The organism is Streptomyces sp. NPDC007896 (genome assembly GCF_042959425.1).
Classification (GTDB): domain Bacteria; phylum Actinomycetota; class Actinomycetes; order Streptomycetales; family Streptomycetaceae; genus Streptomyces.
This window is the reverse complement of the sequence record NZ_JBIBKX010000008.1, coordinates 1-112,445: the sequence shown is the minus strand read 5'-3', so window position 1 is coordinate 112,445 and position 112,445 is coordinate 1. Positions and strand designations below refer to the sequence as shown.

Sequence of the window (112,445 nt, the reverse complement as noted above, 5' to 3'; positions counted from 1 at the left end):
ACGGGTCCGAGCCGCAAGGAGCCGCTTGTGCTTGACGTACGCCGCCTGCGCATCCTCCAGCACCTGGCCGTCTACGGAACCGTCGCGGCCACGGCGGATGCGCTGCACCTGACCGCACCGGCCGTCTCCCAGCACCTCGCCGCTCTGCAGAAGGAGGCCGGCACGCCCGTCGTCGAGAAACACGGCCGCACGCTGCGCCTGACGGCGGCCGGGGAACTGCTGGTGGCCCACACCGAGGTCATCCTGGCCGAGCTCGCGGCAGCCGAGTCGGGCCTGGCCGCGATGAAGGGTGGCCGCCGCGGCACGGTACGGATCAGCGCGTTCGCCTCCGCCGCCCGCACCCTCGTGCCGCCCTTGTTCGAACGTCTCGCCGGCCCCGATCTCGCCCCCGACCACGGCATCGGCGCCGCCCGGGATCTCTCGCTGCGGCTCTTTGTTCAGGAGCCCGACGAGGCCCTCGACGAACTCCACAAGCGCTCGACCGACCTCGCCCTGGTGCACAGCTACACCGTGCTGCCGCGCAGTGTCCCCGCGGCGTGGGAGCAGACGGTCCTGATGGAAGAACCAGTCCTCCTCGCCCTGCACCCCGACCGGGCCGGTCTGGAAGGCCTCGCCGCCGGGCAGCCCGCGGACCTGTCCCGTCTGGCGCATCTGCCGTGGCTGACCCCCGGCCCGGAGACCTCCTGCTACGAGATGATCCAGCGGGCCTGCGGCGCGGCCGGCTTCGTCCCGGACATCCGGGCCTCCAGCAGCGATTTCTCCGTGCTGACGGCTCTGGCCGCCGCCGACGCCGGTGCCGTCCTGGTGCCCCGCATGGCCCTGCCGGACCACACCGCGCCCCTCAGCCTCCACCCCCTGGTCCGTCCCGTGTCCCGGACCGTCTTCACGGTCAGCCGCGCGGGCACTGGCAAGCACCCCGACCTGCGGGCCGTACTGGACCTGCTGCACGAGACGGCCACGGCGCTCGACGGCAGGGGCGGCAACCGGCCCGACCGGCCCAGGTAATCGCGACGACCGCCCCACGCAACCTCGAAGGGCGCTGCCCCCTCATACCAGGGGAACCCCCCGGGTACTCGGAGAGGAGCGCCTGTTGGCCCGTCAGCTGTCCCGCCGGAAGTTCATGGTCTACTCGCTCGCGGCGTCCACACTGACCGTCGCGGCGCCCATCGGCTGTGACACGTCGTCGGTGGAGGACGTCGAGCCCACCGCGGCGGAGGTGCGCGGCCCGTCCCGCGTCCTGGTGACCGGCGCGGACGAGGAGATGCTGGTCCTGGAGGTCACCGCCGCCAACAAGGTGGTCGTACGACTGCCGCGCGTCGAGGTCGGACAGGGCATCACGACCGCGGTCGCCATGATGATCGCCGAGGAACTGGACGCCCGGCTCGCCGACGTCGACATCCCGCTCGCCGAGGCCCGCACCAAGGGGAACCAGTACACCGGCGGCTCAAGTTCCGTCAGTTCCCTGTACGGCCCCGCCCGCGCGCTCGCCGCCACCGCCCGGGCCCGGCTGGTGACCGCGGCCGCCCGGCGCTGGCACCTGCCCGCCCGGAGCCTGCGTACGCGGGACACGATGGTGGTCGCCCCAGACGGCCGTACGGCCACCTTCGGATCGCTGACGGCGGCCGCCGCCCGGATCCACCGCCCCGACGTGTCGAGCAAGCCCAAGCCCGCGTCCCAGCACAAGGTGATCGGACGGCCGACGGGCCGGATCGACGCGCGGGACATCGTCACGGGCAGGGCGAAGTACGCCGGGGACCTGGAGGTCGCAGGGGCCAAGCCGACCGTGGTGGCCCGGCCGCCGACCCTCGGTGGGCGCCTCGTCTCGGTCGACGACCGTGCGGCCCGCGCGATGCCCGGCGTCCACGCGGTGGTCAAGGTCGCCGGCGGTGTAGCCGTGGTCGCGGAGTCCTTCCACCACGCATTCAAAGCCCGCGACGCCCTGCGGATCACCTGGAGGCCGGGGCCGCTGGCGCCGTTGTCCGACACCGCCATCCGGTCCCGGCTACGGGCCGCCGTTCCCTCGGTCGGCGCGCCGCCGCGCGGATCGGCGCAGGTCGAAGGCGAGTTCGAGTTCGCCTTCGTCAGCCATGCCCCGATGGAAGTGCTGACCGCGGTGGCGGACGTACGTGCCGACCGTGCGGAGATCTGGTTCTCCTCCCAGACACCGATGGACGCGCGGGAAAGCATCGCCTCGGCGATCGGACTGCCGAAGTCGAAGGTCCGGGTCCATGTCGTGCGCGGCGGCGGATCGTTCGGACGGCGGCTGAACTACGACGCCGCGATCGAGGCCGCCCTGATCTCGAAGGCGGCACGGCGACCGGTGAAGCTGATGTGGAGCCGCGGGGACGACATTCGGCACGGCCGGATGCGCGGGGCCTCCCATCACCGGATCCGGGCCAGCCATGCGCACGGCAGGGTGGTGGCCTTCAGCCATGCGATGGCCTCGGTGAGCGAGTCGTACGAGCGGCAGGGACTGGCCGCTCAGGGCGGCGTCGCCGTTCAAGGCGGTGTGGCCGTTCAGGGCGGTGTGACCACGGTGGCCGCGGGCCCGCTGCCCAGCGACAGCGGTCTCTACAACTTCGGTCATATTTCGGGGAGTTCGGGCTCGGTCGAGCTGGCGATGCCGCTCGGAGCCTGGCGGTCGGTGGACTCCGGGACCATGCGCACCGCGGAGGAGATCGTCGTCGACGAGGTCGCCGCCACGCTGGGCAAGGACCCGGTGGCCTTCCGGCGCGGCACGCTCAGGAACAAGGCCGTCAAAGCCGTACTCGACAAGGTCGCGGCCGCCGGAAACTGGGGCCGGCCCCTGCCGTCCGGCCAGGCGCAGGGTGTGGCCGTCCACGAGGAATACGGCTCCTGCGTGGCCTGCCTGGTCGAGATCGACGCCACCGACCCGAAGAACCCCAGGGTGACCAAGGTGGTGATGGCGGCCGACGTCGGGACGGCCGTCAACCCGCGCGGACTGGAGGCCCAGCTCATGGGGACCGCCGTCGACGGCATCTCCACCGTGCTGCGGGCCGGACTGCACATCGACCGGGGTGCGGTGCGCGAGGGCAGCTTCGCGGACTTCCGCTACGCCCGCCAGCAGCACTCCCCGTTGCGCTTCGAGGCGCACATCATGCCGTCACGGCGTGAGCCCGGCGGGGCCGGCGAACTCGGCGTGCCGGCGGCGGCCGGTGCCGTGGCGAACGCCTACGCCCGTGCGACCCGTACCAAGCCCCGCCGCTTCCCGATCAACTTCTGATCGCTGTCCGAGAAGGTGCTGATGCCCTCCTATTCCTTCGTCCTCAACGGTAAGCCGGTCACCGTCGAGGCTCCCGCCGACATGCCGCTCCTGTGGGTACTGCGCGACCTGCTGCACGTCACCGGGCCCAAGTACGGCTGTGGCGTGGGCGTTTGCCGTGCCTGCACCAGCCACCTTGACGGGGCGGAGATCCAGCCCTGCGTCGTCCCGGTCGCCGACTGCGCGGACCGCGGGGTGACCACCATTGAGGGCCTGGCCGACGGCGACACCCTGCACCCCGTACAACAGGCGTGGCTCGACTGCGACGTCGCACAGTGCGGCTTCTGTCAGCCGGGCCAGATCATGGCCGCCGCGGCCCTGCTCAAGAGGACGCCCCGGCCCACCGACGACGACATCGACCGTATCGAGAACGTCTGCCGCTGCGGCACGTACTCCCGGATCCGCGAGGCGATCAAGAAGGCCTCCGCCGTCGACGACCATGTCAACCGTCCTGGTCAGAGCCATCCTTGAGGCACGCGGTGGCGTTCGGTCCGGGTGGGGTCAGGCGTCCGCGACCGTCGCCGTGACGGGTGTGCCGATCTCGACCGTGCGGCTGACCGTGCAGAGCCGGTCGTGGGAGGTCTTCACCGCGCGGGGGAGGATCGCGCGGGCGCGGTCGCCGAGGTCGCCGTCCGGGAAGGTGACGGAGAAGGTGACCACGAGGTCGGCCATCCGGTTTCCGAACTCGTCACTGATCTTGTCGCCGGTGACGGAGACGGCGAAGCCGGTGGGCTCCGCGTGGCGGGCGGTGGCGACATCGACGTCGGCCGCGGTGCAGCCCCCGATCGCGGCGAGCAACAGCTCGACCGGGGTGAAGTCGGTGCCGCCGTGGGGATCGGAGCTGGTGCCGAAGCTGATCGTGCCGCCGCGAGGGTTCGTCGCGGTGAAGTGGCCGGTGCCGGTCCGCTCGATGGCGACGGAGCGCAGGTTCTTTTCGGTCATGCCGACGACACTAACGCGCAGGTCGCGAGACCTGGCTCTGCCGACGGTGCAACGCGAAGAAACGGCGCCCGCGCGTCCCCGTCCCGGCCTACGAGGTGCTTCTCAGGGGCTGCAGTACGGCGGCGCCGACCCGCAGGAGCGCGGACAGGGGTGGCTCGACCCATCGGGTCAGTTCACGCTGCAGGGCGGGGTCGAGCTCGATGGTCACCCGGACGTATCGGGTGTGCAGGTGAGTGACCTTGACGGCGCGGGGTGCGGCGGTGTCCGGTCCGCGTTGCAATGCCGCTCGGTAGGTGTCCTTGCGCTGGTTCACGCCTTGTCCTGACGTTTGATGAGTTCGTCTGCGAGGTCCATGTACGCCGAGCCCTTGACCTCGATCGGGCTGCCGAACGACTGGGCGTACAAGTCGAGTCGGGGAATGTGGGTGGACAACACTTCGAAGCCACGCTCGGTGAGGGCTTCGCGAGCGTCGGCATCGGGTCCGGTGCGCGTGGCATCGGGACGATTGGTGCGGTTCAGCAGGACAGCGGCACGGGCCGGCTGGGCCCGCAACGACTGTACGTCGCTCATCTCGCTGCCGATGGGTGCCATGCGATCCAGCTCGATGGGGGCCGGGGTCAGCGGCACGATCCACTCGCTCGCGTACCTCATGATGCTCCGGGCGATGTGGGCATGGTCCTCCAGCTGCGGGGCGTCGAACACCACGGCCTGTCGGTTGCCGAGAAAGTCGTTCACACGCCGGTGCACGTCGCCCACCGGAAAGGCGATCACCGGAAACGGGAAACCTCCCGCCAGTTCGCTCCAGCGCAAGGCGGAGGAGGCGGGGTCACTGTCCACCAGCAGGGGTGAGAGGCCCGACTCGTGCAGGGCGTGGGCCAACCAAACCGCGCTGGTCGTCTTTCCCACTCCGGGTTTCAGATTCACAAAGGCATAGCTCAGCGACACGAGACGCAACGCTAACGGTCGCGAGCGGCCGACTGCCGTCGGCGCGGCACACGCTCTCCCTTTTCACCCTGCGGCGCCGTGAATCATTCGTAGGGGCTAACGCGGAAGGCCGACGGTGGGTCAGTCCGCCAGTGCGGAGGCCAGTTCCTGCGCGGCTTGTACGAGTTCCTGGTCCGGTTCGTCGAGCAAGTGCTGGATCGTCTCGCGGTGGGCGCGCACGGCTCGGCGTGCTTCGCGTTCCCATCCCACGTAGTTCTCACGGCGATTGAGCAGCTTGGGGTAGGCGACGGCCGTGCTCTCCCACTGTCGGGCGGCGGCGATGCTCTTCAGCAGCTGAAGGACCTGCACGCGGCAGGGGACTTGAGGGAGCTGGGCGAGTTCCCACAGGAAGGGGACCGTGGCGGCGGTGGCCTGGTCCACGACGAAGCCGTACTGGCAGATGCGTTGCCGTAGACGTGCGAGCGCGGCAACGGCGGTGGCTTCGTCACCCGTGGTGATGGCCGCGAGCAGGAAGGGGATGCCCGTGGCGGACCCGGTGGAATCCTGGAGTTCGCGCCATGGGACGTCTCTCAGGTTCTTCAGGGCTGTCTCCATGTCCGCTCCCACGAGAGGCGTTGTGTGATGCCGTGCGCCGGGAGGCTCCGCCGATGCGGCGCCTGTCATGTCGGACCCTGCCAGGGCGGTGATGTCGGCCGAGACGGGGGAGTGGGCAGCATCGCCCAGACGGTCTTGCCCGCACGAGAGCGGGTCCAGCCCCAGTGCTCGGACAGTTCTTCCACGATGCGCAGGCCGCGGCCGTGGACTTCCAGCGGGGCGTCCGTGCGTGGGCAGACGGGCGGGCTGTCGAACTGATCGGTGACGGCACACACGAGATGGGCGCGTCGAAGGGTCAGATCCAGCCGCACGCCGTTCTCCCCGGCGGGGGAGTGCGGTGCCGCGTGAAGCACCGCGTTCGTGGCCAGTTCGTTGACGATGAGGACGGCGTCGTCACTGCGGTGGTCCAACGCCCAGCGGCCAAGGGTGCTGCGGGTGAAGGCGCGCGCCTGGGCGAGCCCCTGACGGGAGTCGGTGATGCGCAGGCTGGCGAATCTGGGTGAGTTGCACGCGGGTTCGCTCTCCCCGGGGTGTCCTTGCCCCGCGATGGAGGAGCGCGCTTCTTCCATGAGTGAGCCGGTCGGAGCGGCTCGACCCGACGATGGCGCAGCCTTGCCGCTCGCAAGGCTCGGTGCTTGGCGTGCAGGTAACGACACGACATCTCCCTGATGCGACGTCAGGTGCGGGGCGGCAACAGTGCGGTTGACGCCCGAGCTATTATCCATCCTGACAGCGCCCGTCGTGCAATTTCACGGGAAATTGCACGAGTGGTGGCTGGGGCAGGCCGCACGGGTTCGGTCCGCCCCAGTGGGCGGCCGACCTGTACACCGTGGTGGAACGTGAGCAAGGAGAGTGCGGTGCCGTCAGTGCGAAACGGAATGCGGGCCAGTTCACTGGGCGTTCGCTGGGTGAAGAGTCGGCACAGCAACGCCGAGGGCAACTGCGTCGAGGTGGCATCCCTGGCCGAGGGGGGCGTAGCGCTCCGCAACTCGCGCGACCCCGACGGGCCGGCCCTCATCTACACAGCGGCTGAAGTGGCCGCTTTCCTGGCCGGGGCGAAGGACGGGGAGTTCGACCATTTGGTGTGAAGCGGAGTCGAACGATTCCACTTCTGCCGACGCGTGCGACAGAAGGACGAGGGATGCGAGGATGGACCCCGTCGTCTGCCGTTCTACAGGGAGTCAGGATGTCCGCCGAGTCACCTCGTGTCTCCCGCCTCGAACCGTATCTGACGCGGACCGAGCCCGCTCCGACCTTGCTGAAGATGCTGGTCGGTGTCCAGCTTGCGGGCATCCGCGAAGACGCCGGCCTCGCGCAGGAACAGGCCGCTCGCGCCATCGGGTTCAGTCCGGCGAAGCTGTCGCGCATCGAAGCCGGCAAGGGCCGTCGGCCGCCCACGGAAGGGGACGTCCGCGCGCTGTTGGAGCTCTACAAGACCGACGACCACGAGGCGTCGGTTCTGCTCCAGTTGCTGCGGCGTGCCGGTGAGCCGGGATGGTGGCAGCGCTACGACAAGCGGCTGATGCCGGAGTGGTTCGATCGGCTGGTAGGGCTGCAGGAGGCCGCTGCCGCCATCCGCACCTTCGAGATCCAGTACGTCCCCGGTCTGCTGCAGACTCCGGACTACACCAGGGCGGTCGTGGAGCGCGGCCTGCCCACGGCACCGGCCGGTGAGGTACAGCGCCGTGTCGAACTGCGTATGCGCCGACGTGAACTGCTGCGTCGCGAGGACGGCCCTCAACTGTGGGCGATCATCGACGAGTCGGTCCTGTTGCGCGTACTGGGCAGCCGCGAGGTGATGCGCGAGCAGCTCGAGTACCTCGTGGAAATGGCTCAGCGTCCCCAGGTGACGTTGCAGATCGTGCCCCTGGACGTGACGAACGCGTCCGCGCCCGCCATCCCCATCACCTACCTGCGCTTCGGCGGCCTCGATCTACCCGACATCGTCTACCTGGAGCACATCAGGAGCGCGAACTTCCTGGAGGACCGGGACGAGACCGAAGAGTACCGGCTGGCTCTGGACCGTCTGGGAGACGAAGCCCTCACCCCGCGGGATTCGCTGACGCTGTTGCGGGACACGACCGCGGGGCGCTATTCGACCTCGTGACTGCCTCCGGCTCCACCGGCCGGATCCCGGTGGAGCCGACGGGAGCGGTCCCGTGGTCCTGCGGTCCTACCGGATCCGGCCGACGCCGCCGAACTCGACCCATTCCTGGGTGAGCTGACGGGGTGCGACCTCGTTGTCGGGACGCCAGGTGGACACCTCCACCAGACCAGGCTCCAGGACGTCGAGGTCCGCGAACCACTCCGCCACGTCCTTCTCCTGGCGGACCCTGCCCCAATGCCCCTGGGTCGCCTGATCCATGAAGTCGGTGACGAACTCCCGGACCTTCGCGTCCTCGCTGACCAGCTGGCACATCACCATGAAGCTGCCGGGCGCGAGCCGTTCGGCCACCCGGTGGGCCACGGCGAGCGGACCGTCGGTCTCCCCGTCCGGAATGCAGTGGAAGACCGAGTTGAACAGCACGGCCACCGGCTGCGAGAAGTCGAGCAGGCGCTGAGTGTCCGGGTGGGAGAAGATCTTCTCCGTGTCACGCATATCGGCGTGTATGACCGTGGTGCGGTCATTCTGGTCCAGCAGCGCCCGTCCGTGCACCAGCACCATCGGATCGTTGTCGACGTACACCACGCGCGACGAGGGATCGACGCGTTGCGAGACCTGGTGGACGTTCTCCTGGGTGGGCAGGCCGGACCCGTGGTCGAGGAACTGCCTGATTCCGTACTCGGCCGCGAGCGTCCCGACGACCCGCTGCAGGAAGCGCCGGTTGTTCAGCGCCAAGGCGCGTGTGCTGGGCACGACCTTGTCCAGCTCGGCGCAGGCTGCCCGATCGGCTGCGTAGTTGTCCTTGCCGCCCAGGTAGTGGTCGTACATACGAGCAGCCGTGGGTACGGTGGCGTCGATCTTCGTGGACAACTGCTTTCCAGCCTGCATCGTTCCCCCAGCTCCAAGCTGCTTCTGGTGGCTTGGCTTGACAGACAATACATCCTAGGCAATGGGCAATTGGGGATACCAGCCTGTTGACCGAGGATCTCCGGGACAGCACCCGCGGGACCCTCTGGCCCGGCGCGTCACCAGTCACCGCCGTGGCACCGTGCGGCCGCGCCGCCCGGTGAGGAAACATGGGACCGCAAGCGATGAAAAACCGAGGTGGAGGTGCGGGTACATGCAGCACGAACGAGCGGGCACTCCGGCCGGTCCCGAGGACCTCGTCGACGTAGCCCGGCTGGTCACGGCGTATTACGCGCTGCACCCCGACCCGGCGGAACCCGGCCAGCGCGTGGCCTTCGGTACGTCCGGACATCGTGGGTCGTCATTGGCGACCGCGTTCAACGAGGACCACATCGCCGCGACGAGTCAGGCCATCTGCGAGTACCGCGAGGGCCAGGGCATCGACGGTCCCCTCTTCCTGGGCGCCGACACCCATGCCCTGTCGGAGCCCGCGAAGGTCACCGCACTGGAGGTCTTCGCGGCCAACGGAGTGTCGGTGCTCCTTGACAGCGCGGACGGCTATACGCCGACTCCGGCGGTCTCGCACGCCATTCTCACCCACAACCGCGGACGGTCCTCGGGTCTCGCGGACGGGGTCGTGGTCACCCCCTCCCACAATCCGCCCGCCGACGGTGGCTTCAAGTACAACCCGCCGAACGGCGGCCCGGCGGGCTCCGAGGCGACGTCCTGGATCCAGGACCGGGCCAACGAACTCATCGAGGGCGGCCTCAAGGGCGTACGGCGCATTCCCTACACAAGGGCGCTTGCTGCCCCCGGCACCGGCCGCTACGACTTCCTCGGCTCCTACGTGGCCGACCTGCCGAACGTGCTGGACCTGGACGCGATCCGCGCGGCCGGCGTGCAGATCGGCGCGGATCCCCTGGGCGGGGCATCGGTCGCCTATTGGGGACGCATCGCGGAACAGCACACGCTCGACCTGACGGTGGTCAACCCGCTCACCGACCCGACCTGGCGATTCATGACGCTGGACTGGGACGGCAAGATCCGTATGGACTGTTCGTCGCCCTACGCCATGGCCTCGCTCATCGAGCAGCGCGACCGCTTCCGGATCGCCACGGGCAACGACGCCGACGCCGACCGCCACGGGATCGTCACACCGGACGCCGGGCTCATGAACCCCAATCACTACCTCAGCGCCGCCATCTCCTACCTGTACTCCCACCGGGACCAGTGGCCCGCGGGCACGGGGATCGGCAAGACGCTGGTGTCGTCCGGCATGATCGACAGGGTCGCCGCCGACCTGGGCCGTCAACTGGTCGAAGTGCCCGTGGGATTCAAGTGGTTCGTGGACGGGCTGGTCAGCGGCTCACTCGGGTTCGGCGGGGAGGAGTCGGCCGGCGCGTCCTTCCTGCGCCGCGACGGTTCGGTGTGGACCACCGACAAGGACGGCATCATCCTGGCCCTGCTCGCCTCCGAGATCACGGCGGTGACAGGGAAGACCCCCTCGGAGCACTACACCGCGCTGACCGCACGCTTCGGCGCCCCCGCGTACGAGCGCATCGACGCCCCGGCTTCCCGCGAGGAGAAGGCCCTCCTCGCGAAGCTCTCACCCGCGCAGGTCAGCACGGACACCCTTGCCGGAGAAGCGGTCACCGCGGTGCTCACCCATGCTCCGGGCAACGATGCGCCCATCGGCGGCATCAAGGTGACCACCGCAAACGCCTGGTTCGCGGCCCGTCCGTCGGGCACCGAGGACGTCTACAAGATCTACGCCGAGTCGTTCCTCGGAGCCGATCACCTGCGCCAGGTGCAGGAGGAGGCCAAGGCCGTGGTCTCGGCGGCCTTGACCGGCTGACACCACGCGTGTGACCCGGAGATGGTGAGCGGGTCCGGACAAGGGCTGTTCTCGCGACGGCCCTTGTCCGCAACGGTCCTTCAGCCCGTCAACCGGCGTCCCGACCACCGGCACCTGCTGCTGCCGCCGAACTGCCTTCGGCCACGGTCGAGATGTCGATGTCCCACTCCAGGTGTCGGAGGAGGTCGCCGTCTCCGGGGCGGGGAGCGGGAGCTGTCCGAGCGGTGCGTGACGGTGTGTGGAAACCGCGGGAGATCTTGCCGCTGATCGTGATGTTGTGCTCCACGCGAGGGCGGCGGAGAGCCTCGTAAAGGGAGAGCGCGGACTCGGTGTCGGGCGCGTCCCGCAGTGACTTCGCGAGTACGACAGCGTCCTCGAGCGCCATCGACGCTCCTTGGCCGGTCGCGGGGGAGGCCGTGTGGGCAGCGTCGCCAATGATCAGCGTCCGTCCGTGGCGCCATGGTGTGCCGGCCGGAATCTCGGTCGCGTTGGTGACCATGATGCGGTCGGTGGTGGCCGCGACCACGTCCGCGGCGGGAGTGGCGTCCCCGCGCAGCAACGGCACGAGCAGCCCACGCCAGTGGCCGGGCGTGCCGTGCGCGATGTCGTCGGCGGACAGTGGCGCACCGGCCACGCGCGCGAACCAGTACGTCTCTCCGCCGGGTGACACCGCACAGCCGAAGGCGGCCGCGCCGCCCCTCACCATGGTGAAACGCCCGGTCTCCGCGACCAGGGGCGCCTCACTGGCGTAGCCGTAGAAGACGCTCTCACCCGCGAAGCAGGGCTGTGCCTCAGGGGCGATCGACTCCCGGACGGTGGAGTTCAGCCCGTCGGCGCCGATCAGTAGGTCACCGGTCGCGGCGGAGCCGTCGGTGAAACGTGCGGTGACGCCGTCCGGACCGTCCTCGACGGAGGCGAGCCGGGTGCCGCGCCGCAGGCCGATGCCCCGGCGTGTGGCCTCCGCCTGCAAGGCGGCGTTGAACTCGCCACGGCGCAGGCATCGGTACGCGAGAAGCGGGTCGTGGGCCTCTCCGAGCGGCATCTGTGCCACCTCGGTGCCCGCTGCGTCGAGCACGCTCATGGAACGAAGCGGGAAGCCGACCTCGGTGACCGCGGTGGAGGCGTCGATCTGGGCGAGGGCGCGCATGCCGTTGCTCGCGAGTGTGAGGAAGGCGCCGATGTCCAAGGCCGATTCGGGGTGCGCCTCGTACACGGTGACGCCGAACCCTGCCTTGTGCAGGGCCAAGGCCGTCGCCGTACCGGCGATACCGCCTCCGATGACAAGAATCTCCGTCATGTCGCATCCCCTGGCACCAGGTGGGCTCTCGCGCGATGTACCTGCGCAGTGCCCAACGCGCGGGCGACTACGAGGGGTTCCCGACCCGTCCCTGGAACTTCCCGATCGGACGGTCCGCGGTCGCATGGCCGCGGCGATGTCCTAGTTCCCCTTGCGGTCGGCTGTCATGGCGCGGTGGACGCTCTCGCGGAGCAGGGAGCGACGCTGTTCGTGAACTTCGGGGGGCTCCTGGGCGGTTGCCGCGTAGACGTTGCTGACCGGTGACCAGGCCATGGACATGGCGATGACCATGGCCATCACGTCGAACGGGTCTCCCTGGCGCACCAGGCCGGCGGCCTGGGCTTCGGCGATGGCCCGCAACTTGCGGTCGTCGAGGCGGTCGGGATCGTCCACCAGGTGCCCGGTCGGGCGGCGCTCCAGGCGTGCCCAGGTGGCCAGCCGGATGAGGTCGGGGCGGCGGAGGTACTCGTCGTAGAGCCGTACGGCCCAGTCCGCGAGGTCGGTGGCGTCGATCGGGACGACATTCACGATCCGCTCCAGCGAGCCGAAGAAGATGGCGTCGAAGAGCCTTTCCTTGTTTCCGAAGTAGGCGTAGAGCTGCGCTTTGTTCGTGCGCGCGGCGGCCACGATCCGCTCAATGCGCGCGCCGGCGATCCCGTGCTCGGCGAACTCGCGGGTTGCCACATCGAGGATGCGCTCGTACGTCGCCGCTCCGCGCGAGGTCAGGGGCCGGTCTGTCATGCCTGTCAGGCTACCAAACAGAACAGTTGGTTTGCCTGGCGCGCCAGGTGCGTCCAGGCTCAGATAAACCGAACAGTCTGTTTAAAGAGATGCGTGGTGCGGACGACAACTGGCTGGCAGGCGGACGGCCCGGCGGCGACGCTGCGACGGACGTCGCTGAAGCGGCGCGATCTGCGCCCGGACGACCTCGCGATCCGAGTGGACTACTGCGGTGTCTGCCACACCGATCTGCACGCCGTCCGCAGTCACGACGGCGAAGGGGGCCAACCTCTGGTGCCGGGGCACGAGTTCACGGGCGTGGTGGCCGAGGCCGGGCCCGCCGTCACCGGCTTCTCCGTCGGCGACCCTGTCGCGGTCGGCAACATCGTCGATTCCTGCGGGGAGTGCTCGATGTGCCGGGCCGGGCAGGAGAACTTCTGCCACGCCTTCCCGACCTTGACCTACGGCGGCGTCGACCGGCACGACGGATCGACCACTCTGGGGGGCTACTCCCGCGAGTACGTCGTCCGCGACCGGTTCGTCCACCCTCTGCCCGCCGGTCTGGATCCGGCCGCTGCCGCTCCTCTGCTCTGCGCCGGGATCACGGTCTGGGAACCGCTGCACAGCTTGGGCGTGGGGGCTCACAGTCGCGTCGCCGTGGCGGGACTGGGCGGCCTGGGCCATCTCGCGGTCAAGATGGCCGTGGCCGTCGGGGCTGACACCTCGGTCATCAGCCGCTCACCCGACAAGGCGGACGACGCTCGTCGTCTCGGCGCCCATGGCCTCCTCGTCTCGACGGACCCGGAACAGATGGCCGACGCCCGTGACCGGTTCGACGTCGTCATCGACACCATCTCGGCCCCGCACGACCTGGGCCCCTCCCTGCGCCTGGTCGCCATGGACGGGACGCTCAGCCACCTCGGGCACCTCGGACCCGTCACCGTGGAGACCATGGACCTCCTCGTGGGACGCAAGAAGCTCAGCTCCGCAGGCAGCGGCGGCAGGCCTGCGACCACCGCCATGCTCGATTTCTGCGCCGAGCACGGCATCACCGCCGACATCGAGCTCCTCCCCTCGGCGCGCGTGAACGAGGCCCTCGAACGCCTCGGCCGCAACGACGTCCGCTACCGCTTCGTCCTCGACATGTCCGACCTGGCAGCCTGAAGGAGGTGCCGAACGGCTGAATTCCGGCCCGGTGTCCGTCGGCCTGAACGGTCGGGGTGTGTAGTCCGGCAGTCGTGGGGGACCATGGAAGGCGACGCGCCTGTGGAGACGGGCAGGCCGCGCTCCAGACCGGCGAATGCCTCGCGTGCCGCCGGCCGCGGAAGGAGTGCCTGTGATGAGCGAAGCCGAATGGCGTCCGTCGGGCATCGACTGGGCTCGCACCCGCCGGGACAGCGAGCCGACGCAGCCGAGCGGGCTGATGGACCTTCTCGGCGTCGCGGCGACACTGCTGGACGCGGACGGACGGATCGTTCTGTGGAGTCCCCAGGCAGAGGAACTGTACGGGTACACCGCGGAGGAGGCGCTCGGGCAGTACGCCGCCCTGCTGCTCGTCCGTGAGGAGGACTGGGACTGGGTGATCAAGAAGTTCGCCGAGGTCATGGAGACCGGCCAGGGCTGGGGCGGCACGTTTCCCATCCGGTGCAAGGACGGGAGCACCCGGCTGGTGGAGCTGCGGAATACTCGGCTGCTGGACGACCGCGGCGACTTCTACGCCCTCGGGCTCGGCACCGACTCACCCACGCTTCGCGAGGTGGAGCGGGATGTCGCTCTGTCCACCCGGCTGATCTCCCAGTCCCCCTTCGGGCTGGCGATCCTCGACACCGACCTCAGGTACTTGGCCGTCAACCCCGCGCTGGAGCGGATGCACGGTCTCCCCGCGAAGGAGCACCTCGGCCGCCACTACCGCGAGATCATGAGCCCCGACAAGTTCGAGGTGATCGAGGTCGCGATGAGGAGGGTCCTTGAGACCGGGATCCCCCTGGTCGACGAGTCCACCGTCGTCGGCTTCACCCCGGCCGACCCGGAACAACGGCACGCGTGGTCGATCTCGGTGTACCGGCTGGAGGACACCCAGGGCCGTGTTCTCGGGGTGGCCGAACTCGTGGTGGACGTCAGCGAGCGGTACCGGTCGGCCATGGAGGCCACCGAGACCCGGCGGCGCCTGGCCCTGATCGCCGACGGCTCCGCTCGTATCGGCACCACCCTGGAGGTCGAAGAGACGGCCCGGGAGCTGGCCGAAGTGACCGTTCCCGAGTTCGCCGACATGGTCGCCGTCGACGTGCTCGACTCCGTCCTCGACGAGCACCGCTCCGCCTCCGACAACGGCCCCGCGCTCTTCCGCGCCCTCGCCGTGAAGGCCGCCTACCCCACCGAAGCCGTCCGGGCCGCCGATCCGCCGGGCAACATCACCTCCTATGACGCCGATCGCGTGGCCACCCAATGCGTGCGCACCGGCCGGCCCATCCTGATCACCCATGCCGATGGGAAGGACCTGAGTCGCATCGCGCGCGACGACCGCGCCGCCACGCTGCTGGCCCGGGCCGGGGTGCACTCCTACATGGCCGTCCCGCTGACCGCACGCGGCGCCGTCCTGGGCTTCCTGGGGCTTTCCCGCGCCCGGGATCCGCGGCCCTTCGACGAGGACGACCTCGCCATCGCCACCGAGCTCGCATTCCGCGCCGCGGTGTGCATCGACAACGCCCGCACGCACCAGAGCGTGCGCACCGCCGCCGAGACCCTCCAGCGCAGTCTGCTCCCCGACCACCCGTCCCGCCTTCCCGGCCTGCAGGTCTCTTCCCGCTACGTCCCGGCACAGGCCGCCTACGAGATCGGCGGCGACTGGTACGACGTCCTCCCGCTCGCCGGCGACAAGACGGCCCTCGTCGTCGGCGACGTCATGGGCAGCGGCATCGACGCCGCCGCGGCCATGGGGCGCCTGCGCACCGCCACGGCCGCCTTCGCCAGCCTCGACCTGGAGCCCGCCCGGGTTCTCGAGCAGCTCGACTCGATCACGTCGGGGCTGGAGCAGTACATCGCCACCTGCCTCTACGCCGCCTACGATCCCCACCGCGGCGAGTGCCGCATCGCCAACGCCGGCCACCTGCCTCCTGTTCTCGTGCGCAGTGGCGAGCGTCCCCGCCTGCTCGATCTGCCCGCCGGTATCCCGCTCGGGGTCGGCGGTGTCCCGTTCGAAGCGACCGCCGTCGAATTCGGCCTGGGCGACAAGTTGGTCCTGTACACGGACGGTCTGGTCGAGACCCGCCATGACTCCATCGACGAACGCCTCGCCGTCCTGGTCAGCGCTCTGGAGGGGGACGACTGCCCGTTGGAGGAAACGTGCGACCGCCTTCTTGAGGGTCTGCGACATCCGCGCGACCGCGACGACGTCGCTCTGCTGATCGCCCGCGCGGTACGTTCCCTGTGAGGAGGACGCGGGGTTACTTGCCCCAGATCTTCCGGTACGCCTCCCGATAGCCCGACGGGTCCCAGGTCGTGGCCCCGTGGCTGTTGTCGGCCGTGGTGATGTGGATGGGAGCCACATATCCGCTGGCGGGCCGAGCCGAGAAGGCGCGGTTGAACTCGTCGACGATCTGCCAGCCCTGCAGGGACAGCGGCTCGGGGACGGTGGCTGCCTGATACTGCTCGCTGTCGATGCGCTGGAAGGCGGAGGGGTCGCCGTCACCGGCTCCGATGTTGAAGGGCGGCCCGGCGCCGTTCTTCCCGGCGGCACGGAAGGCGGGGGCCGCGTCGGCGAAGTAGAGATCGTTGATGGCGACGGAGTGGGTCCACGTGCTCCCGAAGCGGGAGAGGAGAGAGGAGATCTCCCGGGGGATGCGGCTGCTCGCGTCCGAGATCGGGATGTTCTCGTACGACAGGAGCTGCACGCCCGAGCAGGTGGAGAGGTCCCTTCTGATCAGCTCGGACTTGTTCCTGGCGAAGGGGATCGAGGCATCGGTGATGAGCACGACCCCGGCGTGGCCGTCGGAGTGCTCAATGATCCACTGGGCGCTGATAGCGGCCACGTCCTCGACCCGGGTGGTGACGTTGGTGAAGAGCCGGGGTCTTCGGCTGGGTCCGGGGGCAGCGACCGCGTGCCAGCCGATGAGCGGGATGCCTGCCTCGCCGGCCTGCGAGACCTGCTCGGACGTCGAGTTGGGGTCGAAGCCGCCGATGACGATGCCCGAGGGTTTGAGTGCCAAGGCCGTACTCATCGCCGCCTGGACGCCTGCGGGCGTGCCCCCGCCGTCCATCACCCTGACGCTCCAGCCGATGACCCGTGCGGCTTCCCGCACGCCGTTCGCGGCACCTGCGACGCCGGGATTGGTCATGGCCTGGGCGACGTAGACGATGGTCTTGGCGGAGACCGCCGTGGGTCCGCTGGTCGGCCCGCTCCAGGGGACGTCGGTCCTTTCCGCCTGTCTGACGGCGGTCTCGGCGCGGGCCTGGATCGCGGGGCAGCCACCAGGGCCTGTGGGGGAGTTCTCCGGGCCGCTCGACGAGCCGCGTTCGCAGCCCGCAAGGACCGTTGCCGCGATGAGCAGGGTGGTGGCGACGGACCGCGCCTTCTTGACGCCGGAAGTGGCCTTGCGGTTGCCGTGCACGGGAGCTCCTCGCGGAGGAAGGGGCGGGGCGACGCGGCCGAGGGCACACAGGCGGTACCCGTGGCGCGGATCATGGAGTAGTGCCCGCCGCGCCACCGTCCCGAGTCGGGGAGGAGGGCGGCGGAGGCGGCGCGTCGGGCGAGTCGCGGGCCGCCACGGCGCCGGTGCGAAGGCGGCGGGCGGAGTAGCCGGACAGACCGACGGCCACGAGCAGGGTGCCGCCGTAGAACAGCGGAATCGTCCAGAAGCCCGCGCCCATCTGACCGATCCCCGTGAGGCCCACGGCCAGGACGGCGACGGCGACGACGGTGCCCATGGCGTTGAGGCGGCCGGGTCTGATCGCCGTGGAGCCGAGGAGAGCGGCGGCAAAGGCGGGCAGCAGGTAGTCGAGGCCGACGCTGGGGTTGCCGATCTGCTGCTGGGCCGCGAGCAGGACGCCGGCGAAGCCGACGATCAGTCCCGACGCGGTGAACGCATAGACGGAGTACCTGCGCGTCGGGATGCCGATGAGGTCGGCGGCGCGCCGGTTCGCACCGATGACGTACAGGTACCGGCCGAGCGGCAGCCGTTCCAGCACCACCCAGAGCGCGACGGCGAGACCGAGTACGTAGAAGGCGGGGACGGGCAGGCCGAGAAACGTGGAGTCGTAGAGGTCGGCGAAGGCGGCGGGCAGGCCCTGCGGGCCGGGGACGATCCGACCGCCGTTCGTGATCCAGCCGGTCACGGCGTACAGCATGCTGCCGGTTCCGAGAGTGGCGATGAAGGAGTTGATCCGGCCGAACTCGACGATGACACCGTTCAGGACGCCCACGACCGCCCCGCCGAAGAGCACCGCGAGGCAGGCGAGTGGCCAGGGCCAGCCGTTGTTGACGACGAGTTGCAGCACCATGACGTGCGCCAGGCCGAGGCCGTAGCCGAGGGAGAGGTCGAAGCTGCCCGTCACGATGGGGACCATGGCGGCCAGTGCGAGGACGGCCGGGATCGACTGGGTGGACAGGATCGCGTCGACGGTGTCCAGCGTGGGGAAGGTACGCGGCAGAGCGAGGGAGAAGATCAGGAAGAGCAGGGCGGTGAGCACCAGGAGGCCGTACCTGCCGATGAGGTGCCCGCCCGGTCCACGCGGTCGCCGGGGCCCGCCCGGTCGGCCGAGGTGCCGCAGCGGCCCCGTCCGCTGCGGCCGGGGGCGGGGAGGGGAGGGGGAGTCCGTCATGGGTGGGTCGCGGTTCCGGAGAGGGGCATGGCCGACGCCGCCCGGGTGAGCCCGGCGACGGTGAGGTCCGGACCGCTCAGCTCGGTCGTCACCGACCCGCGGACGAAGACCAGGGCGCGTCGGCACACGCCCGCGACCTCCTCGAAGTCGGTGGAGATCAGCAGGACCGCGAGGCCGGCGGCCAGCCCGTCGTCGAGCAGGCGGTAGACCGCGGCCTTGGCGCCGATGTCCACGCTCGCGGTCGGCTCCTCGAGGATCAGCAGGCGCAGGCCGACCCGGAGCCACCGGCCGATCACGACCTTCTGCTGGTTTCCGCCGGACAGGGTGGCGAGAGGAGCCTCGCTGTCGGGGGGCCGCACCGAGAGCCGTTCGATCAAGCCGGCCGCCTCGGCGCGTTCGCGGCGGGGACTGATCCAGCTCAGCGCCGACAGGCCGCCCGCGCCGGGGTTGGCCAGGAGGTTCTCACGTACCGTCAACTCGGCGGCGCAGCCCTCCCGCTGCCTGTCGCCGCTCACGAAGCCCACCCCGAGGCCGACGGCGTCGGCTACCGTACGCGGGCTGTACGGCCGACCGCCGAGCAGGACGCGCCCGTCGAGGACGGCCCGGGAGCCGGCGAGGGCTCGGCCCAGGTCCATGTGTCCTGCGCCCGAGAGTCCGACCAGGCCCAGGACTTCCCCGGCTCTGAGGTCCAGGCTGACGGGTCCCGCGCCTGCGGTTCGTACGCCGTCGAGGGTCAGGACGGCCGGGCCGTCGGCCGGGATCGTGCCGGGCCGGTAGTCGGCCGGTTCCTCGCCGACGATGTCGTGCACCAGACGGGCGGGGCTGCGGCCCGCCAGCCGGCCGTGGCTGACGAGGTGACCGTCGCGCAGGACGGCGAAGGCGTCGGCGACCTTGTACACCTCGTCCAGCCGGTGGCTGACGTAGAGGATGCCGTGCCCCTGGTCGCGCAGGGCGTGGAGCGCGCGGAAGAGCCGGGCGCAGTCCGCGGCGGGCAGTCGGGCGGTCGCCTCGTCCAGGACGATGAGCTTCGCGTGTGCCGCCAGGGCGCGGGCGATGGCGACCAGCGAGCGCTCGGCGGGCGACAGGCGGGCGATCGGTGCGTCGGGGTCGAGATGTCCGGCGATGGTCCTCAGGGCGTCGGCGCAGCGCTCCCGGGTCCGCCTCCAGGAAATCAGGCCGGCGCGCCGGGGATACCCGATGCTCAGAGCGATGCTCTCGGCGACCGTCATCCACTCCACGAGACCGAGGTCCTGGTGGATGAAGGACATGCTGCGGGAGGCGGCATGGCTTCCGAGCGGGTGCCCGTCCACCGTGATCTGTCCCGCATCGGCGTGGTGGACGCCCGCGAGCACCTTGATGAGCGTGGACTTTCCGGCACCGTTGGGCCCCAGGAGGGCCAGGACGCTGCCGGCGTGGACGTCGAGGTCGACCCCGGCCAGGGCGAGTGTCCCGCCGAACCGCTTGCCGAGCCCGCGGATGCGGACCAGAGGCGTCGCCCCCAAGGGCGGGACGTCCTTCCGGGAAGTGTCGGGAGCGTCATGCACGGACATCTCCGAGGGGTCGGCCGGCGAGTTCCATCCGACCTTCATCGCTGCAATCAGTGGGGTGAATTCGAGTATTTCAGACATCTTGCCCGCTGCCGCGACTCCAGCGGGTCAGCGGGCCGCCCGGGCGATCCGCGTGTCCCACGCTCGGCTCTCCCCTGTTCGACGGGCGTGTCCGCTGGACTGCGCAGGCACTCCTTCAGCCGCCGTCGAGCCCGCATTCGGCCCAGATGACCTTGCCCTCGGGCAGATAGCGCGTACCCCAGCTCTGTGCCAGCTGGGCCACGAGGAACAGGCCACGGCCGCCCTCGTCGGTGCTGGCCGCCCGGCGCAGGTGCGGGGCGGTGTTGCTCGCGTCGGAAACCTCGCAGATCAGGGTGCGGCCGTGGACCAGCCGTACCCGGATGGGCCCGGCACCGTGGCGGATGGCGTTGGTCACCAGCTCGCTGAGCATCAGCTCGGCGGCGAACGCGGCCTCGTCGAGTCCCCAGTCGGCCAATTGCCGCAGGGCGGCGGCGCGGACTTCACTGACCCGGGCCGGATCGGCGGGCAGGTCCCAGGCGGCGATCCGGCGCGGGTCCAGGGCGTGGGTGCGGGCGACGAGCAGCGCGATGTCGTCGCAGGGGTGGGCGGGCGCGACGGTTTCCAGGACCGCCTGACAGGTCTGCTCCGGGGTGTGCTCGGGGTGGGCCAGGGCGCCGCGGAGCTGATCGAGGACCACGTCGACGTCGCGGTGCCGGTCCTCGATGAGTCCGTCCGTGTAGAGGAGCAGCCGGCTGCCTTCGGGGAGGTGGATCTCGGCGGCTTCGAAGGGCAGGCCTCCGAGGCCGAGAGGGGGCCCGGCGGGCAGGTCGGGGAACGACACCGTGCCGTCGGGGCGCACCAGCGCGGGCGGAGGGTGGCCGGCCCGGGCCATGGTGCACTGCTGCGAGGTCGGGTCGTAGATGGCGTACAGGCAGGTCGCACCGATGACACCGACACCGGCGGCGGCGGGTTCCTCCCGGTCCAGGCGTCCCACGAGGTTGTCGAGGTGGGTGAGGACTTCGTCCGGGGGGAAGTCGAGTTCGGCGAAGCTGCGCGCGGCGGTGCGCAGTTGGCCCATGGTGGCGGCGGAGAGCATGCCGTGGCCGACGACGTCCCCGACGAGGAGGCCGATACGGGTGCCGGAGAGGGGGATGACGTCGTACCAGTCTCCGCCCACGTCGGATTCGGCGGGCAGATAGCGATGAGCGATCTCGACGGCGTCCTGGTCGGGCAGATCGTGCGGCAGCAGGCTGCGCTGGAGGGTCAGGACCATGGTGCGCTCGCGCGTGTAGCGCCGGGCGTTGTCGATGGACAGGGCGGCGCGGTTGGCGAGCTCCAGGCCCAGCGAGCGGTCGTCGTCACCGAAGGGGGCGGGGTCCTGCGCACGGTAGAAGCTGGCGATGCCCAGGATCACGCCGCGGGCGACCAGGGGGACCGCGATGAGGGAGTGGACCTGGGTGAGCAGCCGTTCGGTGTGTTCGGGGTCCTGGGCGAGCCAGCCCGCGGCGACCTGCAGATCCGGTTCCAGCACTGCCTGCCCGCTGGTCAGACAGCGCATCTGGGGCGTGGTCGGACCGAAGTCGACCTGCTTGCCGACCGGGCTGAAGGGAAGGTCGTCGCGGATGCCGTGCACCACCGTGCGGTGCAGGTCAGTGCGGGGGTCGGCGGACTCCTCGCCACGCAGTACGGCCTCGGGCAGGTCGATGGTGACGAAGTCGGCCAGTCGTGGCACCGCCGTCTCGGCGAGTTCCTGGGCGGTACGGCGCACGTCCAGGGTTGTGCCGATGCGGGCGCTGGCCTCGGACAGCAGCTCGAGCCGGCGGCGCGCGGCCAGGGCGTACGTCCCCACGCGCGGTTCCCCCACCATCACGAGCCCTCTTGTCCGGGGCGGGGCGCCGAGGCGATCGTCCGCCGCGTCACCCCTGCCTACGGTGCCGAACGGGCCGTAGGCGGTGTCGGGAAGGTGCCTGGACAACGCGGCGACGGACAGACGCCCGGGGGCCGCCGTGGCCGGAACGAACCGGGGTGGCCGGACGGCAGTGGCCACGGCGAGCCGGCTGGAGAAGCCCGGCGGTACGTCGACCCGGGTCGGAACGGCGAGGGGCTCTCGCGGTGCGGGGCCGGGAAGGACGGCCTCGATGGCAACGCCTTCCACCCCTGAGCCACTCCTCATCGGACGGCTCACGAGAGTGACCCGCCGACCGCCGGGCAGGGACACGACGACGGCGGCCCGCTGCCCGCGCGAGATCAGCTCGGCGGCCTTCTCCGTGAGGACCGCCCGGTCGCGGGGGTACAGGTCGAGGGCCAGTTCGTCCACGCCGATCGTGTGGTGAAGGCCGACGGAGGCTACGGCTCCGGTGTCCAGGTAGGCCCGCAACAGAGCGCGCTCACGCGCGGAACTCTGCCCCAGCAGCCGCTGCTCGATGGCCTGGGCCGCCTTGCGTATCGTGGTCGCCAGCGCGGAGTCTTCGGTGTTGCTCGGATAGCCGAAGCACAGGATGCCCTCGATACGACCGCTGAGCGGATCGCGGACGGGAAGCGCGCGGCAGGCGCTTCGCTGGGAGCGCTCGGCGAAGTGTTCGGCACCGTGAACGCGGATGAGTTGCCGCTCCGCCAGTGCGAGACCGATGCCGTTGGTACCCGCGACCCGTTCGGCGAACTCGAATCCCGGAACGCGCTGAAACGCCGGAAGACTCCTGGCCAGCGACGCCTCTCCGAAACGGCGCAGAAGGACCGTCCCGCTCGCATCGGCGACGGAGATGTTCATCTTGCTGCCGGCGAACATGGCCTGCAGCCGGTCGAGCACGGGGACGGCCGCGCGGACGATTCGAGCGTCCCGGTCGAAATCCTCCCTGTATGGGAGGTCGGCCTGGTCCGGCGAGAGGCCGAGGGAGCGGCTGCGCTGCCACGAACTCAGGATCGATGTGCGCACGCCTGACGCGACCGGCTCACCCTGAAGAAACCGCTCACGGGAACGGGCAGGCCCTGTGCCGCCTGTCGCGCGCCCCGTCGGCATCGTTTCTTCGCCGGCCAGAACCACGCTTCGCCTCACTCGCGTCTTCGACAGTCTATTCGTCGAAAATGATCCTGTATGCACGAGAATACGGTTATTAATGATATGAGTCACGATTTATGGGACCTCGCACACGCCATGACCGTACGGGGCTGTCGCCCGCGGCACGGACGGGATGCTGTCCGTCGTGGACCAGGACACCGAGGATCTGGACGCCGTGTCCCACACCCCGACGATCAGCCCCTGCCCCGTACGGTGCCGAGTCGCCGACGGCACCCGAGTGGGCCAGGCAATTCACTCGTCTGCTTTTCCATGAGCGCGCGTTCGGCGCAGCCGGGGCAGGCTGGCGTCCATCCCGCCGTTTTCCGAAGGAGAGCAGGTATGACGTCGTCCCTCCCTGTGTCGCGGCCTCGACGACGTCGAATACGCGGAACCGCCGCCGTGCTGCTGAGCGCGGCGACGTTCGCCGCCTCACCGGCCGCTGTCGCGGCCGGCCGGCCCGCAGGCCCCAGCAGCGACGTGCGCTCTGCCGACGGCAAACCGACCGTGGTGCTGGTGCATGGCGCGTTCGCCGACGCCTCCAGTTGGAACGCGGTCGTCGAGCGTCTGCAGAAGGACGGCTACCGTGTGGTCGCAGCCGCCAATCCGCTGCGCGGTCTGGCCGCCGATTCCGCCTCCGTCGCCGGCGTCCTGCGGAGCATCCAAGGCCCCATCGTCCTCGTCGGCCATTCCTACGGCGGCGCGGTGATCAGCCAGGCAGCGACGGGCAACCCCAACATCAAAGCGCTCGTCTACGTCTCCGCCTTGATGCCCGACAAGGGAGAAGTCCTCGCCCGACTGGCCGCCAGGTTCCCCGGCAGCGCGCTCAACCCCGCCCTCAAGAAGGTGCCCTTCCAGAACGCGGACGGCACCACCGGCACGGATCTCTATGTCGCTCCTGACAAGTTCCACGCGGTCTTCGCCGCGGATCTGCCCCGGAAGACGACCTCGGTGATGGCGGCGACCCAACGTCCGATCGCCGCCTCGGCCTTCAACGACAAGGCGACTTCCGCCGCGTGGAGGACCATCCCGTCCTGGGCAACCGTCGCCACCCGCGACAAGGCCATAGCGCCCGACGTGGAGCGCTTCGAAGCCAGGCGAGCCGCTTCCCACGTCATCGAGATCGACTCCTCGCACGTCGGGATGATCTCTCACCCCGACGCCATCACCGACCTCATCCTCGACGCCGCCCGCGCCCAGTCCCCTGCCACGCCGTCCATGGCCAGAACGGGCTTCCCCACGCTCGGCCTCGCCGGCGCCGTCGGCGCGATGCTCATCGCGGGCACGGGACTCGTCACCCTCGGCCGCAAACGGCCGAACCACATGCACTGATGCACCGGCCGGCCCGGAAGCGGCAGGACTCGCCGCCGAGACAGAAGAAGGTGCTTCTCGCATCGTGAACAACGTGCAGAAGGTCGCCCTTGTCACCGGCGCTTCGCAGGGTATCGGCGCCGCCCTCGTCACCGCCTACCGCGAACTCGGCTACGGGGTCGTGGCGGTCTCCCGCTCCATCGGCGACTCCAGCGACCCCGAGGCACTGGCCGTGCGGGCCGATGTGGCCGAGCCGGGCGTCGGCGCTCGCATCGTCGACGCGGCGCTGGAGCGGTTCGGCCGGATCGACACGCTGATCAACAACGCCGGAATCTTCATCGCCAAGCCGTTCACCGAATACACCGACGAGGACTACGACGCCGTGGCCGGGGTGAACCTGCGCGGCTTCTTCGAGGTCTCCCGCAGCGCCGTCGCCGCCATGCTCTCCCGGGCCGGTGGGGGCCACCTGGTGAACATCTCGACCACCCTGGTCGACCACGCCGACTCGCGGGTGCCCGCAGCGCTCGCGTCGCTGACCAAAGGCGGGCTGAACGCGGTCACCAAGGCGCTGGCGATCGAGTACGCGTCCCGCGGCATCCGGGTCAACACCGTCGCGCTCGGCACCGTCCGCACCCCGCTGCACCCGGCCGCGGAGTACGAGACTCTCGCCGCGTTGCAGCCGCTCGGCCGGGTGGGCGAGATCGACGACGTGGTCGACGCGATCCTGTACCTCGAGAGTGCCTCGTTCGTCACCGGAGAGATCCTGCACGTCGACGGGGGCCAGAGCGCGGGGCGCTGAGCGGCGGTGCGCCGGGCCCCCGCCGGCACATGTCTGACGGAGCCGTGTCGCTGACCTCGGCCTTCGGCTGCCGCCACGTCAACACCCGGTGACGGTCGGTTCGCGAAATACTTTCGGAAACGTGCCGGTGACACAGCGGCGTCGTGTCCCAATACTGTCTCCATCCGGCTCACGTCTCGTTGAGCGGAATGTGCATCCGTGAGAAATCGGGGCCGTCGGCCTCACACTCCGTCATTCGGCAGTTCCCGATGCGGACTTCGTGGCGATCCTTCCAGGGGAATTTCATTGATACAGAATTTGGTACGGAAGGCTCTCGCGTCAGCGACAGCCGTCGGCGTCGGCCTGGCGTTCGCCATCGCCTCCGCCGTGAGTGCGTCGGCGTATCAGCCGAGCCCGTCGAACTTGTATGTGGCGGACAACCCCGCCGCATGCAACAAGAACCCCTGCGTTCTGTACCCGAAGTCGGCCCAGCTTCCGAGCGGCCGGATCGTGGCGGCGTTCGAGAACGATCAGACCGCCCCGGTGGGACAGACGATGCCGGTCTACAAGAGTGACGACGAAGGGACGACGTGGCAGAAGCTGGCCGATGTCAAAGCACCGGCCTACCTGTCGAGTGACGCCAAGTACACGAAGTACACGAGCAATTGGACGAACCCGTATCTTTATGTGCTCCCGCAGAATGTCGGAAACCTGAGCGCCGGCACACTCCTTCTCGCGAGCGTGGTCTCGGGCGACGACTATTACTACGAGGAGCAGAAGGCCGCCAATTCCGGTTGGTCGCCGTCCAGTGACGGCGACCGGAAGGACGTGGCGCTCGCGCTGTACTCCAGCACCGACGACGGCGCGACCTGGAACATCGTCAACATCATCGCCACCGGCGGCTGGCAGGGCGGCAGCGCGGGAAGCCTCGGGCGCGTCTCGACCGCCAACACCCACGCGCAGGTCGACCCGGTCTGGGAGCCGCACCTCGTCGCGCGGAACGGCCAACTCGTCGCCTACTACTCGGACGAGAACGACTACCTCGGCTACGACGCCGGCACGGGCGTGCCGGTCCTCGACCCGGACAACGACACCGCGCCGGATTCGGGCGGCCAAGTCCTCGTGCACAGAACCTGGGACGGCAGCGGCACATCCTGGAGCGGACCGGTCGTCGACGTCCCGGGTTCCACCGTGGACCGGGGCAACGGCAAGACGGAGATCGGCGGCGGCCGCCCGGGCATGACGACGATCGCCCCGACCACCGACGGCAAATGGCTCCTCACCTACGAGTACTGGGGCGGCGGAACGAACGTCCGGTACAGGCTCGCGGACGATCCCCTGAAGTTCTACGCAGCCGCCGACGCCCCGATCACCAACCTGCCCGTGCCCACCGGCGGACACGCGCTGTCCACGGGCGGCAGCCCGGTGCTCCTCCCGATGCCGGACGGACGGATCGTCTACAACGCGTCGGGCAGCGGCAACGTCTGGGTGAACGAGTCCGGTCTCAGCAACGGGACCTGGAAGGAGTACCAGACACCGATCGCCGCCGGGTACAGCCGCAATCTCCAGTACGTCCAAGGCACGGGACGGGTCCTGATCCTCCAGGCATCCTGGAGCGGCGGAAGCGTCGGGCCCGTGCGCTATGCCGAGGTCGACCTCGGCCGGTCCGACGGTACCTACGACACGCTCGTCAACCGCCTGACCGGTCAAGTCCTCAGCCCCGACACCGGGAAGACGCAGGACGCGAACCTCACCGGAAACGTCCCCGACCTGGTCCTCAAGGCCCGGAGTGCCACGGACGACTCGCAGCGCTGGCACCTCACGGCCAAGGGCGCCGACGTGACCTTGCTCAACAAGACCGGCGGCCGCTCGGTCGCCATCTGGACCGGCAGCGCGACGGCCGGGCAGAAGCTGGCCCAGTGGGTCGACGACGGAACCACCGACAAGCAGTGGACCCTGGTCTCCTCGTCGACCAGCGGGTACTACAAGCTCCGTTCGGTCAAGAACACCAGCCTGTACATGAGCGGAGCGACCGCGGGCGGCTCCGTCACCGTGGCGGCGTCGACCGACGACGGCTCACAGGACTGGCAGTTGGTGCAGGACCCACTGCCGACCGACGCGTCCTTCACACTGAAGGGGAGCAACTCCGGCCGCTGCCTCGACGTCCCGAACGGCCAGGCCGGCGTCCAGGTCCAGATCTACGACTGCTCGGGCAACGCCAACCAGACCATCACCCAGACCACGGCCGGCGAGCTTCGCGTCTCCGGCAAGTGCCTCGCCGCGAACGGTGACGGCACCACCGCGGGCACGAAGCTCATCCTGTGGGCCTGCAACGGGAAGTCCAGCCAGAAGTGGTGGTTGCGTCTGGACGGTTCCGTCGTCAACCGCTCCAACGGTCTCGCCATCGACGTCACCAACTGGGCGACGGCCAACGGGTCGCCCGTGGAACTCTGGACGGCCCTCGGCAACGCCACCCAGAGGTGGAGCCGGGGATAGCCTGTCCGGGCGGGGTGCGTGCCGCACCCCGCCCGAACGGCCGTCAGCGGGACCTGTCCGCGTGCCGGGGAACGGACGTCGACGTCCGCAGCACCAGCTCCGTCGCCAGCTCGATCCGCGGGGACACGGGCGGCCGGCCCTCGGCGAGCTGCATGAGGACCCGAGTCGCCTCGTGCCCCAGTTCCTCGAACGGCTGGCGCACCGCGCTCAGGGGCGGACAGGCCATGGCCGCGACCAAGGTGTCGTCGAAGGACATGACGGCCAGATCGTCCGGTACGCCGAACCCCTCCTGGCGGGCGGCCTCCAGCACGCCGAGGGCCTGCGCGTCGCTGGCCGCGAAGACGGCCGTGGGCGGCTCTTCGGAGCGGAGGATCTGAAGGCTGGCCGTCAGCGCCTCGTCGTAGTCGAAGTCGGTGGAGCGGACGATCGAGGGGTCGTAGACGATCCCGGCTTCCTCCAGGGCCGCCCGGTAGCCGTGCAGGCGAGCCGCCCCGGCCAGGGAGTGCGAGCGGCCCGCGACCATGCCGATCCGGGTGTGCCCGAGCCCAAGGAGGTGCTGCATCGCGTCCCTGGCCCCGTTCCAGTTGGTCACCCCGATGCTCGGGATGTCCAGGGACGGCGCGCTGAGCGGGTCGATCAGCACCACCGGGAGGCGCTGCTCGACGATACGGCGCTGGTCGTCCTCGGCCAGCATCGAGATCACGATGATCAGCCCGGTGGCACCGAGCGCCACGCACTCCTCCAGCCACCGTGAGATGGGCCTGCGACTCGTCGTCCCGGTCACCACGTTGATGCCGAGTTCGCCGGCCGCGTCCACGATTCCGCGCGCGACTTCCAGTGTGTAGGGCCCGGACATGTCCCGGAACACCGCGATGATCTGCCGGGGTCGTGCGGGCTCTCGCTCCCACGGGCGGACATACCCGTTGCGGGCCAGCAGCTCCTCCACGCGGGCCCGGGTCGCCGCACCGACGTCACGGCGCCGGTGTACGACCTTGGACACGGTGCTGAGAGACACCCCCGCCTCGACGGCGATGCCCGTCAGCAGCCCGTACTGCGCCTCCAGATGAGCCTTGCCCTGAGCTGCCACCCGATGCCCGCCCCATTGCCGACACCGATGCGCCGAAAACGCATCGAATCCCTGGTCAGAACCTCCGCCGCAAGCTAACGGGACCGCATGCCCAGGGGCAAGAGCGGTGCCGCCGCTGCCGTGCCTGTCCGGCTACGTCCGCTCGACGGTCACCTGCACGGTGTGGTGGCGTACGACCGTCGCGTCCCGTTCCTCGCCGACGAGGAGGACCGTTCCCCGCACCGGTGTGTCCAGGCTCGATGATCCCGCGTACAGCAGGATCTCGCCGGGCTCGACGACACGGTGTCCTTCCAGGCCGGTGAAGGCAAGCCGGTCGGTGTGGACGCAGAAGCGGACGGTGGTCTGCTCGCCGGGGTCGAGGCGGATCTTGGCGAAGGCCAGCAGCGCACGTACCGGCCGGGTGACCTGGGCGACCGGGTCGACGGCGTACAGCTGGACCGTCTCGGCGCCGGGCAGGGCACCTGTGTTCCGTACTCGCGCGGAGACGGTGAACTCCCCGTCCGTAGGCACCTGTTCGCGGTCGACGGCCATCCTGTCGATCTCGAAGGTGGTGTACGACAGCCCGTGCCCGAAGGGGAACGCGGGGGTCGGATCGAGGTTGGACAGCCAGCTCTGCCGGTCACCCAGCGGCGGGTGGAGGTAGGTGTAGGGCTGGCCGCCGGGGGACATGGGGAGCTGTACCGGCAGCTTTCCGCTGAAGTTCGCCGTGCCGGCGAGGAGTTCGGCCACCGCCCGGCCGCCCTCCTCGCCGGGCAGGAAGACCTGCACCATCGCCGCGGCGTCGGCGACGAACCGGCCGACGGCGTAAGGGCGTCCACTGCTGACCACCAGGACGACCGGCCTGTTGGTCGCGAGGACCGCCTCCACCAACTCCTCCTGTACGCCGGGCAGTCGCAGATCCTCGACGTCGCAGCCTTCGCCGGAGGTGCCGACGCCGAACATGCCGGCCTTGTCCCCGACGACCAGGACGGTCACGTCGGCGTTGGAGCAGGCCTCCACGGCGGCCGGGATGCCGGTCCGGTCCTCGTCACGGATCGGGCAGCCCTGGACAAACTGCCAATCCACGCCCGGTAGTTCGGCGGTCAGTGCGGTCCGCAGGGGTACGGCCTCCACTCCGTTGCCGAGGTCGTCGCGGTCGGCGAGGACGTGGTTGGGGAAGCTGTAGCAGCCGAACATGGTGCGGACGTCGTCGGCGCACGGGCCGATCAGGGCGATCCGGCCGGCCGAGGGGAGAGGCAGGGTTCCGTCGTTCGTCAGCAGGACGGCGCTCGACTGGGCGACCGCGTGGGCGAGTTGACGGTGTCCCGGCTTGTCCAGGTCGAGTGCGCCGGCGCGCAGGGCGGGCGGGCGCGGGTCCCATCCGGGGTCGAGCAGCCCCAGCTCGATCTTCTGCCGCAGCACCCGGCATACCGCACGGTCGACCGCGCTCTCGGCCACCTGCCCCTCCTCCACGGCGCTCACCAGTGCCTCGCCGAAGCCGCGCTGGTCGGGCAGTTCGACGTCCATTCCGGCCCGCAGGGCGAGCGCCCCGGCCTCGGGCAGGTCGGCCGCCACCCGGTGCGCGTTCACCAGGAACGGCAGCGACCAGTAGTCGGAGACGACGGTGCCCTCGAAACCCCACTGGTCACGGAGCACGGACGTCAGCAGCCACTCGCTCGCGGCGGGGGCCTCGCCGTCGATCTCGGCGTACGAGTTCATGACCGACCCCACACCCGCGGCGACGAGCCGTTCGAAGGGCGGCAGGATGACGTCGAACAGCTCCCGGCGGCCGAGCTGCGCGGGCGCGTGGTTGCGGCCGCCCATGGAGGCCGAGTACCCGGCGAAGTGCTTGAGGGTGGCGACCACCCCCGCGCTCTGCACGCCCAGGACATATGCCTCGGCCATCTCGCCGACGAGAGAGGGGTCCTCGCCGAAGGTCTCCTCGCAGCGGCCCCAGCGGTAGTCGCGGATCACGTCGACGACGGGGGCCAACCCCTGGTGGACACCGGCCTCGGCCATGTCGGAGCCGATGGCCTCGCCGACCCGGCGGATCAGGGCGGGGTCGAAAGTGGCAGCCATGCCCAGAGAGGTGGGGTAGATCGTGGCGCCGTAGGCGGTGAAGCCGGTCAGGCACTCGTCGTGGGCCATGGCCGGGATACCGAACCGGCTCTGCGCCATGACCTGCCGCTGGTGCCCGGCCAGCAGTCGGGCGTGTTCCAGGGCGGGCCGGGGGAGTGTGCCGTAGGGGCGGGTGAGCTGGCCCAGGCCGTGCCGGGCGGTCTCGTCGAGGTCGCCGACCCGGCCGAAGTGGTTGCTGCCCGGGGCGACTTCGGGGCCGTCCGCCTCGATGTCCTCCCAGGTGCTGCTCAGCTGCGCGACCTTCTCGGGCAGGGTGAGCCGGGCGAGCAGGGTCTCGACGCGCTCGTCGACCGGCAGCGCGGGGTCGGTCCAGGGGCGGTCGGGTCCGCTGCTGTCTCCCGGGTGCGGGAGGCCGCCGTGGTCCGGCATGGTGGTCGTCATTCACGACTCCTCGGGGTGGTACGGGGGAACGCGTCGCGGCGGCCGGGCATGCCAACCCGGCCGCCGTCGCGGGACGCGTTGCTGAGACGAAGGTGGGGAGGCGGGCGAGGGCCCGCTACTTGGAGAATCCGGCGGTGAGGCCGGCGACGAGCTGGCGCCGGGCGAGCACGAACACCACCAGCATCGGCAGCGTGGAGAGCACCACCGCGGCCATGGTCGCCGGAACGTCGATGCCGAACTGGCCCCGGTAGAGCGTCAGGGCGAGCGGCAGCACCGCCTTGTCGCCGCTCTGGGTGAGGATCAGCGGGAAGAGGAAACCGTTCCAGACCTGGAGGCCGTCGTACACGGCGACCGTCACCAGCGCCGGGCGGGCCAGCGGTGCCGCGAGCGACACCAGCATCCGCCAGTCGCCCGCGCCGTCGACGACCATCGCCTCGAACAGGGAACGGGGCACGTCCCGCAGGAAGCTCACCAGGATCATCACGGTGATGGGCAGCGCGAACGCCACCGACGGCAGCACGATCGCCGCCAGGCTGTCGTACAGCTGCATCCGGATGATCAGTAGGTACACCGGGATGATGACCGCCTGCAACGGGATCGCCAGGCCCAGCAGAAACAGCCGGAACGTCACCCGCGACCAGCGGCTGCCGGAGTTGCGGACGATCGCGAACGCGGCCATCAGGGCGGCGACCACGGTGAACACGACCGTCGCCACGGTGACGACGGCGCTGTTGAGCAGATAGGTCGCGAAGTCGCCGTCCAGGACGGTCCGGTAGTTCGCCAGGGTGGGGTGGCCGGGTGGGGCCAGCGGACTCGCGGTGGTGAAGTCCGTACCGCTGCGCAGACTGGTCACGACGAGCCAGTAGATCGGCACGACGACCAGCGCCGTCCACAGCAGCGCGGCGCCGCCGGTCAGCGCACGGCGCAGGGTCGTGGCCACCAGGTGCGGCCAAGGAGCCCGTCGCGCCGGGGCCGAACGCCCGGCGGTGTCCGCCCTGTTGTCCTTGCCGACACCTGCCTCGGTCGGTGTCAGGGTGGTGCTCACAGGCCCTCCTGTTGGCTGTCCATCCGGGTGAACCCGGACAGGCGGGTGGTCAGCAGCGACAGACCGAGGCCGAACGCCACCAGGAGGGTGGCGACCGCGCTGGCCCGGCCCATGTCGTGCGCCTGGAAACCCGTGATGTACATCGCCAGCGGCAGCACGCGGGCGGCGGTGCCGGGACCGCCGGTGCCGCCCGACAGCACGAAGATCAGGTCGAAGTACGTCAGCGAGCCCACCAGCATGAGCGTGCCGGAGGTGACCATCGTGTACTTCAGCTGCGGCAGCGTGATGCGCAGGAACCGGGTCGCGGGACCGGCGCCGTCGATCGCGGCGGCCTCGTACAGCGCGGTCGGGATCTGCCGTATCCCGGCCTGGTAGAGCAGTGCGTGGAACGGCACGAACTGCCAGGCGATCACGAAGATCACCGTATACAGCGCGAGGTCCGGCGAGCCGAGCAGCGGCCTCGCCAGCCAGTGCAGCCCGGGCGTGGCACCGATGCCGAACGACGGGTCGAGCAGGGCCTGCCAGGTCAGTCCGATCGCCACTGCCGACAGCAGCAGGGGCAGGAACCAGAGCACCGCGAACAGCGAGCGCAGGCGTCCGTTCGGCGCCTGGAAGACACCGAGCGCGAGCGCGAGGGGCGTCTGGACCAGCCAGCTGATCACCATCACCTTGACGGTGAGCCACAGAGCCTGCCAGGTGGCGCCGTCGGTCAGGACGGAACTCCAGTTGGCGGCGCCGGCCCAGCCGATGGAGCCCAGGCCGTCCCAGCGGGCGAAGCCGAGCGCCACCACGCCCACGAGGGGGACCAGACCGAACAGACCGAAGAGGAGCAGGGCGGGGGCCGCCATGAGAGCGCCACTGAAGCGGCGCCCGCCACGGCCGGTCGTACGGGTCGTACGGGGGGTGCGGAGCGTGGTGGCCACTACGAGCCCGCCTTGCTCATGTTCGCGCCGAACTGCTCGGGCTTGATCTGCCGCAGGAACGATTTGTCAACGTTGGTCAGGAGCGGGTCGGCCTGGTCCGAGGGCAGGGCCTGGTCCCAGGAGAGCTGGAAGCTCGGGGCGTTCTGCACCAGGTCGTAGACGAACGTCAGCCACGCCTTGTCGGGCGACTTCGTCGCCGCCAGCTTCGACTCCAGACCGTTGACCGGCGGCACGCTGCCCGTCGCGAGGTAGGCGTCGACCTGGGAGTCGTCGAGGACGTACTTCTTCAGGTAGGTGATGGCCGCGGACTTGTGCCCGCTCGACGCGTTCAGCGACAGGAAGTTCGAGGGGTTGCCGACGATGCTCTTCGCGTTGCCCGCGCCGCCGGTCAGCGCCGGGAAGGCGACATAGCCCAGGTCCTTCTTGACGAAGTCCGGTGCGGCCTTGACGAGGTTGGCGTACTCCCAGGTGCCCATCACCTCCATGCCCGCCTTGCCGGTGTAGAGCAGGGCGGTGGAGGCGCCCTGGTCGTAGTTCACGGAGGAGGCGTTGTTCCCGAACGCGCCGGCCTTGGCCAGGTCCTGGAGGTACTGATTGGCCTTGGTGACCGTCGGATCCGTCCACGCCGTGGCGTCACCGGAAGCGATCTTCGCGAACGCCCGGGACCCGCCCGTGCGGTCGAGCAGGTACTCCAGGTACATCAGCGTGGGCCACTTGGAGTTCGCCGCGAGGGACAGCGGAATCACTCCGTCGCCCTTCAGCTTCCCCACGGCCGTCATCAGCTCGTCGTACGTCTTCGGCGGCTCCACGCCCGCGTTCTTGAGAACCTTCTTGTTGTAGTAGAGGACGACCGGGGCGAGGCCGTTGGCGGGCACGCCGTAGACCTTGCCGTCGAAGGTGGCGCTCTGCATCACGCTCGGCGTGAACCGGTCCGTCTTCACCTGCGCCGCCGTCAGCGCGTCGACCTTGCCCGCCTTGACGTAGTCGTCCAGTGCGCCGCCGCCCCAGTTGAAGAAGATGTCCGGCGCCTGGTTCGCGCCGAAGGCCACCCGCAGCTTCTGCTTGTAGTCGTCGTTCGCGTACAGCCGCAGCGTGATCTTCTCGTCGGGATGGTCCTTGTTGTAGGCGTCGACGGACTCCTTCAGGATCGTCTGGTCGTTGAGTGCCCACATCGTCAGGCCCTTCGCCGACGTCGTCGTGGACGGTCCCGAAGTCCCGCACGCGGCGAGGCCTATGGCCGCCGCGACGGTGACGGCGGTCGCGACGACGCGCCGGGCTCTGATGTTCCGGAATCCGCGCATGTTCTGCCTCATCTCTCTGCACGCCGGGGGTGCGTCAGGCAGATCGGAAAGCATTACGAAAGGCTTTCGCGTTTCCCGCCGAGGCGGCCTGCCTGCTGGATCGGGACACTGACATGTCCTTCACACCCGGGACAAGGAGGGGAAATGCCTCGGTTACGAAAGACTTTCGTGACCCGGACCCCGCCCGTGGGGACACGAGCGGCCTTCGGCATCGCATGGCGAGCGAGCGGGGGAGAGATGCTGCGGCGGCGGGCTGCCGTCCACCCCGAGCCACCGCCAGGGATCGAGCGCGGCGGGGTCGACATCGACGACAGGCCGTTGGCGCCGGCCGATCCGGACCGAGCCCGACGGGGCCGCTGCGGCTACGCTTCCACGGCACAGCCGATGTCGAGCAGGACGGGGGGATCGTGAACCGACCACTGCTGTTCCTCGACGTGGACGGGCCACTCAACCCCTATGCGGCCAAGCCGCAGAAGCGCCCCGACGGCTACACCACACTCAGAGTGCCCCTGGACAGCGGAACTCCTGACGAACACAGAGGACTCCCCGCCCGGCGGCGATCCCTGCGGGTCTGGCTCAACCCGGACCACGGGCGATCCCTGCTCCAGCTCGGCTACGAGCTGTGCTGGGCCACCACATGGATGGACGACGCCAACCGGTGGATCGCTCCGGTGCTCGGCCTTCCCGAACTCCCCTTCGTCGACTTCGGCGACGCACTGTTCCAGTACCGGCCCGACGGGGTCCACTGGAAGACCGGTCCCCTGGTGGACTACGCCGACGGCCGTCCCTTCGCCTGGGTGGACGACGAACAGAGCGATCTGGACCAGGCATACGTGACCGCCCACCACCGCGGGCCTGGGCTTCTGCACCACGTCAACCCGCGAATCGGTCTGCGCGAGGACGACTTCCGCACGCTCGCCGACTTCGCCCGATCCCTGGACACGTCACGAGCCATCGGCTGAGCACGTCGCCAGCCCTTCGCACGATCCCGGTCAGCGCCCTGGTCAGCTCTTGTACGCCTTGAGCATGAACAACCAGATTTCGCTGACGGTGGGGAAGCAGGCGACGGCGTGCCGCAGTCGCTTGAGGGGGATCTCGCCCGCGACGGCCACGGTCGCGGAGTGCAGCAGTTCGCTGACGCCGGGACCGGCGAAGGTCACCCCGAGGAGGATCTCGCGGTCGAGGTCGACGACCATGCGAGCTTGGCCCTGGTAGCCGTCGGCGTACAGGTTCGCCCCCTGGACCTGGGCGAAGTCCACGTCGACCACGGAGACGCGGTGGCCGGCCCTGGTGGCCTGTTCGGCGGACAGGCCTACGGCAGCGGCCTCGGGGTCGGAGAAGAAGACCTGCGGCACGGCGTGCTGGTCGGCGGTGGTGGCGTGGTCGCCCCAGGGTCCGTTGTCGAGCGGCAGTCCCTGGGCGCGGGCGCCGATCGCGTCGCCCGCCGTCCGCGCCTGGTACTTGCCCTGGTGGGTGAGCAGGGCGCGGTGGTTGACGTCACCGAGGGCGTAGAGCCAGGTGCCCTCCATTCCTCGGACCAGACAGGTCTCATCGACATCGAGCCAGGATCCGGGGGTCAGGCCCACGGTCTCCAGGCCGATGTCGTCGGTGCGCGGCGCCCGACCGGTGGCGAACATGACCTCATCGGCCTCCATCCGGCTCCCGTCGTCGAGGCTCAAAGTGACCGGGCCCGCCGGGTCGGGGCGGCTCAGCCCGGTCACCGAGACGCCGATGCGCACGTCCGCGCCTGCCTCGGTGAGCCCCTGGGTGACCACGTCGCCGACGAAGGGCTCCATCCGGGGCAGCAGCGCGCGGCGGGCCAGCAGGGTGACCCGGGCGCCGAGGCCCTGCCACAGGGTGGCCATTTCCACGCCCACTCCGCCGCCGCCGACGATGGCGAGCCGGTCGGGCACATGGCTGGAGTCGGTACCCTCGCGGTTGGTCCAGGGGCGGGCTTCCTCGATACCTGGTACGTCGGGCAGTACGGGGCGGCTGCCGGTGGCGATGGCGACCGCGTGCCGGGCGTCGAGGGTGCGGCGCCCGCCGTCGGAGGAGGTGACGGTCACCCGGCGCGGTCCGTCGATCCGGCCCTGCCCGCGGAACAGGTCGGCGCCGATGGACTTGACCCAGTCGGCCTGCCCGGAATCGTCCCAGTCGGTGACGTAGTGATCACGCCGGGCGAAGACCCTGGCCGTGTCGAGCCGTCCGGAGACCGCCTGGCGGGCACCGTCGACCCGGCGCGCGTCCGAGACGGCGATGACCGGCCGCAGTAGTGCCTTGCTGGGCACGCAGGCCCAGTACGAGCACTCCCCGCCGACCAGTTCACGCTCGACCACGGCGACGGTCAGCCCGGCCGCGCGGGCATGGTCGGCGGCGTTCTGGCCGACCGGGCCGGCCCCGAGCACGATCACGTCGTAGGTGTCTTCCGTGGTGTCTGTCGCGGTGGCTTCTGGGCTGATTTCGGGTGAAGTATTCATGATTCCATCGTTCCTCGGGACGTGACGATCCGCTCGGCTCACGGCCGACGGGGCGTGGCGGATCGCAAGCTCCGCTGTGGGCGGTGACGGCTGCGGCAGATCGGAGCCTGGCCGATGGACCAGCCCTCGGCGAACGAGGCCTCGCCGAGACGGTCGGGCGGCAGGTCGGCGACAGCGTGCCCCAGCCGCTTGGACGAATCGTGCAGTGCACCGATCCAGCGGTCGGCGGCGGTCACGCCCCGTCCCCGCTTGCGTACGCGAGGTCGGCCGCGGTGAGGCCTTCGAGCGCCATGCCCAATTGGGTGCCTTCGGCCATGCGGCGGCTGATCCGCTGCCGCAGGGTGACGGCCAGATAGCGGGTGAGCAGTTGCGGCTTGGCGGCGAGCTGTTCCGCGAGTCCCTGGGCCCGGGGCAGCACCCGCTCCAGCGGCAGCACCTCGGCGACGGCGCCCCATCGTTCGGCCTGGTCGGCGGTGAACGAGCCCTGGGTCAGGGTGAGGTAGCGGGTGCGGTTGACGCCGATGGCCTCTTCCCAGGCGATCTGGATGCCGTCGCCGGGCACGATGCCGAAGGTCAGGTGGGGAAAGTCGGAGAAGACGGTGGTGTCCGCGGCCACGACGATGTCGGCCAGCAGCACGTATTCGCTGTGTACGGACGCCGGGCCGTTGACGGCGGCGACGATCGGCATCTCGAGGTCGACCAGGCGCTGCATCACCCGGCGGCCCTCGGCGACGGTGCGGTCCCACTGGGCGGGCTTGGTGATGTCCCCGAGGCTTGCGCCGTCGATCTCGGTCATGAAGCGGTCCCCGGTGCCGGTCAGCACCAGGACCCGGTTGTCCCGGTCCTCGCCGATCTCGAACAGGGCACGGGGAAAGTCGGTGTGCAGCTGTCCGCTGAAGGTGGCCGGGCCACCGTCCGTGTGGAAGCGCAGGGTCAGCACTCCGGAGTCGGTGCGGCTCAAGGCGATGTTCTTGAAGGCGGTGAAGTATTCGGGGGTTGCGCCGGTCATGGTCACTCCTACGGTGGCGCGGCGCCGTCGTGCGCCGCTCTTTCACACAACCACCTGGGCAGGCCGGTTCGTAGCCTTCGCCCAGTCGCTCCGGAACCACCCCCCATCAGGGATGTTTATGGCATCGGGTCGTGCCGCGATCCGTCGATGTGGTGCGATGGGGACCATGGATCTTCGGGACATGCGCGCCTTCGTGGCGGTGGTGGAGGAGGGCGCCCTGTCCGCCGCGGCTCGTCGGCTCCATATGAGCCAGCCCCGGCTCTCCCAGATGGTGCTCGCGCTGGAGCGGGAGTTCGCAGTCGCTCTGTTGGTGCGCAGTTCGACCGGGGTCCAGCCGACCGAGGCCGGCACAACCCTGCTCGCCGAGTCCCGTGCGGTGCTCGCCCGGTACGACGAGGCCGTCACCGCCGTCGCCCGGCACGCCGCACCGGGTGGCTCCGTCCTCCGGCTCGGAATCCCGCTCGAACTACCCCCGGGGTTCCTGACCCGCCCGCTGGCCGCACTCGCAGACGCGGATCCCGGGACTCGGGTGGAACCCCGGCACATGTCCACCGCGGACCAGGTGGCGGCCCTGCGCACCGGGGAACTCGACATCGGCCTGCTGCGCGAGCGCCCGTCCGGGGGTGACCTGGACGCGATCAGGGTCATGGAGGAGCGGCTGGGCGTGCTGCTCGCGGCCGAGCGGGCCGCCGAACTGTCCGGCCCGCAAGGTGTACGGCTCGACTCCCTCGCCGGGCTCCACTGGGTCGGCTTCCCCCGCTCCGGAAGCCCCGTCTGGTACGACGAGGTCACTGCCGTACTGCGCGGACACGGCATAGACATCGAGGCCTCCGCCGTGGGAGGGCAGACGCTGCTCGCCGAAGTGAAGCTGGCGGCGGTGAGCGACGGGACAGCCTTCGCCCTGGCCCCGCCGCATTGGTTCCACCCCTTGCCCGAGAACGTCGTGTGGCAGCCCCTGGCAGGCAGCCCTCTGGTGCGTCGGACCTGGGCGGTGTGGCAGGCCAGGTCGCACCGTCAGGACCTCGGGCAATTCGTGGTGGCGCTGGGGAACGACACGGGCGACTGACGCGCTCCGCGCGAAGAGCCGAGTCCCTGCGGCTTGTCACTCAGCCAGTCACACCTTGACGTTCGGAGCAGCAGCGGCTCGTCGGGCCCGTGGTGTCGAGTCGGCAGAAGCACGACGCCTCGATGGGAACGTCCGCGAGTGCGGTGGTCATGGTGAGTTGCTGGGCGATGATGCGGGCTTCCCCGCTCTTGCCGAGCCGCACGAGGCATTCGTGGAAGCCGTGGAGTGCCCAGACGTTTCCGGGATGTTGTGAGGATCTGGGCAGGGTGTCGTCGAGGCCGAGGTCGGCCCGGTAGACGGCCTCGGCCTCCTCGACTCGGCCCTGTTCGAGCAGGAGCGCCCCGTAGGCGTGACGGGTCGGCTGCATCCAGCCCCACGGTTCGTCATAGGGCAGATGGTCGTCGAGTTCGATGGAGCGCTGAAGGGAGGCGAATGCGAGGTCGTACTCGCCCCTGCGGTATTCGAGTTCGCCGTCGAGCATGGCGGCGGCGATGGCCAGGATGTCCCGGCAGGTGTTGTTGAACAGCGTCCGTGTCTCGGGAACCCGTGCGACCGCGCGGCGGAACAAGTCTCGTTCGGTCTCGGCCTCGGTGGTCGCCCCGGTCGCGGAGTACGCCACGCCGCGGGCGTAGTGCAGCATCGCCGTGGTGACGCAGTACAACTGCGGGTCGGAGGGCATCGGCAGCGCGAGGATCTCCTCCCAGCGGCCGAACCGGATCAGTACGTGCACCCGCATGGCGAGGAACCCCTCCAGCCAGTCGGCCATGCGCGGGCTCTCCACACGGAGCAGATCCTCGGGGATGGAGGCCTCGAGCTGCGCGGCCGTCTCCAGCGCCGTCCTGGACTGGCCGAGGAACATCGCGCCGTAGATCTTGAAGTGATAGTTGTGCGAGCGGTACAGCGTGTAGAAGTTCATCGCGCCGGCCCGTCGCAGGTACTTCTCGTCGGCCTTGATCGCGGCACCGTTGGCCGACACGACCCGTCGGTAGTCCCCGCACAGCACGTCGAGGTGGGAGGGCATGTGCTGCAGGTGCCCAGCGTCCGGTACCAGCCCCGGCAGCCGGTCGGCGACGGTGAGGGCTTTCTCCGGCGTCGACGACATCTCCATCAGATGGATGTACATGTGCAGGATGCCCGGGTGACCGGCGCCGGTCTCGGTCAACAACGCGCGGTCGAGGACGGCCTTCGCCTCCAGCGTGCGCGCACCGGGGGCGGGCTCGCCCGTGCGCAGGTCCCACAGCTGCCACGGAGTGAGGTTCATCAGCGCGTCCGCGTAGAGGGTGGCGACATCCGGGTCGTCGGGCGCGAGTTCGTACACGGCACGCATGGCCTCGGCGTACGGCTCGTTCCAGATGGAGCAGTCCTCGACGGCGCGCGAGGCGGGATAGCGCTCGCGCAGTGCCTCGATGAGCGCGCGCTCGATCGGCGTGGCCCTGCCGCACAGCGCGTGAGCCCGTTCGACGGCGGCGTGCGTCCGTTCCACCGTGTGCCGCAGATCGACGTCGTCGAAGAACTCCCAAGGTTTGTTGTAGTTGGGGCCCAGGGCGTATGCGACACCCCAGTACGCCATGGCACAGTCGGGATCCGCGGCCGCCGCCGATTCGAAGCAGGCGACCGCCTCTTCGTGGTTGAACGCGTAACTCCACACCAGCCCGCGGTCGAACCAGCACTGTGCTTCGGGCGAGCGGGTCGACACGGGCCGGGTCAAGGTCCCGAGGTCGAAGTAGTCCATGAGGATCTCCTGCAGAGGGATACGGCTCGACGACACCGGCTTCGTCCTGCGTACAGCGGGCGCAGACAGTCACCTCGAGTCTATTTCTGCGCTCCTTGCCGCCTCGGTACCCCATGTGGCCTCGTTGTGTCCTGCCTGGTCGGCACCGAGGAGCCTGACGAATCCGATGGAGACCCTGGAGGCGGAAGGGCCCGGGATATTCGCGGACTGTTCGGGGTGAACCCCAGGTGAAGGGACGGCGTACAACCGTTGGCGCCCTGCGTGGGTCTTGGTGGTTGCCGTGCGCGTGAGCAGCGCGGCCAACTGCCCTCCATCCTAGGGGTTTGCCATGTCCTCCCGGAGATTCCACGTGTCCGCCGTCGCTGTCGCCGCCGTCATGGCCGTGACGGGGGCGGCCCCTGCGGTGTCGTATGCCGAAGACGCTTCTGCGGGCGCCCTCGCCGCCGATGCCGCGGCGTCCGTGCGTGCCGACTTCGACGGTGACGGCTACACCGATGTCGCGGTCGCCGCCCCCGGCGGCACTGTCAACGGCAGGGCGGGCGCCGGATACTTCGCCGTCGTCTACGGCATGGCCGAGGGCCCCAACGGTGTCAAGCGCCAGGTGATCAGCCAGGACCGCTACGGCATACCCGGCACGGCTGAGGCGGGTGACCACTTCGGCGGCCAGCTCACGGCGGCCGACCTGGACGGTGACGGATTCACCGACCTGGTGGTCGGAGCCCCGGGCGAGGACATCGGCAGTGCGCGTGACGTCGGGCTGCAGACCGTCGTGTGGGGAGGGGTGGGCGGGCTCGCCACCGCCACCACGGTCGGACAGGGCCGGGCGGAGACCCGGGCCGGTGACTTCGACGGGGACGGGCACCTGGACCTGGCGACGGCCTATCAGATGCGGTACGGGCCCATCAGTCGGAGCGGTGCGGCGGCCCGTACCGGCCCCCTCGTCGACCTGGACGTCCGTGTCTACGCCATGGAAGCGGGTGATGTGGACGGCGACGGCACCACCGACCTGGTGGTCAGCAGTGGTTCGTGGGACTCGGACGACGGGGGGACGATCCCGCCGCCCCGTCTGCAACTGCTGAAGGGGACTGAGAACGGTCTCGTGGCAGGGCCGTTCATCGCCTACCCCGACACCGTGTCCGCGGACAGCATCGCCATCGGTGACATCGACGCCGACGGCCGGTCGGACGTCGTCTTCGGCCGCAGCACGGCGGCAGGGGGCGGTCTCGTGGGCGTGGTGCGCGGCACGGCGAACGGTTTCGCGGCGCGGGCCACACTGATCGGCCAGAACACCCCCGGCGTCCCCGGGACGGGGGAGAGCGGCGACCGCTTCGGCACCGACGTCTCCGTCGGCGACATCACCGGCGACGGTTACGCCGACGTTGTCACCGGTGTCCCCGGCGAGGACCTGGCCGGCCGGACCGACGCGGGCACCTTCGCCGTACTCAGGGGCAGCGCGACGGGTCTTTCCGGCACCAGGGTCCAGGTCTTCAGCCAGAACACGGCCGGGGTGCCCGGTACGGCCGAGAACGGTGACCGGTTCGGCAGCCGCACCGCCGTCGTCGCAGGGCACGTCGCCGTCTCGGCACCGGAGGAGAACAGCGGCTCGGGAGCGGTATGGGTCTTCCCCGGCACCGCATCCGGTGTCACCGCGACCAGGTCGGTCAGCTTCGGACCGCGCACCCTGGCCGCGCCCGTCTCCGGCGCACGCTTCGGCGCCGCATTCCACCGCTGAGGGCCGCTTCGCCTCGGCGGACGCCAGAGGGTTCACCCCGGCAGGGAACCTGCCCGTCCTCGGGCAGGCTCCCTGCCGGCCGATACAGAGGGACGGTCCGGGCGCCGTCCACGTGTAGCGGCCCACGGGCCGCAGTCGCTGCGCGTCCGCCAACAGGCTTGGCGCGTCGGCGAGATCGTCCGGCCGGAGGACCGGGCCTGGTTGACCAGTCTCTTCGCCGCGGTGGAGGCGAACCAGGCAAGCTAGAAGGACTCGGAGTCGGGGATCACGTGCATCGCGGCTTCCTCAGCCGATGCGCCCGCCCCGTCGACGCCGACGTCGTAAGCAATCAGGTCCTTCTCGGTGTCCTCGTGAGCGCCCTCGTCCGGCGCGATGAGGCGGCCGGCCCGCAGGTCTCCGACCTCGTCGTCGATGAGTTCCCCGTCGCCGTCCCAAAGGTCCCCGATGCCGTCGCCGACCTGGCCGGCGATATCCGGTACCTCCTCGGCAAGCCGCTCGTCCAGACTCTCCCCTCGTTGCCGCTCCGCCGCCGTGACGCCGGTGTGCTCCACGCCCCAAGGCTTCTCCGGGGGTGAGTAGCCCTCGTCGAGAGCCTCGTCGATGCCGCGGTCGTCGAGGGTGTCCGAGACGTCCAGCAGTCCGGCGTCGTCCTGTACCTCCGAACCGTCCGGCTGGTAGACGTCATCACCCATTGCCTCGTAGGCCATGCGGGCTCCGTTGTTCGGTGCTCTCTGCCAGGGATCTGACGGGAACACGGTTGTCCGGACCGGTTGTCCGGGCCGGAGGGAACTCTCCTGGGCGGTGTGGGAAAGCCACCTTAGGACCAGAGGCCGAGGCAAGTCTGACTCTCCGCGCACCGGGTCTGTTCCCCCAACGCACCATGCCCAGAACTCCCATCCGTCACGCTCCCATCCGTCACGCTCCCGGCCGCTCGCCGGGAGGGTGCCCGGTCGGCACGTGCTCAGGCCCGCGAGGCAGTCACCGCACGGCAATTGTCGTGGCGCTGCGGCAGGCGGGCTTGGCAGGATGTGGGAGATGCCTGCTGAGTTCCCCTTCCTCGATCCTTCCGCCAACCCTTCCTTCGATCACCGCTCGGCCGCCCGCGACGCCCTGCGCGGCTTGGCGGTGGGTGACGCCTTCGGCGCCCAGTTCTTCGTACCGGACAATCTCCCCGGCCTGCGGGAGCGGCGATCGCCTGCCGCGGAGTGGCCATGGACGGACGACACGGAAATGGCCTGCTCGGTCTTCGACGTGCTGCGCCGGCGCGGCAGCGTGGACCAGCCTGAACTGGCGCACGGTTTCGCCCGCAGGCACGACTTCGACCGCGGCTACGGTCCGGCGATGAACCGGCTGCTGCGCCTGGTACGCGAGGGCGGCAGGTGGCAGGAGCTGGCCGCGGAACTCTTCGACGGCCAGGGGTCGTGGGGCAATGGGGCCGCGATGCGGGTGGCGCCTCTGGGCGCATGGTTCGCCGTGGATCTGGCCGAGGCAGCCGCGCAGGCCGGGCGGTCGGCGCGGGTGACGCACACCCATGCGGAGGCGGTGGCCGGGGCGGTCGCCGTGGCGGTGGGAGCCGCGTGCGCCGCCCGCGGGCGCGTGCGGCCGGTGACCGGAGCCCAATTGCTGGCGGCGGTGGAGGAGCTGACACCGGAGGGGCGGGTCCGTTCGGGGGTGGCCGAGGCGCGGGAGCTGCTGGGGCAGCCGCACGCCGAGTACGCGGCGCACCGGTTGGGCAACGGGCGGCGGGTGAGCGCGGCGGACACGGTGCCCTTCGCCCTGTGGTGCGCGGCCCGGCACCTGGAGGACTTCGAGGAGGCGTTGTGGGCGTGCGCGTCGGTGGGCGGGGACGTCGACACCACCTGCGCGATCGTCGGCGGAATCGTCGCTGCGCGGGTGGGCACGGCGGGGATACCTGCCGCGTGGCGGGCTGCGTCGGAGGCGCTGCCGGAGTGGGTGTGCGAGGGCGAACCGGGTGAGGACCTCAGCCGCGTCGGGCTGGGCCGCGACGTGACGCCGCTGCGCCGCCCCGAGCCGGTTCCGGTGCCGGAGCTGGTGTGGACCCCGGGGCAGTGGCAGCGTGTCCGGCACGGTGTGCGGGCGCTGAGCATGGACGAGAAGTGGGACGCGTACGTGGAGGGCGACCAGCTGACGCTGCATCGCAGTTGGACCGGTCGTGGCATCTTCCAGGTGACCGTGGCCGAGACCCCGGACGGCTGGCGGCCGGTGGCCGCGTTGGTCGAGTCGGACCCGGAACTGTACCGCCGCGGCGGCGACGAGTCGGAGAGCGCCTTCCTCGAACTCTTCCTGCGTGCCTGGTACATGGACGATTCCCGGCCCGAACTGTGGGATCGATACCAGGAGTTGCGCCGCGCCGAGGAGGCAGCGGCCAAGGAGGCCCGCGCAGCGGACAAGGTGACCCGCGCAGCGGCCGAGGAGAACGACCAGCACGGCGGCAAATGATCCAGAAGGGATTGTTGGCGAACCCTTGCCGCCCTCTTACTGATCATGTCTCTTCCGCCGCGTACGGTTCCCGTAGCGGGGTGTCCCGTCAAGGATCTTCGAACAAGGGGAACGGATGACACCCAGTCGCCGGGCAGTGCTGACTGCCATGGCGGGAGGCGCGCTCGCCGGCTGCGCGGGCCCCGGGAGCACGGTCGACCGCAGCGCTTCCGTCACCGGTTCGCCCTCCACATCCGCGGCGATCGCAACCAGCACGAGCACCCCTGGCCCCAGCCCCTCGGCCGGCGCGTCCAGCGCGTCCAGCGCGTCACGCGCCGTCACCCGCGCCGACATCGTGGCCCGCTACGGGCACGCGGTGCCGCATACCTGGGGCTTCGACGCACCCGCCGTGGTCCACGCGCTGCCCACCGCCGAACGCGTGATCGCGCTGACCTTCGACGCCTGCGGCGGCCCGGGCGGCAGCGGCTACGACCGTGCGTTGATCGATTTCCTGCGTAGACGGGAGATACCGGCGACCTTGTTCATCAACTCCCGCTGGATCGACGCCAACCCCGCCGTCTTCCGCCGGCTCGCCGCCGAGCCGCTGTTCGAGATCGCCAACCACGGTACCCGCCACCGCCCGCTTTCGGTCACGGGCCGCTCCGCCTACGGCATCCCCGGCACCCGCAGCGCCGCCGAGGTGTACGACGAGATCTCCGGCAACCAGACCAAGCTCACCCGGCTGCTGGGCACGCCGCCACGTTTCTTCCGCTCCGGGACCGCCTACTGCGACGACGTCGCGGCACGGATCGTCACCGCCCTGGGAGAACGCTTCGTCAGCTTCTCGGTCAACGGCGACGGCGGCGCCACCTTCACCCCCGAACAGGTCCGTACCACCGTCGCCGCCGCCCCCGGCGGATCCATCGTCATCTGCCACATGAACCACCCCCGGGGCGGCACTGCCCGAGGCATCACCGCCGCCGTCCCCCAACTCCTGGCCAAAGGCCACAGCTTCACCCGCCTTTCGGACGCTCTCCGCTGACTATCCGTCCGGACTGGGACGGCGACTGTCGAGAGGCCCGGTTCATACGGCGGCCGACTCGGTCGACGTGACGCGGTCGCCCTGGAACGGAGTCCGGGGACGTTGCGGAATCCCGGTGTTGGCGCACATCGGATTCACCCCGCAGGCGGAGCACCAATCTCGGTGGCTCCGGGTGCAGGGGCGCGGTGAGGACGCGCAGCGGTTGGTCTGAGCCGCGAAGGCGCCTGAGGCGGCCGGCGCGTCCGCCGTGCTGATCGAGATGGTGCCCGGTGAGATCGCCGCCGCGAGTCAGCGCGGCGTCGTCGTCGGCCACGCACGCGGGTACGGCACGCGCAGGGTCTCCGCCTCGACAGGGGTGTGCTCGGCGGCGGCGTGCAGGCGCCCGTCGCGAAGGACGACGGCGCCGCCGCGGAGCATCATGGCGATGAGCTCGGCGGCGAGTGCCTCGGGCGTGAGGCGCAGAAGGCGCGCGGCGTCGGTCAGCCAGGCCCGCGCGTGCAGGTACGGCTCGACCTCGTCGGTGCGGATCCCGCCGCGGATCATGAGGGCGAAGGCGAAGATCCGCCGGGCGCCGTACCAGACGGAGCCGTCGGGGTCGTCGACGAGACGCCGTGCGCGACGCAGCGCGGTGACGAAGGCCGCACCGGGGTCGGCGGGGATCGGCCCGTGTGAGGGGAGCAGCACGCGCGGGGCGAGGTCGGCCATCCGCTTCAGAGAGGCGAGAGCGGTGGCGGCCGCGTCGGGCCCGTCGAGGGCGAGGTTCACCCAGCCGACGTCGTAGTCCGACAGCGCGTCCCCGACCACGAGGAGCCGCTCCTCCGGCTGCCACAGCGCGAGGTGTCCGGGCGTGTGCCCGGGGGTGTGGACCACTTCCCAGTCGGCATCACCGAGGCGGAGGACCTGACCGTCGTCGAGCCCCATGTCGATGGTGTACGGGCCTACGGGCTGGTCGAGGTGTTCCGCAGCGCAGCAGCCCGGGTCCCCGCGGGCGACGGCGTCCGCCTCCGGGGCACCAGCGGCGATGCCGACGCCACCCGCCTGCAGGAGGGCGTTGCCACCGACGTGATCGGAGTGCCAATGGGTGTTCACGACCAGGCCGACATCACCGGCGTGGGCGCGGGCCCAGGCGGCCGTGTCCTCGGCGTGGCCCACGAATCCGCTGTCGACCAGGGCCGGTTGGCGTCCGTGGAGCAGGAGCAAGTTGGCGTCGGGAAACGGCCTCTGCCGCCAGGTCACCCAGGACGGCAGCGGCTGCGGGCTCACCGCTCGGGCCTGTTCACGCGGATCAGCGTCTGCTGGCCGTTGGCAACGAGCGACCGCCGGCCGTCCTGGACCCCGAACACCTCCAACTGGCACACGGTCAGAGTGCGCCCGGACTTCAAGACCGTTCCGACTGCCTCGATGTGGTCGCCGACGGCGGGCGCCAGGAGATTGATCTTGTACTCGACCGTGAGCACGTCGGTGTTCTCCGGGAACAGCGTGAACGCCGCGTAGCCGCCGGAGGTGTCGGCGATCGCGCTGGTGGCCCCGGCATGGAAGTAGCCGTGCTGCTGCGTCACTTCGGGTCGGCTCGGGAGGACGATGTGCACACGGCCCGGCGCGATCTGCGTGATCCGTGCACCGAGGAGGCCCATCAGCCCCTGACGGTCGAAACTCGTCCGGATGCGCGCCTGCACCTCGGGGCTCGCCTGTTCCTGCTGCGCCTGCTCATCCATGTGCTCTCCTTCGGCGGACATCACGGTGTTGATGGGGGTCGGGCGGGTCCGTCAGCCGGCCAGGCGTTCCACCAGCAGGAACCCACCGATGACGATCATCATGGCGCCGGAGGCGCGGGTCACTGCCCGGGCCGCCGAAGGCCGGGTCCTCAGCACGGTGCGGGCCAGCACGCCGACGGAAACGTAGACCACTGCGCAGGCGGTCATGTGGAGCGTGCCGAGCAGCCCGGTCTGCGCGGCGACCGGCCAGCCCGCGCCGGGGTCGATGAACTGGGGGAACAGCGAGAAGTACAGAAGCAGCGCCTTCGGGTTCAGGCCGCTGATCCCGGCTCCCTTGAGCATGATCTGCCGGCGCGAGGAGGGCATGGCCTCCGTGGACGCGCCCAGGACCGCCGGCCGCGACAGGACACCCCAGCCGAGCCACATCAGGTAGGCGGCCCCCGCGACGGTAAGCGCGGTGAGAACGGTGGCCGAGTTCGCCACGATCACCACCAGGCCGGCCACGGCGAGCACCGTGTATCCCGCGTATCCGGCTATCAGGCCGGCGACCGCCGGGACGACCGACCGGTCTCGCAGCCCCGCCGTGATCGCGTAGGCCCAGTCCGCGCCCGGAGTGAACACCAGCAGCAGATCCACTGCCAGGAAAGCCGCCACCGTCATCGTGTTCATCGATCGTTCCCTCTCACGTTCCTTGTCCTGAGAGGGAAGATTAGGCGCGATGTGCCCGAAAAAGTTTCCGTCTTTTCTCCATGTTCGCGCTCGGTGGGGGAAAATCTGTCTCATGGATGCCCTGGACCGGAAGATTCTTACCGAGCTGCAGCTCGATGGCCGTCTGACGGTGACCGAGCTGGCCGCCCGGGTGAAGCTGAGTGTCTCGCCCTGCCACCGCCGCCTGCGTGACCTCGAACGAGAGGGCGCGATTCGCGGCTACCGTGCGGTCGTCGACCCGGCCGCCGTCGGTCTCCACTTCGAAGCCCTGGTCTTCGCAACCCTGCGCTGGGAGGACCGTGACACCGTCTCCGCGTTCGAGGAGGCCGTGGCCGCCGTTCCGCACGTCATCCAGGCGCAGCGCCTGTTCGGTGAGCCCGACTACCTCCTGCGCGTCGCCACCGCCGACCTGGCCGCCTTCCAGCAGCTGTACGATCAGCGGCTGGCCACCCTGCCGGGCGTCCAGCGACTGACCTCCACCCTGGTCATGAAGCACGTCGTTGATGACCGCCCACTGCCCGAGTAGGCCATGTCTTGTGTCCGGGAGTGCGGCCGTCAGAGCGCGGCTGGGGCGGTCGCCGGCCGGTCGAGCATGAAGCGGCCGGCCCGGTCCAGTGCCGCGTCCGCTTCGTCGAGCGAACCGGTGAACGACTGGAAGACGTGTGGCACGTCGGCGGTGACGTCGAGGATCACATCGACACCGGCGGCAGCCGCCCGCGTCGCCAGTCGGGTCGAGTCGTCGAGCAGCACCTCGTTCGACCCGGCCTGCAGCGGCAGTGGCGGCAGCCCGCCACGGCTGGCCGGACTCGTTCTGGCGCTACGCGAAGGTCATCCCCCTCCTCCCCGGCCCCGACGCACACGGCGCCGACCCCGCCGCCCCGACATGCCGGGCTACGGGTACTCCGACAGCCCCACCGGCCTGCCCCTCGACGTGACCTGCTCCCTCGGGCTCGGCCACCCCGACCGGGTCGCGGCCGTCCACCACGCCGATGCGGGCGTGCTCGTCTTCACCAGCGACCAGCCGACCCGGCGGACCTCGCGCCCGAGGAGCGCGCGTGGATCGAGGGCGCAGGGGCCTGGGGAGCGACCGAGGGCGCCCACGCCGCCATGCACCGTACGAGCCCCAGACCGCCGCCTTCCGTCTCACCGACAAGACAGTCGGGTGCGCCTCGTCGCCATCACGGAGGCCGGGCGCGAGCTGGTGGCCGAGCGTCGGCGAGCGCAGTGTGCCCGGGTGGACGACCTGCTGGCCGCGTTGCCCGAGCTGGGCGTGCAAGCGCTGCTCGAAGCCATGCGTACGGTCCTGCCCATCGTCCAGCGGATGGTCCAAGCCGCCCCGCAACGTTGCGTTCCCGGCGGCGGGTCAGCCCCCTGAACCTCCGGGCGGCGCTCTAGGTACTGGCACGCCGTCGGCAGAGACACCGGACTACCCCATGACCCGGCGGCCGGCTGCCCGTTCGACCCGCTGCCGGCCGATCCGCGGATCAGCGCGGCGCCACCCTCGGCCGCCTGGGCGACATGAGGGCGACGTCGGGCTAGGGCCTGTCCGGCGGATCAGGTCGGAGGGAAGTAGCGGCGCCTCATAAGCGCAGATGGGCGTGCCAGACCCCGCGTCTCCGGCATGATCCGCCGGACAGGCCCTAGCGGTGTGCGAGGCCGTCGATCATGAGGGCGAGGGTGAAGTCGAACCGGTCGTGGCCCTCGCCGGCGGTGAGTTCGGCCGCGTAGCGGGTGGTGTGGGGGAAGGTCTCGGCAGGCAGTGCGGTCAGTCGGCGCTGGAGCTCGTCGGTGTCGACGACCCAGTCCGCCTCGTTGTGGACCTTGCGCTGCTTCACGATGGAGATCTCCAGGCAGTAGCCGGCCACGTACAGCAAGAGGGCGTCGATGGCCCATGCGGCGGCCTGTGGGGCCACGCCGCCGGCGAGCAGGATCGCCAGCATTCCTTCGCTGACGCGCACGGTCTCGAGGTCGGTGGGGGCCATGGCGAGCGCGGCGCGGGAGATTCCGGGGTATTTCAGGTACTGGTCGCGTATCTGGGTGCACACGCTGCGGATCTGCTCCCGCCAGACTGCGGGGTCGGGCTCGGGTAGTACGAGCTCGGCGCACAGCCGCGCGATGAGCAGTTCGTCGAGGTCGGCCTTGTTGACCACGTGGGCGTAGAGCGAGGCGGGTCCGGTGTCGAGTGCGCCGGCCAGTCGGCGCATGGTCAATGCCTCGTAGCCCTCTGTGGCGATGACGCCCAGCGCGGTGTCGATGACCTGCGGCACGGTGATCGGGGCCGTGCGCCGCCGCGGCCTGGGGGCGGCTTCGGCCTCGGGGTTCGGCAGCTGGTGGCGCGCCGCGCGTCGCTCTCTCGGATTCACCCCACCACTATAACTTGACACGAACGCTGTTCGTGCATAGAACACTGTTCGTGAACATCGATGTGAACCAGAATGTGGACGTGACCGTGGTCGGAGCCGGGCCGGTGGGCCTCGTACTCGCCGCCGAGCTGGCGCTCGCCGGGGCGACGGTGCAGGTACTCGAACGGCGGGCCGAGCCGGACGAAGCGATGAAGGCGCAGTCGATCAACATGCCGACGGCCGAGGCACTGGACCGCCGCGGCCTGCTGCCCGCCGCCGAAAAGGTGCAGCGAGAGATACTCGAGCGGATGGGATCGTTCGCCCGCATGGTCGGCGACCGGACGCCCGGTGAGGGCCGGCGGGCGCCCGACTCGCGGTTCACCGGGCACTTCGCGGGAATGATCCTCGACGCCGACCTCGTGGACTGGTCCGATCCCGACTTCGCCGCGCACACAGCGGCCGCCGGAGCGCGGATGGTGCCGCAGCGTGAGCTGGAGGCGCTGCTCGCCGAACACGTCGCGCGACTCGGCGTACCGGTGCGTCGCGGGGTGGAGGTCACCGCGCTCGAAGACACCGGCGACGGCGTGCTCGTCGGCACTACCGCCGGCCCGGTGCGCACCGGGTGGCTGCTCGGGTGCGACGGCGGGCACAGCGCCGTACGCCGCCTCGCGGGCATCGACTTCCCCGGCACCGACCCCGAACTCACCGGGTACCAGGCGGTCGTCGACATCGCCGACCCGGAGAAGCTCGCGAACGGATGGGTGTGGTCGCCCGAGGGGGTGTACCGCTGCGGGCCACAGCCTGGGCGGGTGGCCACCATGGAGTTCGACGGTCCTCCCGCCGACCTCCCCCACGCTCGGCTTCGCTCGCGCGGGGGGACCTCCATGGCACCGGTCACCCTCCAGGAGCTGCAGACCAGCCTGCGCCGGGTCTCGGGGACCGACGTCACGCTGACCGCGCTGCGCGCCACCCCGACCCGCTGGACCGACAACACCCGCCAGGCCGCGGCCTACCGGTCGGGGCGGGTGCTTCTGGCCGGCGACGCCGCACACGTGCACCCGCCGTTCGGCGGTCAGGGGCTCAATCTCGGGGTCGGCGACGCGATGAACCTCGGGTGGAAGCTCGGTGCCGTGATCGCCGGGTGGGCATCCGAAGGGCTGCTCGACACCTACGACGCCGAGCGCCGTCCCCTCGGCGTCTGGGTGCTGGACTGGACGCGGGCCCAGATCGGGGTGCTGCGCGGGGACGCCAAGTCGGCCGCGCTCCGGGAGGTCGTCGCCGATCTGCTGAGCACTCGGGCGGGTACGACCTACGCGGTCAAGAAGATCTCCGGCGTCACGCAGCGCGTCGACCTGCCGGGTGACCATCCGCTGGTCGGCCGGTTCGTCCCCGACCTGTGGCTGAGGGGCGGCTCCCGTCTGGTCGACCACGGTCATGGTGGCGGGTTCCTGCTGCTCGACCGCACTCCGGACGGCGCGTTCGCCCGGCTCGCCGCGGGCTGGGCCGGGCGAGTGAGCAGCGTGACCGACGACCACGCGACGCCGACCGGGGTGTTGGTACGCCCGGACGGGGTGGTCGTCTGGGCCTGCGACACCGCTGACGCCACCGGCATCGCCACCGTCACCGGCCTTGAAGCCGCCCTGCTCCGATGGGCCGGCGCGCCGTCGGCCTCACCCGAGCACGAGCCGGTGGGCTGAACCCCTGTCCGTGTCGACCTCAGCCGATGGGAACAACCACTCCGTCAGCCGGAGCACATCCTTTCCACGCCCCCGAACTGTCAGCCACGGGGAACCAGCCCGGGTTTCGAGGCTGCGCGGGGCCGGTTACGGCGGCGTCGGTTCGGTCGACTGCTGGTGGGTGGTGATTCCGGTGAGGATGAGGTCGATGCCGGCGAGGAACTCTGTTCGGTCGTCGTGGTCGCGTAGTTGGTCTGCGACGTTGCGGGTGAACGGGTACTCGTCAGGGTCGAGGTGTGCCCATGCGGCCGAGACGGTGTTGAGGAACTCGGTCCGGTTGGTGTCCGGTTGGTGTCCGCGGGCGTTGGCGGCGTTCTGCCCGCCCACTCCGAGGATGTAGTTCAGCAGCGCGGACGCGGCGGTGAACTGGGCGGTGTGGGGTACTCCGAGGGCCTGGACCTGGCGTCCGAGGTGTTCGAAGACCCGCAGCATGGGTGACTGCCCCGGGGCGCGGGCGAGCTGGGTGCCGATCCAAGGGTGGGCGTCGATGGCGTCGAACACGCCGAGTGCGAGGGTGCGGATCGCTTGCTGCGGCGTTGTGTCGGCGGTGTCGGCGGTCAGGGTGGTGGTGACGACGGCGTCGGTGGCGGCATGGAGGAGTTCGTCCTTGCCCGTGATATGCCAGTAGATCGCTCCGGGCCCGGTGGCGAGGCGCTCGGCCAGTGCGCGGAAGGTAAGTGCGCCCTCGCCCGCCGTGTCGAGAAGCCCGATTGCGGCCTCGACGATGCGCTGCCGTGCTCGACAAGGACGGAACCGTGCTCCTGGATGAACCCGACGACGGCACAGGCGGGCGTCCGGAGGTCCACCGCGGCGCACTTCGGCAGATTCTGCTCGACTCGCTGCCGGCCGACACGATCAAGTGGGGGCACAGGGCCGCCGCGGTCCGGCTTCTCGGGGGGCGGCCGGCACGAAGTGACGTTCGCGGACGGGGTGACCGTGGAGACCGGTCTTCTGGTCGGCGCGGACGGGGCATGGTCGCGGATCCGTCCGCTGCTGGCCGACGTAGAACCCGAGTACGTCGGCACGTCCTTCATCGAGACCTACCTGTTCGACGCCGACACCCGCCACCCGGCCGGCGCGAAGGCGGTCGGCGGCGGTGCGCTCTTCGCACTCGCACCCGGGAAGGGGATCCTCGCCCACCGGGAGCCCGGCGGCGTCCTGCACACCTATGTGGCGCTCAACAAGCCGCAGGAGTGGATCGCCGCCATCGACTTCACCGACGCGGGCGCGGCTACGGCCAGGGTCGCCGAGGAGTTCGACGGCTGGGCCCCGGAACTCACCGCGCTGATCACGGACGGCGAGACCGCTCCGGTTCCGCGGACCATCAACGCCCTGCCGATCGGACACCGGTGGGACCGAGTGCCCGGCGTGACGCTGCTCGGCGACGCCGCCCACCTGATGTCACCATTCGCCGGCGAGGGCGCCAACCTCGCCATGTACGACGGCGCCGAGCTCGGCAAGGCCATCGCCGCGCACCCGGACAACGTCGAGGCCGCGCTCACCGCGTACGAGGAAGCCCTCTTCCCGCGGAGCGCCGCTGCCGCCACCGAGGCTGCCCGAAACCACAGGCTGTGCTTCGACGACAACGCCCCACACAGCCTCATCGACCTCTTCTCCAACCACGAGCAGGCCGGGTGAACTCCGGCCGCTGCAGCGATCACGCGACAGCCCCTACGGGCACACGGGAGGAAGGAGGCGCGTGACAGGCGGGACCTGCGAGCTCTCTGGCGCTGGAGCATCTTGATCCGGTGGACATGGCCCTCCACGACGCCGGAGTTCCACGGCGGCGAGGCCAGAGCCCACAGGTGCATGGGAAGTAAGAGCGCACGCCCGGGAAGGGGTCCTCAGCGGGTACCTCGCGCCGTCTTGGGCGCGGGCCACCAGGCCGCGTCGGAGATCGGGGTCGCCGGTGAGCCGGTGAGTCGGGGGACGACGTCGGTGACCGCGGAGACCTCGCCCCTCTCGATCGCCTGGTACCACGAGATCCAGGTCTCGATCTGTTCCCCGCTCATACCCAGTCGCCACCGCCGTGCGAAGGCTTCCTCAAGGGTCTCGGGTTCGAAGCGGTAGGGCTGGCCGGTGGCCCCGGCGATCCGGGTGACCGCTTCGTCGAGGGTCAGGGCCTCGGGCCCGGTGATCTCGAGGGTCGCGCCGTCGTGCTCGGAGATGGGACCCTCGTCGAGGGCGACGGCCGTGATCACGTCGGCGATGTCCTCGTGGGTGACGAAGGCGGCCCGGCCGGTGCTCGCGGGGCCGCTCACGACGAATTCCTCGTTGGCGAGGGCGGCCGGCGTCGACGTGTAGAAGCCCGCCCGGAGTACCGTGTGGCGGATCCCGGCGCCTGCCAGGAACTGTTCGGTCAGCCACTGGTCGCGGGCGTTGGCATAGGTGGCGGTGGGCGCCGCGCCGACGAGGGACACATACAGGACCCGGTCCACACCGACCGCGAGCGCGGCCCCGACCGCGGTGGCGTGTTCCTCCAGCCGGCGCCCCGTGCGGTGTCCGGAGACCAGGATGAGGGTCGACGCGCCTTCGAGCGCCTTGCGCATGTCCGAGGCGTCGGCGTAGGCGGCCGGACCGCGTCGCTGGGCGCCTGGCAGTTCGGGCATGCGGTCGCGGTCGCGTCCGACAAGGAGTTGGGGGACGCCATGGTCGGCGAGTCGGGCCGCGATCCGGCTGCCCAGCGCCCCGGTCACCCCGGTGACCGCCACCGTGGCGTGGTTCCCCTCAGACATGGGTTTCCCTCCATCCGGAGCCGCCGCCGGTGGCGGTACCTCTGCTTCCGGTTGCGTACCTGGAAGTCGATCACGGGCGAAAGTACGACGCAAGCCGTGCAGGGGAGTTGGGGAGCGTGGCGAGTTAAGTCCACGGACCGACGGTCGACGAGATGGGGCAGCCGCAAGGGCGGGACCTTGCGACGCGCCGATGTGGACAGCCGCCTTCCCGGACCACTCGACCTCATGGCTTCTGAACGCTCGTTGCCCTCTCCATGGCCCACCTGGCCGCGGCATAGGCGATCGGCGTCCCTCCAGTCACACCCGTAGGTATTTGGCCTGCCCGTACGCCTCGTCAGCGGTGACCCACGCGAGCGGTACCCCGGCCTCGATCGCGCGCTGCAGCATCCACTTGAAGCTGCTCGACCGCAAGACGGTACGGCGCACGATCTCGATGCGGCTCGGTGAGCCGGCCGCGCTCGGCTGCACCGGCGGCTACCACGTGGTGCACCGCTACGTGGCGGCCACTCGGAACGGGACCGCGATCCCCGCCTGGACGATGCTTCCAGCCGTCGCATCGTCACCTCATACAGAGACGCAGGCGACCCCGCTGCGATTCGGCTCTGCCCGCGCCGAAGGTTCCGTTCAGCCAGTCGATCATCCGATGACGAGCGGGAGTTCCGCGGCCAACTCGCCCAGTTCGGCCTTCTCCGCGTCGGTCGGGACACGTCGTCCGGTGCCGACCAGCAGCGCGTCCTTGTCGGGCGACGACACGGGGAACGCGGCCCGGGCGATCTTCTCCAGCATCTCGCGTGACCGAGCAAGTCCCTGCGCGGGCGGTCCCGCCATGCCTGGGAGGTGCGCGAGCAGGTCGAGGTGGTGCAGCGTCCACTCCAGGACGTACGCGGAGAGGTAGTCGCCCGCGGTGAGGACCTCGTCGCGGGTGCTGACCCGCAGGCCCGGGTCGGCGAGTTCGGCGGCGCGACCGGCGGCGGAGCCGACGTCGTCCAAGTGGAACTTGAGCAGCCGCGGCTCCTCGTACGCGGAGGCCAGGCGGACGGTCAGCGCGTCGAGCGGTTCGTCACCGGTCGGCGGCGTTTCGGCGACGTCCCAGTACGTCACGGCGTCGCGCGTAGGTTCCGTTTCGGCGGGGTCACGAGGGTGATCAGGACGTCCTGTGCGTCGATGATCAGGTGGCACACCAGGTCCCGTACGAGCCAGCCGGTACAGCCGGACGGCCGGGTGAAATCCTCGTCGGGCAGCTCGGCGACCGCCGTGCGCAACGCGGTCCACGAGAGTGAGAAGAGATCCACACCGGCAAGGTGGTGCGGTGCCGGAATGGCGAGCAAGCACATGCGGACTACCCGTAAGCGGCTCCGCCGTCGGCGCCCGCCGCATCTGGTGTGCCCACACGTCACAGCGTGATCCTTGTGTCACGGGTGTACGGGCGACCGGCCGCGGAATCGGTCGACTTGGCGGCGTCTGGTCTCCCTCGAACTCGCCCTGACCACCATCGGCCCGTCCACCGACCTCTTCACGAAGCTGCTGGACGTCCATCCCGACGGGGAGGCCGAACTCGTCGCCCACTGACGTGTCCACCTGGACGCCCCGGAGCGGTGGTTGACGCTGTCCCTCGGCCACGTCGGACACCGGCTACGGCTGCACGTTCACAGCGGCGACTTCCCCGAGTTCGTCCTCCCAGGGCGTCCAGCCGTGCTTCGACGAAGGCCGGCTTCCGCCCCCGGACTCGCACCGGCGCCTGCGCGGTGCCGGCTTCGCCGGGAAGCGGCGGCTCGTCGAACCGGTGCTCGTGACGTTTCCCGCCCGGGGCACCGCGGGGAGGTGCGGGGTCAGCCCAGTTCCGTGTCCAGCCACGCCAGGACCTCGGGGGTCACGGGGTCGGTGATGTCGGCGAACTCGTCGTGCTTCTTCAGGAACTTCGCGACGTAGGGGCACACGGGAACTATCCGCATACCGAGGTCGCGCACGTCGGTGAGCGCGTGCTCGACCAACCGCGCGGCCAGGCCCTGACCGGCGAAGGCGTCGTCGACTTCCGTGTGGAAGAAGACGCGCTGCTCACCGCGATCGCGGTAGGCGGTGAGGCCGGCGCGCTTGCCGTCGACCAGGATTTCGTAGCGATGCCTGGCGTCGTTCCGCTCGACGGTCGGAGCGGCGGGAGACTCGGTCATGAGGTGCCTTTCGGGTGTGGGTCGGCGACGCGGAGGGTTGCCGCGCGGCGCGATGGTGGCATGCGGAAGAACGGGAGCGGGAAGACGGTCTCCCGGGTACCCCTCGACGGCGCCGAAGCGATCGGAGGCGTTCGCCCAGTCTTCCCGGGCGCGGACGATGTCCTCATGGCTACGGCCGATGAAGTTCCACCACATGACGATCTCCTCCTCGAACGGGGTTCCGCCGAGCAGTACGGTGCGAGCCGGGTCGTCGGACTCGTTCACCAACGTCAGAGCGGCGGTTCCGGCCGGGGCGTAACCCAGCTCCGCCGGACGCAGCAAGGTGTCCGCCAAGCGGACGTCTCCGTGGTCGACGAGCAGCCCGTGCTCGAAGCTGGGGTCCACGGCGAACGTGACCGTCGCGCGCGGCTCGAGGACGATCTCAGCGCCGAGGAGGGGTGTGAAGGTGCGCACCGGGGACTCTCGACCGGCGAGGGAGCCCAGGAAGACCCTGATCTCGGCCCCGTCGATCCGTAGGGACTCGGGTACGTAGTGCTGGAAGTCCCGCTCGGCGTGCAGGTGTTCCTCGGGCAGCGCCACCCACAGCTGGACGCCGTGCAGGACCGTGGTGCCCGGGGTGGACACCTCCGAGTGGCTGATGCCGTGCCCGCCCGTCATGAGGTTCAGCTCGCCGGGCCGTACGTACGCGTGGCTGCCGAGGCTGTCGCGGTGCTCGATCTCCCCGCTGAACAGCCAGCTCACCGTCTGCAGTCCGGTGTGCGGATGCGGGGCGACGTCCATGCCGCCCGTCTCGGCGATGTCGTCGGGACCGTAGTGGTCGGCGAAGCACCATGCTCCGATCAGGGTCCGCGCGCGCTGCGGCAGCGTGCGCCGCACGGTCATCGCCCGCGGGCCGCCCAGGGGTACGTCACGTGGGGAGAGGACGTCGACATCGCTCACCGGGGACCGCCTTCCGTCACCATGATAGTTTCAGATTCAACAATGATACTCGCAGCATAGTAGGACGGAGTCCGGGGTTGAGCAGCCACGCGACAGGAACAGCGACGCAGCGGATCTTCATCGACAAGCAGAGCCCGAAGGCCTACCACGCACTGGTCCAGACGTCGGAAGCGGTGCGCGCGACTGCCGCCGACGCGGGACTCGACCGGACCGTGGTGGAGCTGATCAACCTCCGCGTGTCGCAGATCAACGGCTGTGCGTACTGCCTCAACGTGCACACCCGGGCCGCCCTGCGTGCGGGCGAGACGGCGCAGCGCCTCGGAGTACTGGCCGCCTGGCGGGACACCGAGCTGTTCACTCCCGCGGAACGCGCGGCCCTCGCGCTGGCGGAGGCGACGACCGAACCGACCGACGCGGCGGCGCAGGAAACCGCCTGGGAGGCCGCCCGTGACGCCCTCACCGACGACCAGATCTCCGCGGTGATCTGGGTGGCGATCACCATCAACGCGTTCAACCGGGTCTCGATCATGAGCAAGCACCCGGTGCGTTCGGAGCGCTGATCCCGCCGGGGGAGCGGGGGCGGTTGTCCGGGTGTGGAAAGGTACGGATCGGACGGGGTCGTCGAGGTCCCGGCCGTCGAGTGGTCGAGTGGTCGAGTCGTCAAGTGGTCGAGCGCGAGCAGGGGGCGGCCGCCCGGCGGGGCCGCGCGGGGCCGCCCCGGGGCCCGCACGGACTGCGACAGCGTCACAGTCCGGTCGCCATCGGGGCGTCACTTCGTCAGGATGCCGTGCAGCAACAGGTCGATGAGGGCCCGGTCCAGGTCCTGGGCGGGAAGCCTGGTCGCCACACGTGCCCCGGCCAGCATGTTCCTGTCGTCTGCGTTCATGTCTCCAATATGGCGTGAGCGGTGGCCACAGGGACGGAGGCGGCAGGCACGTGGCGGCCCCATCGAAAGAGCGGTGCCCCTGGAGCAGCAGAACCCGTGAACAGCCCTGAAAGTCGCAGGTACGCAACAGGTGGCAGCGAGTGGGTGCACGTGGTGACGATGCTGGGCGAGGAAGCGTGACGCGACGCCGTCATCGTCGGCCTCACCCTGCCATGGAGCTCCGGAGTCGTCGGAGGCCACGTTAACCGGATCAAGAAGCTGAAGCGCCAGATGTTCGGCCGAACAGGCTTCACCCTTCTGCGCAAGCGGGTCCTGCGCGCCTGACATTCCCAGCGAATGAGTCATCCAGATCAAGGCTGGCGTACCACTGAGTTGTGTTCATCTTGAACGTGCAGGTCACGGGGGTGGCTTGGGTGGGTGAGGTCATGCTCGTGCTGGTCGGCGGCGGCTGTCTGCGGTGAAGATCGTCGGTCAGCGGGCGATCTCGTGCCAGTTGTGGACCATCAGCGCGCGGACGAGCCGGGTGGCCCACTTCACGTCGAGGCGGAGCCGGGTCAGTACGCGCCAGTTGTTCAGGTGTGCGAAGGCGTGTTCGCAGACGGCTCGTTCTGCGGCGATCAGCTGGTTGACCTGCTTCTTCGAGGGCGGGAGCTTCTTGCCCTTGGGCTTGTTGCAGCCGGTGATGACCGCCGGGTCGCTGCTGTCGTCGCTGTCGTCACCACCACCGTCGAGGCCGACGAAGCCGAGGTCGGCGATCGCGGTGAGGCCGGCCGAGCGGAGTCGGCCGACCAGGTCGTCGTGGCGGCAGGCGGTGATCTCCGAGCCGCGCGCGGGTCGGGCGGTGGAAGTCCACAACAGCCGTGCTCAGCCAGGTGGCGGGTGAAGTCGGTGATCGTTTCTGCGGCAGTGGAGCGGTGGGCGTGGTCATCTGGTGGTCTTCCGGAAAGGGCTGCCGCGGTGAAGCGCGTCATTTCTCGGCTGGGGTGGGGGCTCGGGGAAGGCGCAGCTGGAAGCATGCTCCGAGGGTCCGAGGGGTGAGGGTGAGGGTGCCTCGGTGGCGGTGGGCCAGGTCGCGGGCGATGGCGAGGCCCAGGCCGGTGCCGCCGTGGTCGCGGGAGCGGGCGTCGTCGAGCCGGACGAAGCGTTCGAAGATGCGCTCGGCGTCCTCGGTGGGCACGCCCGGTCCGTCGTCGTGCACCGTGAGGACGACCCAGGCGTCCTGGTTTCGGATGGTGATCTGGATGCGGTGTGCGGCGTGGCGGGCCGCGTTGTCGATGAGGTTGCGCAGCAGCCGTTCGTATTCGTCGAGGTTTCCGTGTGCGTGCGCGGGGGCGCTGCTGTCGCAGGTGAGGGTCAACGGTCGTTCGGTGAGGGGATATTGCTCGGTCAGCCGAGAGGCGAGGGCTGTCAGGTCGACGGTTTCGGGGCCGGCTGTGGGGGTGCGGGTGTCGAGGCGGGCGAGGAGCAGCAGGTCTTCGGCGAGGGCGTGGAGGCGGCGGGTCTGTCGTGCGGCGGTGGTGGCCGCGGCGGGCCAGTCGGTGCGTTCCGGGTAGGCGAGCGCGACTTCCAGGCTGGCCAGCAGTGTGGTGAGGGGGCTGCGTAGTTCGTGGGCGGCGTCCGCGACGAAGCGGCGTTGCTGGGCGGCGGCGTTGTCGAGGCGTTGGAGGGTGGTGTTGATGGTGGTGGCCAGGGCGGTGATCTCGTGTCCCGTGGCGGGGACGGTGACGCGTTCGCGGGGGTCGCTCGCGGTGACCGAGGCGGTGAGGACGCGGATGGCTTCGACCGGCCGCAGTGCGATTCGGACGGCGAAGTAGGCGACGGCGGCGATCAGTACGAGGCTGACGAGCCCGGCCCGCAGCAGCAGGCGGTCGGTGGTCTTGGTGATTGCCTCGGCTGTGTGCGGGAGCACCACCGCATAGATCCGCAGCTTGGCGTCGGCGGCGACGCCCAGAGCGGCGACTTTGTCGCTGCTGAGTTCATCGGCGCTGATATCGGTGGACATGACCATGTAGGTCCCGCCGGCCATATCGACATTGAATCTGTACCTGGGGTTGTCGTCGCGGCGCACCGGCATGCGGATGGGACGGATCGTCAAGCCCCCGGGCTCCGTGGCCTCCGATGGGGCGGGCAGCACATGGCGGGTGCCGGGATCGAAGTCTTCCATGCTTCCGCCGTAGGCGACAGCGGTGCGTCGGCCGGTCGCGACGACCTCGTACGGCACGGCGCTTCTGCGAACGGGAACCACACCCTCGTTCAGCTGATCAGCGAGAGCCCAGAGCTGCATCTCGGCTTGTTTTTCGGCGATCTGCGTGCTCTCGCGGTAGACGTCGCGGTGTACCCACCAGCCGATGCCGACCAGGATGACGGCGGCGGTCGAGGCGGCGGCCAGGGCCGCGCGGGCTCGTACCGAACGCGGCCACCAGCGGCGTTGCGGCTCAGTCGCGTTCACGGTCGTCCACCAGCCGGTAGCCGGTACCTCGTACGGTCTGCAGGGACTGCCGGTGGAACGCGGCGTCCACCTTCTTGCGGAGGGCGCTGACGCGCGCCTCCACCAGATTGGGATCCCGGGCTTCGTCGGGCCACGCGTGATAGAGCAGATCCGTTTTGGAGACCGCCTGGCCCGCCCGGCGGGCCAGCAGCTCCAGCACCGCGAACTCCCTGGGCGTGAGTTCCACCCGGACCCCGGCCCGGCGGCAGACCCGGCCGGCGACATCCAACGAGAGGTCGCCCACGGCAAGGACGGGCGGGGCGACCGTGGCGGCTCGTCTGACCAGGGCCCGCAGCCGTGCGACGAGCACCATGTAGGAGAAGGGTTTGGCCAGGTAGTCATCGGCCCCCGTGTCCAGGGCCTCTGCCTGATCCCACTCCCCGTCCTTGGCGGTGAGTACCAGGATGGGGGTCGCGTTGCCCTCCCGGCGCAGCTGGGCGCAGACCTTGTAGCCGTTGAGTCCGGGCAGCATCAAGTCCAGTACGACAAGGGCGTATTCGCCGGTCCGGGCCATCCACAGTCCCTGCCGGCCGTCATGGGCGAGGTCGACGCTGTAGCCCTCAGCGGTCAGACCGGTGTGCAGGGTGTGGGCAAGGTCCACCTCGTCTTCGACCACCAGGATGCGCATGTGGTGCAGCCTCGCACAGCGCCGGCCCGCCTTCCTGATCGGCCGGTCAGGTTGGGTCAGCATCCGGTCAATGAGGTCCGGGCACGCTGGCGGAACGTCTTCGCCACTGCTGAAAGGCCCTGTCGCCGATGTCCGTTGCTGAACGTGGCCCCGCCGTGGCCAGGACGGCTTCCCTTCCCGTACCCGCCCGTCGACAATCACCGAGCCCGGCCGAAGCCGTTGTCGTCATCGCGCCCTTGCCGCTGACCATCGCTCTAGGCCTCTGGGGTATCAGCAGGAAGAACACTATGTGGGGGGACGAGTCCGTCACCTATCAGCTCGCACACCGCGATCTTTCGCAGATATGGCTCACCGCCCAGCATGTTGATCTGGTCCATGCCCTCTACTACGCCGTGATGCATGAGATCTTCGGTCTCTTCGGCGGAGGGCTGCTGACTTTGCGGCTGCCGTCTGTGCTGGCGATGTCCGTGGCGGCGAGCGGAGTCGGGCTTCTGGCGCTACGCCTGGCGGGACCCCGTGCCGGGCTGCTGGCCGGGCTGGTGTTCCCGCTCCTTCCCCAGGTACAGAAGTACGCGCAGGAAGGCCGCTCGTATGCCATGGTCTGTGCCCTGGTCACCTGGGCCTCCTATGCGCTCGTGGTCAGCGTCCCGCATCGCGCCCGGTGGCGGTGGGCGGTCTATGGCTCCACCATGCTGCTGGCCTGTCTGCTCCATGAGTTCGCGGTCCTCGCCTTGGTTGCACACGGCGTCACGCTGGTCGTCTCCCGTGTCCCACGACCGGTGCTGAGGGCGTGGAGTGTGACTGCCGCGGGCGTTGTGGCCGGGCTGTTGCCGCTGGCGATCTGTAGTGCGGGGCAGTCGGGGCAGGTGTCCTGGATCGGCGGACCGGTGCGGCTTCGTTATTTCCTGGTTGTGGCGGTCGTGGGCGTGGTGTGTGCCCGAGCGCCCCTGGGGGTGAGGGGACCCGTGCGGCTTTCCGTGCTGGCTGTGCCGATTCTTGTGCTTCCGGGCCTTCTGCTGCTCATCGCCTCACTGGTCAAGCCCCTTTTCGTCGACCGGTATGTGCTCTACAGCAATATCGGAATCGCCTTGCTGCTGGGCGCCTGGATGGATTACTTCCACCGGCGGCAGCAGTCATCCCGCAACGCTTGCATCGCGGCGGTTGCCGTACTGGCCGCGCTCGTCCCGCCGAGCCTTTCGCTGAGGACGCCCCAGAGCCGGAGCAATGACGTCACCGCCATCGGCGCCACCGTGCGCAAGGATGGCCGTCCCGGCGACGGGCTGCTCTATCTCTCCGGCCAGCACCGGATCTTGACCGCGGCCAACCCCGAGGACACCCGTTTCCTGACGGATCTGGCCCTGGCACAGGACCCCGTTTCGTCGAACACACTTGCAGGTGTCGAGCTTCCCGCCCAGGACATTGCGGCACGCATGCTGGAATTCGACCGGATCGTCGCGGTCCGCGCGGCGGGTGCGCACTCGCCGACCAACCCGCAGGAGGAAGCGAAAACAAACACCCTGCGGCGCCACTTCCGCGAGTACGGAACAACCCGTGTCAACGGGGCGCGAGTCACCGTCTACGTCCGAGACCACGACCCGTCTCCGAAGGCCGATCCTGGATCCAGTAGCCCGGGAGAGAGCGGTGGGGTGATGAGGTGACCGCGGGTGGTGCCGGCCCGGCCGGCACCACCCGCCGTCACGCTGTCTCGACCCGGAGCCGCAGACCTTGACTTGCCGGTCGCTGCTGCCGTGGGAGGCTGTGGCTGTTCTGTGCCGCTGCCCAACTCATCGCGATCGCACGCCAACGGCGCCTGCGACTCGCCCGCCACTGGCCATGGACGGAAAAGATCACCGACACGATCAGTCGGCTCGGCACCTTCCCGGACCCAGGCTGACCGACAACAGCCCGGGGAGATCCGCGACGTCGGGGATGTCGGCGATGTCGATCTCCTCGAACCCAGACGAGCAGCAGAGCCACCGACCGGACCGTGGCAACCGGCGCCCACCCGATGCGACGAGCGGGCCGCCTGCGTGCCCGCACACGCACCGCGACGACGAATGGGGCGGCAACCGAAGCTGACGACCGAACACGAAAGGCCGAGGGCAGAGCGAAAGTCAGGTAGCGATGTGGGGAGTGCCAGCCATGCTGGTGCTCTCGGGGATCGCGGCGATCACGTCGATCTCCACTGCTGCGTCCAGGGCCAGGTCGGTGACGCCGACCGTGGTGCGGCTTGGCAATGGGCCACCAAACCACGTCCGAGATGCCTCATTGAGACCTGCGCAGCCTGAATCCGTCCTGGTCGGCGGTGCTGGCGTGGGTGGTCGGTGGCGTACTTGTGCTCGTCGAGGGCGGGAGGCTGGAGTCTAGATCGTCTGACACGTTCCGGATGGGGGTTCTTGGCTTCGGCCGTGAGGTGTCCGGCGGGGCTCCTACGGTTCCCTGAGGGCGTCTGGCCGTTGGGCAGGGGAAGGCGTGTCGTCGCTGGAGAAGACCGCAGGTCGCCGGGCTGAGCTGGACGAGCTTGCCGAGTCGCTGGCCAAGCAGTTGGCCGAGGTGGACGCCGAGCGTGAGGAACTCGCGGTCGCGGAGCCGGTGCTGCGCCGGCTGTACGAACAGGAGGCCGAGGCCGCGGGACAGGACGTCGGTTTGCCGCAGCAGGTGCAGGTCGCTGGCCGGTCAGTTCTGAAGGTGCCGCACCGCCGGGAGGTGGTGGATGCGTCCGCGCTGCCGGGCGACTACCGGCGGATGCTGCAGATTGTGCAGGCCGCGGGCGGCCCGGTGATGGTCGAGGATGTCGGCGCCGAGCTGGGCATCGACGTGGTGGTGCCGGGCCGGCTGGAGCCGCTGCGCGGCAAGCTGTCGAAGCTGGCGGTCCGGGGCTGGCTGCACAAGCTGCCGAACGGCACCTTCGCCATCCGGGCGTAAATCTCCCGCCACGGCCCCGTAACTCAGCGGCCCCCGGCCCCGGTTGATGAAGTATGCCTCCAAAATTCACCCCGGCCGGGGACCACAGTGAGCTTGTCTACCAGTGTCGGCTGGAGCGGTCCACGCAGACCCTCACCTTCCTGACCGGGCTGCTGTCCGCCCAGCTGAAGAAGATCCGCTCGCGATGGCGCAAGCGTCCGGCCGGGCGGATCGCGGTGATCGTGCTGGCCGCGCTGCGGCATGACCAGCGGCTTGCCGATCTCGCCGGCGGCAACGGCCTCTCGCGCACCACCGTGGACCGGTGGCTGAAGGAGATGATCGACCTGCTGGCCGCGCGGGCCCCCAGGCTGCGGCGGGTGCTGGCGAAAATCGCCCGGGCGGGTGGCAGCGTCGTCCTGATCGACGGGTCGCTGATACCCACCCAGCGCCGCACCGGCCACCCGATGAGACGCCGCTGGTCGGCCAAGCACAAACGGCACGGGCTGCTGATCATCGCCCTGACCGATGTCAAGGGGCGGCTGCTGTGGACTTCCACCGCCCGACCCGCGCGCGGCTCGGAGATCACCGCCTGCCGCCACGACGACCTGGTCGGCCGACTCCGCTCGGCCGGCCTCACCGCGATCGCCGACCTCGGCTTCGTCGGCCTCGACGGTGGTGGTGACGACAGCGACGACAGCAGCGACCCGGCGGTCATCACCGGCTGCAACAAGCCCAAGGGCAAGAAGCTCCCGCCCTCGAAGAAGCAGGTCAACCAGCTGATCGCCGCAGAACGAGCCGTCTGCGAACACGCCTTCGCACACCTGAAGAACTGGCGCGTACTGACCCGGCTCCACCTCGACGTGAAGTGGGCCACCCGGCTCGTCCGCGCGCTGATGGTCCACAACTGGCACGAGATCGCCCGCTGACCGACGATCTTCACCGCAGACAGCCGCCGCCGACCAGCACGAGCATGACCTCACCCACCCAAGCCACCCCCGTGACCTGCACGTTCAAGATGAACACAACTCGCTGAGGTCAGACCGCGGGGCGGCGCAACACGTCCGTGGGCTCCCAATCGCTCTTCCAGAAGGCTTCGAGCCCGTGCTCGTTGATGAACTGCCGCTCAATCTCGTGGATGGGGTACATCCCTTGGATGTTGATCACGTCGTGACCCTCGTGTCCCGGAACGCCAACGTCAATGCCCAGGTAGTCATCTCTGTCGAGGACTATCGGCGCGAAGACGCAGAACGCCGTCATCTCCGACTCCGGCACGATCCGCTCGCCGAAGTTGATGGTGCTGCCGTAGTCGAAGGGACAGGTGCCACGGAGCTGCTCGGCAAGGAAGCCCACCGCGTGCCCCCAGATCACGTTGGTTGAGTTCACGCTGAGACAGAGTTCCGGCGAGCCGTGCTGCCAGTCCGGATGCTCCGCCAGCGACAAGCCGTAGGTGAGCGTCGTGAGAAGTCCATCCGGCAGGTCGTCGTACACGATCTCCGTCACGCCACGCATGCCCTGTTTGGTCGACTCGACAGGGAAGAACTGAGGCTCCCTTGCCCCGGAAAGCAGATCAAGATGGGCGAGGTACTTCTCTACGCGACTGACCATGCAACCAGCCTGGACCATCACTCACCGGTGGATGCCACCGGGGGCGTCGCCAGTAACGCTCCGCAACAGGTCCACACAACCTGAGCCAGAACCACTTCACGTGATCGAAGTCAGTCGTCGCCTGGCCACCCCGTCGACAGCGCTTCCGCAGTTGCCACCTGGACCGTCCAGCCGGTGTCCAACCGTCTGATCGGCGGTACCGCGATTCCTGCGCAGCGGGCGGATGTCGTAGCTCTCGTCACGGTGCTGACCCGCATGACGAGCGGTGATGGAGATCAATCCGGGCGCGAAGCGCTCCTGGGACGTCAGAGGCACCGCAATACGCGTGTTACCCACACTTGTTGTCCGCGGACAACAAAGATCCGGCCGGACGACACGCCCGACAAGTAGGGGATGCGCCTGACGGCAGGCGCATCGCTCGTGGACGCCATCAAGAGCGAGGAACTCCCCGCCGATGAGATCAGGCGCCTCGTCACATGAAGAACGTCCCCGGTCCTGATCCCACGTCAGGCCAACTGTGGCTTCGCTACCTTGGCCGTGGTGACACCCTTCCCGCGGACAGGCGGCCCGCATGACGGCAACCGCTCCCATGTTTGCCTGCCGTGCCGGCGGCATGACCCTGGAGCGTGTGCGCGAGCTGCGAGCGACGAATCCCTTCCCGGCGTACCTGTCGTTCCGGCACTGCAGGCCCTGACCAGGCAGTCGCCCACCCTTGCTGGGCGTCGGCCGCCATACGCTTCCCAGTGGACAGCGTCCTTCAGCCGCGCCCGAGCCGAGAGCTCCGGAGTCTCCAGTCATGAGAACGCAACCTGCCTCGCCGTTCTGCACACACGGCGCGGGCCCCGCCGGCAACCCGGACGGATGCCCCGGCGTCCGCGTACCGGGCCGCACTCAATGCCTGGCCCACCTCAACGACGGGTACCGTGACGCCTACCTTGCCTCCCTGGCCCCCGCGCCGACATCGACCTCCGGGGCACCGCCTTCACCGAACCCCTCCTCCAAGCCCTCCTCCAAGCCGTCCACGACCCCACGGCCCAAGGACCGCACTTCGGCTTTTCCACGCGACAGCCGGGGAGAAGGTGCAGTCGAGCAGAAGCCTGTAGTCGGGTCAGCGCAGGTGGACCACGGTGACGACCGCGTGTCGGGTGGTGCCGGCCTTCTCCAGGGGTTAGCCGACTGTGGTGTGACGCTGGGCTGGGTCTCGGCGGTCGGTTCCTTCTTCCGGAGCCCTGCCAGGGAGGTGGGGGGCCTGCGTCACGCGCTGAGCCAGGCGAGGGCTGCGACGGTCATGGCGCTGACGCCGGTGTCCAGGGTCGGCTGGGTGACGGGGGCGAAGGTGGGGCTGTGGTTGACCGGGATGTCCTGGGCGATGGTGCCGTTCTTGGCGGCCGCGGCGTACAAATCGGGGTCGATGCCACCGATGCCCCAGTAGGTGAACTGCGTGCCGAACGCCTTGGGGATCTCGCTCATGTCTTCGCTGGCGGTCTGCAGGGCGATGGTGTGTGCGTCATCGCCGAAGTGGGCGGCGAACGCCTCGGCGACGCGCCGGGTCGGCGCCTCGTCGTTGACGGTGGGCGGGAAGGAGGCGGTCCGCTCGATCTCGGGCGCCTTGGGCGAGCGGGACGCCTCGCTCTCGGCTTTGACGATCCGTTCGATAGCGTCCAGAACCTGGGTGCGCGAGGCGTCGTCGTAGGTGCGCACGTTGAGCTGGATGACGGCGCTGTCAGGGATGACGTTGGGGCCGGTCCCGGCGTGGATGCTGCCCACGGTGACCACTGCGGGGGTGGTGGCGGCGAGTTCCCGGGAGACGATGGTCTGCAGGCGTACGACGATCACCGCGGCCAACACCACGGGGTCCACCGCGGCTTGAGGCATGGAACCGTGCGCTCCTTGTCCGTGGACGGTGACGCGCAGGCTGTCCGCGGCCGACAGGAATGACCCGGGACGGGTGCCGACGTAGCCGGCCGGATAGGGCAGGACGTGCTGGGCGAGCACTACGTCGGGTCGGGGCGCCTTCGATGTCAGACCGTCGTCGATCATGGCGTCGGCGCCGTCGCCGTTCTCCTCCGAGGGCTGGAAGAGTGCCACGAAGGTGCCTCGCCAGGCGTCCTTGGCCTGGGCCATCAGCCGTGCGCAGCCGATCAGACAGGTCACGTGCACGTCGTGCCCGCAGGCGTGCATCACAGGCTGCTCGGTGCCGTCGTCGCCGGTCACGGTGATGGTGGAGGCGTAGGGCAGACCGGTCTGCTCGCGTACCGGGAGGGCGTCCATGTCGGCGCGGGCCATGACGGTCGGGCCCTCGCCGTTGGCCAGAATGGCGATCACCCCGGTTCCGCCGATGCCGTCGGTGACCTCGTAGCCGAAGTTCCGCAACGCGTCGGACGCCTTCTTGGCCGTGCGGTGTTCTTGCAGGCCGAGTTCAGGGTGTCGGTGTAGGTCCTTGTAGAAGTCCTCGAGGTCGGAGCGGATGCCCTCGAGGCCGGCCAGCACAGCATGGGCACGGTCGCGGTCGCTCATGGTTCCTCCTTGCGCGAGTGGGACTTTCCCCCGCGGCGGGTGGCGGGACGGGAGCGGCGCCGCATCAGCGAGGCCAGTTTGGAGTGGGGCTGCCAGTCCAGGCCGCTGGGCAGGTTCCAGCCGTAGTGCACGGCGGTGAGCCGGAAGACCAGGGCCAGGGCGATGCCCAGGCCGATGCCGACCTCGGGGATCCCGAGGTAGGAGCACAGCACCGTGACCGCGGCGACCATCAGGGCGACGGTGGCGTACAGGCCGTTGCCGCCGAACACGGCTGGGACCCGGCCAAGGATGACGTCACGCAGGGCGCCGCCGCCGACGGCGGTGAGGGCGCCCAGCAGGATGGCCGGGAGCCAGCCCAGGCCGACCGCCAAGGTCTTGTTGGCGCCCGCGACTGCCCAGAACCCGATCACCGCGGCGTCGAGAGCGGTGAACAGTCGGGTCCAGGACTGTTCACTGACCTGGATGAGGAAAGCGACCGCGGCACCGGCGAAGGAGACCGCCAGGTAGGCGTAGTCGGTGAGCGCGACCGGTGTGCCGTGCTGCAGCAGCACATCCCTGATCATGCCTCCGCCCAGGCCGGAGATGACGCCGACCACCAGGAACCCGAACAGGTCCAGGCCCGCCGTGCGAGCCACAGCACCGCCCAGCAGCGCGCACGAGCAGACGCCGGCAAGGTCGAGGTATCGCGTCACCGCATCGATCCCGGCAGGAATCAAAGAAGCCGACATAACGGACGCAGTGGACATGAGGCGAGCATAGTCGAGGCGTTACTCTCGGCCTTCGCGGCGAACGCAGAGTGTGACGGATGCCGGCAGCGTGCCGAATTCCTTCGCGTCCGTTGGATGAACGACGCTCCCACAGACGGTTCACGATCCATCCCGTCTTGATCGCCCCGAGGCGGACCGGCGGGCGCTTCGGACGGGACTTCCCGGCGGGCTTCACGGTCTTCCTCGCGACGCTCGAAGTCTTCACCACCAGCTGGTACCCAACTCGGGAACCAGCCCTGACCACCCACATAGAAGTTCACCGGGGACCTCCACGTCTCTCTACGCGGGACCCTCACTCGGCGGCGGCCGTGCGGCCGGTGCCGAGGGATCGTCGTGGGCTCGGCGGAGCTGCGGGGTGGGCTCCGAGGACTCCGCGGGTTCGCAACTCGCCGAGGTCTGGCAGGTGGATGCCGGGCAGCGTGTCGAGATGGTCGGCCTGGGCGGCGCGGATGTTCTGCGCGGGAGCCTCGGGGCCGATGCCAAGGGTGCGGCGGGTGGTCACGGTGATCATCGTAAGGGCCGCCCTTGGCCGGAGGGTAGCGGGAAGCCTGGCGCCGTACGGTGGGCACGTCGCCAGGCTCACTTCGGCAATGCGCCGTCCGGCAGGCGGTTACCGCCCCTTCCACCCCGCCGAGGATCGGGGGGCCGACGAAATGCGGCTCGTGAGGTGACGGAATGCCCGCGTGGGCTCAGCGGGGCCGGGCGGCTGTCACCGGGCCGGTGGCGCTCGTGCTGCAGCAGGTTCCGAGGTGGGGAAGGCGGCGTCTGTCGGGGGTTCCCGGGCTGCTCGTAGGTGAACTCGTGTGGATTGAAGCAATAGTTGGCGCTTTGCAGCCATACCGTCGCCGCTGTGGCCCAGCGATGGCCTGGTATCTCCATGTAGCGGTCAGGCCTGAACTGCCTCACCCAGCTCCTTGCCTGGGTGCCGAATGCGTCCATGTGTGGACCACGCACTGTCGAACAGTGAGATGTGGGTCACCTCCGGGGGTGTCGATGTCACACTCCGGGGGCTCGCCTCCCTCTCAGGGGGAAACCGTAGCGACCGCGGCAGGAGGCACTCATGAGCTCCGACACCCCGCCTGGCGCACTGTGGAAGTCCCGGCCAGACGGCATAAATGGTGACGCGCTCCCCGGCGTCGTGGTCAACGGCAGCCTCGCTCCGACGCGACGCTACGGGATTGTCCGAAGTGGCAGCAGGGGGCTGCCAGACAAAGCCGCGGCCGGAAAGCTCGATGCCCGGCAGGGCCTCGACCGGCCCCGCCCAGCCCGACGGCACACGCCACGGGGGACGCTTAGGCCCGACGGGCCGACGAGAAGGGAAAGACCATGGCCAGGTATTGGAAGACGGGGCGCGCACTGACCGCCGGCGCGGCTCTGCTGGGCGCACTGGCGCTTTCGGGACCGGCGCACGCCGCCGACCGCACCTCCATCGTCGCCTACGGCGCTTACACCCGCGCGCAGGCCGTGTCCTACGGTGCGAACGGCGCCGTCAGGGTCTGTGACGTCCATGCGGACGGCTACGGGGTCGCCGTCCGCTACTACCGCAGGGTCGGAGACCGTCAGACGCTGTCGGACTCCAAGGGCAACGGCACCTGCGGCGAAACCACCGACATCCAGAGCAATCCGATCATCCTCTTCACGGCGTGCGTGGTCATTGACAGCGTCGACTACTGCGCTTCCCCGTACCAGGACACCGGCCGGTAGCCCGCGCGCTCCCACGGGGTGCGGCGCGTCACGATTGAGCCTTTGCCCGGGCGAGCTCCTTCAGGGCCATCCGGGCCGCCGGCGTTCCGGCCGCAGTCTGCCAGTACGGGTGTCCGGCGATGCGCCGGGACAGCTCCTGCAGGCGTCGCCGGTGAGCGGCGGTGCCATGAGCGGGCGAGGTGTCGGCGAGCTCCTGGTACGTGGCGTACCAGGCGGTCTGAGCCTCCACGAGTTCACGGGGGAAGGCGTTGGCATCCATACCGCAAATTAGATCGCATGTTCGATTTTCAAGGCAAAGGTAGCGCGCCTGAACCCGTGAGGCCTGTGAGGCGCGCACCCTGTTTCCCCAGGTAGCGCGGTGATCTCCCTGCACTCCATCGTGGTCGTCGCCTATGCCGAGGCGTAGCCCGACTGGCTCTGCTCACGAGAGGAGGCCGGGGCTGGCGGAGGAACTGCGTACCCCGCGAGGCCGACTGGAAGAACGACGAGTTCTACGGCGGGGGCTGGCGGACGCCGCGCTCCTCGCTGACCCGGCTGGCGAGGACTGCGGTAGCGGTCAGGGCGGCGAGGGTGGCGAAGCCTGCGGTGAGGGTGGTTGCCGCGGCCACGGCGGCGACGAGGAGGGGGCCGCCGGCGTCGCCGAGTTCGCGGCCGAGTTCGGCGGCACCCATGGTCTGGCCGAGCCGTGCGACCGGGCTGGCTGTGGCCAGGGCGGCGAAGCCGAGCGGGGTGATCATGCCGGTGCCGGCCCCGATCAGGATGGCGGCGAGAAGGACGCCTGCCAGGCCGGGCAGCATCACCGCGGCGAGTCCGGCGGCGGTGACCGCAAGCCCGGTGCTGATTCCCGTCGCGGTGGTGATCCGCCCGTGGTCGAGGGCGGCTCCGGCCCGGGGCTGGACCAGGGCCGCGCAGGCCGCGAGCAGGGAGACGGCTGCCCCGGTGGCAACCGGTCCGAGGTGGGCGGCGGCGCCGGTGACCGGCAGGAAGCCCACGCCGACCGACAGGGCCGCGGTGGCCAGTGCCAGCGCGGCCGTCGGACGCAGGAAACTGCCCTGCCCGAGCCGTTTGGCGAGGTCGAGCACCGTCTGTCGGGCCTTGGGCAGCGGCGGCACGGCGGGGACGGCAACGACCGCCCAGGCGGCGACGGCTGCGGCCAGCGCGGTCATGGCGGTGAACAGCAGCGGCAGTCCGCCACCGGCCACCAGCGCCCCGCCGACCAGCGGGCCGGCGGTGTAGCCGATGCTCTTGTAAAAGCCGTAGGAGCCGAACGCCCGGCCGTGCTTGGCGGCGGGGTTGAGGCGGGCGACCAGGGCGGAGGCGGCCGGGGAGAAGGCGGAGGCTGCCGCGCCCTGGCCCAGACGGGCCGCCCACAGCAATGAGGTGTTGTCGGCGAAGGCGAACAGGGCCGAGGCCGCGGCGAATGCGAGCAGTCCGCCGAGCAGTACCGGGCGGGGGCCGACCTTGTCGGCCAGGGTGCCGAAGAGGGGCTTGAGGAGGACCTCGGCGCCGTCGTACAGGGCGAGAAGACCACCCAGGACCAGGAGCGACTGGTGGTGGCCTGTGGTGAAGCGGCCCAGGTTCGCCGCGACGCTGTGGGCGCCGAACGCGGTGGTGAAGCCCGCCGCGTACAGGGGCCACAACTGGGCCCGCTCCGACCGTTGTTCGGGGCGTGGGGCGGTGGTAGGCACCGGCGGGTCCTTCCTGGTCGTCTCGGGCATCGGGCGGCTTGGGGTTCCGGTCAGCCGGCGTCGGCCATTAGAGCTCACCTTGGCCAAACCCGGTGCTGTCCGTTCTCGGGTTCTGGCTCAACTCCTGTGAAGCGGTCACGCTGGGCGACGGCCGGAAGTGCTGCGATCTCGCCTGACCGGTCATCAGGCGGAGCCTGATGACCGACATGTCAGTAGGGTTCGGGAGGATGCCGGGGTGAACGATTTCGAACCGCTGTTGGAACGCGTCCGGACTGCCGCTGCGGACAGTGAGAACCTGCAGGACCCGATCACCCCGCAGAGCCTCGACGCGGCCGAACAGCATCTGGGCTTCCGCCTCCACCCGCTCCTCGCCGCGCTCTACACCACCGTGGGTAACGGTGGCTTCGGCCCCAAGGACGCGCTGCTGGAGCTCTGCGACGCCTTGCCGTCTGACGGCACGGACACCGCGCTGGGCAACTACCTCACCCTCGCTTCCCCAGGCGGCTCCGACCCGTGGTGGTCGTGGCCTGCAGGCGTCCTGCCGATCCTGGACTGGGGCTGCGGCATGATGGCCTGCGTGGACTGCCGCGTCGCCGACGGCACCGTCCTGCTCTTCGAACCGAACGCGACCGACGGCGAGGACGCCTCCACTGCCTGGTTCGTTGACTCGCCCAGCCTTGCCGAGTGGCTGCAGACCTGGCTCGACCGACGCGGTTGGTATGAGGAGGACCAGTTGGACGGCGACTCGGACATGCAGCCCTGGCCCGAGGCAGCGGACAGGCTCCGCTGACTTACGAACCTCGGCGGAGCCGTTGGCCGTCACCGCGAAGTTGGCCGGGAATCTCGCCTGGCCCACTCACTCCAGCAGGACTCGCTTGCGGAGGAGCTGGAAGCCTGCGCGGCCGAACATCTGGCGCTTGAGCATCTTGATCCGGTTGACATGACCTTCGACAGGCCCCGAGTTCCAGGGCAGCGTGAGGCCAGCGGTGACGGCCTCGCGGTCGATGCCAGCGGCGAGCGTGTGGAGGCACACGGTCACGCGCATTTTCCACCGCCTGGTTGAAGAGCACGGAGCCGACGTGTCCTACCAGATGGTCCGGCGCTACATCGCGGACCTGAAGCCGCAGGTCCTGGTGGAGTCGGGCAAGGCTCCCATCGAGGTGTTCGTCCCGCAGACCCACCGGCCGGGCATGGAGGCCGAGGCCGACTTCGGCGACATGAGCGTCCGGCTCGCCGGCGAGCTGGCTACCTGCTACCTGTACTCCTTCCGCCTGTCCTACTCGGGCAACGCCGTGCACCGCGTCTTCGCCCCCTGCGGCCAGGAAGCCTTCTTCGAAGGGCATGTGCACGCGCTGCGGACGCTGGGCGGTGTCCCGCAGAGCAAGGTCCGCTACGACAACTTGAAGGCGCCCGTCGCCCGGGTGCTCGGTCTGAGCCGGGCGAGGGTGGAGACCGACCGGTGCTGGTCCAGCGTCAACTCGTACGGCACCTTCCGCCTCGACATGGACAAGCGCCTCGACGTGGGGATCCTGGCCGGCGTACCGCGACAGCGACGGTCGGCCGAAACCACCGGGACTCGGTCCACATCAGCCCTTTGACACCGGCTGCTGGATCGCTGATGCGGCGTCGGCTGCGCCCGCGCCGATGGGTATGCCGGTGGCGGTCAGCATGAACCAGCCCAGCAGATGGGGTGTCGCACCGGCCAGCATCACGAAGATGAAGAGCCCGCAGGCTATGTCGCGCACGGCCTTGACGGCCAGCCAGGCATGGAAGCTGGGGTCCTCGGTTGGCGTGTCGGGTATGCCGAAACCGACCGCGGCCTGCGGCGCCCAGAAGGCGCGCGCACCGACGAAGATGATGCCCACGCCGAAACGTTCGAGGAAGGCGTGGGTGCTCTTCTCGCCACGCCGACGGACCAGGCGTACGCCGAGCTGGTCGACGCCACGATGGGGCGTGGGGCAGAAATGGGCCGCCGACTGCTCGATGACCCCGACCGAGCCAGGTCCGAGGCCGCCGATGCGGTGTGCCGCCTCTGGAAGGCAGCCGTGGAACCGGAGTGGCCGTCCACGCGGCAGGCGCTACGGGCCGAGATGCTGGACCGGGCCATCCAGGTCGACCGGGAGGGGCTGCGCGCAGTCCTTCCGCGCCTGCACCACTCCGCGGCGTGCGAAGGCGATTCCATCACCGTCGAGTCGACCGTCGACGTCGACTGCCCTGAGGGACTTATTCTCGTTCCGTCACTGTTCATCACCGACCGGCTGCAGTGCGCCACCTCAGACAACTGGACCCCGACGATCTATTGCGTCACCACCCGACGGCCAGCGAACACCTGGCAATCCTGCGAGACGCCGGGTTGATCGACAGCAGCCGGGCGGGTCGCACGGCCACGCACGAGCTCACCAAAGCTGGACGTGCTCTCCTGGACGCGGCCTCGCCGCGACCATGACGCTGCGGCAGCCCTGGTTTCGGTCATTCGGAGGGACCCTTGCCGAGATTCTCGGCAAGGGTTCAGTTCAACGCGCGCTGGCGTCCCCTCGCGCCCTCTGCAACGAGGCCCGCAACCGCCCGACATGCTGTAGCGCGGCAGCCGAGTCTCTGGCGCAGCCGACGTTATGGACCTGCCACCGTTGCGAAGTCTGATCGACGGAGTTTTCGTCGACCTGTACGAGCGGCACCGTCGCCAGGACTTGCCTGCGCTGTGTGAGCGGCTTCGTCTCCCGGCTCCGCCCTCCCAGGACAGCCATACAAAGCACCAGCGTCTGTCGGCCGACCTGTAAGAGTGCTCGGACGACCGTCTTGAGCAGGTGGCTGAAGCCATCCTCGACAGCGAGCCGCTTCCCGCTCGGGAACGCAATCAACGCCAGGGCGTGCTGTGGAGCGGACGCCACGGACCGTGGTTCGGCGCCACGGGCCGTACCGGCGGTGCAGCGCTCGGGGGGTCAGCGGGCCCGGTCACCGTGCCCGGGGACTGCGCGAGTCCGGTGGCCCACAGCTGGTCGACACGCGAGCGCTCGGTGGCGTTCGGGTAGCGGTTGGTGCAGGACGGGCCGGCGCTGCCGCCCGACATCAGCTCACTGCACGTCCCGTTGTAGTCGTCCGGCAGGCCCAGCACGTGCCCGGTCTCGTGGGTGACGACGCGGACCGAGTCGTACTGCTGGCTCTGGGTGTAGTCGAGGAAGACGTAGCCGCTTCCGTGGCCGTTGGTGGAGGCGTAGGACCCGCGCGGGTCGTTGCCCTCCCGGTAGGAGAAGTCGGCACCGCTCGACGCTTCCTGGAGCTTGACGTTGGACTCGGAGCTGTTCCAGATCGAGGCCGCGCTCGATATCTGCGAACGGAAGCTCGGTGCCTGGGAGGCGTTGTAGTAGACAGTCACCGCCTGCGCGTTCGGCTGAGCGGCGCGCTTCTCGGCGACGGACTTGAGCACGGCCTCGAAGAACGCCTTGTTGTTTGCGGCCTCCTCAACCGACCCGGCGTACCGTGCCACGGAGGTACCGGCGGCAGCGGACGGGGTGGCGGCCGTCTGCGCGCTCGCCGGCACCGCCGCGCCCAGCGCGCTGGAGGCCAGACCCAGGCCGAGAGCGAGAGCGAGGAGTCTCGCGGACGTTCGGGACGACTTCATGTGGGGGGCTCCTACTCACTCGGTGACGCCGAGCGCACGGTGCGCGGTCGGCTCTGTGTGAACACCGGTTCCGAACTGCGGCGACGTCCTGTGGGGCGTCATTGTTAGAACGGCTCGACAGGGAGCGCAAAGGGTCCCGCCACTACCTCGCCTCGTAGGTCCCGGGGCCTCTCGCCAGGGCAGTGCACGGGTCTCCGGTCCGCACATGGCGGCAGGAGGGGAAGCTGTCGCGGCGTCAGAAGCCTTACGTCACGGGGCAACGGGCGTGCGGGCCGGCCGGGCGGAATCCCGGGACACGCGGCAGGATCCGCATCCGGGCCAAGACGGACAAATCCTCAAATGTCTGCCAGGTCGCGTCTACTAAGCGTGCCGGTTTGTTGGTGAGGCGCTGTGACCGACGTCATAGAACATGAGCTTCCGTTTCTTTCGCGCCCCACCGGCCCCGGGGCGCCCCCAGGGAGTCACCCCCGGCGCTGGGCGGCATCCCTCACCGCTGAGCCGCCGCCGCTCAGTCCTGATCAGGACGGAGGCCGGGCCCGCCGTGCAGCCCGGCGAGCGGCGTGGGGGAGAGGTCGGTTGGTTCCTCGCCCGCCTCCAGCAGCGTGTCCGCCGCACCCGGTGGCCTCGGGACTATGCGGGCCGGGCTGTCGTCAGCCACGCGAACGAGGTGCGTGCCCGGTCGTAGAGTGCCAGCTGCACTCCGGCCCCTTCCGCCGGCACCAGCACCACCCAGTCGTCTTCCATGTCCTTGCGCGGGACGTATCCCAGGGCCTCCATCCGGAACGCGGCCGCATGCGGCACATCCGAGACACCCAGCACAACGGAACCGACTCTCGGCATGCGCCGATTCTGGCGGACAGCAGCGAGCCGAGGCCACGGACTACGCCCCCCAAGCGAGGCGAACGTTGCCTGATGCGGCACTAGTTCGCGAGGGTGTCGTCAGTGGAGAGGGTGGCGGTCAAGTGGCGGGTGGAGTTGGCTGAGCCTGTTGCGCTGCGTTCGTTGACGTTCGCGCCGCGCCTGCCAGGAACTTCATGTCGTCAGGATCGCTCCTACGCAACACGAAGATCTTCATCAGGGCGAGCAGACTGGGACCGCACAGCAGAGTTGCCAGCCACCAGGCATCCGCGGCTACGTACACGCCCGCGCCGAGCATCGCGAGGGCCACGACGGCACCGACTGTGAGGTCGGCCATGTGCCGCACATGTGCGCGTCGCTCTTGGCGCTCGCGCACTTCCAGTTCCGACCCTCGTGCTCCAGCACCTCGTGCACGGTCACCACATGCGGATGGCCGCGCAGCCCCGCCGCGTACCGAGCCTCGGCCTGGGCGCGCGCGACGCGGGTCTCCCGCTCGGTGTCGGCATCGGCCGGATTGCTGAACACGATCTCCTTGAGTGCGACCTCGCAGGCCAGCCGTTGGTCGTGGGCGAGCCAGACGTGGCCCATGCCGCCGCTGCCCAGCTGGTTCAGCAGGAGGTACCGACCTGCGATGACCCGGCCGACGCCCTGCTGCGGTGATCCTGATGTCATCCGGTCACCCCTGATCCTTCTGCCTAGGAGCTAGCTAAGTGCGGGCGGTCGACTCGCGAGGTAAGAGCGCGATCGCAGTCAGCGTGGTTCCCGTAGATTCCGCTCGTGAATTAGTCATCGGCGTGGCAGCAATCTCGGTAGCCGGGACAAATTCTGCCGCTGGACCAGGCCCAAGGAGAGATCCTCACCACTCCAGATCACATCTGTCTCTTATTCGGTCCAGTGGAGTCCGAGGTTGGCGAGTTGCTGGAGCCTGACAGCGGTGAGCTTGCCGCGCTTCGATTTCGTGTTCGACAGGAACACACCGAGCTTCACTTCAGTCCCGTCCTCCAGCCGTTCTTGCGGAGCCCGGAGCCCGGAGCCCGGAGCCGGGTCGTGTGGGTGTGGGGGATGCGCTTGGTGTTCCATGCGCTGTACAGCCCGGACAGTTCGGTCGCGAGAGTCGCTAAGGCACTGACCGGGATGCCGCTGAGGAGCAGCAGTGTTCCGATGGCCAGGACGGCCAGGACGGCCAGGACGGCCAGGACGGCCAGGAAGGCGATCATGTCGAGGTGACGGCTGCTGAGGGGCTTGCGGTTCGTGTTCATGTGGTCCTGCCTTTCAAAGAAGGCTCCCGCTGGCCGGGGGCATAGTTCGGTTGTAGCCGCCGCAGGCCGGGTTCATAGCCGGGCTTTTTCCACGCATACGCCAGAGGCCAAAAGCGCTGGTCAGGAATTTTCAACAGAGTGGTACGGGGACTGATTGATCTACCAGGACGGTCGACGAAGGCCTGGGTGGGCCCCCTCGGCGGGGGACGGGCCTCGATCCGCACCTGCGAGTCCTCGCGGGTGGCCTTCGGGCATTGGTGGACCGTCAGTTCGGGTCCTACACAGAGGTCGGAAAGAATATCTACCGCTCCCACGAGGCGGTGGCGAGCGCGTGCAGGGGGGGAGGAACTCAAGTCGCATGCCCTTGTCGTAGCCGTGGCCACGGCATGCGGCGGTGCCGAAGAGGAGCGGAATCTCAGGTGGGGCCTGACCTACCTGAAGCTGGAGGATGCCGGACTGCAGAAGCTGGCGCCCAAACGCGGTGAACCACTGGACCGTGCGGCGTTGCAGGAAGCGGCTGTTGACGCCGAGGTCCTGCTCCGTGCGATCGAAGTCAGGAAGTCGGAACTCCACCAGCTCGCCTTGCTCAAGGCCGAACCGCTGCTGGCACAACTCGATGAGGACCTGCAGGCGACAACGGAGAAGAACGGCGGGAACGCGGCGGAGTGCTGGGTGGACCTGACCGACTACCCGCGACGACTTGTCCTGCTCTTCAGCCCAGCCGCCATCGAGACCGACAGCCGCGGCCACGCGGATCTCACCGTCGTCCTGGACCGGCTCGCCGGATTCTCTACGCAGACCGGCGTCAAGGAACGGACCGCACTCAGCGTTCAGATCCTCTCTGCTTACGAACTGGCCCAGCACACCGGCTGGTACTCCATGGATTCAGGACCAAACGTCTACGCCTCCTACGGGGACGAGTTCGCCCACTACCGCGTACAGGCCGGCCGCAAGGCGTCGCAGCCGGCGCCTACCTTGCTCCTGAGGCCGAACTCGCCCCCGCGGCAGCCATACGTCTCGACCGGTACGACCCAGCGCGCAGCGACTTCCGCGCAAGCGCCATCGTGGGCTTGTTCATCGGAATCGCGGTCGCCGTGGCCCTCTGGCTCCTCGACGTCTCCGCGTACGCATGGGAGATCTGGGGCTACACCGCGCTCATCGTGTTGCTCCCTATCGTCACCGGCTGCGCTGTCGCGATGAGGCACGCCCGACGCGAGTGAACGTCGCAGACCCCATCCGTCAGCGCTCTCCACTTCCTGGTGCGCCCCTTCCACCACCGTCCCAGCCCGGCGGTGGCTGCTCTCCTGGGACGGGGGAGCGCCTGGAGAGGCCGCGCGAGATCGTGCGAGGGAGCTGATCATCTCGCCGGTCGGTGTGGAACCTCGGCGCGCATGCCCGCCTCTACTTGTCCGGTGAGGCAGGAGCGGCGGCACTCGGCCCTGCGGGAGTTGCGTCGCCCAGGGAGAGATCTCATGTCACGGCGGACAGCGGCGCTCTGCACGGTCGGAGTTCCGGAGCCTTCTGGAGTACAAGGCCGCCTGGTACGGGCGGGACGTGGCGGTCGTGGACCGCTTCTTCCCCTCCTCCAAGTTGTGCTCCCACTGCGGTGCCGTGCAGGACAGGATGCCGCTGAATGTCAGCACCTGGACGTGCGACTGCGGAACGGTCCACGACCGGGACGTGAACGCGGCGAAGAACCTTTTGGCCGCCGGGCCGGCGGTGTGTAAACGAGGGGGATTCCTACGGCTCGCGCCGTGGGATTTTCTGCTTCGTCGCCGACTGCCCGCCCGGGGTTCTCCGTTGAGGTCTGAGGAAGTCAATAAGCGCGAACAACTCGTCGTCCAGATGGTCGGCCAGCTCCACACCGGCGATCGAACGAACGCCCTGCTCGACGAAGACCTTGTGGAAGAAGCTCAGCATCAGCGCCGCGTTGTCCGCCTGCAGCAGCTTCCAGGCCGCATGGTGCCGGCACAACGCGACCAGTTCGTCGTAGTCCAAGCTCCCCACCCCAGATTCCCGCTCACGCGTGCGAGAAGTGCTCCCGTGCAGCGGCGCCCCTTCCTCTGTCATGCGTCACCGCACGCTGATGCCGACACGTACGCAAAGGCTTCGATAGCCACGACTGCACCGTAAAGCCCACCACTGGCAACGGCGCTGCGTCGTGAGCCGGTGGCCCCGCCGCGCCCACCGGTGCGGTGCTTGCCGGCCGCGGATACCTCGGCGTCGTCGGCGGCAGACGGTGCAGGGGCTCCAGCGGATCAAGTCCCTGTGCTCCGCCCCGACCCGCGGCGCTGTCTCACGGCCACCGCCACGGCCGCGCTGCTCGTCGTCGACGCCTGGTTCGACGTCACGACCTCCCAGCCCGGCCCCGAACTGGCCACCGCGGTCGCGATGGCCGTGTGTGCGGAGCTCCCTATGGCCGCCCTGTGCACCGTACTGGCCGTGCGCGCACTGCCGTCCCGCACCCGCGACAAGGCACCTGACACCGACAGATCCGACCTACAGGTCAACGCGGCTACCTGATTCTCACCCAAATGAGAACTCTTTCGAAGCATCCAGATCGCCGCCGCAGATATCTAGCACTTCGACAGCGCGTTGCACTTGGGAGGGTTTGTCCATGGCCGGCACCACTGCGGAAACCATCGCCTCGGCCCCGCCGATAGGCGTGCGGCTGCTCAGCCGCAGCTCAGGGGTCGGACGGGGTGCGGCGAGCCGACCCGGCTGGGCGCGGGTCGCGTACTGGGCGATCCTGCTGGCGGCGGTGGTGCTGTTCAGCTGGGACATCCAGAACAGCGGCTATCACGCGTTCTACTCGGAGACCGCGCGCAGCATGACGCAGAGCTGGAAGGGCTTTCTCTTCGGCTCGTTCGACCCGGGCAACACGATCACCATCGACAAGCTGCCGGGCTTCCTGTGGCCGCAGGCCCTGTCCGCGCGGATCTTCGGCTTCCGCCCTTGGGCGCTGACCCTGCCCCAGGTGATCGAGGGCGTGCTCAGCGTCGTCGTACTGCACCGCGCGGTGCGCCGTTGGGCGGGGGAGAGCGCGGCCCTGCTCGCCGCGGGCGCCTTCGTGCTCACCCCGGCGATCGCCGGACTGTTCCGCACCGAGGTCGAGGACCCGCTGTTCACCCTGTGCGTGCTGCTCGCCGCGAACGCCGGCCTGCGGGCGGCCCGTGAGGGCCGGCTGCGCTCGCTGCTCGCGGCCGGGGCCTGGATCGGCCTCAGCTTCCAGGCCAAGATGCTGGAGGCCTGGGCGATCCTCCCGGCGTTCGGCCTGCTCTACGTCGTGTCGGCCCCCGTGACGCTGCGCCGCCGCCTCGCGCATCTGGCGGCGGCGGGCGCGACCTGCCTCGCGGTGTCGGCGTCCTGGGTGCTGCTGGTGACCCTGACCCCGGCGCAGGACCGGCCGTTCGTCGACGGTACGACGGACAACTCCGCGTTCAGTCAGGTCGTCGGCTACAACTTCCTCACCCGTTTCTCCAGCCTCGGCGTCAGCGCGAAGTCCACCGGAAGCGTCGCGGCGCAGAGCATGGCCGGAACCGATCCGGTGCCTCACACCGGACAGACCCTCACCGAGTGGGCCAAGATGTTCGGGCCCTCGCTCACCACCCAGATCGGCTGGCTCTATCCGATGGCCGCGCTCGCCGCCGTATGCGGACTGGTGTGGCTGCGCGGCCGGCCGCGCACGGATCCGCTGCGGGCGGGCTTCCTGTTCTGGACGGTGTGGCTGGCCACCTACTTCCTGGTGTTCAGCGCCGGCGCAGTCGGCGCGCACACGTACTACATGGGTGTGGTGGGCGTTCCGATCGCCGCGCTGTTCGGCGGCGGAATGGTGCAGTTCTGGCGGGCCTGGCGGCGTGGCGACCGGGCCCGGCTGTGGGCGCTGCCGACGGCTGTCGGGTGCACGGTCGTGTGGTCGGCGTTCGTCGCCCACCAGTTCCCGGCGTTCCTGCCCTGGCTGGCGCCCACCGCGTTCGTCCTCGGCGTCGGCGCGCTCGCGCTGCTGATCCTCTCCCGCGTCCGCGCCGGGATGCCAGCCCGGGCAGCAGTGCTGGGCGTCGGGCTGGGCATCGCCGCGATGCTGCTGCCGTCCGCCGCCTGGGCGTCCTCGGTCCTCACCACCCAGTACGGCCACTCAGGCATGGGCGCGGCCGGCCCCGTCTTCGTACGGCACGGCAGCAAGTACCGCAACAGGGCTACCTGGTCCTCCTCCCAGGGCAAGACCGCCCCGGTCCGCTCGACGTTCAAGGGCGCCGGCCACGAGGGGCTCACTCGCGAGGAGCAGCGTCTACTGGAGTACACCCGGGCCCACCAGGGCCGCGCCACCTTCGTCTTCGCGACGACCAGCTGGCGCGCCGCCTCCCCCTACATCCTCTACGCCGGTGCCCCGGTCCTCCCCATGGGCGGCTTCACCGGCGCCGTCCCGACCCCCACCGCCGCCGGCTTCCACCACCTGATCGGCACCGGGAAGGTGCGCTACGTCGTCCTGGGCGGCGCCGCCACCGACCCCGGCACCGTCAACGCCGCCTGGGTACGCGGCCATTGTGCCCGGGTACCCAGCCAGACGTTCCATCTCTACGACTGCTCGAAGCCGCCCGCCCCGCACAAGGCACAGGCACGGCACCACCGTCACGCGGGGAAGGCGGACCGGGCCAGGGCGCCGAAGTCCAGTACGTGAGTCGTGCCGTTGACACCCCGCGCCAGGTCCGAGGGTGGCCCCTGCTCTGGCCCTGCCTCTCTATCGCTCATACATTCGATTCTAGGTCTGGCGGTAGCGAGCGGGGGCTGGAGGACTCCCGGTGTCCACGACCTGGCCGGCCTCGACGTCGACCAGCACGGTGCCGTCGGTGCAACCCGCGGCAGCCGCCGGATCGTCCGCACACACCTCGCCGCCCTCCGTGTGGGCACGGCCGAACCTGTCCGCGCCGACATTCCGAGCCCGCGCAAGATCACCTCGTGGATCATGCGGCCCCGGGAGACGCTCACCGAGAACCAGGACGAGCGACTCCTTCAAGTACGGCTCGCGTGCCCCGACATCACCCGGGCCTGCGATCTCGCTCGGGCGTTCGCCGACCTGGCCCGCCACCAGCGCGGATACCTGCTGCTGGAGTGGATCCGGCAGGCTGAGCAGGACGCGCCGAAGCCCATGAAGGGCTTCGCCGTCTTTCTCCGACAGGACCTCGACGCGGTCACTGCCGGACTCACCCTCCGGTGGAGCTCCGGGGTGGTCGAAGGGCATGTGAACCGGGTGAAAACACTCAAGCGGGCCATGAATGGCCGAGCCTCGTTCGAACTCCTCCGGACCCGCATCCTCAAAAACGGCCCATGAGACAGTCGGGCACGGCTCACCGATCGTCACCGAGGAGAAGGATCCATGAGAGCGTTGCCCGCCGTCACCGGCCGTGATGAGTTCGATGCCCTGGTCGTCAGAACCGACTACCTCGACGATCAGGCGTGGCGGGACGTGGCGGCGGCGCTGATGGAGCCCTGGGCAGACAGGCAGTACGAGGCAGACGTCCACTTCATCGACGATCCGGCCTGGGCAGGGGCGACCGTTGACGAGGTGCTGACTGCGGTCTGCGGCGACGACAACCTGGCCGTTGTCTTTCTCGCCGACCGTACAACCATGCAGGCCGAGAGCCACCCGCTGCTGGCGGTCACCACGCTGACGCGGGAGGAGTGCGTGGACGAAGAGGACTACGAACAGCTGACCGAGTTCGGTCGCGATTTTCGCACCATCCCCGCAGGGCTCCGCGACGTTCACGCGAACCTGAGCATCGGCAACCTGGGATTCGAGGAGTACGCGGCATGGGCTCACGATGATCCCGAGGGGATCTACCGGTCCTCCTGAACGGGCTCACGAAACTGCGGACAGAGCCTGAAAATCGGCCACTGTCGCTCTTCGCCCCACTTTGTTGCCGCTTGAACGGTGTGGGGAAGATGGGCATCGAAGAGCATGCGTGGGCCCCACCGACCGTGGGTCGGCGGGGCCCAGCGATGGTGAACCTCAGCTGGAAGTCAACTGATCCGCCGGCACTTCGAACTCGACGTGTCCATCGATCGATTCGAGTCCCCAGGGGGCAACGGAGACCTTGACGGTGCCCGAAGTCGCTGTGCTGTCGCCGGGGGTCAGGATCTCGCAGAGAATTTGGACCGCATCGGGATAGCGGGAGTCGGGGGTCCGGCCGTCCCCTTTGGCGAAGACAGGCCATTTATCGACGAAGGCCACTGCTGCCCAGAGCCTGTTTCCGGGCTTTCGATGCAGGTCAAAGCCGTGATCGTGCGTGACGGCGGCTCCGCCGGTGGCTTGGGCGGGGAACTGGTGACAGGGACTGTGTCGATTTCGCCGGGGGCTGTTCGTGTAGAGGGTGAGCCGGGCCGCGGAAGAGCGGTCGCAGAGGACAGGAGCAGATCATGCGGTCGATCACGGCGACGATGTCGGTCACCCTCGATGGAGTTGTCCAGGGCCTTGGCCGCCCGGACGAGGACACCCGCGGCGGATTCGCCCACGGGGGCTGGGGCGGGCAGTACAACGACCAGGTCATGGGCCAGGAGATGGGCAAGAGCATGACCAAGCCCACCGACATGCTCTTCGGCCACCGGACCTGGAACGACTTCATCAGCGCGTGGGCAGGAGCGACCGACGGCAACCCGTTCACCACACATATGAACGCGGCCACGAAGTACGTCGTGTCCAGGGCCCTCAAGGACGCCGACGCCTGGCAGAACTCGATCCTGCTGAGCGGGGAGGCCGTCGAGACGGTGGCCGACCTCAAGGCCAGCCCCGGCAACGACCTGTCGATCATCGGCAGCGCCTCGCTCATCCGCTCCCTGCACGCCGCCAGCCTGGTCGACCACTACCAGTTGCTGATCCACCCGCTGACCCTGGGCAGCGGCACGCGCTTGTTCGAGGGCCCCGCGCCGCTCACCGAGTTCGAGCTGACCGACTCCGTCACCACCACCAAGGGCGTGATCATCGCCCGCTACTCTCGCCGATAAGAGAGGGGCCGTGCCGCAGTATCTGCTCTCGATCTACCAACCGGACGGCACACCGTCCGACGCCGAGGCCCTGGCAGCGCCCCGGCCCCGTCCTTCAGGCACCAGTTCCACACAAGTGGGCGGAAGGGGTTGGGCGCGGCGACCTGATACAGATGGAGAGCGTTGGGCAGTGTCCAGGGCGCGCTCCAGAGTCAGCACTGGGGCGCCGGACGGGGCCTCGGTGCAGTCCGGGGCGTGGACGACGCCCCGGCCGGAACCGCGGCCGCCGCCCAGCTTCCGCAGGACCCGGCCGGTCGGCCGACGCGGCCCGAGGATCTGCCGACGCGGCTTCCCACGATCCGCGCCCTGGTCCAGGAAATGCCGTCGGCCGTCACAGCCCAAGCCACGGGCCACACCCCCGAGTGCGCCGCCATGCCATTGCGGCCGGAGCTCCTGGCCCGCTTACCCCTCCTACCGGCGTCATCTCCACCAACTTACGACGTCGTGAGACGGATGCCGCGCTTCGTCACGATGTCAGGGTCTCCCGCTCTCGGATCGTGCGGGGCGTTCCTTACGGTCATTGACACGGCCCCGGCTCCGCTGGCGCGATGAGCCTGGCCCACCCTGGGTACCGTGTGAACATGCCTAGTTCCGCGGAGCTGCGTCGGTCGCGCCGGATTCACCGCTGGATGGGGATCATCCTGCCGGGGGTGATCCGGCGCATGATCAACGGCCGTGCGCCGCAGCCCGGTTGGCTGCCTCGCCGCCAGCTGACCGTGGTGTCGGGTGACGTCGACCTCGACGAGGGTATCGGCGCGGTCTGGCTGGTGTGGCGCCCCAGGGCTGCGAAAGCCGAGACGCACACCGCGCTCATGGAGCTCTGCGGTGAGGAGTGGCGGTACACGGGCGGTGGCAGCAGTTCAGATGGTGACCTGCCTGCGGGAAGGTCGGCGGCGGCCCAGCCCGGACAAGTCGGCATGATCGAGCTCGGCGGAGGCGCAGGCGTTCTTAGCCGCGCCTACCGCCTGCGGCATCCGCATCCGCATCCGCACTCGATCGGGCCGGTCCCCTGGATCGGATGCAACGAGCTCCAGGTGGCCGCGGAGGTGGATCATCTCCTCCTCGGCGAGCGACGGATCGAGGTGCCCGGGAACGGCAGCCTCATTGTCGTCTGGAAGTCCCCGTCCACAGGCCGCGGGGGGATACGACCGCTCATCGTGGCCGTGGGGCGCGACGGCTCGGAACTCTCCAGGATCGGCCCTCACGAAGCATGGACAGCTACACCTGGGCGAGGTTGAGCGACCAGTACGGCTTATCTCTGGATGGGTGTCGGGCTCATGATCGGGTCCAGGTCTGGTTGGTGTCTGCGTCGCAGGTCCGGAGTTCGAGTTGGGTGCCGTTGCCGGCGCCGTGGTCGGTTGTGTCGAGGCACTTGCCGGAGCCGACGTTGACGATCGTGCCGTCGGAGCGGGTTCGCCACTGCTGGCCGGGGGTGCTGTTGCAGTCGTAGATCTGTAGCGGGGTGCCGTCGGTGGTGGCTCCGCCGGTGGCGTCCAGGCAGCGGTTGGCGAACACGGTCAGTTCGCCGCTCAAGGTGGAGGACCATGTCTGGTTGGTGCCGCCGTTGCAGTCCCACAGTGCAGGGCGGGTGCCGTTGGCCTGGTTGCCGCCGGGCAGGTCCAGGCAGCGGCCGGACTGTTTCCCCTTGTAGACGGCGGTGGTGTTGGCGCGGTACCAGGTCTGGTTGGTGCCGCCGGTGCAGGTCCAGATCTCCAGCAGGGTGCCCGGGGTGGTGTCGCCTGCGGTGGCGTCCAGGCACTTGCCGGAGTTGGGGTTGACCACGGTGCCGTCGCTGTTGACGGTCCACTGCTGGCCGGGGGTGGCGTTGCAGTCGTAGATCTGCACCGGGGTGCCGTCGGTCGTGGCGCTGCCTTTGGCGTCCAGGCACTTCGCTCCGCCGTAGACCGTGAGTTGACCGGTCGGGGAGGCGGTCCAGGTCTGGTTGGCCTGGCCGTGGCAGTCCCACAGTGCGACCTGTGTGCCGTTGGTCTGACTTGCGCCGGGTACGTCCGCGCACAGGCCGGACTGGCTTCCCTTCAGCGCGCCGGCCTGGCCGCGGGGGGAGCAGGTCGACATGCCGGAGGTGTAGGGGCACAGTGCCGTCACGAAGCCGCCGTTGGCGCCCTCGGGCACGGACAGGGTGTCGGCGTTGGTGACGACGCGGGTCTCGCGGGTCAGGGCGCCGGAGCCGTCGCGGACGGTCTCGGCCAGCCACTGCCCGGCCCCGAGGAAGTTCAGCGGGGTCTGGAAGGTCTTGGCGGACAGGGCCGAGACGCCGCCGACGAACCAGCGTCCGCCGGCGCGGCGTGCCACGTACGCGTCCTTGCCGGGGCTGCCGCCGAGCAGGCGCGTCTCGTCCCAGGTGGTGGGAAGTTGGTCGAGGATGCGCAGCGCCTCGGGGTGTGCCTCGTAGCTCTCGGGGCTGTCGGCGAAGTGCTGCCAGCCGGATTCGAACACGACGGAGGTGGCCAGTTCGTGGGCGTCGGTGGTGTCGCGGCCGGTCATGCTGAACACCACGGGGGTGAAGTCCATGCTGGAGACCGCGTTACGGGTGTAGGGCAGGATGGTGTTGAAGGCGGCGCGGTTGTGGAACTGTTCCGAGCCGTACACCGCCTCGGCTGTGACCACCTGCGGCCAGGTGCGCTGCATGCCGCGTGGCATGGCGGTGCCGTGGAAATTGACCATGAGCTTCAGGTCCGCGGTCTGGGCGAGGACGGCGTCGTACCACTGCAGGGTCGGCTGGGTGTACTCGTCGATGAAGTCGATCTTCAGCCCGGCCACTCCCCAGTTCTTGACCTGGGGCAGCCACTGGTCGCGTTGCTGTGCGGTGCGCAGGTCGGAGGAGTTGAACCACAGGATGACCTGGACGCCTCTGGCCTTGGCGTAGGACACGATGTCCGGTACCCAGGAGGAGGACCAGCCCTCGTCGATGAGGACGTAGCCCCAGCCGTGGCGTTGGGCGAAGTCGATGTACTGCTTCTGCCGGGCCTCGCTGGACGGACTGCTGTGTTCGGTCAGCCAGGACCAGGCGACGGCGCCGGGCTTGATCCAGGAGGTGTCGGCGACCTTGGAGGGGGCGGCCAGGTCGTCGACGATCGTGGACTGGGTGACGCTCGCCAGGTCGCCTAGCGCGGCGGTGCGCCACGGTGTGGACAGCGGCAGCGTGGTGGTGATCCCGCCTTCCAGTTGGGTGGTGTAGGTGGCGGAGCCCGAGGTGTGGGACAGGTAGGAGGCGGCGTACCTGCCGTCGAGATCCGTCTCGGCCACCAGCGCGTACGCGCTCCCGACCTGGAACAGTGCGGGCAGGTGGTAGGTGTTGGTGGGAGCGTTGCCGGCGGTGGTGGCGAACCATTGGCCCTGGTCCTCGCGGTCGGGCGGTACGAGCCATGCGTTGGACGAGGCCGGGACCGTCCACGACGACGCCTCACCGGTCACGGTCACCGATCCGCTGCCCGGCAGCACATAGCGGTAGGCCACACCGGCGTCCGAGGCGCGGACCACGACGTCGAGCCGGGTACCGCCGGTGCCCGAGAAGGACAGGGTCGTCTCGCTGTAGGCGGTCTGCCGGTTGCGCTGCTTGCCCGTGGTCATCGCGTACGACTCGGTCACCGTGCGGTCGCTGCGCTGCAGGAACGTCAGGTTCTTCGTCAGGTCCGCGGCGCTGGTGCGGATGCCTATCGGGGACGGTGACAGCAGGGTCTGGCCGTGGCTGGAGGCGTCGAAGGTGAGCGTGCCGTTGTCCAGCGTGACCTGTGCCGCCGTCGGGGAACCCGCGGACGGGCCGGTGACGGTCCAGCCGGTGGCCGCAGCCGCGGTGTGCGCCGGCACGACCAGGAAAGCGAGCGGCAGCAGCAGTGCCACCAGACAGCGTTGCAGCAGGCGTCTGGGTGGGGTGGTGGGCGTGAGGGTGGGCATGGGCGTCCTTCGGTAAAGGGAGAGGCGGTGACGGCGGGGCGTGACGAGGTCGTCGCAGGGCGGAGATCCGGGGGCCGCGCAGCCTGATTCATGTCTGGTCGCGGGTGGTTCAGGCGGTCGCCCGAGCCGGCCTTCGTTCCGTGCGCGTGTGGGGGAGAGGGCCCCGCCGGGCCGTGAGCAGGAGTGGGGGCCCACGACCCGGCGGGAGTCGGGGATGGCTAGGACATCCGCCAGATCTGGTTGGCGCCGCCGGTGCAGGTCCAGATCTCCAGCGCTGTGCTGTTGGCCGTACCGTGTCCGACCGCGTCCAGGCACTTGCCGGATCCGACGTTGACCACGCTGCCGTTGGAACGCACCCGCCACTGCTGGTTGGTGCCGCCGTTGCAGTCGTAGATCTCCACCGGGCTGCCGTCGGCGGTGGCACCGCCCGTGACCTCCAGGCACTTGGAGTCGTAGACGGTCAGCTGGTTGATGGTGGAGGAGGTCCAGGTCTGGTTGGTGCCGCTGTTGCAGTCCCACAGGGCGGGCTTGGTGCCGTTGGTCTGGCTGAAGCCGGGGACATCGACGCAGCGGCCGGACTCCTGACCCTTGACGGTCCCCGAGACCGCGCCGCGCATCCAGCTCTGGTTGGTGCCGCCGGTGCAGGTCCAGATCTCCAGCGGGGTACCCGGGGTGGTGTCGCCCGCGGTGGCGTCCAGGCACTTGCCGGAGTTGGGGTTTCCCACGGTGCCGTCGCTGTTGACGGTCCACTGCTGGCCGGGGGTGGCGTTGCAGTCGTAGATCTGCACCGGGGTGCCGTCGGTCGTGGCGCTGCCTTTGGCGTCCAGGCACTTCGCTCCGCCGTAGACCGTGAGTTGACCGGAGGGCGTCAAGGTCCAGGACTGGTTGGCGGCGCCGGTGCAGTCCCAGAGCGCGACCTGTGTGCCGTTGGTCTGGCTCGCCCCGGGCACATCCGCGCACAGGCCGGACTGGCGGCCCTTGAGGATGCCGCCGTGGTTGCCCGGCGGGTTGGCGGTGACGGACAGGTTGTCGAACTGGTCGGTCTGGTAGCCCACCACGCCGATGCCGATCTGGCCCGCCGCGAAGGAACTGTCGGTGGTGGTGCCGAGGGTGGCGCCGTCCGCGGTGGCGGTGATCTGGTCGCCGGAGAAGCCGAGGGCGAGCGTGTGCCACGCGTGGGTGCCCAGCGCCGCCCGGGTTCCGGAGGCCAGCGTGGTCAGGGTGCCGGCCGCCGAGCTCTTGACGATGGACCAGGCGCCGGTGTCGCTCACCCGCAGCAGGTAGGCGGCTTGGTGGCTCTGTGGACGGTTCTGGGTGTTGGCCCGGCCGAGGAGTTCGACGGTACCGGCCTGTTGCAGGTTGACGTCGGCCTTGACGGTGTAGTCGGTCCACGTCGGATCGCCGAGCAGCGAGAAGGCGTCGGAGTCGTCCTGCCATTCGATCGGTTTGACCGGGGTCACCTGCTGAATGCACTGCCCCGACCGGCCGTCGGCGCACGGACGCGCCTCGAACGAGCCCTGCATGTCGGAGAGATACGTGGCCTCGCCGCCGGTGACATCGTTGTCGAACGTGTCGTTGTACGGCAGCGCGAGGGCGTGGGCGGCGGGTGCGGTGGCGGTGCCCTTGCCCTGGCCGGTGGTTGTGCTGACCGTGTAGATCCAGCCGGGCTGCAGCGTCAGCGCGTACGAGCCACGGGTCGGGGTGATGTCCTGCGGGTGCACGAAGTCGGTGGACGGGCTCGGGCTGTTCACCCGGGTCGCCCACACGTGCACTGCGCCGGTGGACAGGCCGCCCTTCACCTGGACGTCGACGGTCTGTGCGGCGGTGGCGGTGGTGGTCTCCAGGACCGTGGAGTAGTCGGACCCGTTCGGCGACTTCAAGGTCACATAGGTGCCGTTGGACTCGGCTCCGTCGAGGTAGCCCGACGCGGAGTCGATGAACTTCCAGCCCGGCTGGGTGAATTGCGTGATCTGGGCGGTCGCCCAGGTGTTCTCGCCGATCGAGTAGTTCCCGGACCACGGCGAGTTCGCGGTGGCCAGGCCGACCGTGCTGTACGGCAGGTTGGAGTAGATCGCCGCGACCAGCGGCCAGTTGAGGTACGCGGTCATCCGCGCGTCCACATAGCCGCGCACGATCGAGCGGATCAGTGCCGGTGCCCCCGCGTCCATGTCCAGCGAGCCGTTCTCCGACGCCCACAGCGGCTTGCCGTTGTTCTTCGCCGTGGTGGTGCTGGAGCAGGTGTTGGCGTTGCCGCCGTCACCGCCCTGGCAGGGGTAGTGGGCGCCGATGACCGACACGGCGTCGTTGAACGCGGTGTTGTTCGCCATGTCGTCCGCAACGCTCCAGCCCGAGTCGTCGGCGACGATCTGCAGGCTGCCGTATCCGGCGTTGTTGAGCGCGGACCGCAGCTGGACGTACCAGTCGGCGTCGTGGCCCCGCTCGTTCCAGCCGCCGAGGTAGCTGATGGTCAGGCCGTGCTGCTTGGCACAACCAAGCCAGGAGACCAGGTAGTTGATCGTGTCGGTGGACCAGAAGCCGCCGCTGATCCAGCCCGGGGCAGCCCAGGCCAGACCGTAGAACTTGATGTTCGGATTGCGGGCCTTGGCCTGCTCGGCGAGCCAGAACTCGTAGCCGGCGTCGCAGTTGATCTGTCCTTTGCTGTGCTCGATGGAAGGCTCGGAGCCGTCGGTGGAGTTGGCGTCCCCGCCGATCTCCAGTTTGAGCAACTGCAGGTTCGCGCCGTACCCCGGCTTGAACAGGTAGTCCAGGATCTGTGACTGCTGGGCGGCCGGATAGTCCCGTAGCAGGCGGGAGTTGCCGCCGCCGCCGCTGATCGCACCGATCCCGTCGAACGTCCGGCCACTCTGACCACCGTCCACGGTGATCGTCGTGGCAGCGGCGGCATACGCCGGGGCTGCCCCGGCCGACAGCCCGGCGGCCAGAAGGGCCAGAAGCCATAAGGGCAGGAGGTATCTCATGGTTCGTCGCACAGTGGGTCCTTCACCATTGGGGGGGGATGAGGACAGCTTTGAGAGCGCTCTCTGGCAGAGGGTCGACCCATTCCTTGGGGCGGCTTGGGCGACAGTGTGGGGTTGTGTTTGAATCAAGGTCAAGGTCTGCACCAAAGAAACATGTTCCAAAGGGGATGGGAGGCGATCGCCCCCACTCGATTCCAGCCACGCGACGCATGACCGGTCGCCGGCGCCCACCGTCGCTTTCCGCGGCAGAGGCCGCCCCTGCCCTTGCTGAAGGAGTCTCTGTCCCGCTGCCCCCGCCGGTGTGTACTCGCTCTCACTCCACGGCTCGCCCCGAGAGCCGTTCCACGCCGCGCAGCACTGCGGAGTGGTCCAGCGTGCCGTCGCCGTCGCCGTCGCCGTCGTCGTCGCCGCCGTTGGCGTTGGCGTTGGCGTGGGCGTGGGCGTGGGCGTGGGCCATCAGTTGGGCGGCGAGGGAGCCGAAGGGGAGCACGGCGCCGACGGCGTGGGCGGTGTCGGTGACGACGCCCATGTCCTTGTGGTGGAGGTCGATGCGGAAGCCGGGCTTGAAGTCCCGGTTGAGCGTGGCGTCCTTCTTGCGGGCGATTACGGTGGAGCCCGCCAGGCCGCCGCCGAGAACCTCCAGCGCGGACGGGAGGTCGGCACCCTCTTCGGCTTCGGCGGGGCGTTCGCTGATCATGACCATCGGGGTGGAGAACCGGGTCTGACGCTGCTGAGCCTGGCGGTGCGCTTTGCGGCGGGTGCGTCCTGTGCGCAGGGCGCGAGCCAGTTCGCGGCGGAGTTCGCCGCGGCCTTGGACGTAGAGGGCCTGATAAACCGTCTCGTGGACCACATGCATCTCCGGCCGCTCGGGGAAGTTGGCCCGCAGAGCCTGGCAGATCTGCTCGGGGCTCCACCGTAGGTCCAGGCGGTCCTGGATGAACTTCCACAAGGCGGGGTTCTGTCCGATCTTCCCGGGCTTGGGCCGGGGCCGGCGGGCAGCCGCGCGGTCCTGGGCGGCATAGGGACGGTACTGGCCGTTGACCGCGTGCCGATTGCGGCGGATCTCGCGGCTGACCGTGGACGGGCTGCGGCCCAGCTCTGCCGCGATGGCCCGGATCGTGGCCTTCTCCCGGAGCCGGTCGGCTATGTGGATGCGGTCGGCGTCACACAGATACCGGGACGGACCCGAAGGCGGTACCACCGCAGTGACCGGAGGTACCGCCTTCCGCCCGCCAGAGGCATGACGGCCGTTTCGCCAGCGCTTCCCTGTACGCAGGTTGATGCCAACGATCCGGCTGGCCTCCGAGAAGCTCGTTCCTTGATCCACAAGCCGAAAGTATTCCTCCCGCTTGTGGATCAAGGGAGCGAGCCCCCGATACTTCCGTTCCCTGCGGCTCTCGATGTCCATCGCACCCCTTGAACTGGGGTGTTGCGACGACCGCCAGAACCCAAGGAGTTCAGCAGGGGCCCACGGTGCAGAGAGCTGCGGAGGGCCGGGGCCTGTCCTCGATGAGTGGCATGCCGGCCGACATCAGCTACCGTCTGCTGCCGGTGTGACGGCCCGGCCTTACTTCAGATGTCGGGTGAAGAACTGGGCCGCGGCGTCCCCCGCGAACTGCGGGACGCCGGTGTGGCCGCCGAGATGGGCGTGCAGGGACTTCTCCTTGGAGCCGAAGGCGTCGAACAGGTCCAGGGCCGCCTGCCGGTTGTTCCCTTCGTCGTCCCACTGCAGCAGGACGTGCAGTGGGATGGTGACCTGCCGGGCCTCCTCGAACAGGGCGCGAGGCACGAAACTCCCGGCGAACAGAACGGCGGCCGAGATGCGGGGCTCGACCACCGCCAGCCGGATGCCGATGGAGATCACTCCCCCCGAGTACCCGACCGGGCCGCCGATCTCGGGCAGCGAAAGGAGGGCGTCCAGGGCGGCCTGCCATTCCGGGACCGCCTTGTCGATCAGCGGGAGGATGAGGGCGTCGACGATCTCGTCGCTGACCGGCTCGCCGGCCTCCATCGCCCGGCGCAGGTCGGCGCGGGCCTGCTCGGCGGCGGGCCAACGGGGCCGGTCGCCGCTTCCGGGGAGCTCGATGGTGGCCGTGGCGAAGCCCTCCGCCGCGCAGTGCCGGGCCCGGGCCGCCAGTCGGGGGTACATCTTGCGTAGCCCGAGGGGAGGGTGGCCGAGCAGGATCAGCGGCACCGGTGCGGATGCCGATGCGGGTGTCCACAGGATGCCGGGGATCTCACCGAGGGTGAATTCGCGTTCGAGGACGCCGTCGTCGAGGCGTTGCTCGGAAGTGAAATGCATGGTCATGCCTTTCGGGAGTGCACTGGAACGGCGCTCCCGGACGACCTGTCTATCGCCCGACCATGACCCCTGAGGGGAGCACCCATGTCGATACTGCGTTCACGGGTACCACCTCCTCGATCTCTCGCACGGCCTCCAAAAACGTAGCAGTGGTCACCCTCGTCCGCCAACAGGTTTTTGCGGAGTCTCTGCGATGGCAGGGTGCACCGGCGCTGTCGTTTCTCATGAACATCGAACACGACGCGCCGCCGACGCCTCCCCAACTCGTGTAGAGGTGCTGTCGGTTCTCGTGAACAAAGCCACCCATAGCAGTAAAACCCGCCTGACGCCGAGTTCAAGGCCGCGAAGCGTCGCTCTCCCGGCCGTCAGGAGTTGCTAGGGAGTCGATTGCCTGACGGGTGTCTGGGCAGGCAGCGGCCCCCGTTAACACCCCCGGCCTGGTAGCCGCGCAACCCCCACCACCATGTTCAACGGCACTCAAGATGCCTATGTGGGTGGTGGTTTGAAGGCATGCTGTGTGCCGACGGATACGGACGCATGCCGGTGGGGTCGGGATGTTCGTTGGCGTCGACACCTCGCCGATGAGGAGGGCATGCGAAGGCCCTCCCGCCGATCTCTTGGCCGAGTCCGGGAGGGCCGTGCGGCGCATGGAGGCGCCGGTGCTCACGGTAGAGGCGGACGCGGCCCGGGTCGCAGTGAGCGAGGTGGTCGGCGACTGACAACCTGTCTGCTGAAGAAGGCATGCCAGGCGTTCTCCGTCGACGCTCTCCGCGCCGCCCGCATTTCGCCGGCGACGTCCGCCCCGGCGCATCTACGGTTTCAGCGTGTCTGCCATCACAGCGCTGCCGTTGGCGATGGCCGAGGAACTCTTGCATTCCATCCTTCCCGCTGCGTCCGTCGGGGAGATCGTTCTGCGTACTGGCGGGGAGCTGAGCACGATCTTCGAGATCCGGTTCGTCGGGGCGGCCGAGCCGGTCGTAATCAAGATCTATGACGATCAATGGCGCTGGAAACAGGAGAAGGAGATCTACGTCTACCAGTTGCTTCAGCAGCACGGTGTCGGGCCGGTGCCTGCCGTGCTGCACCATGGGGACGCCGACAACGCGCTCGGGCGCTGCCACACGGTGATGACGATGCTCAGGGGCCAGCCGTTGTCCGCCGTCGGCCACGCCCTCGACAGGGCATCACTGCGGGAGATCTACCGCCAGATCGGGGGCTGCATGGCTGCAGTCCACCAGATCCCGCAGGGCGCCTACGGATACCTCACCACGCGGGTTCTGGATCCCGAGCCGACGAACACCGCCTATATGACAGGGCAGTTCCACAAGAAGCTCAAGGAGTACGCCGATCACGGGGGCGATGCGGAGCTCGCGACCGCCATCGAAGCGAAGGTCGCTCGGCAGGCTGACCTGCTCGGCGCGTGTCGGCGTGCCGTGTTGTGCCACAACGACTTGCACGAGGGCAACGTCCTGGTCGCCGAGGAAGGCGGCGCATGGCAGGTCAGCGGCTTCATCGACGTGGAGAACACGATTGCTGCGGACGACAGCCCCACCTGAACACCCAACGGTGGGGCGTCGCCGTCAGAGTTCATAGGCATCGTGAACGCCGCCTTCGTCGGCATTTTCAACATCGGGCAACACGCCACCAGCCGGACGGTGCACAGAAAATTCTTGGTCCTGGGCGTGAGTGGTCTGGCAGGGGTGTTGACCTGCTGTGATGGGGTTTGTGGTCGGGGTCTGGCAGGTCGTGGTCGGGGGGCTGGGCCGGTAAGTGATGTGCCTGGTCGGGGTGTTGTGGTGGGGGCGGTCGTGTCTACGGTGAAAGCCGTTCGGAAGCCCTCGCCCGCCCCGTGGGGGCCGTCCGTACATCCCCCAGTGGCGACGGGTCCGGCGCCACGGCCGGCACTCACCAGCTGGTCCCGGATCCGTCGCCGTGAGGCACTGTCGTACACCCCGTCACGACCTTCACACTCGGTGTATACACGCCGCGTATACACGCCGCGTATACACGCCGCGTATACATGGTGTGTATAGTGTGCTCATGTCCATCGGTCACACCCTTTTGGGGATTCTGGAGTCCGGCCCGCGACACGGTTACGACCTGAAGCGGGCCTTCGACGAGACGTTCGGTCACGACCGGCCGCTGCACTACGGCCAGGTCTACTCGACGATGTCCCGGCTGTTGAAGAACGGCCTCGTCGAGGTCGACGGGATCGAGGTCGGCGGCGGCCCGGAGCGCAAGCGCTACGCGATCACCGACGCCGGCATCACCGACGTAGAGCAGTGGCTCGCGACCCCGCAGAAGCCGGAGGAGTACCTCCAGTCGGCCCTCTACACCAAAGTCGTCCTCGCGCTGCTCACCCACCGGGACGCCGCCGACATCCTGGACACCCAACGCTCCGAGCACCTGCGCAGCATGCGCATCCTGACCGACCGCAAGCGCAAGGGCGATCTGGCGGACCAGCTGATCTGCGACCACGCCCTCTTCCACCTGGAGGCGGACCTGCGCTGGCTGGAGCTGACCGCCGCCCGACTCGACAAACTCCGTGAGGCTGTAGCCCGATGACGACTTCTCCCCCTGGTTCCCTGCTCACCGCGCAGGACCTGCGTAAGACCTACGGGCACACCCACGCCCTCGACGGCGCCGAGTTCTCCATCCACCCCGGCGAGGTCGTCGCCGTCATGGGCCCCTCCGGCTCCGGCAAGTCGACGCTGCTGCACTGCCTCGCGGGCATCCTGCCGCCCGACTCCGGGTCGATCACCTACAACGGGCGCGAGGTGACGACGATGAGCGACGCCCAGCGCAGCGCGTTGCGCCGCTCCCAGTTCGGCTTCGTGTTCCAGTTCGGGCAGCTCGTGCCGGAACTGACCTGCGTGGAGAACGTCGCCCTGCCGCTCAGACTGAACGGCACCTCCCGCAAGGAAGCCGAGCGGGCTGCGCTCGGCTGGATGGAACGCCTGGAGGTCGACGACCTGAAGGGCAAGCGGCCCGGCGAGGTCTCCGGCGGCCAGGGCCAGCGCGTCGCCGTGGCCCGCGCGCTGGTCACCGGCCCCGGGGTGCTGTTCGCCGACGAACCGACCGGCGCGCTCGACTCCTACAACGGCGAGCGCGTGATGGAACTGCTCACCGACGCGGCCCGCTCCACCAACGCCGCAGTCGTCCTTGTCACCCACGAGACACGGGTGGCCGCCTACTCCGACCGCGAGATCGTCGTACGCGACGGCAAGTCCCGGGACATGGAGCGCGCCATATGAGTCCGCGCCAGTGGTCCAGAGACCTGGGCATGGGAGCCCGGTTCGCCGTCACCGGCGGCCGCGAGGGCTGGGCCCGAATGACGTTGACAGCGGTCGGCGTCGGCCTCGGCGTGGCCCTGCTCCTGTTGTGCACCGCGATGCCCAACGTGTTCGCCTCCCGCAGCAAGGTGGAGGACGCCCGCTACGCCAACGTGTACTCCCGGACGGTCCCGCCCAAGGCCGACAACACTCTCCTGATCGCCGACGCCGACACCACCTGGCACGACGACGACATCCAGGGCCGGTTCGTCGAACCCGAGGGCAGGCGGGCGCCGCTGCCCCCGGGGGTCGACCGCTTCCCGGGCAAGGGCGAGATGGTGGTCTCCTCCGCGCTCAAGGACCTGCTGGACTCGGACGACGCGAAACTGTTGCGGGAGCGCCTGCCGTACAAGATCACCGGCACGATCGGCGAGAGCGGGCTGATCGGCTCGCACGAACTGGCTTACTACGCGGGCGCCTCGGGGTTGAAGCTCACGGACTCCTCCCTGGTGACGCGGCTGGCCAAGTTCGGCAAACCGGACGCGACGCCCGAGAAGACCGACCCGGTGCTGCTGCTCATGGTCTTGGTCGTGTTCGTGGTGCTGCTGACGCCGGTCGCCGTGTTCATCGCCGCCGCCGTCCGCTTCGGCGGCGAACGCCGCGACCGCCGCCTCGCCGCGCTGCGCCTGGTCGGCTCCGACCGGGGGATGACCCGGCGGATCGCGGCGGGAGAGGCGCTGGCCGGAGCCCTGCTCGGCCTGGCCGTGGGCACCGGCTTCTTCTTGCTCGGCCGCCAGAAGCTGGGCACCGGCGAGTTGCTGGGCGTGAGCGTCTGGCCCAGCTACCTCGACCCCACCCCCGCGCTTGCCGCGCTGGTCGCGGTGACGGTGCCGGTCGCCGCGGTGCTGGTCACGCTGCTCGCGATGCGCGGCGTGGTCGTCGAACCCCTCGGTGTCGTACGCGCGGCCAAGCCGAGCCGCCGCCGACTGTGGTGGCGGCTGCTGCCGACTCTGGCCGGCCTCGCGATGCTCTACCCGATGATCGGCCAAGGCCACAAGAACGGAAACTTCAACCAGTACCTCGTCATCGGCGGCGTCCTGATGTTGCTGATCGGCATCACCGCCCTGCTGCCCTGGGTCGTGGAGGCGGTCGTCGTCCGGCTCGGCAAGGGCCCGCTGTCCTGGCAGCTGGCCGTGCGACGGCTGCAGCTGAGTAGCGGCACTGCCGCCCGCATGGTCAACGGTATCGCCGTGGCGGTGGCCGGGGCCATCGCGCTGCAGATGCTCTTCACGGGAACGCAGAGCCAGTACACCGAGAACACCGGCAAGGACCCCAGCCGGGTCCAGATGCAGGTCGACTTCAGCGGCCCCAAGCCGCTGTCCGGCATCGAGCGCGAATTCACCGGCACCAAGGGTGTCCGGGCCGCGGTGGCCCTGGCCCGCTCCCAGTACGGGGACTCACGTCGCGACCCGGAGAACAGCAACGGCCTGACCGTGGGTAACTGCGCCGCCCTGCGCGAACTCGCCACATTGCCCTCCTGCAAGGACGGTGACGTGTTCATCACGCGAACGCGGAGCGGCTATGCGGACCCCAGCAACGCATCCGAAATCGCCCTGGTGAAGCCCGGTCGTCAGCTCTACATCGACCCGTCGTACGACGGCGCCGAACGCGGCCTCGAGGTGCCCTGGACCGTTCCGGCAAACGTTCGGGAGGTGAACGCGCGCAAGGACTCACTGCAGGACTACACCAGTCTGCTGGTCACTCCCGCCGCCCTGCCCCACAAGGCCGCGCCCGCGGTGTTCTCGGACGGTGTCTACCTGCGTCTGGACCCGTCGGTGCCGGACTCACGGGAGTACATACGCAACGTCGTCGCCCGCATCGACCCCCTGGCACAAACCTTCGGCTGGTCGGCGACCCAGGAGAACGTCAAGTACACCTCCATCCGCACCGGCCTGTTCGTCGGCTCCGCCTTCGTGCTGGCACTGATCGGCGCGAGCCTGCTGGTCTCCCAGCTGGAGCACCTGCGCGAGCGCAGGAAGCTGCTCTCCGCGCTGGTCGCCTTCGGCACCCGGCGCCGCACGCTAAGCCTGTCGGTGCTGTGGCAGACGGCCCTCCCGGTCGGACTCGGCCTCGTACTTGCCACAACGGTGGGTATCACCCTCGGCTCGGTGCTGCTGAAGATGACCCGTACACCGGTGGCCATGGACTGGGCGAGCGTCCTGACCATGACCGGCGTGGGCGCGGCCGTGGTCGGCGTGGTCACGCTGCTCAGCCTGCCGCCGCTGCTGCGCATGATGCGCCCGGAAGGCCTGCGCACGGAATAACCCCTCACACATCCCCCGAAGTGGGCTCCTCCTGCCAGGAAGAGCCCACCCCTGCACGCAGGCAAGCCCGGTCGGCATCAGCACCGTCACGTCAGGGCAACCTCGGCGCACAGCAGGATCCGCAGTCGAGGCGAGCACGCCATCGGACGGCGTCGGCCGGGAGCCTGCCGACAGCGACCAGGCAGAGCTCTGCGGCCGAACGGCTCGCTGCGTCACCCAGAGCAGGCATCGAGCATCGCCGACAGCGCCGAGCAGCCTGGCCGGCTCAGGCGGCGATTCGGGCCGCGTCAAAGCCAAGGTGATGGCCCTGACCTTGAGAATGATCAGTCCCGGTCGGCTTCGCGGGATGCCGACTGTCCGCTCCTGCGGGGGCTTCGGCGGGTGATTCGCCTGGTCATGAGTGTGATGGCGGCCCAGGTGATCAGCGATTCGGAGTGCTGGATGAGCCGTGGGCTTTGTCGTCCTTCCTCGCCGCTGGGTGGTTGAACGATCACGGTCGTGGATCATGAGGGCCCGCCGGCACTGCCGCGACCATGAACGGCTCCCTGAGATGAGCGAATCGTTGATCACGTGGGCGGCCGTCACCTTGATGACGAGGCGTCTGACCCGCCGCTCGACCCGGCCTGCCGAACGGCGCGACGTCAGCTCGTACTACCTCGCGCAAGCCGCCTGACGCAGGCGCTCACCCCGGCAGCTCCGCATCAGCGCGGTCCTGGGCGCGGCACTGCCCTGTCCGGGGCTCCCCACCACGCGTTGAGTCACGGATGGAACCGCCACCGGCCTTCAGAAATGACATCCACCTTGCCGTCCCTGACGCGAACGGCCGTCTCGTCGTCGATGAAGTAGATCGGGAAGTCCGCCCGCGCGGCGATGCGATCAGCCCAGGCGTCGTCCCGCTCGGGGAAATCCGGCGAGTACAGGTGGGGCTTGAGATACCAGTCGAAGAGGCCGAACGGCGGCTCCACGGTCGTCGCGCCGAGCACGTGGAGGTCCGTGGTGTCCCCGATGACGTCGGCGGAGTGTCCGGTGAGATGACGGCTGAAGATCATTGATCCGGCGCTCATCCCCACATAGACCCGGCTCTCCAGCGCCTCCAGGAAGCCGTCGGCCAGGCCGTTGCCGGTGATGCTGCGCGCGAGGTGGTAGTGGCTGCCGCCCTCGACATAGATGACGTCGGCGTGGAGCAGCCGGTCGAGCACCATCTGCCGGGGCAGGCCGTTCAGCTCCAGGACGTCGAACTCCCGCCAGCCGAGGCCGTGCAGCCGGTTCATGTCCGCGACGAACCACCCGTGGTCCCCGGGCTCGGCGACTGATGCCGTGGGAACGTACACGACGTTCGCCGATCCGAACGGCTTTCCCAGCATGTCCCGCAGCGCATCCCGCAGCGTCTCGTTGCGCAGACCACTCGCCGTCAACAGAAGGTTCATCGGGCGAGCCAAGCACGGCTGACGGGCGCGCGCAACGAACCCCAGATCCACCAATACCGTCATGGCATGGCCGCATCAGGAACAGGCACTCACTTGACTCTGTCGGGAATCTTGGAGTTTCCCGGTGCGCCAGCATGATCAGCGGGCATGCTCGGGGCTGTTTCGAAGACCGATCCAGTTGGCGAGGTGTTCGTTGTCCCTCCGTCCCCGTTCCGGTGAGCAAGTCCCGTCTCTGACTGCGCAGGTTGCGCGGGCGAGCAACCCGGGCGGTACGACGGCGATATGGGTACGTGACCGCCTCGAGGGACTGTGGAACGACGAGGATTTCGCTGACTGGTACCCGCGCGATGGGCGTCCGGGCCTCTCGCCCGCTCAGCTCGCCATTGTGAGCGTGCTCCAGTTTCTGCTCAACCTGTCCGACCGGCAGGCGGCCGAGGCGGTGCGCTGCCGCTTCGACTTCAAATACGCCCTCGCGCTGGAGCTCGACGATCCCGGCTTCCACCACAGCGTGCTGTCCGACTTCCGAGAGCGCCTCGCCGAGGGGGACCGCGCCGACCGACATCTGGACCTCGCGCTGGCCCGTCTCAAGGACGCCGGGCTCGTGCGCGAACGCACCACACAGCGCACCGATTCCACCCATGTCCTGGCCGCGGTGCGCGATCTGACCCTACTGGAGCTGATCACCGAGGCGGTGTGGGCAGCGCTTGAAGAACTCGCCGGCACCGCCCCGCACCTGCTGGACGGCCTGGTCGACGAGGAGTGGGGGCGCCGCTACGACCGTCCGGTCCGCCTGGGCAAGAACCCCACCCGGCCCAAGACCAGGATCAACACCACTGGCGAGGATGCGTGCCGGCTGCTGGAGCATGTCCGGCAGCACGGGGCAGGCCGCGCATTCGGTCCCCAGATTGAGGCTCTGCGGGAGATCATGGTGCAGAACTACTATCGCGACGCGGCGGGCCGTCTGCGCTGGCGCACAGCCGAGGACGGCGGGCTGCCGCCCTCCTCCTCGGCAATCGTCTCGCCCTACGACGTCACGGCACGCTATGCCCGTCGCGGGCAGACCACCCGCTGGAAGGGGTTCGTCGCGCATCTCACCGAAACGTGCACCCGCGACGGCGTCAACGTGATCACGGATGTGGCCACCACCGCGGCCACTACATACGACGCCCAGGCCCTGCCCGGCATCCACACCCGGCTGGGGCGCCGCGGCCTGCTGCCAGCAGAGCACTTGGTCGACGGCGGCTCCACCTCCCTGGTCCACGTGGAGCGGGCCGCCCGCCAGCACAGGGTCACCCTCACCGGGCCGCTGCCGGGCAACTCCACCCGCCAGCACCGCAGGAACGAGGGCTTCGGCCGGGACGATTTCCTCATCGACTTCGACCGCCGACAGGTGACCTGCCCCCCAGGGCCAGGTCAGCAGCAGCCGGCGCGGCCCCTACCCGACCTCCTCACCCACGCGGCGCCGCTGATCGTGGCGAAGGTCACCAAGAGCCAGTGCCAGCCGTGTTCGGTCCGCGCCCGGTGCACCGCCTCCCGCGACAGCGCCCGGGACGTGGGCTTTCCTCCGAGAGAACTCCTCGACCTGCAAGTCCGCGTCCATACCGAGCAACAGACGCCCGACTGGCAGGCCCGGTATGCGGTCCGCTCCGGAGTCGAGGGCACCGTCAACGAGTTCGCCCATGGACACGGCATGCGCCGCTGTCGCTACCGCGGACAGCCGAAGGCCCACCTACAGCACATGTTCACGGCCATCGCCGTGAACATCGAGCGCCTCAGCGGTCTGCCGCCGACCGACGAAGTACCCCGGTCCCGGCCACCGACCGCATTCCAGAACTTCCTGGACCAGCACGGGATCCCTCGACTGAAGTCCTGGCGAGCCACCAGTAGTTGACCTCGACGTCACCAAGATCCCCGACAGAATCAAGCTCACCCCCGCCTGCGCGGGCACAGTACAACGTCGGCTTCGGCTCATCCCCGCCTGCGCGGGGAGGACTACTGTCCTCCTGTCATGCCGCCCCTCAGCTTGCAATCCAGCCGGACCGCCACCGGACAGGAGCAGCTGCCGGGCCCGGCAACGGAGCGTCAGACGCCGTGGGCCGGGACGGCCCGGACGAGGCTGACCGCCATCCCGATCAGGGCTTCGGCCTCCCCACGGCTGTAGCTGAAGTCCTTGGTCACCTCATCAGCGTGTTCGGCACCCGATGCTTGGTCGAACGCCGCCTTGTGATCGCGCGCCACCGCTGCGCCTGGTTGCGCTGGAACAGATCGTCGTTCTTGCTGATGGCCGGCCAGTCGGTCACCGCGAGGATCCGCTCCATCGCCTGGCGGGCGCTGCCGATTGCCTTGTCGAACTCCCCGTCGTGCAACAGCCGGCGGGCGTCCTGCCGGTACACCGCTGCGTCCCGCTGTCCCGGTTGCCGAGGCCAGTGCGCTCCCCGTTTATTCACACTCCGCCAGCACACGCTTGCGTGACAACGGGATCGGACATCGGGCGTGAGTGCGCGACGCTGCACGCGCGAGGCGGTGGCTGCGTCAGTGACAACGGACTCCGGTGGTAGGTCTGTTTTGACTCCGCGCAGTGGCGTCAAGAGCAAGATCTGAACGCGGGGAGGGACTCCACCTTTGGATGCCTGCGGGCGGCCGTATCGACAGTTCTCGGCCTGGGCGGATGGAATCTTCGGCGACACCGACCGCCAAGGCGCGCGCGGTCGTGGGCAGGACGACTGCTAGGCCGGCCCGCCGAGGTCATGCGCAATCCAGCCCGGTGCATCCAGGCGCACGGGCAGGGCGCCAACCAGTGTGGCCAGGTGCGTCTCAAGGCTCGCGAGTTCGGCGGAACCGATCTGCCGCTCCCACTGGTCGCGCAACTCGTCGAAGATCGATTCACCTTGTCGCAGCACTTCGAAGCCGAGTGCGGTGACCTGAAGGCGTTTGCGGCGGGCGTCAAGGGGGTCCGTGTCACGTGCCACGTATCCGCGCTCCTGCAGCGCCGCGATGGTTTTCGCCGCCGCCTGCTTGGAGACCGACAGGCGTCGGCCCAGTTCTGAAGCGTTGTCCGCGCCGGCGGTGATGGCCCGCATGGCGAAGTCGTGGACGGGACGCACGTCCTCGTAGCCACGGCGGGCCAGTTCGGCGGTCGCGGCGTCCGCCAGCGAGCGGAAGCCTCCGAGCAGGAGCAGTGCGAGGTCAGCACCGGATCGTGGCATGGAAGAAGAATACGACCACTCGACAACGACAACCTTGTTGTCTCATGTCATAGACAACAAGGTTGTCGAAAATAGGGAGACGCGATGAACGCCACACCGGCCGGTGCCACACTCCCGGGGATCACGCACCACCGCGTCGAGGTCAACGGAACCACGCTGCACTACGTCGCGGCGGGAACGAGCGGAACCCCGATCCTGCTGGTCCACGGGTTCCCCGAGACCTGGTGGGCCTTCCACAAGCTCATCCCGCTGCTCGCCGAGCGCCACCGTGTCTTCGCCGTCGATCTGCGTGGCTTCGGCGACTCCGGCAACGGGCCGGGCGAGTATGACAGCGCCACCTCGGCCGAGGACCTGCACCTTCTGATCGAACAACTCGACGTCGGCCCGGTCCATCTCACCGGACAGGACATCAGCGGAGCGACTGTGTTCCGACTCGCAACCACGCACCCGCAAGACGTGCTCAGCTTCATCGCGATTGAGACGGGACTGCCCGGGTTCGGCATGGAGGCGCTGGCCGATATCACCCACGGTGGCGCCTGGTACATCGGCGTTCTCGCCGCGCCCGGCATTCCCGAGATGCTGCTGGCCGGTCGCGAGCGCGAGTTCCTGGGACAGTTCGCATTCTCGGCCACGAGCGCGACCCCGGATGCGAGCACCGACGCCGATATTGACGAATTCGTCCGCAGCTACGCGCGGCCCGACGGCTGGCGAGGAGCGATCGGCCTCTACCGGTCGATGCTGCGCGAAGGCTCCGAGATCAAGGCCCTCGCCGACGCGCCGGGCCTGACCGTACCTGTGCTCGCGGTCGGCGCCGGCGGACGCTCCTTCACGGCCGCCACCATGACGCAGGCCGCGGCGGCGACCGAGGTCAGCTCGGTATCTCTCGACGGGGTCGGCCACTACGCCGCGATGGAGGCTCCCGACGAGCTGGCGAAGGCCATTCTCGAATTCGTCGGAAACATCGACGCCGTCCAACGGTTCTAGGCGACCAACGCAAAGGACCAACCCGACGTCGTGACGTTCGGATTTACGGTGGTTGGGATCTGGCCGGCGTCCCCGTCCATGCCCGGGTTTCGGCATCCGGGCCTGCGCGGGGGTTCTCGTGCAGAGGCAGATTTTTCCCGATGCGGATCCCGCATCAACCAGCCGCAGCCGCAGCTTCGGCGCGAGCGCGATCGAGTGGACCGAGGCGACATGGAACCCGACCACAGGGTGCGACCGCGTCTCGAAGGGGTGCGGTGGCCGGCGAGCCGCTGGGCGAGGCTGAGTGCGGTCATAGATCGGCGTTCCGATGACGGCGACAGCAGCCGCGACGAACCCCGACACACGCACAGCCCATCGCCCAGGCCGACCTTCTCGACGCATTGCCCGGCGTCCATCTGCCAGACCACGGTGAGTTGCGAGCCCGCGGAGTCCTCGGAGCCCAGCCCACAGCACCGCCGAGCCCGCGATGATCCCTCGGGGCTGGCCGCACGGACGGCGCGGCGCCGGATTCCTTCGGCTGATGCGCGACATCCTGGTCGGCAGGACGACACCAGGCTCGGCTGACGGGCCCGCACATCTCGACGAGATCACATGGCCTCGCCTACTCCTCCCTGCCCGCGCTGATCGTCGGCGCGGTCCAGGTCCCGGTCTCGGAGATCGGCGCGGCCAACGGCCTCAACACCCTGATGCGAGCCATCGGTACGTCCGTGCCAGCGCCGTCATCGGAGTGATCACGACGGCCGCAGTCGCCGTAGGCATCGGCAGGGCCCTCTTCATCCCCGGCAGCCGCCCGTCCGCCAAGCCGCAGCCGCGCGCGAACAGCGCGGAGGACGCCGATCCAGAGCGCCTCGAGGAGGCATCCCTGTCCCTCTCCGACCGCATCTATCAGCGCACCGGCCCCGATGACCACAGCAGAGAAACAACGCTGCTGCGCAGACCGCCCCAGCGACACCACACCCAACGGCGCGGACGCCCCCGCCAGTTCGAACGACCGAGGCGCCTGAGCCAGGGAATTCTCACTGTCCGAGATCGTGGCTGTCGACCTGCTCCGGGGGCTTGTCATCCGGAGGGCGCGGTGATGGCGAGGCGAATAGAAGGTCTTCGAAGATGTCCAGCGCCAGCATCAGGAGTAGGAGTATTGCCGGTACGAGCAGAGCTAGCACGACCACGATGCCTCCCTGCGAAGCGGTGATCACGGGAACGGCGCGGCGGCAGAAGGTCCAGACTCAGCATGGGCTGAACGGGTGAGCACCGCATGCCCGAGGCGGGAGCCTGTAGGCCGTTCGGGTGACATTCGCCTGTGTGGATGGGTGCTTGGCTTCGTAGATGAGAATTGATGTCACTGCGCCGTGGCCTCAGGCCGTCAGGGGACGTCGCCTGTGGGCCGTCCCGCCGAGCCCGAGGTCCTCGGCTCCGCCGCGGCGGCCAACCGCTTCGCCCGCGTGGCTTTGTCGGTGGGATCTGGGGTCTGGCACAGATCTTGGGGAGCCGTCGCGGAGGGTTTCGAGAGCAGGATCATCTTGCGGAGGAGTTCGAATTCGGCACGTCCGTAGAGCTGCCTCTTGATCTTTTTGATGCGGTTCACGGCGCCTTCGGTGCCGCCGGAGCTCCATTCCGGGGTGAGGCCGGCGGTGACGGCGTCGAAGTCGTTGTGCATGCTGTGGGCGAACCCGGTCAGTCCGGGCAGGTCGTCCCCGACGACGGCGTCGATCCAGTCGGGGAGCAGGGTGCTGAGGCGGCAAGTGAGGATCTCGCCGAAGTCGCGGATGTGCTGGTGGGTGGCCTCCGGCTCGGGGCATCGGGCCAGGATTGCCTTGAGGTGGCGATGTTCCTCTTCGCTGAGCGTGCTGGGGTGGCGGGTGAGCCGGCCGGTAACCCGGCGGAAGCTTGGCGGCGCGGGGGGCGGGGTGCCGGCCTTGGGGCGGAAGGCCGCGAGGTAGTCGCGGACGGAGGCGTATCCGTCGGGGTGGCCCTGTGTGGTGATCTCGCGATGCAGGGCGAGGGCGTTTGTGAACCCTTCTGATCAACGGCGTTGCAGATAGGGCTTGTAGGGGTCGAGCTTGCTCGGACGCGGCGGTATCCCGACGATCATGTCCTGCCGGCGGGCGGCGTGCGCGTACCTCAACACCGTGGTCTGGCCCCATTTCAGGTGCCGGGCAATCGCCCGCAGGCTGTGCCCCTGGGCGATCAGCTCGTGGCCCTGGGCGTGCGCGACCCGCTTACGTTCGGCTCGTGGCCTGGCAGTACATCGATGGCCTGGTGCGTCTCACCGTTGGTGATCACAGTGGCGTACGTAGCTCCGCGACGGGTGGCGAAATCATCGACGCCAAGGACCCGCGGCACCCGCGCTCAGGATCGGGCAGCTCATCACCCGCCGCGGGAACGTCATACGGCCTGCCGCGATCCCGAAGGACTTCGCGAGCCGGGCACCGGCCCGGCCGGCGAGAGCCAACCCGATCACCTCCAGCCAGGCGCCCAGGCGCCGCGTGCAGCGAGCGTACGGAGTGGTCAGCCGCGTAAACCGCTCGGCGAACGTCCGTCTCGCGCAACGCCTGTTGTCGCAGATGAAACGGCGAATCAGCAAAGTGATCACCACAGGCCGGCCGCCCAGAGGGAGATCACGAACCCGCCGTTGATAGCGGTCATGAACACGCTCGCAACACAGTCCGCAGTCCGGGCACCCCTCACTCGCTGTCCGGCTCCACCCGATGAGGCACGCCAGACCCAGGGACGACCGGACCACCTTGATCGCGAGTTCACCGTCGGGGCCCGCGAACACCAACGCGGTCCAGGATTCTTCGAGGTCCATGCCCGACCGTCCGCGCGCATGCCCCGCCCGCCACGACCGAACCCAAAGCTGACAGAGCGTCACTGATGAGAGGACAGGCGCGTCAGCAAGAGCAGTCACCCCGGCGCACTACGCCCCACTCGAACACGGCCATCACCCTCCGCGACGGCCTCATGGGGAACTCGCAGTCGAAGGTCGATCTGTACGCCGCGATCCGTCAGGATCACCGGTTGGGTATGTCGCTGCGGTCGTTGCTGCGCAGGCACAACGTGACGTGGAGGACGGTCCGGCGGGCACTGGACGGGCAGTGGCCGGAGCCGCGGAAGAGACGGCGGGCCGCCCGTTCCAGACGTCTTCCCCTCTGGTCCTACCGGGGTCGGGAAGCGGTGCGGAGCCGGGAGATGGCCTGCTGTAGATCGTCGAAGGCGCGTTCTTCCTCGCGCGGCCGGACGCGGGAGGCAGAGAGGAGGCTGTCACGCGACGCGCGGATGCGGGCATAGGCGTCGAAGCAGGTGAGGACCTCCTGGACCGCACGCTCCTGCGGGGTGGGCGGAGGCGGAGTGGACGGTGCGTCTGGGGATGGCATCGTCAGACTCTTGTCTCGTTGCAAAGCTACGGGCCGGGAGGAAGTGGCGCGTCCGTGAGGCGCCGCATGCCCGGCTCATCCAGCACACGCAGGCTGAGGGGCGAGGCATGGTGATGACGAAACATGTTCCGGAACGGCGGGCGGAGGCAGCGGCAGCCAACAACAGTCCCCGCACCTCAGGGGCGAGATAGGGGACATTGCCAAGGTCCACTTCCATGACGCTGGGGGCCCGGGTGAACGCTCTCAGGAGTCTCCTGCGGACGCGAGGCGCCTTGCTGGAAGCCAGCCCCCCCCGCAGCCGGACAACGGTCCGGACGCGATGGCGGGGAGGGGGCCTGAGCTGCACGGGAAGCCTTCCGGGCGCGACGGATGCGTCGCCCATCAGACTTCCCGGCACACCACCCACCCCTGAGCGCGGGATGAGCCGTCACCACCCTATGCGCCGCCACGGCCACCAGCACAGTCTGAGCCCCGCACCCACCGCTCAGACCTCATCCCGGGCGTCCTGCGGACCAACTCCAGATGCCGCACGGTCCACACCCGATTTCCGCACATCCGTGGGACATCAAGTCCCATCGGTGTTGACCTTGAAACGGGTCACCGAATGACTCCCCTCATCAGCCCTCTTGGAATCGATCATCTAGGCTGGCTCGGTGGCTGATGAGCAGGAGCGGGTGCAGCCGTCGGGGGTGTGGGCCACGGCGGTGGGGGTGGCCAGGGTGCGGGCGCTGGAGACCGAGCGGGAGAACGCGCTGTTCCGCGACCCACTGGCACAGGCCTTCGCCACCGCCGGCGGCCTGTGGCCCTCCTCGCCGCCGCTGCCCGATGACGAGGCCGCGCGACGGCGCCGGTTGGCCGTTTCGTTCTCCATCGTCATCAGGACGAAGTTCCTCGACGACCTGTTGCAGCAGGCCTCCGCGTCCGGGGTCCGGCAGGTCGTGCTGCTCGGCGCCGGCATGGACAGCCGGGCCTTCCGGATGGACTGGCCCGAGGGCACCCGGCTGTTCGAGGTCGACACCGCCGCGCCACTGGACTTCAAGGCGTCGGTGCTGCGCCAGGAGCGGGCCGTCGCGCGCTGCGAGCGGATCACCGTCGCGGTGGATCTGCGTGAGGACTGGCCAGGCGCGCTGGCCGCCGCAGGGCACGACCCGGCCGTGCCGACCGCGTGGATCGCCGAAGGACTGCTGATCTATCTGCCCGAGGACGCGGTGGAGGTGCTGCTGGCCCGGATCAGCACGCAGTCGGCGGCAGGCAGTCGGATGGGGCTGACATTGGGCTCGCGCGGCGTGATCGAGCGCTTCGGCGCGGACGCCGCGCCGGGATCGGCGGCGTCCATGTGGGTCTCGGAGATGCCCGACGACCCGGTGGGCTGGCTGGCCGGGCACGGCTGGGAGGCCGACAGCCACACCCTGCGCGAGCGCGCTGCCGCCTACGGCCGCCCGATCAGCACCCCGCCACAGCGCGAGGAGCGGCCCGGCGGGCTGATCTCGGCGGTCCGCCGGTAGGGCGCCTCCCGGTTCCCTAGATGATCGATTCCAAGGGGGCCTGATGAGTGGAGCCAGGTTCATGCGAGGCCAGCCAGTCATGCGCGCACTGAGCGCCTACGACCACTAAAGTTCGCCCGAAAATCGCCTGGCTGGATGGTGGTGTGGTCGACAGTCCTTCGCCGTGAACGAAGTGCTGCCGCAGTTGAACGAGCTGCTGTTTTCCTCGGTCGAGGGCGTGTTGGTGGAATCGGTCGGGGTGATCGACACGGTCGTCCGGGTCGAGGCCCGTACGACCGCAGGGCGGGCGGCCTGTCCGGGGTGCGGGTGCTGGTTGGGGCCCGGAGGTCATTCAGGCGACGGCGGAAAACCAGGGGATGGACGTATATAGATGGGACACAACCTTGCATGATGAAAAGGTCGCGCCGCGAGAGGAGGGCGAGTGGCCGCCATGTCGTACCAGCTTCGGCTGACGGGGGTGGGGGCGACGAGCTCGCCGCAGCGGCGCAGCAGGCCCTGAGGGTCGCCTCCGATGCCGATGTTGCCGTCGATGAGCAGCACCGTCTGCCAGCCTCTCTCGGCCGGCAGTCGGTCGAAGACCGATCGGCACAGTGCGAGCCCGCCCAGAGTGGTGGTCAGTGCGACCGCGCGAGGGGCGATGTCGACCCCGAGGGCGAAGACTCCCCGGCTCAGGAGTGCTCTGCACATGCGGCCCGGGCCGCAGCCGACGTCGAGGACGGGACCGTTGCACCGTTTCAGCACGGTCTTGTCGGCTGCCGTGGGCTGCTCGTGCCAGCGGTGTACCGGCATCCGGATGCGGCGCCCGTCGGCCAGCCGTAGGTACACCGGTTCTCG

The 112,445-nt window shown here is 69.4% G+C and carries 101 protein-coding genes and 9 pseudogenes (1 of these 110 running past the window's edge); 47 read left to right on the top strand and 63 right to left on the bottom strand.

The window, feature by feature from the left end; genetic code table 11:
* The 4 genes from ACFZDJ_RS25745 to ACFZDJ_RS25730 form a co-directional block, all read left to right on the top strand.
* Nucleotides 1-35, top strand: partial view of an EamA family transporter gene (locus ACFZDJ_RS25745; RefSeq protein WP_391061914.1) — the final stretch only. The gene continues 895 nt to the left of window position 1, outside the view; the window shows 35 of its 930 coding nt (coding positions 896-930); the start codon falls outside the window, past its left edge; its stop codon occupies nucleotides 33-35.
* A complete protein-coding gene (locus tag ACFZDJ_RS25740) occupies nucleotides 28-1,005 on the top strand; it encodes a LysR substrate-binding domain-containing protein (RefSeq protein WP_391061911.1) in 978 nt (325 codons plus the stop codon). The genes ACFZDJ_RS25745 and ACFZDJ_RS25740 overlap by 8 nt, the downstream gene beginning before the upstream one ends.
* 115 nt (nucleotides 1,006-1,120) lie before the next feature.
* On the top strand, nucleotides 1,121-3,244 hold the full coding sequence (locus ACFZDJ_RS25735; RefSeq protein WP_391062494.1) for a molybdopterin cofactor-binding domain-containing protein: 2,124 nt from the start codon (nucleotides 1,121-1,123) through the stop codon (nucleotides 3,242-3,244).
* Nucleotides 3,245-3,265: 21 nt separating this feature from the next.
* On the top strand, nucleotides 3,266-3,754 hold the full coding sequence (locus ACFZDJ_RS25730; RefSeq protein WP_390937596.1) for a 2Fe-2S iron-sulfur cluster-binding protein: 489 nt from the start codon (nucleotides 3,266-3,268) through the stop codon (nucleotides 3,752-3,754).
* A 30-nt stretch (nucleotides 3,755-3,784) separates the two neighbouring features.
* Here ACFZDJ_RS25730 and ACFZDJ_RS25725 read toward each other — a convergent pair whose 3' ends face one another.
* The 5 genes from ACFZDJ_RS25725 to ACFZDJ_RS25705 form a co-directional block, all read right to left on the bottom strand.
* Nucleotides 3,785-4,225 carry an OsmC family protein gene (locus ACFZDJ_RS25725; RefSeq protein WP_384916347.1) on the bottom strand — a complete coding sequence of 147 codons (441 nt, stop codon included), beginning with the start codon at nucleotides 4,223-4,225 and terminating at the stop codon, nucleotides 3,785-3,787.
* 88 nt (nucleotides 4,226-4,313) lie between these two features.
* Complete coding sequence (locus tag ACFZDJ_RS25720; RefSeq protein WP_390937592.1) at nucleotides 4,314-4,538, bottom strand: hypothetical protein; 225 nt, start codon at nucleotides 4,536-4,538, stop codon at nucleotides 4,314-4,316.
* Entirely contained in the window at nucleotides 4,535-5,170 is a 636-nt protein-coding gene (locus ACFZDJ_RS25715) for an AAA family ATPase (protein WP_391061906.1), read from the bottom strand. The genes ACFZDJ_RS25720 and ACFZDJ_RS25715 overlap by 4 nt, the downstream gene beginning before the upstream one ends.
* A 120-nt stretch (nucleotides 5,171-5,290) precedes the next feature.
* On the bottom strand, nucleotides 5,291-5,833 hold the full coding sequence (locus ACFZDJ_RS25710; protein WP_390937590.1) for a hypothetical protein: 543 nt from the start codon (nucleotides 5,831-5,833) through the stop codon (nucleotides 5,291-5,293).
* Nucleotides 5,830-6,333 (bottom strand): ATP-binding protein, encoded by a 504-nt coding sequence (locus tag ACFZDJ_RS25705; protein WP_391061903.1) that lies wholly within the window; start codon nucleotides 6,331-6,333, stop codon nucleotides 5,830-5,832. Before ACFZDJ_RS25705 ends, ACFZDJ_RS25710 begins: the two co-directional genes overlap by 4 nt.
* A 309-nt stretch (nucleotides 6,334-6,642) precedes the next feature.
* On the opposite strand from ACFZDJ_RS25705, the gene ACFZDJ_RS25700 reads away from it, so the two are divergent.
* Together ACFZDJ_RS25700 and ACFZDJ_RS25695 are read left to right on the top strand one after the other, a co-directional pair.
* Complete coding sequence (locus ACFZDJ_RS25700) at nucleotides 6,643-6,852, top strand: DUF397 domain-containing protein (protein ID WP_054233872.1); 210 nt, start codon at nucleotides 6,643-6,645, stop codon at nucleotides 6,850-6,852.
* Between the two features lie 98 nt (nucleotides 6,853-6,950).
* A complete protein-coding gene (locus ACFZDJ_RS25695; protein ID WP_168515242.1) occupies nucleotides 6,951-7,871 on the top strand; it encodes a helix-turn-helix transcriptional regulator in 921 nt (306 codons plus the stop codon).
* A gap of 66 nt (nucleotides 7,872-7,937) precedes the next feature.
* Here ACFZDJ_RS25695 and ACFZDJ_RS25690 read toward each other — a convergent pair whose 3' ends face one another.
* Entirely contained in the window at nucleotides 7,938-8,756 is an 819-nt protein-coding gene (locus ACFZDJ_RS25690) for an SAM-dependent methyltransferase (RefSeq protein WP_390937585.1), read from the bottom strand.
* Between the two features lie 232 nt (nucleotides 8,757-8,988).
* Here ACFZDJ_RS25690 and pgm point away from each other — a divergent pair, with 232 nt between their 5' ends.
* Complete coding sequence (gene pgm, locus ACFZDJ_RS25685) at nucleotides 8,989-10,629, top strand: phosphoglucomutase (alpha-D-glucose-1,6-bisphosphate-dependent) (RefSeq protein WP_391061901.1); 1,641 nt, start codon at nucleotides 8,989-8,991, stop codon at nucleotides 10,627-10,629.
* Nucleotides 10,630-10,717: 88 nt separating this feature from the next.
* On the opposite strand, the gene ACFZDJ_RS25680 is transcribed toward pgm, so the two are convergent.
* Nucleotides 10,718-11,926 carry an FAD-dependent oxidoreductase gene (locus ACFZDJ_RS25680; RefSeq protein WP_391061897.1) on the bottom strand — a complete coding sequence of 403 codons (1,209 nt, stop codon included), beginning with the start codon at nucleotides 11,924-11,926 and terminating at the stop codon, nucleotides 10,718-10,720.
* 141 nt (nucleotides 11,927-12,067) lie between these two features.
* Nucleotides 12,068-12,667, bottom strand: a complete 600-nt coding sequence (locus ACFZDJ_RS25675; protein WP_390937581.1) for a TetR family transcriptional regulator — start codon at nucleotides 12,665-12,667, stop codon at nucleotides 12,068-12,070.
* Nucleotides 12,668-12,763: 96 nt separating this feature from the next.
* Here ACFZDJ_RS25675 and ACFZDJ_RS25670 point away from each other — a divergent pair, with 96 nt between their 5' ends.
* Together ACFZDJ_RS25670 and ACFZDJ_RS25665 are read left to right on the top strand one after the other, a co-directional pair.
* On the top strand, nucleotides 12,764-13,810 hold the full coding sequence (locus ACFZDJ_RS25670) for an alcohol dehydrogenase catalytic domain-containing protein (protein WP_391061896.1): 1,047 nt from the start codon (nucleotides 12,764-12,766) through the stop codon (nucleotides 13,808-13,810).
* A gap of 175 nt (nucleotides 13,811-13,985) precedes the next feature.
* Nucleotides 13,986-16,076 carry a SpoIIE family protein phosphatase gene (locus ACFZDJ_RS25665; protein ID WP_391061892.1) on the top strand — a complete coding sequence of 697 codons (2,091 nt, stop codon included), beginning with the start codon at nucleotides 13,986-13,988 and terminating at the stop codon, nucleotides 16,074-16,076.
* Nucleotides 16,077-16,089: 13 nt separating this feature from the next.
* On the opposite strand, the gene ACFZDJ_RS25660 is transcribed toward ACFZDJ_RS25665, so the two are convergent.
* The 4 genes from ACFZDJ_RS25660 to ACFZDJ_RS25645 form a co-directional block, all read right to left on the bottom strand.
* The gene (locus tag ACFZDJ_RS25660; RefSeq protein ID WP_391061889.1) at nucleotides 16,090-17,253 is read right to left on the bottom strand and encodes a substrate-binding domain-containing protein; all 1,164 of its coding nucleotides are present in this window, start codon (nucleotides 17,251-17,253) and stop codon (nucleotides 16,090-16,092) included.
* Nucleotides 17,254-17,323: 70 nt separating this feature from the next.
* A complete protein-coding gene (locus tag ACFZDJ_RS25655) occupies nucleotides 17,324-18,463 on the bottom strand; it encodes an ABC transporter permease (RefSeq protein WP_390937573.1) in 1,140 nt (379 codons plus the stop codon).
* On the bottom strand, nucleotides 18,460-20,007 hold the full coding sequence (locus ACFZDJ_RS25650; RefSeq protein ID WP_391062491.1) for an ATP-binding cassette domain-containing protein: 1,548 nt from the start codon (nucleotides 20,005-20,007) through the stop codon (nucleotides 18,460-18,462). The genes ACFZDJ_RS25655 and ACFZDJ_RS25650 overlap by 4 nt, the downstream gene beginning before the upstream one ends.
* 199 nt (nucleotides 20,008-20,206) lie before the next feature.
* Nucleotides 20,207-23,071 carry a SpoIIE family protein phosphatase gene (locus ACFZDJ_RS25645; protein WP_391061887.1) on the bottom strand — a complete coding sequence of 955 codons (2,865 nt, stop codon included), beginning with the start codon at nucleotides 23,069-23,071 and terminating at the stop codon, nucleotides 20,207-20,209.
* 354 nt (nucleotides 23,072-23,425) lie between these two features.
* Here ACFZDJ_RS25645 and ACFZDJ_RS25640 point away from each other — a divergent pair, with 354 nt between their 5' ends.
* The 3 genes from ACFZDJ_RS25640 to ACFZDJ_RS25630 all read left to right on the top strand — a co-directional run bounded on the left by ACFZDJ_RS25640 (nucleotide 23,426) and on the right by ACFZDJ_RS25630 (nucleotide 27,668).
* Nucleotides 23,426-24,415 carry an alpha/beta fold hydrolase gene (locus tag ACFZDJ_RS25640; RefSeq protein WP_391061884.1) on the top strand — a complete coding sequence of 330 codons (990 nt, stop codon included), beginning with the start codon at nucleotides 23,426-23,428 and terminating at the stop codon, nucleotides 24,413-24,415.
* Between the two features lie 64 nt (nucleotides 24,416-24,479).
* A complete protein-coding gene (locus ACFZDJ_RS25635; RefSeq protein WP_391061881.1) occupies nucleotides 24,480-25,193 on the top strand; it encodes an SDR family oxidoreductase in 714 nt (237 codons plus the stop codon).
* 285 nt (nucleotides 25,194-25,478) lie between these two features.
* On the top strand, nucleotides 25,479-27,668 hold the full coding sequence (locus ACFZDJ_RS25630) for an RICIN domain-containing protein (protein ID WP_391061878.1): 2,190 nt from the start codon (nucleotides 25,479-25,481) through the stop codon (nucleotides 27,666-27,668).
* A gap of 43 nt (nucleotides 27,669-27,711) precedes the next feature.
* Here the strand turns inward: ACFZDJ_RS25630 and ACFZDJ_RS25625 are convergent, their stop codons facing one another.
* The 5 genes from ACFZDJ_RS25625 to ACFZDJ_RS25605 all read right to left on the bottom strand — a co-directional run bounded on the left by ACFZDJ_RS25625 (nucleotide 27,712) and on the right by ACFZDJ_RS25605 (nucleotide 34,523).
* Nucleotides 27,712-28,755, bottom strand: coding sequence for a substrate-binding domain-containing protein (locus ACFZDJ_RS25625; protein WP_391061875.1), 1,044 nt, complete (start codon nucleotides 28,753-28,755; stop codon nucleotides 27,712-27,714).
* A 132-nt stretch (nucleotides 28,756-28,887) separates the two neighbouring features.
* Complete coding sequence (locus ACFZDJ_RS25620) at nucleotides 28,888-31,254, bottom strand: glycoside hydrolase family 3 N-terminal domain-containing protein (protein ID WP_391061873.1); 2,367 nt, start codon at nucleotides 31,252-31,254, stop codon at nucleotides 28,888-28,890.
* A 115-nt stretch (nucleotides 31,255-31,369) separates the two neighbouring features.
* Nucleotides 31,370-32,299 (bottom strand): ABC transporter permease subunit, encoded by a 930-nt coding sequence (locus tag ACFZDJ_RS25615; protein WP_390937559.1) that lies wholly within the window; start codon nucleotides 32,297-32,299, stop codon nucleotides 31,370-31,372.
* Nucleotides 32,296-33,147 (bottom strand): ABC transporter permease subunit, encoded by an 852-nt coding sequence (locus ACFZDJ_RS25610; protein ID WP_391062488.1) that lies wholly within the window; start codon nucleotides 33,145-33,147, stop codon nucleotides 32,296-32,298. The genes ACFZDJ_RS25615 and ACFZDJ_RS25610 overlap by 4 nt, the downstream gene beginning before the upstream one ends.
* Nucleotides 33,148-33,221: 74 nt before the next feature.
* Complete coding sequence (locus tag ACFZDJ_RS25605) at nucleotides 33,222-34,523, bottom strand: extracellular solute-binding protein (RefSeq protein WP_391061870.1); 1,302 nt, start codon at nucleotides 34,521-34,523, stop codon at nucleotides 33,222-33,224.
* A gap of 407 nt (nucleotides 34,524-34,930) precedes the next feature.
* Between ACFZDJ_RS25605 and ACFZDJ_RS25600 the strand changes: the two genes are divergently transcribed.
* Nucleotides 34,931-35,485, top strand: a complete 555-nt coding sequence (locus ACFZDJ_RS25600; RefSeq protein WP_391061868.1) for a hypothetical protein — start codon at nucleotides 34,931-34,933, stop codon at nucleotides 35,483-35,485.
* A 42-nt stretch (nucleotides 35,486-35,527) separates the two neighbouring features.
* Here the strand turns inward: ACFZDJ_RS25600 and ACFZDJ_RS25595 are convergent, their stop codons facing one another.
* The 3 genes from ACFZDJ_RS25595 to ACFZDJ_RS25585 are packed head-to-tail and all read right to left on the bottom strand — an operon-like array spanning nucleotide 35,528 to nucleotide 38,009.
* On the bottom strand, nucleotides 35,528-37,000 hold the full coding sequence (locus tag ACFZDJ_RS25595; RefSeq protein WP_390937553.1) for an FAD-dependent oxidoreductase: 1,473 nt from the start codon (nucleotides 36,998-37,000) through the stop codon (nucleotides 35,528-35,530).
* Between the two features lie 38 nt (nucleotides 37,001-37,038).
* Nucleotides 37,039-37,236, bottom strand: coding sequence for a hypothetical protein (locus ACFZDJ_RS25590; protein ID WP_390937551.1), 198 nt, complete (start codon nucleotides 37,234-37,236; stop codon nucleotides 37,039-37,041).
* Nucleotides 37,233-38,009 (bottom strand): enoyl-CoA hydratase-related protein, encoded by a 777-nt coding sequence (locus ACFZDJ_RS25585; RefSeq protein WP_391061865.1) that lies wholly within the window; start codon nucleotides 38,007-38,009, stop codon nucleotides 37,233-37,235. Before ACFZDJ_RS25585 ends, ACFZDJ_RS25590 begins: the two co-directional genes overlap by 4 nt.
* Nucleotides 38,010-38,175: 166 nt before the next feature.
* Here ACFZDJ_RS25585 and ACFZDJ_RS25580 point away from each other — a divergent pair, with 166 nt between their 5' ends.
* Nucleotides 38,176-39,075 (top strand): LysR substrate-binding domain-containing protein, encoded by a 900-nt coding sequence (locus ACFZDJ_RS25580; RefSeq protein WP_391061861.1) that lies wholly within the window; start codon nucleotides 38,176-38,178, stop codon nucleotides 39,073-39,075.
* A 40-nt stretch (nucleotides 39,076-39,115) separates the two neighbouring features.
* Here ACFZDJ_RS25580 and ACFZDJ_RS25575 read toward each other — a convergent pair whose 3' ends face one another.
* The gene (locus tag ACFZDJ_RS25575) at nucleotides 39,116-40,807 is read right to left on the bottom strand and encodes a hypothetical protein (protein ID WP_391061858.1); all 1,692 of its coding nucleotides are present in this window, start codon (nucleotides 40,805-40,807) and stop codon (nucleotides 39,116-39,118) included.
* A gap of 349 nt (nucleotides 40,808-41,156) precedes the next feature.
* On the opposite strand from ACFZDJ_RS25575, the gene ACFZDJ_RS25570 reads away from it, so the two are divergent.
* Nucleotides 41,157-42,539, top strand: a complete 1,383-nt coding sequence (locus ACFZDJ_RS25570; protein WP_390937543.1) for a VCBS repeat-containing protein — start codon at nucleotides 41,157-41,159, stop codon at nucleotides 42,537-42,539.
* Between the two features lie 242 nt (nucleotides 42,540-42,781).
* Here ACFZDJ_RS25570 and ACFZDJ_RS25565 read toward each other — a convergent pair whose 3' ends face one another.
* Nucleotides 42,782-43,246, bottom strand: a complete 465-nt coding sequence (locus tag ACFZDJ_RS25565) for a DUF5709 domain-containing protein (RefSeq protein ID WP_384916283.1) — start codon at nucleotides 43,244-43,246, stop codon at nucleotides 42,782-42,784.
* 328 nt (nucleotides 43,247-43,574) lie between these two features.
* Here ACFZDJ_RS25565 and ACFZDJ_RS25560 point away from each other — a divergent pair.
* Nucleotides 43,575-44,495: pseudogene (locus ACFZDJ_RS25560) on the top strand (ADP-ribosylglycohydrolase family protein); the annotation flags it as partial.
* 619 nt (nucleotides 44,496-45,114) lie between these two features.
* Complete coding sequence (locus ACFZDJ_RS25555) at nucleotides 45,115-46,020, top strand: polysaccharide deacetylase family protein (protein ID WP_391061855.1); 906 nt, start codon at nucleotides 45,115-45,117, stop codon at nucleotides 46,018-46,020.
* A gap of 288 nt (nucleotides 46,021-46,308) precedes the next feature.
* On the opposite strand, the gene ACFZDJ_RS25550 is transcribed toward ACFZDJ_RS25555, so the two are convergent.
* The 3 genes from ACFZDJ_RS25550 to ACFZDJ_RS25540 are packed head-to-tail and all read right to left on the bottom strand — an operon-like array spanning nucleotide 46,309 to nucleotide 48,404.
* Nucleotides 46,309-47,283: an MBL fold metallo-hydrolase gene (locus tag ACFZDJ_RS25550; RefSeq protein ID WP_391061852.1), complete on the bottom strand. Its 975-nt coding sequence runs from the start codon at nucleotides 47,281-47,283 to the stop codon at nucleotides 46,309-46,311.
* On the bottom strand, nucleotides 47,280-47,735 hold the full coding sequence (locus ACFZDJ_RS25545; protein ID WP_391061849.1) for a hotdog fold thioesterase: 456 nt from the start codon (nucleotides 47,733-47,735) through the stop codon (nucleotides 47,280-47,282). The genes ACFZDJ_RS25550 and ACFZDJ_RS25545 overlap by 4 nt, the downstream gene beginning before the upstream one ends.
* 51 nt (nucleotides 47,736-47,786) lie before the next feature.
* A complete protein-coding gene (locus ACFZDJ_RS25540) occupies nucleotides 47,787-48,404 on the bottom strand; it encodes a LysE family transporter (protein ID WP_390937532.1) in 618 nt (205 codons plus the stop codon).
* Nucleotides 48,405-48,516: 112 nt separating this feature from the next.
* Here ACFZDJ_RS25540 and ACFZDJ_RS25535 point away from each other — a divergent pair, with 112 nt between their 5' ends.
* Nucleotides 48,517-48,969 carry an Lrp/AsnC family transcriptional regulator gene (locus ACFZDJ_RS25535; RefSeq protein WP_101403125.1) on the top strand — a complete coding sequence of 151 codons (453 nt, stop codon included), beginning with the start codon at nucleotides 48,517-48,519 and terminating at the stop codon, nucleotides 48,967-48,969.
* A 29-nt stretch (nucleotides 48,970-48,998) separates the two neighbouring features.
* On the opposite strand, the gene ACFZDJ_RS25530 is transcribed toward ACFZDJ_RS25535, so the two are convergent.
* Nucleotides 48,999-49,193 carry a hypothetical protein gene (locus tag ACFZDJ_RS25530; RefSeq protein WP_391061846.1) on the bottom strand — a complete coding sequence of 65 codons (195 nt, stop codon included), beginning with the start codon at nucleotides 49,191-49,193 and terminating at the stop codon, nucleotides 48,999-49,001.
* Nucleotides 49,194-49,605: 412 nt separating this feature from the next.
* Between ACFZDJ_RS25530 and ACFZDJ_RS25525 the strand changes: the two genes are divergently transcribed.
* On the top strand, nucleotides 49,606-49,818 hold the full coding sequence (locus ACFZDJ_RS25525; RefSeq protein ID WP_391061844.1) for a hypothetical protein: 213 nt from the start codon (nucleotides 49,606-49,608) through the stop codon (nucleotides 49,816-49,818).
* Nucleotides 49,819-50,083: 265 nt separating this feature from the next.
* Here ACFZDJ_RS25525 and ACFZDJ_RS25520 read toward each other — a convergent pair whose 3' ends face one another.
* On the bottom strand, nucleotides 50,084-50,806 hold the full coding sequence (locus ACFZDJ_RS25520) for a TetR/AcrR family transcriptional regulator (protein ID WP_384916263.1): 723 nt from the start codon (nucleotides 50,804-50,806) through the stop codon (nucleotides 50,084-50,086).
* 50 nt (nucleotides 50,807-50,856) lie between these two features.
* Between ACFZDJ_RS25520 and ACFZDJ_RS25515 the strand changes: the two genes are divergently transcribed.
* On the top strand, nucleotides 50,857-52,482 hold the full coding sequence (locus ACFZDJ_RS25515) for an FAD-dependent oxidoreductase (RefSeq protein ID WP_391061839.1): 1,626 nt from the start codon (nucleotides 50,857-50,859) through the stop codon (nucleotides 52,480-52,482).
* Between the two features lie 126 nt (nucleotides 52,483-52,608).
* Here ACFZDJ_RS25515 and ACFZDJ_RS25510 read toward each other — a convergent pair whose 3' ends face one another.
* The gene (locus tag ACFZDJ_RS25510; protein ID WP_391062485.1) at nucleotides 52,609-53,307 is read right to left on the bottom strand and encodes a TetR family transcriptional regulator; all 699 of its coding nucleotides are present in this window, start codon (nucleotides 53,305-53,307) and stop codon (nucleotides 52,609-52,611) included.
* Here ACFZDJ_RS25510 and ACFZDJ_RS25505 point away from each other — a divergent pair.
* A pseudogene (locus ACFZDJ_RS25505) lies at nucleotides 53,250-54,159 on the top strand (FAD-dependent oxidoreductase); the annotation flags it as partial. The gene ACFZDJ_RS25510 and the pseudogene ACFZDJ_RS25505 overlap by 58 nt on opposite strands.
* A gap of 206 nt (nucleotides 54,160-54,365) precedes the next feature.
* Here the strand turns inward: ACFZDJ_RS25505 and ACFZDJ_RS25500 are convergent.
* From ACFZDJ_RS25500 to ACFZDJ_RS25490, 3 genes and pseudogenes are all read right to left on the bottom strand, one after another.
* Complete coding sequence (locus tag ACFZDJ_RS25500) at nucleotides 54,366-55,256, bottom strand: NAD(P)H-binding protein (RefSeq protein WP_391061836.1); 891 nt, start codon at nucleotides 55,254-55,256, stop codon at nucleotides 54,366-54,368.
* Between the two features lie 297 nt (nucleotides 55,257-55,553).
* Nucleotides 55,554-55,724: a hypothetical protein gene (locus tag ACFZDJ_RS25495; RefSeq protein ID WP_391061833.1), complete on the bottom strand. Its 171-nt coding sequence runs from the start codon at nucleotides 55,722-55,724 to the stop codon at nucleotides 55,554-55,556.
* 168 nt (nucleotides 55,725-55,892) lie between these two features.
* Nucleotides 55,893-56,548: pseudogene (locus tag ACFZDJ_RS25490) on the bottom strand (maleylpyruvate isomerase N-terminal domain-containing protein).
* Between the two features lie 115 nt (nucleotides 56,549-56,663).
* Between ACFZDJ_RS25490 and ACFZDJ_RS25485 the strand changes: the two are divergent.
* Complete coding sequence (locus ACFZDJ_RS25485) at nucleotides 56,664-56,825, top strand: hypothetical protein (RefSeq protein ID WP_391061830.1); 162 nt, start codon at nucleotides 56,664-56,666, stop codon at nucleotides 56,823-56,825.
* A gap of 260 nt (nucleotides 56,826-57,085) precedes the next feature.
* Here ACFZDJ_RS25485 and ACFZDJ_RS25480 read toward each other — a convergent pair whose 3' ends face one another.
* Together ACFZDJ_RS25480 and ACFZDJ_RS25475 are read right to left on the bottom strand one after the other, a co-directional pair.
* Nucleotides 57,086-57,424: a GNAT family N-acetyltransferase gene (locus ACFZDJ_RS25480; RefSeq protein ID WP_391062482.1), complete on the bottom strand. Its 339-nt coding sequence runs from the start codon at nucleotides 57,422-57,424 to the stop codon at nucleotides 57,086-57,088.
* A 27-nt stretch (nucleotides 57,425-57,451) separates the two neighbouring features.
* Nucleotides 57,452-58,363 (bottom strand): annotated as a pseudogene (locus tag ACFZDJ_RS25475) (pirin family protein); the annotation flags it as partial.
* 77 nt (nucleotides 58,364-58,440) lie between these two features.
* Here ACFZDJ_RS25475 and ACFZDJ_RS25470 point away from each other — a divergent pair.
* The gene (locus tag ACFZDJ_RS25470; protein WP_384916243.1) at nucleotides 58,441-58,923 is read left to right on the top strand and encodes a carboxymuconolactone decarboxylase family protein; all 483 of its coding nucleotides are present in this window, start codon (nucleotides 58,441-58,443) and stop codon (nucleotides 58,921-58,923) included.
* 797 nt (nucleotides 58,924-59,720) lie between these two features.
* Here ACFZDJ_RS25470 and ACFZDJ_RS25465 read toward each other — a convergent pair.
* The 3 genes from ACFZDJ_RS25465 to ACFZDJ_RS25455 all read right to left on the bottom strand — a co-directional run bounded on the left by ACFZDJ_RS25465 (nucleotide 59,721) and on the right by ACFZDJ_RS25455 (nucleotide 62,365).
* A complete protein-coding gene (locus tag ACFZDJ_RS25465) occupies nucleotides 59,721-60,104 on the bottom strand; it encodes a transposase family protein (RefSeq protein ID WP_391061827.1) in 384 nt (127 codons plus the stop codon).
* A 112-nt stretch (nucleotides 60,105-60,216) separates the two neighbouring features.
* Entirely contained in the window at nucleotides 60,217-61,698 is a 1,482-nt protein-coding gene (locus tag ACFZDJ_RS25460; RefSeq protein ID WP_391061824.1) for an ATP-binding protein, read from the bottom strand.
* Nucleotides 61,685-62,365, bottom strand: a complete 681-nt coding sequence (locus tag ACFZDJ_RS25455) for a response regulator (protein ID WP_390937514.1) — start codon at nucleotides 62,363-62,365, stop codon at nucleotides 61,685-61,687. Before ACFZDJ_RS25455 ends, ACFZDJ_RS25460 begins: the two co-directional genes overlap by 14 nt.
* A 128-nt stretch (nucleotides 62,366-62,493) precedes the next feature.
* On the opposite strand from ACFZDJ_RS25455, the gene ACFZDJ_RS25450 reads away from it, so the two are divergent.
* Nucleotides 62,494-64,023, top strand: a complete 1,530-nt coding sequence (locus ACFZDJ_RS25450) for a hypothetical protein (protein ID WP_391061821.1) — start codon at nucleotides 62,494-62,496, stop codon at nucleotides 64,021-64,023.
* Nucleotides 64,024-64,479: 456 nt separating this feature from the next.
* On the opposite strand, the gene ACFZDJ_RS25445 is transcribed toward ACFZDJ_RS25450, so the two are convergent.
* Entirely contained in the window at nucleotides 64,480-64,602 is a 123-nt protein-coding gene (locus ACFZDJ_RS25445) for a hypothetical protein (protein ID WP_391061818.1), read from the bottom strand.
* 235 nt (nucleotides 64,603-64,837) lie between these two features.
* Here ACFZDJ_RS25445 and ACFZDJ_RS25440 point away from each other — a divergent pair, with 235 nt between their 5' ends.
* Both ACFZDJ_RS25440 and ACFZDJ_RS25435 read left to right on the top strand, forming a co-directional pair.
* Nucleotides 64,838-65,290, top strand: a complete 453-nt coding sequence (locus ACFZDJ_RS25440) for a hypothetical protein (protein ID WP_391061816.1) — start codon at nucleotides 64,838-64,840, stop codon at nucleotides 65,288-65,290.
* Nucleotides 65,291-65,343: 53 nt separating this feature from the next.
* A complete protein-coding gene (locus ACFZDJ_RS25435; protein ID WP_391061813.1) occupies nucleotides 65,344-66,195 on the top strand; it encodes a transposase family protein in 852 nt (283 codons plus the stop codon).
* Nucleotides 66,196-66,304: 109 nt separating this feature from the next.
* On the opposite strand, the gene ACFZDJ_RS25430 is transcribed toward ACFZDJ_RS25435, so the two are convergent.
* From ACFZDJ_RS25430 to ACFZDJ_RS25415, 4 genes are all read right to left on the bottom strand, one after another.
* On the bottom strand, nucleotides 66,305-66,874 hold the full coding sequence (locus ACFZDJ_RS25430) for a suppressor of fused domain protein (protein WP_391061811.1): 570 nt from the start codon (nucleotides 66,872-66,874) through the stop codon (nucleotides 66,305-66,307).
* A 1,254-nt stretch (nucleotides 66,875-68,128) separates the two neighbouring features.
* Nucleotides 68,129-69,391, bottom strand: coding sequence for an amidohydrolase (locus ACFZDJ_RS25425; protein ID WP_391061808.1), 1,263 nt, complete (start codon nucleotides 69,389-69,391; stop codon nucleotides 68,129-68,131).
* Nucleotides 69,388-70,083, bottom strand: coding sequence for a TRIC cation channel family protein (locus tag ACFZDJ_RS25420; protein ID WP_390937500.1), 696 nt, complete (start codon nucleotides 70,081-70,083; stop codon nucleotides 69,388-69,390). The genes ACFZDJ_RS25425 and ACFZDJ_RS25420 overlap by 4 nt, the downstream gene beginning before the upstream one ends.
* Before the next feature lie 367 nt (nucleotides 70,084-70,450).
* Entirely contained in the window at nucleotides 70,451-70,660 is a 210-nt protein-coding gene (locus ACFZDJ_RS25415) for a hypothetical protein (protein ID WP_391061806.1), read from the bottom strand.
* A gap of 824 nt (nucleotides 70,661-71,484) precedes the next feature.
* Here ACFZDJ_RS25415 and ACFZDJ_RS25410 point away from each other — a divergent pair.
* A complete protein-coding gene (locus ACFZDJ_RS25410) occupies nucleotides 71,485-71,862 on the top strand; it encodes a hypothetical protein (RefSeq protein WP_391061804.1) in 378 nt (125 codons plus the stop codon).
* Between the two features lie 28 nt (nucleotides 71,863-71,890).
* Here ACFZDJ_RS25410 and ACFZDJ_RS25405 read toward each other — a convergent pair whose 3' ends face one another.
* Both ACFZDJ_RS25405 and ACFZDJ_RS25400 read right to left on the bottom strand, forming a co-directional pair.
* Complete coding sequence (locus ACFZDJ_RS25405) at nucleotides 71,891-72,121, bottom strand: hypothetical protein (protein WP_329537763.1); 231 nt, start codon at nucleotides 72,119-72,121, stop codon at nucleotides 71,891-71,893.
* Between the two features lie 232 nt (nucleotides 72,122-72,353).
* Nucleotides 72,354-73,502 (bottom strand): MFS transporter, encoded by a 1,149-nt coding sequence (locus tag ACFZDJ_RS25400; RefSeq protein ID WP_391062479.1) that lies wholly within the window; start codon nucleotides 73,500-73,502, stop codon nucleotides 72,354-72,356.
* Nucleotides 73,503-73,785: 283 nt separating this feature from the next.
* Here ACFZDJ_RS25400 and ACFZDJ_RS25395 point away from each other — a divergent pair, with 283 nt between their 5' ends.
* Nucleotides 73,786-74,340 carry an SMI1/KNR4 family protein gene (locus ACFZDJ_RS25395; RefSeq protein ID WP_384926692.1) on the top strand — a complete coding sequence of 185 codons (555 nt, stop codon included), beginning with the start codon at nucleotides 73,786-73,788 and terminating at the stop codon, nucleotides 74,338-74,340.
* A 66-nt stretch (nucleotides 74,341-74,406) separates the two neighbouring features.
* Here the strand turns inward: ACFZDJ_RS25395 and ACFZDJ_RS25390 are convergent, their stop codons facing one another.
* On the bottom strand, nucleotides 74,407-74,595 hold the full coding sequence (locus tag ACFZDJ_RS25390; RefSeq protein WP_391062541.1) for a hypothetical protein: 189 nt from the start codon (nucleotides 74,593-74,595) through the stop codon (nucleotides 74,407-74,409).
* 34 nt (nucleotides 74,596-74,629) lie between these two features.
* Between ACFZDJ_RS25390 and ACFZDJ_RS25385 the strand changes: the two genes are divergently transcribed.
* A complete protein-coding gene (locus ACFZDJ_RS25385) occupies nucleotides 74,630-75,148 on the top strand; it encodes a hypothetical protein (protein WP_391061799.1) in 519 nt (172 codons plus the stop codon).
* On the opposite strand, the gene ACFZDJ_RS25380 is transcribed toward ACFZDJ_RS25385, so the two are convergent.
* On the bottom strand, nucleotides 75,137-75,415 hold the full coding sequence (locus ACFZDJ_RS25380; RefSeq protein ID WP_391061796.1) for a DUF4267 domain-containing protein: 279 nt from the start codon (nucleotides 75,413-75,415) through the stop codon (nucleotides 75,137-75,139). The two genes, ACFZDJ_RS25385 and ACFZDJ_RS25380, sit on opposite strands and share 12 nt — an antisense overlap.
* 21 nt (nucleotides 75,416-75,436) lie before the next feature.
* Between ACFZDJ_RS25380 and ACFZDJ_RS25375 the strand changes: the two genes are divergently transcribed.
* Nucleotides 75,437-75,907, top strand: coding sequence for a DUF5937 family protein (locus tag ACFZDJ_RS25375; RefSeq protein WP_391061793.1), 471 nt, complete (start codon nucleotides 75,437-75,439; stop codon nucleotides 75,905-75,907).
* A gap of 497 nt (nucleotides 75,908-76,404) precedes the next feature.
* On the opposite strand, the gene snpA is transcribed toward ACFZDJ_RS25375, so the two are convergent.
* From snpA to ACFZDJ_RS25350, 5 genes and pseudogenes are all read right to left on the bottom strand, one after another.
* Nucleotides 76,405-77,169 carry a snapalysin gene (gene snpA, locus ACFZDJ_RS25370; protein ID WP_391061790.1) on the bottom strand — a complete coding sequence of 255 codons (765 nt, stop codon included), beginning with the start codon at nucleotides 77,167-77,169 and terminating at the stop codon, nucleotides 76,405-76,407.
* A 508-nt stretch (nucleotides 77,170-77,677) separates the two neighbouring features.
* A pseudogene (locus ACFZDJ_RS25365) lies at nucleotides 77,678-77,785 on the bottom strand (polyphosphate kinase 2); the annotation flags it as partial.
* A 68-nt stretch (nucleotides 77,786-77,853) separates the two neighbouring features.
* Nucleotides 77,854-78,009: pseudogene (locus ACFZDJ_RS25360) on the bottom strand (VOC family protein); the annotation flags it as partial.
* 396 nt (nucleotides 78,010-78,405) lie between these two features.
* Nucleotides 78,406-78,699: pseudogene (locus ACFZDJ_RS25355) on the bottom strand (serine/threonine protein phosphatase); the annotation flags it as partial.
* Between the two features lie 311 nt (nucleotides 78,700-79,010).
* Nucleotides 79,011-79,286: a hypothetical protein gene (locus ACFZDJ_RS25350; RefSeq protein WP_391061787.1), complete on the bottom strand. Its 276-nt coding sequence runs from the start codon at nucleotides 79,284-79,286 to the stop codon at nucleotides 79,011-79,013.
* 375 nt (nucleotides 79,287-79,661) lie between these two features.
* Between ACFZDJ_RS25350 and ACFZDJ_RS25345 the strand changes: the two genes are divergently transcribed.
* Nucleotides 79,662-80,486, top strand: coding sequence for a hypothetical protein (locus ACFZDJ_RS25345; protein ID WP_391061785.1), 825 nt, complete (start codon nucleotides 79,662-79,664; stop codon nucleotides 80,484-80,486).
* A 294-nt stretch (nucleotides 80,487-80,780) separates the two neighbouring features.
* Nucleotides 80,781-81,032: pseudogene (locus ACFZDJ_RS25340) on the top strand (zinc ribbon domain-containing protein); the annotation flags it as partial.
* Here ACFZDJ_RS25340 and ACFZDJ_RS25335 read toward each other — a convergent pair.
* Nucleotides 81,027-81,206 carry a hypothetical protein gene (locus tag ACFZDJ_RS25335; protein WP_391062476.1) on the bottom strand — a complete coding sequence of 60 codons (180 nt, stop codon included), beginning with the start codon at nucleotides 81,204-81,206 and terminating at the stop codon, nucleotides 81,027-81,029. The pseudogene ACFZDJ_RS25340 and the gene ACFZDJ_RS25335 overlap by 6 nt on opposite strands.
* A 348-nt stretch (nucleotides 81,207-81,554) precedes the next feature.
* On the opposite strand from ACFZDJ_RS25335, the gene ACFZDJ_RS25330 reads away from it, so the two are divergent.
* The 4 genes from ACFZDJ_RS25330 (at nucleotide 81,555) to ACFZDJ_RS25315 (ending at nucleotide 85,137) form a co-directional block, all read left to right on the top strand.
* Entirely contained in the window at nucleotides 81,555-81,809 is a 255-nt protein-coding gene (locus ACFZDJ_RS25330) for a hypothetical protein (RefSeq protein ID WP_391061782.1), read from the top strand.
* 94 nt (nucleotides 81,810-81,903) lie between these two features.
* Complete coding sequence (locus ACFZDJ_RS25325) at nucleotides 81,904-83,964, top strand: glycosyltransferase family 39 protein (protein WP_390937475.1); 2,061 nt, start codon at nucleotides 81,904-81,906, stop codon at nucleotides 83,962-83,964.
* Nucleotides 83,965-83,967: 3 nt separating this feature from the next.
* Nucleotides 83,968-84,615, top strand: coding sequence for a transposase (locus ACFZDJ_RS25320; protein WP_391061779.1), 648 nt, complete (start codon nucleotides 83,968-83,970; stop codon nucleotides 84,613-84,615).
* 45 nt (nucleotides 84,616-84,660) lie between these two features.
* On the top strand, nucleotides 84,661-85,137 hold the full coding sequence (locus tag ACFZDJ_RS25315; protein ID WP_390937468.1) for a DUF6924 domain-containing protein: 477 nt from the start codon (nucleotides 84,661-84,663) through the stop codon (nucleotides 85,135-85,137).
* Nucleotides 85,138-85,293: 156 nt separating this feature from the next.
* Here ACFZDJ_RS25315 and ACFZDJ_RS25310 read toward each other — a convergent pair whose 3' ends face one another.
* On the bottom strand, nucleotides 85,294-85,515 hold the full coding sequence (locus tag ACFZDJ_RS25310; protein ID WP_391061777.1) for a hypothetical protein: 222 nt from the start codon (nucleotides 85,513-85,515) through the stop codon (nucleotides 85,294-85,296).
* 185 nt (nucleotides 85,516-85,700) lie between these two features.
* Here ACFZDJ_RS25310 and ACFZDJ_RS25305 point away from each other — a divergent pair, with 185 nt between their 5' ends.
* Together ACFZDJ_RS25305 and ACFZDJ_RS25300 are read left to right on the top strand one after the other, a co-directional pair.
* Complete coding sequence (locus ACFZDJ_RS25305) at nucleotides 85,701-86,285, top strand: dihydrofolate reductase family protein (RefSeq protein WP_384926719.1); 585 nt, start codon at nucleotides 85,701-85,703, stop codon at nucleotides 86,283-86,285.
* Between the two features lie 620 nt (nucleotides 86,286-86,905).
* On the top strand, nucleotides 86,906-87,562 hold the full coding sequence (locus ACFZDJ_RS25300) for a hypothetical protein (protein WP_391061773.1): 657 nt from the start codon (nucleotides 86,906-86,908) through the stop codon (nucleotides 87,560-87,562).
* Between the two features lie 37 nt (nucleotides 87,563-87,599).
* Here ACFZDJ_RS25300 and ACFZDJ_RS25295 read toward each other — a convergent pair whose 3' ends face one another.
* The 4 genes from ACFZDJ_RS25295 to ACFZDJ_RS25280 form a co-directional block, all read right to left on the bottom strand.
* Nucleotides 87,600-90,239, bottom strand: coding sequence for a glycoside hydrolase family 97 catalytic domain-containing protein (locus ACFZDJ_RS25295; RefSeq protein ID WP_391061770.1), 2,640 nt, complete (start codon nucleotides 90,237-90,239; stop codon nucleotides 87,600-87,602).
* Nucleotides 90,240-90,457: 218 nt separating this feature from the next.
* Nucleotides 90,458-93,217, bottom strand: coding sequence for a ricin-type beta-trefoil lectin domain protein (locus ACFZDJ_RS25290; RefSeq protein WP_391062473.1), 2,760 nt, complete (start codon nucleotides 93,215-93,217; stop codon nucleotides 90,458-90,460).
* A 313-nt stretch (nucleotides 93,218-93,530) separates the two neighbouring features.
* Nucleotides 93,531-94,625 (bottom strand): IS30 family transposase, encoded by a 1,095-nt coding sequence (locus tag ACFZDJ_RS25285; RefSeq protein WP_391061768.1) that lies wholly within the window; start codon nucleotides 94,623-94,625, stop codon nucleotides 93,531-93,533.
* A 159-nt stretch (nucleotides 94,626-94,784) separates the two neighbouring features.
* On the bottom strand, nucleotides 94,785-95,519 hold the full coding sequence (locus ACFZDJ_RS25280) for a dienelactone hydrolase family protein (protein ID WP_391061766.1): 735 nt from the start codon (nucleotides 95,517-95,519) through the stop codon (nucleotides 94,785-94,787).
* Nucleotides 95,520-96,343: 824 nt separating this feature from the next.
* On the opposite strand from ACFZDJ_RS25280, the gene ACFZDJ_RS25275 reads away from it, so the two are divergent.
* From ACFZDJ_RS25275 to ACFZDJ_RS25255, 5 genes and pseudogenes are all read left to right on the top strand, one after another.
* Nucleotides 96,344-97,075, top strand: coding sequence for a phosphotransferase (locus ACFZDJ_RS25275; RefSeq protein ID WP_391061763.1), 732 nt, complete (start codon nucleotides 96,344-96,346; stop codon nucleotides 97,073-97,075).
* A 484-nt stretch (nucleotides 97,076-97,559) separates the two neighbouring features.
* Nucleotides 97,560-98,084 carry a helix-turn-helix transcriptional regulator gene (locus ACFZDJ_RS25270; RefSeq protein ID WP_391061761.1) on the top strand — a complete coding sequence of 175 codons (525 nt, stop codon included), beginning with the start codon at nucleotides 97,560-97,562 and terminating at the stop codon, nucleotides 98,082-98,084.
* Complete coding sequence (locus tag ACFZDJ_RS25265) at nucleotides 98,081-98,773, top strand: ATP-binding cassette domain-containing protein (RefSeq protein WP_391061758.1); 693 nt, start codon at nucleotides 98,081-98,083, stop codon at nucleotides 98,771-98,773. Before ACFZDJ_RS25270 ends, ACFZDJ_RS25265 begins: the two co-directional genes overlap by 4 nt.
* Complete coding sequence (locus tag ACFZDJ_RS25260) at nucleotides 98,770-101,115, top strand: FtsX-like permease family protein (RefSeq protein WP_391061755.1); 2,346 nt, start codon at nucleotides 98,770-98,772, stop codon at nucleotides 101,113-101,115. Before ACFZDJ_RS25265 ends, ACFZDJ_RS25260 begins: the two co-directional genes overlap by 4 nt.
* 451 nt (nucleotides 101,116-101,566) lie before the next feature.
* Nucleotides 101,567-101,725 (top strand): annotated as a pseudogene (locus ACFZDJ_RS25255) (IS5/IS1182 family transposase); the annotation flags it as partial.
* Nucleotides 101,726-101,873: 148 nt separating this feature from the next.
* Here ACFZDJ_RS25255 and ACFZDJ_RS25250 read toward each other — a convergent pair.
* Nucleotides 101,874-102,542 (bottom strand): Type 1 glutamine amidotransferase-like domain-containing protein, encoded by a 669-nt coding sequence (locus ACFZDJ_RS25250; protein ID WP_391061752.1) that lies wholly within the window; start codon nucleotides 102,540-102,542, stop codon nucleotides 101,874-101,876.
* 385 nt (nucleotides 102,543-102,927) lie between these two features.
* Between ACFZDJ_RS25250 and ACFZDJ_RS25245 the strand changes: the two genes are divergently transcribed.
* Nucleotides 102,928-104,433 (top strand): transposase, encoded by a 1,506-nt coding sequence (locus tag ACFZDJ_RS25245; RefSeq protein ID WP_391061749.1) that lies wholly within the window; start codon nucleotides 102,928-102,930, stop codon nucleotides 104,431-104,433.
* A 283-nt stretch (nucleotides 104,434-104,716) separates the two neighbouring features.
* On the opposite strand, the gene ACFZDJ_RS25240 is transcribed toward ACFZDJ_RS25245, so the two are convergent.
* Together ACFZDJ_RS25240 and ACFZDJ_RS25235 are read right to left on the bottom strand one after the other, a co-directional pair.
* Nucleotides 104,717-104,935: a hypothetical protein gene (locus tag ACFZDJ_RS25240; protein ID WP_390937435.1), complete on the bottom strand. Its 219-nt coding sequence runs from the start codon at nucleotides 104,933-104,935 to the stop codon at nucleotides 104,717-104,719.
* Between the two features lie 333 nt (nucleotides 104,936-105,268).
* Entirely contained in the window at nucleotides 105,269-105,748 is a 480-nt protein-coding gene (locus ACFZDJ_RS25235; RefSeq protein WP_384924706.1) for a MarR family winged helix-turn-helix transcriptional regulator, read from the bottom strand.
* Nucleotides 105,749-105,832: 84 nt separating this feature from the next.
* Here ACFZDJ_RS25235 and ACFZDJ_RS25230 point away from each other — a divergent pair, with 84 nt between their 5' ends.
* Nucleotides 105,833-106,732, top strand: coding sequence for an alpha/beta fold hydrolase (locus ACFZDJ_RS25230; RefSeq protein ID WP_384924704.1), 900 nt, complete (start codon nucleotides 105,833-105,835; stop codon nucleotides 106,730-106,732).
* 118 nt (nucleotides 106,733-106,850) lie between these two features.
* Nucleotides 106,851-107,015: a DUF5131 family protein gene (locus tag ACFZDJ_RS25225; RefSeq protein WP_391061746.1), complete on the top strand. Its 165-nt coding sequence runs from the start codon at nucleotides 106,851-106,853 to the stop codon at nucleotides 107,013-107,015.
* A gap of 1,080 nt (nucleotides 107,016-108,095) precedes the next feature.
* On the opposite strand, the gene ACFZDJ_RS25220 is transcribed toward ACFZDJ_RS25225, so the two are convergent.
* The 3 genes from ACFZDJ_RS25220 to ACFZDJ_RS25210 form a co-directional block, all read right to left on the bottom strand.
* Nucleotides 108,096-108,716 (bottom strand): transposase, encoded by a 621-nt coding sequence (locus tag ACFZDJ_RS25220; protein WP_391062470.1) that lies wholly within the window; start codon nucleotides 108,714-108,716, stop codon nucleotides 108,096-108,098.
* 333 nt (nucleotides 108,717-109,049) lie between these two features.
* Nucleotides 109,050-109,541 (bottom strand): transposase family protein, encoded by a 492-nt coding sequence (locus tag ACFZDJ_RS25215; RefSeq protein WP_391062467.1) that lies wholly within the window; start codon nucleotides 109,539-109,541, stop codon nucleotides 109,050-109,052.
* Nucleotides 109,542-109,887: 346 nt separating this feature from the next.
* Nucleotides 109,888-110,106: a hypothetical protein gene (locus tag ACFZDJ_RS25210; RefSeq protein WP_391061743.1), complete on the bottom strand. Its 219-nt coding sequence runs from the start codon at nucleotides 110,104-110,106 to the stop codon at nucleotides 109,888-109,890.
* Nucleotides 110,107-110,795: 689 nt separating this feature from the next.
* Between ACFZDJ_RS25210 and ACFZDJ_RS25205 the strand changes: the two genes are divergently transcribed.
* Nucleotides 110,796-111,611, top strand: coding sequence for an SAM-dependent methyltransferase (locus tag ACFZDJ_RS25205; RefSeq protein WP_391062464.1), 816 nt, complete (start codon nucleotides 110,796-110,798; stop codon nucleotides 111,609-111,611).
* A 327-nt stretch (nucleotides 111,612-111,938) separates the two neighbouring features.
* Here ACFZDJ_RS25205 and ACFZDJ_RS25200 read toward each other — a convergent pair.
* On the bottom strand, nucleotides 111,939-112,445 hold a 507-nt coding region (locus ACFZDJ_RS25200; protein WP_391061740.1), incomplete at its 5' end, for a methyltransferase domain-containing protein.

Coding starts and splice junctions, on each gene's coding strand:
- ACFZDJ_RS25580 (WP_391061861.1), top strand. CDS start 38,176: ATGGATCTTCGGGACATGCGCGCCTTCGTGGCGGTGGTGGAGGAGGGC.
- ACFZDJ_RS25410 (WP_391061804.1), top strand. CDS start 71,485: ATGGCCAGGTATTGGAAGACGGGGCGCGCACTGACCGCCGGCGCGGCT.
- ACFZDJ_RS25235 (WP_384924706.1), bottom strand. CDS start 105,748: ATGCCACGATCCGGTGCTGACCTCGCACTGCTCCTGCTCGGAGGCTTC.
- ACFZDJ_RS25325 (WP_390937475.1), top strand. CDS start 81,904: ATGGCCGGCACCACTGCGGAAACCATCGCCTCGGCCCCGCCGATAGGC.
- ACFZDJ_RS25425 (WP_391061808.1), bottom strand. CDS start 69,391: ATGAGCGACCGCGACCGTGCCCATGCTGTGCTGGCCGGCCTCGAGGGC.
- ACFZDJ_RS25335 (WP_391062476.1), bottom strand. CDS start 81,206: ATGCTGAGCTTCTTCCACAAGGTCTTCGTCGAGCAGGGCGTTCGTTCG.
- ACFZDJ_RS25585 (WP_391061865.1), bottom strand. CDS start 38,009: ATGACCGGCGCAACCCCCGAATACTTCACCGCCTTCAAGAACATCGCC.
- ACFZDJ_RS25675 (WP_390937581.1), bottom strand. CDS start 12,667: ATGACAGACCGGCCCCTGACCTCGCGCGGAGCGGCGACGTACGAGCGC.
- ACFZDJ_RS25690 (WP_390937585.1), bottom strand. CDS start 8,756: ATGCAGGCTGGAAAGCAGTTGTCCACGAAGATCGACGCCACCGTACCC.
- ACFZDJ_RS25280 (WP_391061766.1), bottom strand. CDS start 95,519: ATGCATTTCACTTCCGAGCAACGCCTCGACGACGGCGTCCTCGAACGC.
- ACFZDJ_RS25295 (WP_391061770.1), bottom strand. CDS start 90,239: ATGCCCACCCTCACGCCCACCACCCCACCCAGACGCCTGCTGCAACGC.
- ACFZDJ_RS25455 (WP_390937514.1), bottom strand. CDS start 62,365: ATGCGCATCCTGGTGGTCGAAGACGAGGTGGACCTTGCCCACACCCTG.
- ACFZDJ_RS25540 (WP_390937532.1), bottom strand. CDS start 48,404: ATGAACACGATGACGGTGGCGGCTTTCCTGGCAGTGGATCTGCTGCTG.
- ACFZDJ_RS25290 (WP_391062473.1), bottom strand. CDS start 93,217: ATGAGATACCTCCTGCCCTTATGGCTTCTGGCCCTTCTGGCCGCCGGG.
- ACFZDJ_RS25285 (WP_391061768.1), bottom strand. CDS start 94,625: ATGGACATCGAGAGCCGCAGGGAACGGAAGTATCGGGGGCTCGCTCCC.
- ACFZDJ_RS25640 (WP_391061884.1), top strand. CDS start 23,426: ATGACGTCGTCCCTCCCTGTGTCGCGGCCTCGACGACGTCGAATACGC.
- ACFZDJ_RS25565 (WP_384916283.1), bottom strand. CDS start 43,246: ATGGCCTACGAGGCAATGGGTGATGACGTCTACCAGCCGGACGGTTCG.
- ACFZDJ_RS25535 (WP_101403125.1), top strand. CDS start 48,517: ATGGATGCCCTGGACCGGAAGATTCTTACCGAGCTGCAGCTCGATGGC.
- ACFZDJ_RS25250 (WP_391061752.1), bottom strand. CDS start 102,542: ATGAACCTTCTGTTGACGGCGAGTGGTCTGCGCAACGAGACGCTGCGG.
- ACFZDJ_RS25230 (WP_384924704.1), top strand. CDS start 105,833: ATGAACGCCACACCGGCCGGTGCCACACTCCCGGGGATCACGCACCAC.
- ACFZDJ_RS25700 (WP_054233872.1), top strand. CDS start 6,643: ATGCGGGCCAGTTCACTGGGCGTTCGCTGGGTGAAGAGTCGGCACAGC.
- ACFZDJ_RS25665 (WP_391061892.1), top strand. CDS start 13,986: ATGAGCGAAGCCGAATGGCGTCCGTCGGGCATCGACTGGGCTCGCACC.
- ACFZDJ_RS25695 (WP_168515242.1), top strand. CDS start 6,951: ATGTCCGCCGAGTCACCTCGTGTCTCCCGCCTCGAACCGTATCTGACG.
- ACFZDJ_RS25610 (WP_391062488.1), bottom strand. CDS start 33,147: ATGGCGGCCCCCGCCCTGCTCCTCTTCGGTCTGTTCGGTCTGGTCCCC.
- ACFZDJ_RS25430 (WP_391061811.1), bottom strand. CDS start 66,874: ATGGTCAGTCGCGTAGAGAAGTACCTCGCCCATCTTGATCTGCTTTCC.
- ACFZDJ_RS25390 (WP_391062541.1), bottom strand. CDS start 74,595: ATGCGCGTGACCGTGTGCCTCCACACGCTCGCCGCTGGCATCGACCGC.
- ACFZDJ_RS25270 (WP_391061761.1), top strand. CDS start 97,560: ATGTCCATCGGTCACACCCTTTTGGGGATTCTGGAGTCCGGCCCGCGA.
- ACFZDJ_RS25655 (WP_390937573.1), bottom strand. CDS start 18,463: ATGACGGACTCCCCCTCCCCTCCCCGCCCCCGGCCGCAGCGGACGGGG.
- ACFZDJ_RS25435 (WP_391061813.1), top strand. CDS start 65,344: ATGCCTCCAAAATTCACCCCGGCCGGGGACCACAGTGAGCTTGTCTAC.
- ACFZDJ_RS25725 (WP_384916347.1), bottom strand. CDS start 4,225: ATGACCGAAAAGAACCTGCGCTCCGTCGCCATCGAGCGGACCGGCACC.
- ACFZDJ_RS25405 (WP_329537763.1), bottom strand. CDS start 72,121: ATGGATGCCAACGCCTTCCCCCGTGAACTCGTGGAGGCTCAGACCGCC.
- ACFZDJ_RS25265 (WP_391061758.1), top strand. CDS start 98,081: ATGACGACTTCTCCCCCTGGTTCCCTGCTCACCGCGCAGGACCTGCGT.
- ACFZDJ_RS25215 (WP_391062467.1), bottom strand. CDS start 109,541: ATGGACCTCGAAGAATCCTGGACCGCGTTGGTGTTCGCGGGCCCCGAC.
- ACFZDJ_RS25605 (WP_391061870.1), bottom strand. CDS start 34,523: ATGCGCGGATTCCGGAACATCAGAGCCCGGCGCGTCGTCGCGACCGCC.
- ACFZDJ_RS25680 (WP_391061897.1), bottom strand. CDS start 11,926: ATGACGGAGATTCTTGTCATCGGAGGCGGTATCGCCGGTACGGCGACG.
- ACFZDJ_RS25620 (WP_391061873.1), bottom strand. CDS start 31,254: ATGACGACCACCATGCCGGACCACGGCGGCCTCCCGCACCCGGGAGAC.
- ACFZDJ_RS25595 (WP_390937553.1), bottom strand. CDS start 37,000: ATGAATACTTCACCCGAAATCAGCCCAGAAGCCACCGCGACAGACACC.
- ACFZDJ_RS25480 (WP_391062482.1), bottom strand. CDS start 57,424: ATGACCGAGTCTCCCGCCGCTCCGACCGTCGAGCGGAACGACGCCAGG.
- ACFZDJ_RS25705 (WP_391061903.1), bottom strand. CDS start 6,333: ATGGAAGAAGCGCGCTCCTCCATCGCGGGGCAAGGACACCCCGGGGAG.
- ACFZDJ_RS25300 (WP_391061773.1), top strand. CDS start 86,906: ATGCCTAGTTCCGCGGAGCTGCGTCGGTCGCGCCGGATTCACCGCTGG.
- ACFZDJ_RS25710 (WP_390937590.1), bottom strand. CDS start 5,833: ATGACAGGCGCCGCATCGGCGGAGCCTCCCGGCGCACGGCATCACACA.
- pgm (WP_391061901.1), top strand. CDS start 8,989: ATGCAGCACGAACGAGCGGGCACTCCGGCCGGTCCCGAGGACCTCGTC.
- ACFZDJ_RS25305 (WP_384926719.1), top strand. CDS start 85,701: ATGCGGTCGATCACGGCGACGATGTCGGTCACCCTCGATGGAGTTGTC.
- ACFZDJ_RS25500 (WP_391061836.1), bottom strand. CDS start 55,256: ATGTCTGAGGGGAACCACGCCACGGTGGCGGTCACCGGGGTGACCGGG.
- ACFZDJ_RS25730 (WP_390937596.1), top strand. CDS start 3,266: ATGCCCTCCTATTCCTTCGTCCTCAACGGTAAGCCGGTCACCGTCGAG.
- ACFZDJ_RS25210 (WP_391061743.1), bottom strand. CDS start 110,106: ATGCCATCCCCAGACGCACCGTCCACTCCGCCTCCGCCCACCCCGCAG.
- ACFZDJ_RS25555 (WP_391061855.1), top strand. CDS start 45,115: ATGACACCCAGTCGCCGGGCAGTGCTGACTGCCATGGCGGGAGGCGCG.
- ACFZDJ_RS25260 (WP_391061755.1), top strand. CDS start 98,770: ATGAGTCCGCGCCAGTGGTCCAGAGACCTGGGCATGGGAGCCCGGTTC.
- ACFZDJ_RS25350 (WP_391061787.1), bottom strand. CDS start 79,286: ATGAACACGAACCGCAAGCCCCTCAGCAGCCGTCACCTCGACATGATC.
- ACFZDJ_RS25545 (WP_391061849.1), bottom strand. CDS start 47,735: ATGGATGAGCAGGCGCAGCAGGAACAGGCGAGCCCCGAGGTGCAGGCG.
- snpA (WP_391061790.1), bottom strand. CDS start 77,169: ATGAAGTCGTCCCGAACGTCCGCGAGACTCCTCGCTCTCGCTCTCGGC.
- ACFZDJ_RS25315 (WP_390937468.1), top strand. CDS start 84,661: ATGAGAGCGTTGCCCGCCGTCACCGGCCGTGATGAGTTCGATGCCCTG.
- ACFZDJ_RS25450 (WP_391061821.1), top strand. CDS start 62,494: ATGTCCGTTGCTGAACGTGGCCCCGCCGTGGCCAGGACGGCTTCCCTT.
- ACFZDJ_RS25735 (WP_391062494.1), top strand. CDS start 1,121: ATGGTCTACTCGCTCGCGGCGTCCACACTGACCGTCGCGGCGCCCATC.
- ACFZDJ_RS25575 (WP_391061858.1), bottom strand. CDS start 40,807: ATGGACTACTTCGACCTCGGGACCTTGACCCGGCCCGTGTCGACCCGC.